Below are 88,607 nucleotides of genomic sequence, written 5' to 3'. Positions count from 1 at the left end.
GCCGCTCTAGAGTCTGTTTCAACTGTGTTGAATCAGACTCGGCGCTTATCTTTCTGTTTGAGCATGATCTTCTCCGAAAACCGATATCCACTTTTCGGGATCATGCTGTAGTGAGACTTGATTCTAAGATTCGCAAGGCCTCCTGCCGTGACGCAATGCAAATCACGGAAATGGAGATCATCGAACCTCAGGCGTCGCGTCCTGGAGCCGGTCACGAATGCTTGCGGCCATCACGCGATAGATCGCAGCATGCGGCCCGTCAGGTTCGCTCTCGACCACAGGATGACCGGAATCGGAGGTCTCGCGGATCGACATATGAAGCGGGACTTCGCCCAGAAACGGAACTCCCAGCCTCTCCGCCTCGTGTCGCGCACCCCCGTGGCCAAAGATATCGCTTCGCGCTCCACAATGTGGACACTGAAAGAAACTCATATTCTCGATGATGCCGAGAACCGGCACGCTGACTTTTCTGAACATGGCCAGTCCGCGCCTTGCGTCGATCAACGACAGATCCTGTGGCGTCGAAACGATGACGGCGCCCTTGAGCGGCACATTCTGGGCCAGCGTCAGTTGAGCATCGCCGGTCCCCGGCGGCATGTCCACGATCAGAACGTCGAGCCTGCCCCAGGCCACATCACGCAGCATTTGCCGGATGGCCGATGTCACCATCGGACCGCGCCAAATCACCGCACTTTCTTCTTCGATGAGAAAGCCGACCGACATGATGGCAAGGCCAAACCGCTCGATCGGCACTATCTTCTTGTCGTCCGTCAATTGCGGCTTTTCGCGAATACCGGTCAGTCGCGGAATTGAGGGTCCATAGATATCCGCATCGAGCAGACCGACACGCAAACCGGAATCCCGCAGCCCCAGCGCGAGATTGAGCGCGGTGGTCGACTTGCCGACACCACCCTTGCCCGACGCGACGGCAACAACGGCGGCAACTCCGGGAATATCCGCCTGCCGCGCCATCGGCGAACCCGAGGCTGGATGTTGTGGCGACCGGCGTGTCGACACGTTCGGAATCCCTTGCTCAGACCGCGGCGGCAAACCCGCCGCGACGCTGCCAGGCATGCGTTCAGCCGTCAGAGCGACCATCACGGCCGACACTCCCGGAATCGCGCGCACGGCCGCCTGGGCGTTGACGCGAACCTCCTCCCAGGCCTTGATTTCCTCTGCCTCGACACTGATGGAGAAAAATACCTTGTCACCGTTGATGGCGATTTCCGAGAGTACCCCGGCGGCGGTCAGCGCCACGCCGCTGGGAGAGAGCACACCGGCCAGCCGGTCGAGAACTTGCTGCGGTGTTACGTTCAAGTCGCTTCTCCGGATACGCGCACTTTATCCCAAAACAGGTTGGACATGGCAGATCCCGCGACCGGTCCGCTGTCCGTAGACAATCCCGATGGCGAACCTTGGGCGCTGGAGTCCAAGACGGTAGCAATCCAGTCGAGACCTGGAAGTCAACCCCCCTCGGCGACAGCGTCGTAGTTGAGCTCTATCAAAACCCCATTCGGGTCGCTGACGAAAATCTGCCAGATGCGGCCACCGGGGACCTCGCGTGCCTTGAAAGCGAATCCTTTAGCCTCAAGCCGCTGTTTCATGCCCCTGTAGTCGCGGCTTGCAAAGGCGATGTGATGAACGACACCGGAATCCGGCTTTTGCGGCTCGGATGTCGGGGCGATGTCGACGAGGTGAACCACCGGCTTCCCCTCGCTATAGAGCCAGGCGCCCGGAAAGGCGAAGTCGGGCCGATCCCCCTTCGTCAGACCGAGAACCTCCTCGTAAAACCGGACCGTCTCGGCAAGTTTGCGGGTACGGATATTGAAATGATCGAGCATTCCAACGCTCATGTTGCGCGCTCCCTTGTCCACGCCCCAGAAATTTGTCTCACCCCATTCTAGATCCTCTTCGCTTCTGATGGAATCACAGGCCGAGCTCTCAGATCTTGATTTAACGCGTTTTCTTCACGCGAACGCGGTATCCACTTCGCGCTAAAACGCTATAGTCATCATGACGCGCTCATCCGCTTTTAATTCAGCGATTCCTCAGGATCTCGGACAAGGCTCGGTCATGGCTAAAGTCGCATTTCTCGGTCTCGGCGTCATGGGATTCCCCATGGCAGGACACCTCGTGGCAAAGGGTGGCCACGAAGTGACCGTGTTCAATCGAACGCCGGCCAAGGCCGACGCATGGGCCGAGAAATTCGGCGGACGAACCGCGGCGACGCCGGAGTCGGCTGCCGAAGGCCAGGATTTCGTGATGGCCTGCGTCGGCAACGACGACGACCTGCGTGCGGTCACAATTGGCGCAGGTGGCGCCTTTGCCGGGATGAAGCCAGGGGCCGTCTTCGTCGATCATACGACCGCTTCCGCTCAGGTCGCACGCGAGCTTGACGCCGAAGCGACCCGGCGCGGTTTCGGCTTTGTGGACGCCCCGGTCTCCGGGGGCCAGGCTGGCGCCGAGAACGGCTTTTTGACAGTGATGTGCGGCGGAGCTGATGACGCCTATACCCGCGCCGAACCGATCATCGCGGCCTATGCCAGGATGTGCAAACGGCTCGGCCCCGCGGGTGCCGGTCAATTGACCAAGATGGTCAATCAGATCTGTATTGCCGGTCTCATCGAGGGATTGTCGGAAGGCATTCACTTCGCCAAAAAGGCGGGGCTCGACGTCAATGCTGTCGTCGAAGTGATCTCGAAGGGTGCTGCGCAATCGTGGCAGATGGAGAACCGCTCCAAGACGATGAGCGAAGGCAGGTTCGATTTCGGCTTCGCCGTCGAATGGATGCGCAAGGACCTTTCGATCTGCATCTCCGAGGCTTATCGCAATGGCGCAAGCCTGCCGGTCACAAGCCTCGTGGATGCTTTTTATGCGGAAGTCGAGAAGATGGGCGGACCCCGCTGGGATACGTCGAGCCTTCTGGCGCGTCTCGAACGTTAACGTCTGGTAAATCTGCGGTCCCTGCCCGGTCGATCGCCGTGACGTCGATAAGGAATTAACGCTCCGTTAACCGAATAATCCTGCTTTTTAAGGCAGCCCTTAAGGATTTGGCGCGAGAAATGAACCAGTAACGACTCGTGCGGCCGCGAGCAGGATTTGTGTCTGGTTGATGAGTACCCCCGCCGATAAACCTGAAGTCGTCGAGCTTCCGGTCGCTCCCGCGATTGTACCGTCCGCACGTCATCGTCGCGCCACCACGCAGCGGGTCCGGGAGGCGCGCGACCGCCTGACTTCCACCAGCGGAACCCGGCCGGCGTTCGATCACGAACTGCTCCGGCAATATGCGCAAACACGACTGTCGGCGTCCTTTGTCGTGATGCTGCTTTTGGTTGCAACAGGCGTGCTCTTCGGTTTCTGGATGGCGCCCGCCGCCGCGGCGGCATGGACGTTCGGAATGCTCTGCATTCACGCCGTCATCATCTACAACTGCAAGGGTTATCTCAAGGAACCGTCGTCGGCCACCAGCACGCGCAAATGGCGCGCACGTTTCATTTTGTTCGATCTTCTGTACGGCCTGTGCTGGACGACGATTCTGGTACATCCCGCCGGCTCGGATCCGGTCACGAACACCCTGATGATGTTTCTGATGCTGCTCGTCGTGGCGGTATCGAGCATGCTCTCAGCCAGTCTGCCGATTGCCGCCCTTGCCGCAACCGCCCCCGTGACCTCCGCCATCGCATTCAAGTTCGCGATGGGCGGCAGCTTCAACAACTATATCCTTGCCATCCTGACGTTGACTGCGGAAGGCTTCTTCGCATTGCTCGCGCATCGCCTGCATTCCACGACGCTGGCGACGCTCGAGGCGCGGGCGGAAAAGGACGCCCTGATCGGCGAACTCGAGCAGGCCAAGGCGATCTCGGACGAAGCGCGACACCGCGCGGAATCAGCTAACGTCGCAAAGTCGCGGTTTCTGGCTCAAATGAGTCACGAACTGCGGACGCCGCTGAATGCCATTCTCGGGTTTTCCGAAGTCATGAAGAGCGAGATCTTCGGCGAGCACGCGGTTGCGGTTTACAAGAGCTATTCGGCGGACATTCATAACTCCGGCGTTCATCTCCTGAATTTGATCAACGAGATTCTCGATCTATCGCGGATAGAGGCCGGCCGCTACGAACTCAACGAAGAAGCCGTATCTCTGGTCCATGTCGTGACCGAATGTCACCATCTGCTGAAACTGCGGGCCTCCAACCGCGGCATCACAATTCACGAGGTATTCGAGCAAGGCATGCCTCGAATCTGGGGTGACGAACGCGCCACGCGCCAGATCGTGCTCAATCTGTTGTCGAATGCGATCAAATTCACGCCACAAGGCGGCGAGATCTGGCTGAAAGCCGGATGGACGGCTTCAGGCGGGCAATACCTCAGTGTGAAGGACAACGGCTCGGGAATCGCGGAAGACGAGATCCCGATCGTGCTCGCGTCATTCGGACAGGGGTCGAACTCGATCAAATCCGCGGAGCAAGGCGCAGGCCTCGGTTTGCCGATCGCAAAGAGCCTGATCGACATGCACGGCGGTACGTTCACGCTGAGATCAAAGCTTCGCGTTGGCACCGAGGTGATCGTCACCTTTCCGCCGGAACGCGTGATGTCTGCTCTGGCGCCCATGGCTGAGGAAGGTCCGCCGCTTCAACCCGCCCAAGCTGGCGATCACACAGCCGAGGAGAGACGCCGCCTGAGGAACAAACCGATCATGAATGCCGGCACGGGTCTTAGAGTATGACGCCGACTCGAAGGACTGCGAGGCGTACGAACGCAAACGAGATGGTTCTCATGGCCACGAATGAGTATGAAAGCGCCGCGCGCAGCAGTTCGCAAAGCTGCTCGCCTCCGCGCTCAACCGACAACGTCGCAGGTGCGTCGTGATCCGCATCCTCCTTGTGATTGGAATGCTGGCCGCGACCGCCGGAGTGGTGGTTGCCTATGGAGATCCCGCCCGAATATCGGCTGCGCGAAACATGGTCTCGACGATGCTGCACGAGGTCGCCGCGGACCCACCACGGAGCGTTCAGATTCCTCGGACACAGAGTGGCGATTTTATGCTGCATGCAAAGGTCAACGGCGTGAAGACGCCGATGATCATTGACACCGGCGCAACGTCCGTTGTCCTCACCTATGAAACGGCGAAGGCCGCCGGCTTACCGCTGGAATTGCTGAAATACGATGTGGATGTCGAGACCGCCGGCGGGCGGGCGCGCGCTGCGCGCCTGACGCTCGACAGACTCGCAGTCGGGAAGCTTGTCGAGCGCTCCGTGCCTGCGCTCGTGGTCCCGCGCGGCCAGATGAAAGCCAACCTTCTGGGAATGAGCTTTCTCAACCGACTCGAGAGTTGGGAGGTTCGCGCAGACCGGCTGATGCTGCACGGCTATCCCTGAGCCGCCCCGGCTGCGTTATCGTCCCCACCTCACCATGCTCATCATTCCGAACCAAAGCCGCGTTGTTGAAGAATCAAGAATCATCGTGAGCGCTGTCGCACCGGCCACGGAGCGCGTGTCGAAGCGCGTCGAGGTCGATGCATCGGCCCAGATCTTCCAACCTGATCGGAGTCCGCCTCCGCCAGTTAGGATGCTCATTCAACGTACCTGGAATATTCGGCTGATCCTGCAGTTCAATCAGATCATCGAGCGCGATCGCGAGAATGCGAGACGGCGTCCGCGCGAGAAATTCCACAGCTCCGAGAAAGTTCTTCGTTGCGATATGCTCTTCGCCGAGCTTCCACTCGAACGCATGGCGCGCATCCGTCCGCTCCGCATCGGTTTCACCGGGATCGATCCCAAGCTCCCGCTTCACCCTGAGATCAGAATGCGTTTGCCAACCGGCGAAGGATGCAAGGTCATGCGTCGTAAACGTAGCGAGCGCGTTCTGGGCATATTTTGACGCTTCGATAAAAGCACCATCGTTGCCACGTTCAAACATCATCACTTTGTAAGACCACACACCCCAATCAGCGAGTTTCTCCCGAAAGCCATCCGGTACCGTTCCAAGATCTTCGCCGATAATGACGCAGCGCTGGCTGACGCTCTCTTGCGCGATAACGCCGAGCAGGGCCTGCAACGGCATCTCTACATATGCTCCCTGCAAAGGCGATGCCCCAGCCGGTATCAGGTAGAGGCGGCTGAGACCGAGCACATGATCCAACCGTATGGCTCCGGCGAAGCGCATGGAAGCGCGCAGCATCTCTCGAAACGGCGCGAAGTCACTCGCCTCGAGGCCGGCGGCATTGAATCCCGCCAATCCCCAATCCTGCCCCGCCGTATTGAGTTGATCGGGCGGCGCCCCGACCGAGAGCGTGCGCGAAATGGCGTCCTGCTCATTCCAGGCGTCGAATCCGCTGGCCTGCACACCGACGGCGACATCCAGATAAAGCCCGACCGCCATTCCGCGTTCGGCGGCAAGATCGGCGCATGACTGTAGCTGGGACGCCGCGCACCATTGCATGAACTCGACGAACTTCACTTCTTCGCGTTGTGAGCCGCTGGATATGGCTTGAATTCCGGCATCATTCGGACGACGCCACTCGTCCGGCCACAACCACCAGGGCGATGGACCAAACTGTCGCCGCAACACCTCGAAGCAGGCGTATCGTTTCAACAGTTGACCCCTCTCCTTCCTGAAAATGTCAAACTCGGCCTGTGCTGCCTGATCTCGTCGAAATCTCGAGAACGCATGCCGGAACGCTGCGAATTTCAATTCGGCGACGGCAGCGTAATCGACGAGTTCGCTCTCCCGGACCCGATCGAGTTGTTCACGCTGTCGTTGTAGCCACGCGCGCGAAAAATTCGGTATCCGCTCGGGATCGACATAAAGCGGATTGAGAAACAGGCGGCTGTTCGGCGCATAAGGACTGCATTCGCGTGGGCGGTCATCGAACAGGGCATGAAGCGGATTGAGACCGATGCCATGGCAGCCCCAATCCGAGGTGAGTTCGATCAGCGATGCCAGATCGGTGAAATCACCAATTCCCCAGTTGCGCGACGATGTCAGCGCGTACAGTTGAACAGACAGAACCCAGATGCGCTCGAATGGGCCCTGGTAGGCCTTTTCGGGCGTGACCAGTACCGGAACTGAATCGATGATGACACCCTTCTCACTCTCGAGCTCCAGTCGATAAGTGCCGACCGCTATCCACCGCGGGAGATCGATCGTTGCTGAAGAAGTACATCCTTGGGCGAGAACGGTATGACGCCTCGCCAGCCGCCAGCAAGTTCCGTTCGCCTCAACTCCGACCGGCACGCAAAAATCCTCCCCGCTGGAAACGATCACCACAGGCTGTTTCAGAAAACGATGGCACGGAGGCGATGGCAAACCATCGACAATCGGACGCAGTCGATCAGGATCCAGGAGATGACGACGTCCTAGTCCGTCAACAAAGTCCAGGTTGATACCCAGATCCTGCGCCTTTGAATGGATATTCATCCCCGATCCCGTGTCCGGGAGCGTTGGTGCCAAGCTCCTCACATAGAATCAAACTCTGAAGCAAACTTGCGGTTCCGCAGGGAACTTTCCGGCGACGCCGAGGTTAGTTTCCCGGGTCCTTCATTCCATCCAACAGGTTAGCGCAGCGGTGTCCGTATCGATGCAGAAGATCATGCCTTTGCGTGCAGGCGAAGAAGGCGCAACCGCCGGCGCATTTCATATCGAGGATGTTTACCCCTGCGTGGAAGCCGGACGCTTTCCCGTCAAACGCCTTGCTGGCGACATTGTGGATGTCTGGGCCGACATATTCCGGAGCGGACACGACGTCATCGTCGCGCAATTGATCTGGCGGCATGAGCAGGATCGTGACTGGAAACGGTCGGCGATGACTCTGCACGATAATGATCGCTGGTTCGGTAGATTCACGCCGCCGGAGCCCGGACGTTATGTTTATGCCATCGAAGCCTGGACCGACGAATTCGCCACATGGAAGCGTTATTTCGAACTTAAGCGTAAGGCAGGTCAGGATGTTTCCCTTGATGCGCTCGAAGGCGCTGCGCTGCTGACGCGGGCGCAGTATGGCAGTAAGGAGGCGACCGCGATCATCCTCCGTCAATGCGAAGACTTTCTTCATAGGGGGGATCCCTCAAGCCTGCTCGTGCCGGAACTGACGAGCGCCATGGCCGAAGGCTGCGCCCGGTCCGATCTCACGCGCTCCCGGCTCTACCCGCTGACGATCGACCGCGCCCTCGCGGTCGCAGGCGCCTGGTACGAGATGGTGCCCCGGAGCCAGAGCACCGTTCCCGGTCAGCACGGCACCTTCCGGGATTGCATGGCCCGGCTGCCAGATATCGCGGCCATGGGATTTGATGTCCTGTACTTCACGCCGATTCATCCCATTGGCAGGACCAATCGGAAAGGCCGCAACAATGCGTTGACGGCCGCCGAAGGTGATCCAGGAAGCCCCTACGCCATTGGCTCCCGGGAAGGCGGGCACGATGCGATTCACCCCGACCTCGGCACCTTCGACGACTTCCGGGAACTAATCGCCGCCTGCAAGATTCATGGCATGGAGGTCGCGCTCGACATTGCGGTGCAATGCTCGCCTGACCATCCCTGGCTCACCCAGCATCCTGACTGGTTCAAGCGGCGTCCGGATGGCTCGATGCGTTATGCAGAAAACCCTCCCAAAAAGTACGAGGATATTGTCAATCCCGATTTCGGTTGTGAGGACGCTGGCTCACTGTGGAACGCACTTCGCGACGTCATCCTGTTCTGGGTCAATCAGGGCGTACGCATCTTCCGGATCGACAATCCGCACACCAAACCACTCAACTTCTGGGAATGGCTGATCCATGAAATTCAAACGAAAGACCCAGGCGTCATCTTCCTCGCCGAAGCATTTACCCGTCCCAAAGTCATGAAGGGTCTCGCCAAGCTCGGCTTCACGCAATCGTATACTTACTTCACCTGGCGAACCCGGAAATGGGAAATCGAATCCTATCTTGACGAACTCACGCGTTATCCCGAGCGAGACTATTACCGGCCAAATTTCTTCGTCAGCACGCCGGATATCCTGCCCTATCACCTGCAGAGTGGCGAGCCTTGGATGTTCAAGTCTAGGGTCGCCCTAGCGGCAGCGCTGTCGAGCAACTACGGAATCTATAACGGATTCGAGCTTCTGGAGCATGAGGCGATTCCAGGACGGGAAGAATACTTGAACTCCGAAAAGTACGAGATCAAGGTTCGCGACTGGGACGCGCCTGGAAACATCAAATCCTACATCGCTGCGCTTAACCGGGTACGACGCAGAAATCCAGCGCTTCTGCAAACTCGCAATCTAAGATTTCTCCCGATCGAAAACAATCAGATCATCTCTTTCACCAAGCAATCCGCTGATGGTCTCAACACGATCGTCGGCGCCATCGCGCTTTCGCATGAGAGTCGTGAATTCTGGCTTCCGCTTGATTCGATTCAGGTGAAGACCGCGACAGGATCAGCCCCCCCCGTCGCACTCGAGAACCTCATGACCTGCGAACGTCACGCCATAGAATGGGGCGGCGTACGCCTGAGGCTCGATCCGTTACGTGATCCCGCACTGTTGTTTCGATGTCTGGCGGGAGGTCCCTCATGAATGAGATGTCGCAGATCGATGCTGACAGATACGTCCAGACCGACGATCTCTGGTACAAGGACGCTATTATCTATCAACTTCACGTCAAGGCATTCGCCGACAGCAACAATGACGGCATTGGCGACTTCGCAGGCCTGACCAGCAGGCTCGACTACCTTCAGGAGCTCGGTGTCACCGCGCTGTGGCTGCTACCGTTCTATCCATCGCCAGGGCGCGACGACGGATATGACATTGCGGATTACGGCTCGGTCAATCCCGACTTCGGCACCATGAAGGATTTCCGTCGATTCATCTCGGAAGCAAAACGACGCGGCCTGCGCGTGATTACCGAGCTCGTTATAAATCATACATCCGATCAGCACAGATGGTTCAAGCGTGCCCAGCGCAGTCCCCCCGGATCAAGCGCGCGCAACTGGTATGTCTGGAGCAACACAGACAAGAAGTATCAGGGAACCCGGATCATATTCACCGACACCGAGAAATCAAACTGGGCTTGGGATTCAGAAGCCAACGCCTACTATTGGCATCGCTTCTTCAGTCATCAACCAGATCTCAACTTCGACAACCCGCGCGTCGTCAGAGCAGTTATTCAGGTGATGAAAAGGTGGCTCGATACTGGCGTCGACGGGTTTCGACTAGATGCAATTCCGTATCTTTGCGAACGCGAGGGCACCAACAACGAGAATCTTCCCGAAACCCATGCGGTAATCAAACATATCCGCGCAGCGCTTGATTCCTACGCCAACGGAAAGGTTCTTCTCGCCGAGGCCAACCAATGGCCGGAAGATGTCCAGTTCTATTTCGGGGACGGCGATGAGTGCCACATGGCCTATCATTTCCCCTTGATGCCGCGCATCTACATGGCGATCGCCCAGGAAGACCGTTTTCCGATCACTGACATTCTGCGGCAGACGCCCGACATTCCCGACAACTGTCAGTGGGCGATGTTTCTACGAAACCATGACGAACTGACACTAGAAATGGTAACCGACATCGAGCGCGACTATCTCTGGTCGACCTATGCGGCGGATCCTCGCGCGCGCATCAACCTCGGCATTCGCCGCCGTCTCGCGCCCTTGATGGACAACGATCGCCGCAAGATCGAGCTGATGAATTCATTGTTGATGTCGTTTCCGGGAACACCGATCATCTACTACGGCGACGAGATCGGGATGGGCGACAATATCTACCTGGGCGACCGCAACGGCGTACGCACTCCGATGCAATGGACTTCGGATCGCAATGGTGGATTTTCTCGATGCGATCCAGCGCGGCTCTATGCACCTCCCGTCATGGATGCCGTCTATGGCTATGAGTCCGTGAATGTCGAATCCCAGTCGCGAAGTCTGTCTTCATTACTGAGCTGGATGAAGAAGCTGATTTCAGTGCGCAAATCCAGTCACGTTTTTGGCCGGGGAACGATGGCTTTCGTTCGTTCCTCGAATCGCAGCGTTCTCGCTTATCTGAGGCAGCATGGCGACGAGGTCGTCCTTTGCGTCGCCAATCTGTCGCGATCAGCGCAGGCCTCCGAACTTGATCTATCGCATTGGAAAGGTCGTTCGCCTCTTGAAATGCTGGGACGGACGACCTTTCCTGATATTGGCGAATTGCCGTACCTGATCACGCTCGCACCCTATGGATTCTACTGGTTCCGCCTGAATGAAAAGCCACCGTCTCCGAATGTTGCTGCTGTGATCGTTCCGGATTATGAGACGCTCGTCGTGCCGCAGGGCGCGACCTGGATGTCGCTGGCGCGGACACGCTCGATCTTCGAGCGTGACGTTCTGCCATCTCATCTCGCCCGCTCGCGCTGGTTCCCCGAGCGATCGGCCAGCGCCATCACGGCGCGAGTGCCGGCGGCGATACCGCTCACGAAAGACCAGGATTCCAGGCCATGGCTGTCGATCTTCGACGTCACCCATCACGGACAGACCGGGCGATATGCGATGCCGATTCAAATCAGGTGGGATCGGCTCGACCGCAGAAACTATGATGCTAGAAACATTGCCGCTGTGCGACAAGGCTCGCGCGAGGGCACGCTGATAGATGCCGCCTATGAGAGAGGCCTGATCACGGGCATCATCGAAGGTCTGCGCCAACGTGCGACCTTCGATGGAGGTAAATTACAGGTCGCTTGTATTCCTACGGAGCGGTTGGCCTCGATTGCGGAAGAGTCGATCGAGAACGTGAGACCGGTTCAGACTGAACAGTCGAACAGCACGGCGCTGGTGGATCAGAAATTTGTGGTCAAGCTTTACCGAAAGCTAGAGAATGGCATCAATCCAGAAGTGGAGGTGGGGCGTTTTCTGACTGATGTAGCCGGATTTGCCAATACGCCCGCCCTGCTCGGCAACGTCGAGCTGACGGGACCTGACGTCCAAGCCGCCGTCGCTATTGTCCATACCTTCGTCGGTAACCAGGGGGATGCATGGACCATCAGCAGCGCCGCACTGGATCGCTTCATCGACGAGCAACGGCTCGTCGGCGCGGTCGATGCAGCTCCAGCGCTTGAAGAGAAAGCAGCCTACCAGCGCTACATGATGCAGATTGGCAAGCGTGTCGCGGAGATGCACGTAGCGCTGGCCAGCCGTGATGACATCGAGGATTTCCGTCCCGAGCCAGTGACCGCTTCGGATGTCGCGCATTTTATCGATCGCCTGACGAAACGCGCGGAAATGACGCTTGACCGCCTGGCTCAAGCCAAGCTTTCGGAATCGGATCGGATCCTCGTCGAAGAGATCCAGAGTCTCCGCCCGGCCCTGCATGATTTGCTCGCCGAGCTCCTGCCGTCGTCGATTCAGATGCACAGTATTCGGCATCACGGCGACTTTCATCTCGGACAGGTTCTCGTCGTTCGTGACGACGTTTTTATCATCGACTTCGAAGGCGAACCGCGACGAAGTCTTTCTGAGCGGCGCATGAAGGCGCCGGCAGCTCGTGACGTCGCGGGGCTGATCAGATCCATCGATTATTCCGTGACCTCGGCGCAAGAACGCGTTCTGAAGACCGAGGCGGACGACGATGGACGAATGGCGGAGGCCTTATCAGCATGGCGCGACGAGGCAACAGAGACCTTTCTGATCGCCTACCGCGAAGCAATGTCCGATTCTCGACTATGGCCGCAGGATAACGGCGAGAACGACGGGATATTACGATTTTTTCTGCTCGAGAAAGCTCTTTATGAGATCGACTACGAGCTGGCGCATCGGCCGGATTGGCTGCGGGTCGCGCTGGATGGTGCGTTGCGGGTGCTGCGCAACGAAAAGCGAGATCGCGCATGACAGAACTGTCCTCGGAAGCGCGCGCCATCGTTGAAGGGCGGCATTCCGATCCCTTTCACTATCTCGGCTGTCATCGTGAGACTGATCGCAACGTGGTTCGCGTCTATCTTCCCGAGGCATCGGAAGTTCGCCTGATTGATGAGACCGGCGAAGAGGTCACCTTGACGCGCATTCATGACGCCGGACTTTTCCTTGGGGACTTGCCGGACGGGACGGAACGCTATCGTCTCCGCGCTAGATATGGCGCCGACCTGGTTGAACTGGAGGATCCTTATCGTTTTCCTCCAATCTTAGACGATTTCGACCTCTATCTGCTTGGCGAAGGCACGCATCAGCGGCTCTACGACAAGCTTGGCGCTCATCCCATGGCGATGGAAGGCGTGGAAGGAACAGGGTTCGTCGTGCTCGCGCCGAACGCACGGGCCGTGGCGGTTGTCGGCGATTTCAACTTTTGGAATCGACGCCGGCACCCGATGCGCGTGCGTGGTAACGGATACTGGGAACTGTTCATCCCCGGTGCGCAGGCGGGCGATCGCTACAAGTTCGCGATCACGGCTCAGGATGGCTCCCTACTCCCGCTGAAATCCGATCCGATGGCGTTCGCGGCCGAGGTTCGACCCAACACCGCCTCGATCGTACTTGACCAAGCGAGGCTGCCGCGCCCAACTCCACTGGCCGTCCCAATCAATGCATACAACGCGCCGATCTCGATCTATGAAGTTCATCTCGGATCATGGCGCCGGAGCGACGACAATCGCTGGCTATCCTATCGCGAGCTGGCCGAAACCCTACCGGGCTATGCACGCGGCCTGGGATTCACTCATATCGAACTAATGCCGGTAAACGAGCATCCGTTCGACGGGTCCTGGGGATACCAGCCGACCGGCCTTTACGCCCCGACCAGCCGCTTCGGATCGCCCGAAGATTTCGCGCATCTGGTCGATGCCTGCCATCGCGAGGGTCTTGGCCTCTTGCTTGACTGGGTGCCTGGCCATTTTCCCGATGACCCGCACGGGCTCGGCCGGTTTGACGGAACGTCGCTGTACGAGCACGCTAATCCATTGCAAGGCCGCCACCTCGATTGGGATACCCTGATCTACAACTATGGCCGCACCGAAGTTGTCAATTTTCTCGTCGCCAATGCACTGTTCTGGCTCGAGCGCTACGGCATCGATGGCCTTCGCGTCGATGCTGTCGCGTCGATGCTCTATCTGGATTACAGCCGTCCCGAAGGCGGGTGGATCCCGAACAAGCATGGCGGCCGAGAGAATCTCGAAGCTGTCGAATTTCTGCGGCGGTTCAACAGGGAAGTATTTGGCAGCTTTCCGAGCGCCACAACGGTGGCGGAGGAATCGACAGCCTGGCCCCAGGTGTCGCGACCGATCGAATTCGGCGGTTTAGGGTTCGGCTACAAATGGAACATGGGCTGGATGCATGACACGTTGGGCTATTTTGGAAAGGACCCGATTCACCGCAAGCACCACCATGATCAGATCTTGTTCGGACTACACTATGCCTTCTCGGAGAATTTCATTCTCCCGCTATCTCACGACGAAGTAGTACACGGCAAACGCTCGATTCTCGGCCGCATGCCGGGCGACGACTGGCAGCGGTTCGCGAACTTGCGTGCCTACTACGCTTTCATGTTCGGTCACCCCGGCAAGAAGTTGATGTTTATGGGGGCTGAGTTTGGTCAGGAACGCGAATGGAACCACGATCACGCACTTGACTGGCATCTTCTTGATCAAGCCCGTCACCAAGGAGTCCACGCTGTGGTCCGAGATCTCAACAAACTCTATCGCGAGGTGCCTGCATTGCACGAACTCGATTGCGACCCGGCCGGATTCGAATGGATCGTAGCCAACGATGCAGATCACAGCGTCTTCGCCTGGATACGGAAAGGCGCAGGCGGACGGGCGCGCTGCCTCGTAATCGCAAATCTCACACCGACCATCCATCGCGACTATCGCGTGCGCGTTCCTTTCACCGGCCGGTGGCGCGAAGCGCTCAATACCGACTCTGCTCATTATGGTGGAAGCAATGTCGGGAATGACGGCGCGGTCGAGACATCCGGGGAGATCATTCCCGAGCTCGTCCTGACATTGCCGCCGCTTGGGGTGATCTTTCTGGTTCCGGAAATGGCATGATGAGAGTTTCGGAGGGCACATATGTCCAGCTTGGTTCGACTTGGGACGGTCGCGGAACGAACTTCGCGCTCTTTTCCGCACATGCGGAGAAGGTTGAGCTATGCCTGTTCGACAGCAAGGGGCGTCGGGAGATCGAGCGCATCACCCTGCCCGAGCACACCGAGAACGTCTGGCACTGCTATCTGAACGATGTCGCGCCGGGACAGCTCTATGGCTATCGCGTCTATGGTCCCTACGATCCTCAACACGGGCATCGGTTCAATCCTCACAAACTCCTGCTCGATCCCTACGCAAAGAAGATCAGCGGGCGATTGGTTTGGAGCGACGCACATTTCGCCTACCGCGCCGGAAGTCCGCGTGAGGATTTGTCCTTCGACAGGCGCGACAACGCCCGCGCCATGCCAAAAGCCACCGTCATCGACGAAACATACAATTGGGGAAGGCGTGAACCACGGCCCAGCGCCACCTGGGAAGACACGATCATCTACGAAGCTCACGTCAAAGGCCTGACCAAGACACGCATGGATATTGCGCCGGAGCTCCGTGGCACTTACGGCGCATTGGCCGCGCCGGCCATGATCGATCACCTGCGGCGCCTCGGCGTCACAACGATTGAACTTCTTCCGGTTCACGGCTTCGTCGACGATCGCCATCTTGTCGAGCAGAAGCTGAGCAACTACTGGGGATACAACTCCCTCTCGTTCTTCGCGCCGGAGCAACGATACGCGAAGGGCGCGGCGCTGGACGAGTTCCGCATGACCGTGGCTCGCCTTCACGACGCCGGCTTCGAGATCATGCTCGACGTCGTCTACAATCATACCGCGGAGGGAAATCACCTCGGCCCCACACTATCATTCCGCGGTATCGACAACGCCTCCTACTATTGGCTGATGCCGGACAATCCCCGCTACTACGACGACTTCACAGGGACCGGAAACTCGCTAAACCTGACCCATCCGCGCGTGCTGCAGATGGTAATGGATTCGCTGCGCTATTGGGTCGAGGTCTGTCACATCGATGGCTTCCGCTTTGATCTCGCAAGCACACTGGCGCGAGGAGCCCACGGATTCGATCGTAACAGCGCTTTTCTTAATGCAATCAGGCAAGATCCCGTTCTCGCTAACGTCAAGCTGGTCGCAGAACCATGGGATGTCGGCCCCGGCGGCTATCAGGTCGGTGGCTTTCCTTCGCAATGGTCGGAGTGGAATGACCGGTATCGCAGCACGATGCGACGTTACTGGGCCGGTGAAGGAAACCTGATCGGCGATGTCAGCCGTCGCATGACGGGATCGTCGGACCTTTTCAACCATGACGACCGCGCACCGCGCGCCGGCGTCAATCACGTTACCGTTCATGACGGCTTCACCCTGGCGGATCTGTTTTCTTATAACGAGAAGCACAACGAAGCCAACGGCGAGGACAATCGCGATGGCTCCAATGATAATCTCAGCAACAATTGCGGCCACGAAGGATCGACTAACGATCCTGTAATTCTCGCGCTCCGCTGTCAGCTTCGCAAGAACCAGCTCGCTTGCCTGCTGCTGGCCCAAGGGGTGCCGCTTCTTCTCGCAGGCGACGAGGTCGGCAACAGCCAGAGCGGGAACAATAACGCTTATTGCCAGGACAACGAGATCGGATGGATCGATTGGAGCGGTCTTGGCGATAAGGACAACGACATGACCGACTTCGTCGGACGCCTTATCGCGATCAGAAAGCGATTTGAGCAGATCAGATCACGACAATGGGTGACGGCGAAAAGGACAGATAGTTCGTACGGGGTGCTATGGCTCACGCCGGAGGGAAACGAAATGACTGAGTCCGACTGGAATTTCCCAGAAGGCAGGTTTCTTTCCTACGTGCTCGGACCCATGGAGCGCCACGAGAAGGCGCTTTACGTCGTTCTCAACGCCGCACCGGATTCCATCGAGTTCAGGATTCCGAACCTGGAAGAATACAAGACGTGGTCGATCGTACTTCACACAGCGGACCATAACGCCGATGACGCCCCGCACCACCCTGACACGACGATGCAGGCCCCGCCTCGCAGCGTCATTGCGTTCGCAGGTCACCCATGAGCGTCGGCCGATTCGGCCCTGCTCTCACAACGGAGGGCGCAACGTTCCGGCTCTGGGCGCCTGCGGCCGATACAGTATCCGTTGTTACCGATAACGCGCATCGGATGGAAAAGGACGATAGCGGTTGGTTCGTCGCGGATGTAGCGGCCGCGAAGGCAGGGACCCGTTATCACTACCGGATTGATGATGAGCTGGACGTGCCGGATCCTGCGTCGTCTTATCAACCCGATGATGTGTCCGGCCGGAGCGAGCTTGTCGACCACCACCGTTTCCGCTGGAAAGCAATCGACTGGCGCGGACGGCCCTGGCATGAGACGGTCATCCTAGAATGCCATGTCGGAACCTTCACGCCTGAGGGCACTTATCGTGCCATGATCGACAAACTCGATCATCTGGTATCGACAGGGATCACCGCCATCGAATTAATGCCGCTTGCCGACTTCGCGGGAACGCGAAATTGGGGTTACGATGGCGCGCTGTGGTATGCACCCGATCATGTTTACGGCACGCCAGACGATCTGAGAGAACTCATCGATCAAGCCCATCTGCGTGGCCTGATGGTTTTTCTCGACGTCGTCTACAACCACTTCGGGCCAGAAGGAAATTATCTGGAGCGCTACGCACCGCAGTTCTTCTGTGATGCGAAGACACCTTGGGGAGCGGCGATCGATTATCGCGTTCCCCAAGTCCGCGCCTTCGCTGTCAATAATGCACTTCACTGGCTCGGCAATTATCGATTTGACGGTCTTCGCCTCGACGCGGTGCACGCCATCCCCGAGACGGGCGAACCACCAATCTTGAAAGATATCAGCCGCGCTATCGGGATTCTGGCGCGGCAGGACAGACGCCACATTCACCTCGTGCTTGAGAACGACGATAACCGCGCGGGCCTGCTCGATCCTTCCTCAGGTGTACCGGAGGGAAAGTATCGCGCCCAGTGGAATGACGACTACCATCACGCCTGGCATGTCATCCTCACTCAGGAAGGCCACGGCTATTATGAAGATTACGCTGCCAATCCACGCCATCTTCTCGCACGAACACTGCGTGCTGGCTTCGCTTACCAGGGCGAGCCCTCCGCTCATCGCAGCGGACGGGCTCGTGGGGAACGCATCGGCGGACTGCCCCCAACCGCTTTCGTGAACTTCCTTCAAAACCACGATCAGATCGGCAACCGCGCGCTGGGTGACCGCCTCGAATGGTCGGCTGACGCCCGTGCCATCGAAGCAGCGCTTGCGATCACGTTGCTCGCGCCGATGCCACCGCTGATGTTCATGGGCGAGGAATGGGGAGCAACCACGCCCTTCCCGTTCTTCTGCGACTTCAAAGGCGACCTCGCCGACGCTGTGCGAGCCGGACGCCGGAGAGAATTCGCGGAAGCCTACGACATGTTCGGCGACGACGTGCCTGATCCTCTTGCGCTGTCCACATTCGAGGCGGCGATTCTTGACTGGCCCGACCAAGGCCAGCGCCTGCCGCGTCATGTACTGGTCAAACGGCTGTTGCGAACTCGTAGGGATGAACTCATGCCCCATCTCGGCAACGCAAAGTTTGATTCCGCCGATCTTCACCAGGACGATCGTCTACTGATCGCGTGCTGGACGCTAGGCAACGACGTCCAGTTACACCTTCGCGCCAATATTTCGGATCATAACGTAACGAATGACACCTCCCCGATGCCGGGGCGACCGATCTGGGGTGGCGAGTTACCGGTGCGCCTGCGAGCATGGTCGGTATTCTGGTCACTGAAACGGCCTGAAGAAGAGCGGCATTCCGCGTAAACTTATCGCGTGCAACTCATGCCCGATGTCGTTTCATAATGCTCTATCGGCTCACCGCCCAACCCGGCGGCAGCGGCGACAACGGTTCCAAACACGGAACAAATCGATATAATCAAACCTCAAGTGAACTCCTCAGAGAAGCTAAATCGATACCGAACTACAAAAGGCATCACTCACGCTGGAGTCTGTTTCAACTGTGTTGGATCAAACTCGTCGCTTATCTTTTTTGTTGGAGCATGATCTTTTCCGAAAGCCGTTTCCACTTCTCGGGATCATGGTCCAAGTGGCGCCAGTTGGGTTCACGAGTGTTTTTTTCGAACGAAGCATGTCCTAGAGCTTGCCCGGATGGATCCAGGTTCGTGCGAAGAAATCGCCTCAGAATAACAGTTGAAGCTTCGCGTCCGATTCAATCAGAAACGAAGTGTTCTTGGCAGAATGAGATCGGGATATTGGATGGCTTTTGACGTTTCGCCCAAACGACTTCGCGCCCTCGTTGAGGACACACCGGCATGGCCCGAACCTGAAGACGATGACATCGTCGCAGAGATCAAGAGTACGATACTGTCAAAGATCGTTCTGGTGGCAGGAAAAGACGTCAAACACGCCGACATCCACGACTGGTACATCGCGGCGGCGCTAACGCTGCGGGATCGTATCGTCTATCAATGGCTCCAATCCGATCGGGCCACTCAGAATCATGGAGCCAAGCATGCCTATTATCTGTCGCTCGAGTTCCTGATCGGACGGTTGCTGACCGACGCGCTGACGAACATGTCACTGATGGAGCCATTCCGAATGGCGATCGAGGACCTCGGCCTCGACTTCGATGAACTACGTAGTGTCGAGCCGGATGCAGCACTCGGCAATGGGGGACTCGGCCGACTTGCCGCATGTTTCATGGAAAGCATGGCGTCGCTCGCGATTCCAGCACGAGGCTACGGCATCCGCTATGAACACGGGCTCTTTCGTCAGATCATCTCAAACGGATGGCAGGAAGAATTTCCCGAACGGTGGTTACTCTCAGGAAACCCATGGGAATTCGAACGCCGCGATGTGGTGTTCGACATCCAGTACGGCGGGCGCCTCGATCATGTCGAGGAGGACGGCAAAGAAGGCCGGACCCTTTGGATACCTGACGAGACCATCCAGGCGATCGCCTACGATACGCCAATCGTCGGCTGGCGCGGCCGCCACGTCAATGCGCTACGGCTGTGGTCTGCACGCGCCGTCGATCCGATGCGCCTCGATACCTTCAACAGCGGCGATCACCTCGGCGCGATGTCCGAGATGGCGCGAGCGCAAGCGATATCGAAGTTTCTATATCCAAGCGATGAAACCCCAGCCGGACGCGAATTGCGCCTCCGTCAGGAGTACTTTTTTGTCTCCGCCTCTTTGCAGGATATTCTCAATCGCCATCTCCATACCGATGGAGATATCCGGTCGCTGCCGTCCCATGCGGCGATCCAGCTCAATGATACCCATCCCAGCCTCGCCGTTCCCGAACTGATGCGGCTGTTAACGGATAGATATCATATTGGCTGGAACGATGCCCTGGACATAACCACGAAGACGATCTCTTACACAAACCACACACTGTTGCCCGAGGCGCTCGAGACATGGCCGGTCGAACTGTTCGAACGGATGCTACCGCGACATCTCGATATTATTTATCGGATCAACGCAGATCATCTTGCGGCCGCGGAAAAGCATTTCGGAGCGGACGCACGCTCTCAGGCGTCGGTGTCGCTGATTGACGAAACCGGCGGCCGCCGTGTCCGCATGGGTCATCTTGCGTTCGTTGGCTCTCATCGCATCAACGGTGTTTCAGCCATGCATAGCGAACTCATGCGGGAGACCGTATTCGCCGATTTGAATAGCCTCTATCCGGATCGTATCACGAACAAGACCAACGGAATTACCTTTCGCCGCTGGCTGCATCAATGCAATCCGCAACTTACCTCCTTGCTACAGGATGCATGTGGGGCAGCAGTACTCGATGAACCCGAGCGGTTACGGATACTGGAGCGACTATCGGACGCCCCTGCGTTCCAGCAGCAGTTTCAGGCCGTGAAACGAGCGAACAAGGTCGCGCTCTCCCAGATCATAGCCAGACAATTCGGGATAGTCGTTGATCCATCGGCGCTGTTCGACGTTCAGATCAAGCGCATCCATGAATACAAGCGCCAGCTTCTCAACGCGATCGAGACCATCGCACTCTATCAGGCGATCCTGGACAACCCGCAGGACAACTGGACACCACGCGTCAAGATTTTCGCCGGGAAGGCCGCCGCGAGCTACCGGCAGGCCAAGCTCATCATCAAGTTCATCAATGACATCGGGAATATCATCAATAATGACGCCCGGATCAGGGATCTTCTCAAGGTGGTCTTCATTCCCAATTACAATGTGAGCGCTGCTGAAGTGATCGTTCCAGCGAGCGATCTGTCCGAACAGATTTCCACTGCCGGCATGGAAGCTTCTGGCACCGGTAACATGAAGCTCGCGCTGAATGGGGCGATCACCATCGGGACGTTCGACGGCGCCAATATTGAGATTGCCGAACATGTCGGTGAAGAGAATATCCATATCTTCGGCATGAGAGCGGACGAGGTCGTGCAGCGCCGCTCCATGGGGCTGGATGCAACCGATATCATCACATCGTCGCCGAAACTGGCCCGCGTGATCGAAGCCATCGAGAGCGGAGTATTTTCACCGGACGATGCTTCTCGTTTCATTCCCATTGCACATGCGCTGCGGTTTCTCGACCACTATCTCGTATCCGCCGATTTCGACGATTACTATCGTACGCAGCGCGCCGTCGACACAAAGTGGGCCAGCCCGGAATGGATCCACTCCAGCATACTCAACGTCGCCCGCATGGCATGGTTCTCTTCGGACCGGACGATTCGGGAGTACGCTGAAGACATCTGGGGCATACCCGTGGTCTGATGCCGACAAAAACCTCGAGCTAAACCGGCACCTTCGGAAGAGCCGTGGGCAACCAGCGTCCGAAAGAACAAGGGCCCCGAAGGGCCCCTGCATCACACCGCGTCCTTCGCAGCCTTGACCGGCCGCGCCCTGACGATCTTTCGGGCGGGTTTCGCCTTGAATGTCATTGGCTCGCCGGTGAAAGGGTTGGTCCCCTTGCGCGCCTTGGTCGCCGGCTTCTTGATCACCACGAACTTCGCGAAACCCGGAAGCAGAAAGGCCCCGGTCTTTTTAAGCTCTTTGTAACCTGTCGTCGCAAGCGCCTCGAGAACGCCCTTTACGTCCTTTTTGGACAATCCGACCTGAGTCGAGATCTTCTCAACGAGCTGCGATTTCGTCATCTGGGTTGCCATCATCGATCCTGTCTGTTGATTCGGCCCGAAAAACAATATTTCCAAATCCAGCTAAAAAAACACGCCTTGTGGGATTTATAACAGCTTACTTCGCACGGAGGGCCGTTCGATCCCCGTGATTTACCGGTAAAAAGCAGGAATCCGCCCGTAGGCGCCGTCAGCAATGCTTCTTTCTATTCGGAGCGGCTTGCCGGCGGTTGTCTCCCCCCGTTTCGCGCACCCCTTCTCCTGGCAGCAAATTGTGCTATGCGCCAGCCATGAAGATCCTCTTCCGCCTCGGCACGGCCGCCCTGATTGCGGCGGTCATATTCGCGACGCTCGGACCGGCGCGCTATCGTCCGCATTCTCAGCTAGGACAAGATGGTGAGCACGCCCTGGCTTTCGTGCTGGTTGGTCTCGCGGTGGGCCTTTCATTTCCCCAACGACGATTGCGCGTGGCAGCGATAGCCATCGTCCTGATAGGTATTCTCGAGATCATGCAGCGATGGGCCCCCGGCCGCCATGCGCGGCTGGAGGATTTTCTGGTCGATGCCGCGGCGGCATGTCTCGGCCTTGTCGGTGCCGCCGCGATCGGTTGGCTTGCCGCACGATTGCATGGATCAAGATCCCGGTAATCTTTACGAGAGCGTCGCCGACCGCATCTAAATCAGAACGATTTACAGCAAACAGAGTCTGCAAATGAACGGCGCTTGCACCATCGCACGCGCTTTTATCCGGGGTGGCAGGCTGCTAGAGCATGTTCGCTTCTGGTTGAATCAGAAGCAGAGCTCTAGATTATTGTTTTGACGCGCTTTCTTCACGCGAACCCGTTTCCACTTCGCTCGAAAACGCTATAAATCCCGCAAAATGTCACGCCTCGCCGCCAGATCGAAAACGAGAGTCGCCGCCATCTCCATAATCGCCAGCGCCAGCATGGCGGCGATCAAACTCATGGTCGGTGTTGCGATCGGCAGTCTGGCGCTGATTTCCGAAGCCCTGCATAGTTCGATCGATCTGGTCGCCACCATCGTCACCTGGGTCGTGGTGCGGATTTCCGACCGTCCCGCCGACGCCGAACACCACTATGGCCATGGCAAAATCGAAAGCCTTTCTGCCCTCGGCGTCATTGCCATGCTGTATGTCCTGGCCGGCGGCATCGTGGTGCAGGCATATACCCACCTCCGCGAAGGCGCGACGCCGCCGACACTTTCCGCCATCCCGTTCATCGTCCTGTTCGTCGACATTGTCGTTAATGCCTGGCGCGCCCGGGCGCTGCACCGGGCCGCGCTCGACACCCGCAGTCAGGCGCTGGAGGCCGACGCCCTGCACTTTGCCTCCGATGTCCTTGGATCGGTCGCCGTCATCATCGGGCTGACCCTATCCGGACTAGGCTATGCGTGGGGTGACGCGGCGGCTGCAATAGGCGTCGCCATCCTGATTTCCCTGTTGGGTTTGCGGCTGGGACGCGCCACCGTCGAAACCCTCCTGGACCGAGCGCCGGAAGGTGCCGCGGAAAAGGCCGGAGCCGCGATCAGGGCGTTGCCGGATGTCGTCGATCTCAAGAGGCTGAGGGTACGAATGGTCGGTCCCCGGCATTTCGTCGACGTCATCGTCGAAGTTCCCCGAACCTATCCGATCGACCGCATCGACGCCATCAAGCAGCAGGCCCAGGATGCAGTGTCCGCGGCTCTCGGCGATGCTGATCTGACATTCACAGCGATACCTGTCGCCCGCGACAACGAAAGCGTCCGCGAACGCATCATGGTGATAGCCCGCAATTTGGGCCTCGCCATTCATCACGTCACGGTGCACGACCTTGGAGCAAAGCTGACGGTCAGCATCGACCTCGAGGTCGACGGCGAAATGGCGCTGGTGGATGCCCATGCCATCGCGCATCGGCTGGAGCACGATATCCGTCACGAATTCGGTGCAGACGTCGAAGTGGATACTCACATCGAGCCCTTGGAACCTGAGCTTCCGCTCGGGACCGATGCTGCCCCCGGGCGCATCCACGCCATCCGGACAGCCCTTTCCGATTTCGCCGCCGGCGGAGCGATTCATGACATTCACAACGTACGCGTCAGAGACACGGAGGCCGGCGAGATCGTCAACTTCCATTGCCGGGCCGCGCCGTCGATGAGCGTCGCCAGGGTGCACGAGAGTGTCGATGAGATCGAACGGGCTTTGCGCCGTGCGTTCCCAAGCGTTAAGCGCGTCATCAGCCACGCGGAGCCGCCGCGCGAAAGCTGAAACTCGTCGACGCGCCAACGTTCCCGTTTCGGACTCAATCGGCGACGGTTGCTAAACTTTTCTGTTGGGCAAAATTCTTTGCGTTAACGAATCGTTGACTCTCGACAGATTCAAAAAATTCGATTCAAATCAAACTGATTCGGAAAGATCAGAAGTCGCTCCGAATCAAGTGCGCGGAAAATTCACATGGGGGCCAAGGCATGGCGCGCGCTCAGGCGGCGAGCGTGTGCGCTCAATCCGATTCGATCAAGGGATTGGCGCAATCGATCGCGAAACCTGCCTATCGCAGGCTGCTAATCGCGGAGCTCGTACTCCGACGCGCCGTCCCAACCCTGATCATCGCTTTCCTGGTGACGATATGCATCGGCGCTCTGGTGCAGGTCATCGACCAGACACGGCAAAAGCAGGCGATGACGAAACACGATCTGCTGGCGCTTGCCGATCTCTTGGCAGAACGGCTTGAGCATGCTGGCGTCATCGATCAGGATCACCCCGCCTCCATCGAACGCCTCCAGAACCTGTTGCCGAAACTCATCCCATCGTGGAGCATCGCGACCGGTCGTCATATCATCGTCACCGGCGTCGATCAGCGCGTGCTTGCGCGGGCACCGGTCCGGGTAGCATCTGGCGAAAGCAGCCGGATGCTTGAACTCATCAGCATCACACAGTCGCCGGCCTTGCGCGGCGCGTCGCCTGCGAGCGTCGCCGATATCGTCCTGCTGGATGGCGGCAGCGTGCTTGCGGTCCAGCGTGTCGTCAGATCATTGCTGGGCCAGGTCACCGTCATCCAGGAAGCCAACGCCGTGTGGCGCCCGGACACCGCACTGTCGATCACCCTGTCGGCCACCACCGGATTCGTGGTCCTGATTCTAGGCTTTGCGTTTCACTGGCAATCCACCAGGGCGCGCGAGGGTGATCTGATCAATGATGCGGTCCGTAGCCGCATCGATACCGCGCTCAATCGCGGCCGATGCGGACTCTGGGACTGGGATCTGTCGCGTGGCCGAATCTTCTGGTCGCAATCAATGTTCACCATGCTCGGCTTGGAAAGCCGCAGCGACCTTCTCACCTTCGGTGAGGTGAGTTCCCTGGTCAATTCCGACGACATTGACCTGTTCGAAGTCGCGGACCAGCTTATTTCGGGAAAGATCGGTCATATCGATCAGAGTTTTCGAATGCAGCACAGCAGCGGACACTGGATCTGGTTGCGCGTCCGCTGCGAACTCAGCCAAAATGCGAGGGGCGGCGCTCATCTGATCGGGATTGCCGTCGATGTCACGGAACAGAAGAGCCTCGCGGAAAAATCGGTAGAAGCCGACCTCCGGCTGCGGGACGCGATTGAATCAATTCCCGAGGCGTTCGTGCTGTGGGATGCAGACGACCGCCTTGTTCTCTGTAACTCTCACTTCCAGCGGCTGCACAAACTCCCGGACAGCGCGGTTGTGGTCGGCACTCCCTATGAGACCGTGGTCGAGGTCGGCCGCATGCCTGAAATCCGGGCGCGGCATTCTGAAACCGGGACGATGACATTGAAGGCGCACACCTTTGACGTGCAGCTCGCTGACGGCAATTGGCTTCATATCAGCGAACGTCGTACCAAGGATGGCGGCTACGTGTCGGTTGGCACCGACATCACCCGAATCAAGGAGCATGAGCAGAAGCTCATCGAAAATGATCTTCGACTGCGGGCAACCGTTATCGATCTGAAACGAACGCAGGCAACACTCGAGCAGCAGGCCATCAAGCTCGCGGACCTCGCGCAAAAATACGCGGACGAGAAAAACCGTGCCGAAGACGCCAATCGGGCGAAATCAAAATTCCTCGCCAACATGAGCCACGAACTGCGAACGCCGCTTAATGCCATTATCGGGTTCTCCGAAATCATGAGCAACGGCATGTTCGGAACCCTCGGTTCGACAAAATACAGCGGATACTGCCGCGATATTCTAACCAGCGGCCAGTATCTGCTCGAGGTCATCAATGATGTACTGGATATGTCCAAGATCGAAGCCGGCCGGACGAACCTCGACATGGAGACGCTTGATCTCACCGGAGTACTCGACGAGTCGTTGCGGGTCGTCTCGGGCCGCACCAGCGACAAGGGCCTGACCTTCGACGTCAGAAGCGATGATGGCATCTCCATCATCGCCGATCGTCGCGCGGTCAAGCAGATCATGGTCAATCTACTTTCCAACGCAGTTAAGTTCACGCCCAACGGCGGACGCGTCATCGCGCGCAGCAAAGTATTCGAGAATTCCGTAACCCTGACGATTGCCGACACCGGAATCGGCATCGCGTCACACGCGCTTCGCAGGCTGGGTAAACCGTTCGAGCAGGTCGAAAGCCAGTTGACCAAAACCCACGCGGGATCCGGCCTTGGCCTGGCTATCGCCAAGTCGCTGGTCAACCTTCACAGCGGCTCCATGCGGATTCGCTCAAAACCCGGTGCGGGAACCGTGGTCCGCGTCACCCTGCCCCGTCACCGCCAGGCGCGACGGCGACCCGTGCCGCAACTCACGTCTTGCCTTCCAGCAATCTGAGAAATACGGCACGGACATCCGCCTGAGTTTCGCGAACGCGCGCCTCGAGCGACGAAAAATCGGGAGCGTCCCCCGCTCGCGCCAGCACCGGCAGCAGATCGTCACCTGCCGTTTCCGGCTTGAACTTGTCGCTGACGCAGAGCCGCAGGATCTGGGTCAGATCGTGATAGAGGCGCGCCGCCGGCCGCAGGATTTCCGCATCCGGCAGCGACAGGACGCCGAGCCGCTGCGCGTTATCGAGCGCCTGCTGGGTATCGATGTTGAGAATGTCCGGCATGTCCGCAGCGTGGACGAGTTGAAGATACTGCGCGATGAAATCAATATCGACCATGCCTCCAGCGGCGCTTTTCAGGTCCCATATATCGTCTTCGCCTTTTTCCAGCGCGATCGCGCGGCGCATCTCCGCGACATCGCTCGCGATAAGGCGGGCGTCGCGTGGTCGTGTCAAAACATCGCGAATGACTCGCTCGATCCGCGCACGAAATTCGAGCGACGACGAAATCACTCGCGCCCGCGTAAGCGCCATGTGTTCCCAGGTCCATGCTTCATGCTCCTGGTATTCGGCAAATGAACCAATATGCGAGGCAACGGGACCGGAGCGCCCGGACGGGCGCAGCCGCATATCGACCTCATAGAGAACGCCGTAGTTTGTTCGCGTCGTGAATGCACTGATGAGACGCTGGGTGAAGCGCGCGAAATACTGCGCGCCGTGCAGCGGCCGCGCGCCATCGGAATCCGGATGATCGGAATCAAAATCATACAGCAGGATCAGGTCGAGATCGGACGATGCGGTCATTTCGCGGCCGCCAAGCTTGCCCATGGCCACAATCGCCGTCTCCTGCCCGGAGATCTGGCCGTACTGACCTGCGAACTGGTGCCTCACCAGTCCATGCACGGTATCTACGATACCTTCGGCGACGTCGGCGAACACATGCCCCGCCTGCCGCGCCGATACGGTGCCGGACAGGATGCGGGTGCCGATCAGGAAAAGGCTTTCCTGGCCGAACAGCCGTATCCGGTCGAGAAACTCCTCGTAAGAGCCCGCGTCCTGGAGAGTGGCCGAGAGCCGCGCCGACAACTCCAGCCGGTCCGGCATGGCGCCGAAAAAGCGAGGATCAATCAGCCCGTCCATGATCTGGGGCCGTCGAGCCAGCATGTCGGCAAGCCGTGGTGCCGCACCAAGCACAAGCGCAACCAGCGCGACGAGATCCCTGTTCTGGCTCAGCAGCGATATCAACCGGCCGCCGCGCTGCAGCGCCTGCAGGAAGCGATCGAACGCCATCACGGCGCTGTCCGGCTCCTCAGCACGCGCCAGGCCGTCGATCAGCGTCGGCACGAACGCTTCAAACGCGGCGCGCGGCGCCTCGGCCTTGAGGGCGCGGTATCCGCCTGCCATCCATTGCCGGATGGTGTCGGCCACCATTCTCGGTTGCTTGAAGCCGAGCTTCGCCAGATGATCGAGAAGTTGCGCGTCGTCGGGCCCGGCCCTGTAATCCGCGACAGGATTGTTTACCGAACCGACGGGGTCGCCCTCGAACAACCGACTGTAATGCCCCTGCACGCAATTCAGATGCGCCAGCAGTTCGGCGGCGAAACGCGCCCGATCCTCAAAACCCAGGAAGCGGGCGAACCGCTCCATCGCCTCGCCATCCGCGGGCAGAACGTGGGTCTGCTCGTCGGCGACCATCTGAATGCGATGCTCAACCCTTCGCAGAAACAGATAGGCAGCGGTTAGTTCGTCCCGTGCCTGATGGGTGATCCAATCGCTTGAAGCGAGGATATTCAGCGCCTCGAGCGTCGGGCGCACGCGTAATTCTGGATGCCGCCCGCCAGCCACCAACTGCTGGGTCTGCGCGAAGAACTCGATCTCGCGGATACCGCCGCGTCCGATCTTGACGTTGTGGCCTTCGACCGCGATCTCGCTTTGCCCGCGAAAGGTCTGCATCTGCCGCTTCATGTCGTGAACTTCGGCCAGGGCCGCAAAATCGAGATGCTTGCGCCAGACGAATGGCGATATCTCCGCGATCATGGTCTCGCCGGCCTTCCGGTCGCCAGCGCAGGGCCGCGCCTTGATCATGGCGGCGCGCTCCCAGGTCCGTCCTTCCCGCTCGTAGTAGTCGAGCGCGGCGACGGTCGAGACGGCCACCTGCGTTGACGCGGGATCCGGCCGCAAACGTAGATCGACCCGGAAAACGTAACCGTCGCCGGTTCTTTGCTGCAACAGGCGCGCAAGTCCCTGCGTGAGGCGCACGAAAAAAGGCTGCGCCTCGATCCCGCTCGCGAGCGTCGGAGCCGCAAGATCGAAGAATACGATCAGATCGATATCGCTGGAATAGTTGAGCTCGCCGGCGCCCATCTTGCCCATTGCGAGCACCACAAGGCCGCTGGCGTCTTCCGGATGGTCGATGTCAGGAGGGTTCAGGCGGCCACGCCCTGTCTCCTGCCGCAACAGGAATCGCAACGCGCTCTGGACCGCCGCAACGGCAATGTTGGTCAATCCGGCCGTGATCTGCATCACCGGCCAAACTCCCCCGATGTCGCACAGCGCGATCAACAGCGCGGCCTCCATCTTGACCGTCCGGAGCCGCCTCATGGCTTCGGCTTCATCGGCAGCCTCCGCAGCCTCCCATATGTCGGCGATCAGCCGCCCGAGATGGCTTCCGGGATCGCCCCGGAGCAGGCGAAGCATCCGCCCGGGATCGGAGCGCATCAGATCAAAAAGATAAGGCGAGGATTCCGCGATGCCGAGCAGGATGGCCTTGACGTGCGGAAATGTGCCGGCCAGCGTCCTGATCTCGTCCGATTGCTGCGGCGTAAGATCGGACAGCCAATCCTCAAGCCGGCGTTCGGCTTCGAAAGGCTCGAACAGCTTCGGTCCGTCCGCAAGACGCGCCGCCAGGCAGGCCGGGTCCGCGTCGTCCTTAACGGATGAAATCATGCATCATTCTGTTGCACGTCCACCGTCGGGGCCGCAAGCCCTGAAGCGCTTCGCGCGGGTATCGATAAAGCGGCGCGCAGACCCGGCTGAGCATCATCGAGCGTGAGATCACCGCTGTGCAACCTGGCCACCGCCGACGCAAGACTGAGACCAAGTCCGGATCCGGCCAAGGTCCGGCTGGTCTCGAGCCGCACGAACCGTTCGACCGCGCGCTTGCGGTCGGCTTCGGGAATCCCGTCGCCATGATCGGTCACGGCGAGAAGGATCCGATCGCCATCACGGCGAGCCTCGATGAGGATCGTGGCGTCGGTCGCGACGGCATCCGCCCCGAGCGGCGGCGAGGCCGGCTTCGGCTGTCCGTATTTGATCGCATTCTCGACGAGGTTTGCAAGCGCCTGGCTTATCAGCTCGCGATTGCCATGCAGCGGTGCGAACCCCGTCTGAACCCGGAGCTTCATTCCGTTGTCTTCGGCCAGCGGCTCATAGAGTTCGTGAATGCCCTGCGCGACGTCCGCCGCGTCGAAATCGGCCATGTTGTCGCGTGCATGTCCAGATTCCGCCCGAGCGATCATCAAGAGTGCGTTGAAGGTGCGGATCAGGCCATCGGATTCCTCGATCGTCTGTTCCAAGGCCGCGCGATAATCGCTCTCATTGCCGGACCTGGCGAGCGCTTCCTCGGCGCGATTGCGTAGCCTCGTCAACGGCGTTTTGAGGTCGTGGGCGATATTATCCGACACTTCCCTCAAACCGTTCATCAGCGCTTCGATGCGTTCGAGCATCGCATTGAGATTTTCCGCCAGCCGGTCCAGTTCGTCGCCGCTGCGGCCGACGGGAAGCCGACCGCTGAGATCGCCAGCCATAATACGCTTCGTGGTCCCGGTCATTGCATCGATCCGGTGCAGTACGCGCCGCGCCACGAAGATGCCCCCGCCAAGGCCCAGGACCACGACGATCAGCAGCGACCATTGCGCGGCCGAAGCGACCACGCCGATAATGCGATGACGCTCCTCCAGATCGCGACCAATCAGCAACCGGAAGCCGTTCGACAGTTCAGTGACGCGCACCAGCGCGTGGTGATGAGCCTGATCCTGCTCGTCGAGCCTGCGGTAGGCAGTTTCGGCCCAGCCGGCGGTCTCCATCACACCGGGCTGAAGCGACCCGACATTGCCCGCGACCCCAAGTCCCGCCGGCGTCGTCACCAGATAAAGGTTGGAGCCCGGCCGCAACGCGCGATTCTCGATGGCGCCGACCAACCCGCGCAAGCCACGGCGGTTGAAGACGCCGGTAAGCAGCCCGATTTCCTCGCCCACTGTCGCCGCGATCTGATCGGTGATCAGGCGGCGGGTATTCCAGGCAAAGTATCCCAGAAGAGAAGCCGCGAACAGCGCGAACAACAGCAAATAGACCAACGTCAGCCGAAATGCCGTGGTACGGAACAGCTTGCCGAACGCCGTCACGGATCAAATCCGTCTAGGGTGTTTCGCATGTCTCAAATCTACCCATTATGGACTCACTTAGCACCCGCAACGGGCGACCCAAAGTGACAATGAGTTCATGATAATGAATTCAGAAGGGAAAGCCGACTTGACCGGCTTACCGAAATCACGGCGCCGCCGTAGGCATGTCGGCTTGCCAGGGTGCATCGGCAATCAAGATCGACCAGCAAAGATGGACAGGGAGAGCGGACTCCTTTAGATAGTCGAGAATCCAATAGATAATCGAAGATCCAGCCCTCAGAGAGCACACGGAACGCCGTCACGGCTCCTGTTCTCCGATCACCTTCTCACAACGGCAAGACCCTCAGGCTATGCGAATTCCCGTCTATTATTGTCGCTTTGGTTTCGCCCCGTGACGGCGATACTTCTTAGGGCGCTTATCGTCGGCGCAACAATAACAATCGTGGCCTGCATACTTTATGTCTGCGAGGCAGGGTTCGATTTCACCGACGAGGGTTTCTACCTCAATACAATTTCGCAACCGTGGACTCAGACGTATACTCACTTGCACTTCGGCTGGATTTATCATCCGCTGTATATCGCGTTGAATGGAAGCGTCGCCGCGCTGCGCCAAGCGAACCTGCTATCGATATGGCTTCTCGCGACAACACTGTTCGCGCTGCTGTTCGCCAAATTTCATCAGCCCATCAGCCGGATAGCAGCCCTTATCCTATCAGCCGCTCTTGCAACATCCGCGCTCGTTCTTCTGAGGCTTTGGTTTCCAACTCCGAGCTACAACTCGCTTGCCATGTGCGCGCTGCTGTTGACAGCCTGCGGCATTGTCACCATCGACAGCGAGCGGCCGGCGACACGCTATGTGTCAGCTTCAGTCATCGGCGTGGGAGGCTGGCTTTGCTTCATGGCAAAAATGTCATCGGCCGCGACCCTTGCTCCGGTCGTCGCCATCTATCTGGCGTTCACCCTGAGGCCGCTGCTCCGTCCATTGGCCGTCGCTGGAATCGTTGCAATAGCGTGCCTCTTGCTTTCCGCCATCGCAATCGATGGGTCGATCGCTCAGTTCGCGCAACGAAATCAGGTAGGGATCGAGCTCCTTCACACACTTTCCGACGATCACGATTTCAAACGCCTCATCCGCGTCGGCGCTATTCCAGTCGACGCCTCAACGGCTGGGTTTCTCGCTGCGGTACCCGCACTTCTGGGCGCCGCCATTCTATTGTTCGTACGCAGATCAGAACTGCCTCCGAACGCCATTGGGATCGCTATCTATCTCGCGCTCATGCCGTTCGTGTATGCGCTGGGAACAGCCAACAACTTATGGACCATCGTTTCACTGGCCCCGGTCTTCTGGGTCGCGGTAGCGTTGCCCTTGACCTCGCAAACCCGAGTGTCGCTGGAGTTTTCATACAGTATAATTGCGATTGCAACCTTGCTGATGTCAGCAGTTCTCATCTACGATTCGGCATCCACTCCTTACCGACAATCCACTGCTATCCTGCAGCAAGCGACGTCAGTCACAATCGGCGGCAGCAGTCCGACGTCTCTCAAAGTGGACCAAGAGATAGCCACCTACATCAACTCCATGCGCGACGGAGCGAGACGCGCAGGATTCCTCGATTACACGCCCATTCTCGACATGACAGGAGAGTATCCAGGGACCGTTTTCGCTGTCGGCGGAGCCGCTCCCGGCACGGGCTGGCTTGTTTACGGATACCCTAACGCCGAAAAATACAATGAGGCAGCGCTAAGCACGACGGCTTGCGACAACCTCGCGCGCGCCTGGGTGTTGGTGAATGCGTCCAAGCCAACAGGCGCTTACCCGCGGCTACTCACGAGTCGCGGAATCGATCTGGCCAAGTATGCAGGCGTTGCTCGCGCGTCCATCATAAATCTTAGGACTGGCGGTCGCATAGAGGAACACCTGCTGCTGAAACCGCCTGAAAACCAAACCTTGCCTGAATGTTCGAGCAGTGGCCTGCATTACTCGGATGGAAGTTGACTGGAGCCTTTTCACTTCTGATAAATTCAGAAGCGAGGTTCTATAGCGTTTTCGAGCGAAGTGGAAACCGGTTCGCGTGAAGAAAATGCGTCAAAACAATAATCTATAGCTTCGCTTCTGATTCAGTCAGAAGCGATAGTGCTCTATGAACTTGTTCTGATACGTTTTCTTCACGCCGCTCGTATTCATCCGGTCAGACCAAAGGACATGCCTCACAGGAAACCGCTACGGGTTTCCAGGCGCTTCTCGGTAGGGCATCGACCTGCGTGTTGGGAGGACAGACGTCGGAAGCTGACTTTAACTCGTCCGCTCAAGAATCCAGCTCAAGAAAAGTGAATACTGAAAGTACGCGTACGTTAAGTATTTAATGATCGCGGGTGTCCCTGTTTAACTCCGTCCCGCACCATATATCCGGCGCCCCGGATCGTGTGCAGCAGAGGCTGCTCGAAACCTTTATCGATCTTGGAACGCAGCCGCGAAATATGCACGTCGATAACGTTAGTCTGCGGATCAAAATGATAATCCCAGACATTCTCGAGCAGCATGGTTCGGGTCACGACCTGACCCGCATGCTTCATGAGATACTCTAACAGGCGAAACTCACGCGGTTGAAGCGTCAGTTCCTCTCCACTCCGCGCGACGCGGCGTGACAGCCGGTCGAGTTCGAGATCACCAACGCGATAGACCGTTTCTTCTGCGCGGCCGCCATGACGCCGCGACAGAACCTCCACACGCGCGAGCAACTCGGCAAATGAGTACGGTTTAGGCAGGTAGTCGTCGCCGCCGGCACGCAAACCCTTGATGCGATCGTCAACCTGGCCGAGCGCGGAGAGAATGAGCACCGGAGTGAGGATGCCCTTCTCGCGCAGGCAACCGATCACGGAAAGCCCGTCACGCTTGGGCAGCATCCGATCGATCACAAGTACGTCGTAGTCGCCGCTGTCGGCAAAGAAGAGTCCCTCCTCGCCGTCTCTGGCGAGTTCCGCGATATGTCCGACCTCGCGAAACGCCTTCACGAGGTAGTCTGCGGACTCGCGATCGTCCTCAATGATCAGCAGGCGCATCTGGTTACTGGAATTGTCCAACAGGTATGTCTTCCCATCACCATGGCGCGCTCATCCCGCGCACGCAAGACCGCAAAGACCACACCCCGGCGTCCTGCGAAAAGCGGGCGGTGAAGCTTGGGGCAACTCCACCGCCCTAGTCCTTCCGACGGAGGGGGGCTATTCCCATCGGAAGGCAATCAAGGGAACGGGCTTTTGACCCGTCCCCGGAAAGTGCCGTCGGCGGGGGCGACTGTTGCCGGCGACGCTTCCCATCTCTTGCAAGGCTCGCACCTCAAGTCTGATCAAACCGCGTTGAACCCGACCGAGCCTTGTCGCTGACCTGCATGATCCAACCCGGGAATCGACTTCCTTTGTTCGGCATCATGCCTTAACCTTTCGCAACTGGCATTGCGACGAAACGCGCCGTGCTGCCGGTGCGAACACGCATCAAAACACTGTTCTTGTCCTCCGCGCGCGCCGCCTTGATCGCCTCGCGTATGTCGGCGGAGCTGGACACACTCTTTCCAGCGACCTCCAAAATCACGTCGCCTTCCCTGAACCCGCGATCGGCCGCGGGACTTTTAGGATCCACGTCAACCACGACGACGCCTTCCGCGCCAGCACCCGCAACCGACCCTGCCGGCGCAACGGTCAAGCCGAGCCTGGGAATATCGTTGTCGTGCGATGAGCCACGATCGCCATAGTGATCAGCTCGCGCCTCGACGGTGTCGGGGAGGGTACCAAGCGTCAGGTTGACGACCTTGTCCTTGCCCTTGTGCAGGATGTTCAGCTTGATCGACGTTCCCGGCGCCAGGCTGCCGATGGTTCGCGCCAGTTCGCGCGCGTCCTTGACCGGATCACCGTTGACGGTCGTGATCACATCGCCGGACTGTATACCCGCTTTAGCCGCCGGGCTGTTGGCCTGCGGTTCAGCCACCAGCGCGCCTTCGGCTTTCTTGAGACCAAGGCTATCGGCGATGTCGGACGTCACCGGCTGGATCTGGACGCCAATCCATCCGCGGCTCACCGACCCTTTGTCCTTGAGCTGAGCGACAACACTCTTCACCGTATTCGCGGGAATCGAGAAAGCAATGCCAACGCTGCCGCCGGACGGCGAGTAGATCGCGGTATTCACGCCGATGACATCGCCCTTCATGTTGAAAGCCGGGCCGCCGGAGTTACCCTTGTTGACCGGGGCGTCGATCTGGATGAAGTCGTCATAGGGACCGGTGCCGATGTCTCGGCCGCTGGCCGACACGATGCCGGCGGTCACCGAACCGCCAAGACCGAACGGATTGCCGACCGCGAGAACCCAATCGCCGATCCGCACCTTGTCGTCTGACAGTTTCGCAAACGGGAAACCAGAACCGCCCTCGACCTTGATCAGGGCAATGTCCGTACGCGGATCAGCCCCGATCACCTTGGCGGTGTAGGTCTTGCCGTCGTCGGTCGTGACTTCGACCTTTTCAGCGCCGTCAACGACATGGTTGTTGGTCACTGCATACCCATCGGCCGAAATGAAGAAGCCGGAGCCCTGCCCTGTCACAAGGCCAGGGCCGCGCCGGCCGCGCATTCCTGGCGGCATACCATCCGGTCCGCCAAAGCGGCGGAAAAACCTTTCCATGGGCGAGCCCGGCTGGAACGGCGAATCGTCCCCGCCAGCCACCGCCCTGTCCTTCATGCGGATCTTGACCGAAATCACCGACGGCTTCACCCGCTCGACGATGTCCGCAAATCCGATCGGCTGCGCGACCTTGCTCACGTCGGCGTTGACCTGCGCGTAGGCGGGACTTGTGAAGAAGTCGGCCTTGTCAGCGGAAGGGCTGAACCCGTAGACGGCTACGCCGACGCCCGCGACGACAGACGCCATCAACGCGAACCTCCGCGCGGTGACCCCAGAACGAACGGGCTTAAAGTGGGAGGACGGCAAGTCGGTCATGCGGATCTCCAAAAGACAGGTTTGATATAGTGCCGAAAATCAGCACTTCATGTCCCTGAAGATGGGTATTTGCACCTTACGGCGCGCTGACCAAGAAATTAATGTTTCGTAACAACGGCAAGCGCCTCATGCGGCGGTTTGGCGCACACATCGCGAGCCCGCGAATCGAAAACCGGCTATCGGCTCAGGTCTTCGACCTCTCTCCGGCAGGCCGCTCCATCGCCACCAGTTTCGCGAGCCGGGCTTCTTCTTCCTCGCTCAATCGCGGCGGCGCATCCTGAGCGGCCTTCACCGCCTTTGATCGCCGCCGGCTGTATCCCCAAAGCGCCAGTCCGCCGCCGGCCAGAAGCAGCGGCGTCAGAAGCCAGAGCGGCAGCGTGCTCGTTTCGAAAGGCGGCTTCAGCAGGACGTAGTCGCCATAACGGGCCACCAGAAAGTCCAGCACCTGCTGATTGCTGTCACCGGCGGCGATCCGCTCACGCACCAGCAGACGGAGATCCCGCGCGAGCGGCGCCGAGGAATCGTCGATCGACTGGTTCTGGCACACCATGCAGCGCAACCCGCGCGACAGGTCGCGCGCGCGCGCTTCCTGAGCGGGATCGGTCATGACCTCGTCAGGCTGCACCGCATGAGCGGAATACACCGCTACGAGCCCAAAACAAAGGACCGCGCCGAGAACAGGCAGCAACCTGCTCCGCGCCGTGAGCCGTTTGCGCAACGACGATAGGGCTTGCACGAGTCCACGCATGGCAGCCTTACTCCGCAGGCTGGAGCGCGCGGCGGGCGGCCTTCGCCGGTTTCGGCGCACCGACCCGCAAACGACGGTCTGACAGCGACAGCACGCCGCCGAAGGCCATCAGGACCGGACCGAACCAGATCAGCAGCACCATCGGCTTGTGATAGATGCGCACGGCGATCGATCCATCGGCGGAGGCGTCGCCGAGCGAGATGTAGAGCTGGCTCGCGCCACGCGTCAGCAGCGCCGCTTCCGTGGTCGAAGCCGCGCGCGTCGTGAAGTTACGCTTCGAGGGTGTCATGACCGCGATCGGCTGCCCGTTCCGACTGACGGTGAAACGCGCGATATCTTCGCGATAGTTGGATCGCTGCTGCTGCGTCGTGCCCTCGAATGTCAGACTGTAACCACCGACCCGAGCCACGTCGTTCGTCTTCATCGAGGCGATGTATTCGGTGTTCCAGGTGGTTTCGCAGACGATGCCTATCAGAGCCACTCCGAGGCCGGCATGGGCGAAAACCGTGCCCCAGGCCGAGCGAGGCAATCCTTTCGCGCGGCGCAGGGACACCGGCAGCGACGCCCGAAACAGGCTGATGCGCTCGGCGAGGTCGCTGAGGGCCCCGAGAATCACGAACACCGCCAGTCCGATCGCCAGCGGCGCGAAGGTGCTGCCGCCCCACGCCCACGCCCAAAGCACGGCCACAGCGATCACGCTGCCGACGCCGGCGGCGACCAGTCGTTGCGAGGCGCCGAGCAGATCGCCCCGCTTCCACGCCAGCAGCGGACCGAACGGCACCGCGATCAGCAACGGGACGAACAAGGGCGCGAACGTCAGATTGAAGAACGGCGCTCCGACCGAAATCCTGTTGCCGGTGATGACCTCAAGCGCCAGCGGATACAGCGTGCCGACGAACACGGTGGCGCAGGCCGTGGTCAGGAACAGGTTGTTGAGCACGAGCGCACCCTCGCGCGAGACCGGCGCGAACAACCCGCCCTGCTTCAGAGCGGACGCACGCCAGACAAACAAGGTCAGGCTGCCGCCGATGAAGGTGCAGAGGATCAGCAGGATGAAGATGCCGCGCGTCGGGTCGGTAGCGAAGGCATGAACCGACGTCAGCACGCCCGAACGCACCAAAAAGGTGCCGAGCAGCGACAGCGAGAACGTCAGGATCGCGAGCAGGATGGTCCATACTTTAAGCGCATTGCGCTTTTCCATCACCACCGAGGAATGCAGCAGCGCCGTTCCCGCCAGCCATGGCATCAGCGAGGCGTTCTCGACCGGATCCCAGAACCACCAGCCGCCCCAGCCGAGTTCGTAGTAGGCCCAGTACGACCCCATCGCGATCCCGAGGGTGAGGAAAATCCACGCCACCAGCGTCCACGGCCGCACCCAGCGCGCCCAGGCGGCATCGATGCGGCCTTCGATCAGGGCGGCGACGGCGAAGGAGAATGCGATGGAGAAACCGACATAGCCGAGATAAAGCATCGGCGGATGCACCGCGAGCCCGATATCCTGCAGCACCGGATTGAGATCGCGCCCCTCCATCGGCGGGCTGGCGATCCGCGTGAACGGATTCGATGTCAGCAGGATGAACAGGTAGAACGCGGTCGCGATCCAGCCCTGCACCGCCAGCACATGGGCGCGCAGCGTCAGCGGAAGATTATTGCCGAACGCGGCGACCAGCCCGCCGAACAGCGCGAGGATCGTCACCCACAGCAGCATGGAGCCTTCGTGATTGCCCCAGACGCCAGTGATCTTGTAGATCATCGGCTTCAGCGAATGAGAATTCTGGAAGACGTTGAGGACCGAGAAATCGGAAACAACGTACAGCGTCGCAAGCGCGAAGAACGAGGCGCCGACGAACAGCAATTGCACCAGCGCGGTCGAGCGCGCGACGTTCATCAGCGCGCCGTCATTCCATCTTGCGCCGATGATCGGAACCACGGATTGGATCAGCGCGAGCCCGAGCGCCAGCACCAGCGCGAAATGCCCGGCCTCGGCGATCATTGCGACACCTCCTGCTTGCCAGAAGCTTCAGCAGCTCCGGCCTGCGCGCCATAATCGTCCTTCCAGTGCCCCTGCTTCTTCAAGGCATCCGCGACCTCCTTCGGCATGTAGGTCTCGTCGTGCTTGGCCAGCACGGTATCGGCCTGGAACACACCCGAACCATCGAGCGCGCCCTCGGCGACCACCCCCTGCCCCTCGCGGAACAGATCGGGCAGGATACCCGTGTAGGCGACCGGGAGAGTCGCGCTTCCGTCAGACACCTTGAATGCAACGGCGAGATTGTCACCGCGAACCAGCGAGCCGGTCTGCACCAGCCCGCCTAGCCGGAAGCGTTGCCCCGGCTGAATATGCTTCTCCGACACCATCATCGGCGTCGAGAAAAACACGATGGAGTCGCGCAGTGCGTTCAGCACCAGCGCGGCCGCGATGCCGAGCACCACGAGCGCTCCGCCGATCATCGTCAAGCGCCGCTGCTTGCGAGTCATGTTTCACCACCTGCGCGCAAAGCAAATACCTCGATCATCCGTCTATCCCGAGCGCCTTGAACCCTTCGTTGAGCTGGCGCAACCCTGCTTCATTCTGCCCGAGCGCGCGGCGCGCGTCATCGCGCACGGCGCGCGACTTCTCCGGCTGATTGAGCACCATATAGGCGCGGGCGAGGCGCAGCCATCCCTCGACATCGTTGCCGTCCTGCTTCAGGCGCGCCGCCAGCCGGTCGACCATCGTGTGGATCATCGCGGAGCGATCGGATTCGTTCATATCGCTCGCCGCGGCCACCGCTTCTTCCGTCGGGCGAGGCGCGCCGTCCCCGAGCTGCGCCAGCGCCTCCTGCACGGTCACACGCCATTCCGCATCCGCAGGCGCGTCCACCAGCAGGGCTTTCCAGATCTTCACGGCGTCGGCGCCGCGGCCATCCTGCTGCGCGGCCATTCCAAGGAAAAAACGCGCCTTCGCCTCCTGTGGGTCCAGGGCGAGCGCCCGCTCGAACTCCTTCTTCGCCTCTGCGGTCACGATGCCGTTGGCAGCCCCCGCGATCGCCGCCCCGAGATCGGCGCGGCGCGGCGCTGTCTCGCCTTCATACGTGATGACGTTGCGGTAGGCGCGCGCCGCGCCATCGAAACGGCCGAGTTTCGCGAGTACCGGCGCCAGGACGGTCCAGCCCCGGCCGTCGGCGGGATTCTTCTCCAGGTGCGATTCGACACGCGCCACGAGGCTGTCGAGGGATTGCGATGCATCGGCGGTTTGAATGCGCGCCGCGAGGGGGAAATCAGGCAGTTGGGGCGATCCCAGAGGGAGGTAGGTCGCGAACGCCAGCAACGGGATCCCCGCCAGCGCGACCACCGCCACCGCACGGCGCAGCCAGAGTTTCGAATCCGGGGGCTGATGGCGTTCCGCGTCAGCTGCCTCCAGGAGCCGCCGCCCGATCTCGACCCGCGCCGCGGCCGCCTCCGCCTCGCCAATCAGGCCGGCGGCCGCATCGCGCCCGACCTCGGCCAGTTGGTCGCGGTAAACCGTGGTCTCGCTGCCGCCCGAGGTTCGCCGACTGCCTGACCGACCGAGCGGCCACAGCACCGCGAAAGCCGCACCGGCGGTCATCAGCGCGAACACAAACCACAACGTCATCTCATCAGGGTTCCATCTGGTAGCGGCGCCGGGAGCGGCCATTCAACGGCCGGGTTACATCACGACTGGAATACGTACGCAATTGACAATTGCGGCACAATTGACGGTAAACATCCACAACCGCATGATTTAATGACGTTTATCGGAAATGCGCCTGCCCGCTCACCCTGCCCGCGACGATTTGCGTTCGGCCGTGAGCGCGTGGTCCGCCGCCCGGCTCATCAGCGACGAGTAATCCTGGCCGAATAGCACCTCGCAAAACCGGATCACCGCCTTGACCTGCTGCTGCCGGAACGCCCGCACGCGCTCATCACCGTTGCGAAGCGCTTCGACCAGGGTTTCGGCGGTCCGCTCGACGTAATGCTGCAAGTCCGAATAGGTGCGCGTTGTGACTTCATTGATGGCGAGTTCACTGGCGTAGGTCCGGCATACGGCGACGAAATCGATCAATGCGGCGGTTTCCTCGACCTCGATCGGATCGAGTTTTGCACCGGCTGGAATGTCCTTGTCGGGCCGCTGACGCAAAAGACGCCGCACACGGCCGGCGACGCCCTCGATCTCCGATTGCAGAACCTCGGAAATATCGACCCTGATCGCCGCGAGCTGACGCCCCCAGCCGGAATCGGTTCGGATATCAAGCTCGGTCCTTAGCCCGCGAACACCGTCGTGCAAGGTCTTCAAATACTGGGAGACATTCTCGAACCGGCCGCGCCGGATATCGGCTCGCAGAACGGCCGACGTCTGCGACAGATCGTCGAGCGCCATCTTGACGGCCACGCCATAAGGCGTCGCCGCCACGCGTATCTCATCGTCCGAACCCGCGACCTGAACCGCGAGGCGGATGATCTGCCACGGCGCCGACAGGCGCTGCATCACCAGCGACAACGCAAACGGCAAGGCCGCCGGCGTTTGCAGGGAAGGAACATTGAGCGCCGTCATCAGGGAGGCAATCTGCGGCTCGCCGAAGACGGACAGAAAACCCGGCAGCCGGATATTCAGGGTGTCGAGGGCTTCGCCCGCTTGCAGAACCGCTGCGATCGCGGGCAGATCTTCAACGACGCCGGGAGCGCCGATGCGGCCAAGCGTCCGCTGGCGGTTGATATCGGAACCATCCGTGAGGATTCGCTGGATGGCGGCTGCCGCCACCGGCTGGAAAGCCCGCGCCGCCGCCTCGATCCCGGATTCCGATCCGGTCTCAGCCGCCAGCACGGCCTCGAACGCGCGCGCGGCATCCGGCGCGCCCTCGCGCTTCAGCCACAGCCAGACCGGCATGAGCGAGCTGCGCCGGATCTGGCCCGAGCGCGGCACGACACTGTCTTCCACGAGAAACGGGTCGAGAGGACGGAACAGATATCGGGCCGGGTCTTCACCCCGCTGCCCGCTGTCACCCGACCGGGGGCCAATCCGGCGCAGCTCCCCGAGAACGAGGTTCGCGACCGTAGCGTCTTCGCCGCGCTCCACCGCGCGCTCGAACTCCCGCATCAACAACGCCTGCGATTTCGGCGGAAGCTGCGCAAGATAGTCCTTCAGCCGTTCGATCGAGGTCTGGTCCATGCACGCACATCTTCACGCGAACGATCGCGCGGACACCGGAAAGCCCGTAGCGCCTCATATCAGAGGCCGCCTTAAGGATGCGTTGCGCCACGCCGGAGGAGTTTCAAGACAACAGGATACCGGCTCGCGCCAAGAAAACAGGTCAAATCAGATCGCAATCCCGCTTCGGATTTCACCAGGAGCGGAGAGGACTCATTCCATGCCTGAATACTGATCAGTGAGGCTTTGATTTGATTCAAATTTTGCCGCATTAACAATCAGCCGGTCGCGGCCCAGCGCCCGTCAGCGTTCCGGCAAGCGGTTCTGCGCACGGTCTGGAGTTGACCGGCAATCGTGACGGTGTGGGAGTAGCCGCGGCATGTCGCACCCTCCACCTCATATTCCGGTCCGGCGACGATATTGCCGTGACGGCCGCTATCGGGATTGCGCCAGGTAATCGGCGCGCCCGGCGCACCACGCTCAAGCGCATCGATCTGCGCCTGATAGGCCAGCCGACGGTCGTTGCCATCCAGGGCAGAACCGAGTTTCGGTCCGATCAATCCACTCAGCGCCGCGGCCGTCGCGGGACCGGTGGCCTCTTCCCAGAAGCCGGCGAAAGCCGTCAGGCCGGGAGCGTCAGGGCCGCTGGAACCCGTCGTGTCGCAACCGCCGAGAGCGAGCGTCACCGCTACGGCAACCAGCAGCACGCTCGTCTTGCTCACGCTCCCCCGGCGCCTTTCGCCGGACGGATTCCGCATTCGATTGCACGGGAGTGGGTGATGCGGGCGGGACTGCGACATGGGACGACCGGCAAACCGGGGCTCAAGCTGACGGCAGCAACAGTTCGGCGCGCAATCCGCCGACCGGCGCGGTATCCAGCGTCAGGCGACCGCCATAGAGGGCTGCAAGATCGGTGACGATCGACAACCCCAGTCCGGATCCCGGCTTGGTCTCGTCAATGCGGCGGCCGCGTTGCGATGCCTGCATCCGTTCGGCATCCGACAATCCCTGACCGTTATCATCAACGATAATGTGCAGCATCGCAGGCTCAACTCCGGAAGGCGGACGGACGGACGTGCTGATGAACACCCGCGAGTGCGCCCACTTGCAGGCATTGTCTACAAGATTGCCGACCATCTCCTCAAGATCCTGGCGTTCGCCACGGAATTTCGTCCCCGGACTAACGTCGACGTCGATCGTGATATCGCGATCGCGGTGAATTTTCTCCATGGTCCTGCGCAGCGCCTCGACGACAGGCGCGACATCCGTCACCGTTCCAATGACGGTGAGCCGTGCAGCCAGGCGGGCGCGCTCCAGATGATGAGCGACCTGGTTACGCATCATCCCGGCCTGTTCGAGCATTTTGGCGGCGAAGGGATCGCGCTCGTGCGCGCTGGCTTCGTTGATGATAACCGAAAGCGGCGTCTTGACCGCGTGCGCGAGGTTGCCGACGTGGGTGCGGGCACGCTCGACGATCTCCCGGTTGGCATCGATCAGCGCATTGGTCTCCCAGGCAAGGGGGGCAATCTCCACGGGGAATTCGCCTTCCAGTCGCTCCGCGCGGCCGGACCGGATGTCGGCGATCGCGTCCGAGATCCGTTTCAGCGGCGCAAGGCCGAACCGCACCTGAAAGATCGTGGTGAGAAGCAATCCGATCGTGAGCGCGGCGAAGGTGCCGCCAAGGTAATAGTCAAAGGCTCTCGTTTCATCGAAAATTTCCGAGGCGTCTCCGGCCACGGCGACACGGAACTTGCCGTCGGCGCCGAGATCGACCGGCCGCTCCGCCATGCGGAGGATTTGCCCTTCGGGCCCGTCGACATATCCGGCGCGGACTCCGGACGAGGACAGCGCAATGCCCTGATCCACGAGCTTCGGGAGCTTCTTGTCCCATAGCGAGCGTGATGCGCGGGTTTCCGCTTTGCCCGGATCGGTACGGTCGACCTCCCAATACCAGCCTGACAAGGGCAGATCGAACAGCGGCTCACCGAGCGACTGGAACTGACGGTCATCCGGCTCGTCGGGCGCCGTCACTTCGGCGATCAGGGTGCGGAGATAGAGATTGAGGCGGCGGTCGAAGGCACGCTCGGACGCCGAGCGATAGACCGAAGACAGCACCACGCCGGTCACGAGGAGCACGACCACGACCCACGCGGTCGCCGACAGGAACAGCCGCGTCGCCAGCGAATTGGAACGGAAGCCTAGAAATTCCCTAACGCGCATCTGCCGGCGGCGTGAGCAGATAGCCGAGCCCGCGCACCGTCTGGATGATATCGACATCCAGCTTCTTGCGAATACGGCCGACAAAGACTTCGATTGTGTTGGAGTCGCGATCGAAATCCTGATCGTAAAGATGTTCGACCAGTTCGGTGCGCGACACGACCCGGCCGATATGGTGCATGAGGTAGGCGAGCAGCCGGTATTCATGCGACGTCATCTTGATCGGATTGCCGCCGACGCTGACGCGGCCCGTGCGGGTATCCAGCGTCACCGGCCCGCACGTCAGTTCGGAGTGGGCGTGTCCCGTGCTCCGTCGCAGCAGCGCGCGCATCCGCGCCAGGATTTCCTCCAGATGGAAGGGTTTCGCGACATAGTCGTCAGCGCCTGCGTCGAACCCCTGCACCTTGTCGCTCCAGCGATCCCGCGCGGTGAGGATCAGGACCGGCATGGTGCGCCCCCCGCGCCGCCAGGCTTCCAGCACGGAGATGCCGTCCATCTTCGGCAGGCCGATATCCAGCACCACCGCGTCATAAGGTTCGCTGTCCCCGAGGAAATGGGCCTCCTCGCCGTCAAACGCGCGATCGACCACGTAGCCGGCGTCGGTCAGCGCGGTCGTGAGCTGACGATTGAGATCGGGATCATCTTCGACGACGAGAAGGCGCAAAGCGGGCTCCTGATTCCTCCCGTTAAGATGAACCGTCGCCGCGTGAATGGCAAATGAACGCGAGTGTCCCGGCAATGAAGCGAACTTCCGAACCACCACACCAAGAACCCGCTTGCGCCTTGTTTCCGCCCGAAGCAGGCCCGCCTGCACCGGACACCGAACCGCCGTTACGTCGTGGTCGAGCCGTCGTCGGGCGGCAGCGGACTCAGAAACAGGTCCACCTCGGCGTTGATCCGGGCCAACACCGCATCGATCTCTTCTGCGGTGGCGTTCTTGCCGCCGATCAGGCCGGCGATGGCCTGAATATAAGGGATCGATGACACCACACCCCGTTCGATCGCGGGCGCGACCTTGATGATGGCGTTGACGATGGTTTCAGCGGCTGTGAGGCCGGCTGACACGTCTGCTGCGGTGACCATGCGCTATGCTCCTGAGGCGAGGATGTGCTGAACGACGATCAGCGCCGACCGTGCCGCCGCGAGCGCGTTGGTGATGTCGACGGACGGATAGGCCTTCTGCAATGCAACCAGATTGTTCACGGCGAGGCGCGCCTTGCGCATGGCCGCTTGCAGTCTTTCGATCACCGACCGTTTGGCGCAGATGTTGGCCACCCCCGGCCCGGTTCCGGTCCGGCAAAGCGGCAGCGCCCTGTAGGCGTTCGCGGAATTCACCGCGACGCCGAAGGCGTTCTGAATGCCATACACCGTATTGAGAGCAGCAGGGCTGTTAAGATTCAGCGAGGGCAGCGCGACGGTCTGGCAGCCCGCCAGTGTCAGTCCGCAGACGACCGCTATCGCGGCGACAGGTTTTCGCATGGATGGTGGCTCCTGTTGTCCGGATTACTTGACGGCGCCCGTCGCGGCGCTGACGGTGGGCACGTCGGGGCGCGCGGCGGTGGCAGAGCGAACCGCCTTGGTGTCGGCCTTGACGTAAAGCCCCCATGCGACCGTAAAGAGCGTGCCGATCGCCCCGATGATGCTGGTCACCTGATCTGCCGTGACCCATCCCTTGCCGGTCGCGAAGCTTCCGGCCGCGATCAGCAAATAGCGCACGATCTGCCACACCGAATCCGATGTCATGTCTTGTCTCCAATGATGTCCTGAGAATTGCGCGAGACCGTCGCGCGGCGGTCGTTCCGGAGCATGGTCCCGAAGAGCGGAAACCGGTTTCCGGAAAAGATCATGCTCAAGCAAAAGATAAGCGGCGAGTCTGATTCAACGCAGTTGAACAGACTCTAGTGAGCTCCAAGGCTGCGCTTCCATCGCGCGAGCCATGCCATGCGATCCGGCAGCCCGATGAACCCACCGTTCAGCCGCCTTGTGACACCGCGCACGTCGTCCCTTCGAGCGAACGGAAGACATCCGCAGTTGACGAAATCCGCGACGCCGCATCGGAGAAAATGCGCCGGATCGTTCACCAGGTCGGGATGCGTCACGACATCGAGGCCGGTCGAAGCCGCCAGTCGTACATAGCCTTCGCGTCCGGTCGTCTGCACGGCGCCGCGGCCTCGGAAATTCCAGCCGTCGTCGGAGCCGGCGCGATTGCCCATGCGGCCGTTGTAGACTTTATTGGCGAGCGCGCGCGGATTCTGCGCGTAAGGCGCGGCGCTGGACACGTTCGGAAACCGCGAGGGCCACACCTGGGTCATTCGGCGTGCCGAATAGTTCAGGTTCTCGGTCACAACGGTCCCGGCCCCGCATTCATGGCTGATCTGAGCCATGACATGCGCAATCAACAGCGGCGTGGCGATCTCGTATTCATCGAATATAGCCGGCGCCGTTGTCGTGATGCTCTCGACCAGCCCGGCGATTCTGCTATTGCCGCGCGGTCAGAGCTTGCGGAGCGCTGCTCCGAACTCGGACATAGCGGGAGCGTTCGCGGCCAAGGCTGCGTTGGGCATTGAACAGGATCCTTTTGGCTATTGAGGGGCTTTCCCGAGCAGGTTGCGGGTGTTATAGGTCGCTTATTTGGGGTTGAGATGAGCTCGGACTATATTGCTGTCAGCAAGACACTGGCCGGTTTCGCACCCGGAGATATCGTTACTCTCCGATCAGGGGGGCCACGGATGACAATCTTGACCGTGATGGGAGATGAAGCCGAGTGCATCTGGTTTATTAACGGTGAGATGACCAAAGCGACGGTCCCATTTCATGCGCTTCGGTACCTAGACCTGATCGGGATTGTTTGTCGGTGGTTTACAAGCGATTAGCGATCGACCGTTCGCGCCAGAGTCTGATCAAACTGCGTTGAATTCAGACTCCAGCCTTAACTTTTTGATCGAGCATGATCCGATCCGAAAACCGGTTTCCACCTTTCGGGATCATGCTCTAATACCAGATCGTCGCGCTCAGACCGGCACGGGTCGGACCGCTGGCGCTGGTGAACAAGGCGTTCGTCCCGCCGTACTCGATCGCCTGCAGGTAATGGAAACCAAGACCCGGATACCCGGAATAGTTCGCTACGCATGAAATCTGATTGTTGCTGCCCGCCCCGAAATAAGTCGTGAAGCTCGTCGCATTCGCTGCGATCGCATTCGTCGCGTCCAGTGCGATGCTGATGCCAACCTGAACGGCGCTCGACGTCGAAAAAGCCAGGCTTGCATAACTCGCCCGGACTCCATCCTCCACCAGGCCACATACCAAGGCGATCCGGTTGCCGGCACTGTTGTTCGCCGCGCGCCACGCCGCACTCGTATGAGCCCAGCCCGCTGTCGAATCCTGCACGAAAAGCTGCGCCGGCCGCCGGTTGTACATATTCCACAGACCAACGACCGCCGCACCGCCACCCGATGCCGACGCACCCGGGATGAACTCAAGTTGTGACGAACCATTGCTCCGGGTCGTGCCGACATACGTGCCGCGCGAGGCGGAGGGGCCGTTGGTGATGCTGGCATTGTTCAACAGGACACCGTCGACCATGGTCAACGCGGTGCCGGCGCTGCGCGTCGTATCATCGGTCCAGTCCGGACCATGGCTGAGCCGCAGCGTTCCGTCGTCGTTCCAGACAAACCAGTCATTGACCTGGCCGGCGCCGATCGCGGCCGGGTTCTTCGCCGTGTCCGTCGTCGCGACGGACAGTTCGGCAAATGCCGTCGGCACCATCTCAGTGCCGTTATAGACCGGAATCCGGTTGCCTTTGTAAGGCGTATAATAAAGCGTGGTCTTCGCGCTCTGCGTCGTCGTCATCACCGGCACGCCGCTCGCAAGCGTCAGGCGACCCTGCGGCGGAGAGACGAAGCCGCCCACGGAAGTCCCCGCCCCGGCCATCCCGCCCGCGATCGCCTGCCAGCGCGCGGCGGTGCCGTCGTAACGCAGTATCACGGCCTGCTTCGCCGACATCACAAGGCTGTCGTTGAGCGAAAAGCGATTTGATGCGGACGACGATGCGCTTTCGTTCAATAGCGTAACCGGCTGGCTGCCCACGTTGATGACGGTGAGACAACGCCCTTCGCCCCCGCCTGCCAGACCCGAAATGCCGCGCGGTGCGTCCGCGCTGATCTGCAGAACCGAAGCGGCCGCGAGTCCCGCCGGAGCATAATCGTCCTGATCGGCGGTGATTTGCGCCGGCGAGATCACACCAGTGAGCGACAACCCGCGTGGCAGCGTGACGTTGCCGGTGTCCTGATCGATATCGAGGGCCTCGATCCAGCCTGAGCCGTCCGCCGACACCTTAAGCTTGAAGGTGTCCGCGCCGACCAGACCGAATTCAGCCCGCCCCGAAAAGCCGTTCGAGAAAAACACTGACGCGGTGTTGGCCGAACCCTCCTTCGAGACCTGAATCCGCACATCGCCGGTACCGCCATCGACAGTTTCGATAGCGGTAAACAACGCGTCGTTGGATCTGACCGTCAGCAGATTTGGAGCGCTGGCGGCGGCGTTCACGCCGAGCTGCGCGACGCTATCGAGCGACGCCGCGCCACCCGCGCCCTGCCAGGCAGAGCCGTCGAACACGAACAGGCTCTCATCCGCCGCCGACCAGATGCACCATCCCGCCTTCGGGGTAAGGAACGCCCAGGCGCCGTCCTGCCAGGTCGCGATCGCATCGTCCTTTCCGGCCCAGGCGCCGGTCGCCCCGCCTGCGACGACATACCGTCCACCGTCCGCCGGGCTCAAAGGCGGCGTGGCGAGCGTCAGATCGAGCACCCCGATCTGAATCGCCGCGTCGAGTATGCGCAACGCTTCATTGTGAGTGACGTGCTTCTGGGCCTGGCTGCCGTCGATATACGGCAACCCGAGATTCGGTGTGTCTGTCATGGCAACTCAGAGGGTGAGAGTGAGTTCAGCGGGATGACCGGCGCCGACGGTCGCGGATAGCTGCGCGACGCGAAGATGCAGGCTTGCCTGAGGCGCGCCGAAATCCGCCAGTTCATCGGCATCGGAGTAAAACGCTCCGGGCGTGCTGCACGCGATGCTGCGTACGATCGCGCCGCCTGACAGAATGTCGAGCGTGTACGCTTCGACATCCTCGCCCAGCGGCACTTCGACGCCCCAGCCATCGCCGTCGATGCGCGTCCGGCGAATCCACGAGATGTGAACACCGCCGCTCACGCGAGATGCTTTCACATGCACCGGCGACAGCGGCAACAGGGCCGTCGCGCGCGGCGTGACCGTCAGCGCGACGGCCATGGGATCATCATGGTTTCGTCCGGCGGCGGCAAGCCGCACCATGATCGGACGATCCAGCGCGCTCAATCCTCTCGCCAGCGGTGCAAGACGCCTGTCGAGCAGAACGAAGGGAGTTCCCGCCGGCAACACATCGGCGATAGCATGGTCGCTTCCGGCCTGCCCGCGCAACAGGCGCGACAGTCTATAGGTGCCGCCGTCCACCAGCTCCGCATGGGCAAACTGCAAAACCTCCCAATCGCCGTTAGTGTTCTGCACAGCCGCCGCGTTGGCCCCGGCCAACACGTGGCCATCCGACACCGACGAGAGCGCTCCGCCGTAGAGGCGCACGCGCACGGCGTTGCCGCGATCCCACCTCCCCGACGGCCCCGCCGGCAGCGGGTCGAGCGTTTCGCCCGATGTCGAGGGCGCCGGAATGATCGCGGCCGGCTGAAAACCTGCGCCGTCGAATGAGGTCCAGGCCGTCACCGCCGTCGGCCAGGGCTTTGCGAAGACCGCGAGCCGGGTCAGGATCGGCGGCTCCGATGGTTCGATCATCGGCAGATCGAGCACCGAAACCTGAACCGGCCCGAGCGCCGCCGGAATCGCGGGTCGCGTCGGCCGCGGAACAGACAGCGGCACGGAGAAGACTTCGGGATCGATGCTGCGGGCAGAGACCTGCCGTGCTTCGGCATCGAGCAGCGCGCTGATTTCGAACAGCCGCCGTCGCCCGTTGACCGTCACCGCGATCACATCGCCCGGCGTCAGCGACAGGCATTGCGGGCCGAGCGAGAACGCGGCGCTTTCACGGCCCGCCCACAAATCCTGAAGCCAGATCTCGGCCCGGCGCGCCATCGCCGCGTCATCGCCGACGACGGCAAGATCGGAGTGAACGCTTCGGTTCGAGCCGCCGGCCAGACGCCGTGACGTCACCGCGGATCGCCTGTAATCCACCGTCCCGTCGGTAAAACTGAAGCGCGCTTCGCGCGGCAGTTCGGTTTCCTGCGCGCGCGTGAGCTGCGCCAGCCCGCCGCCATTCGTCAGCACCAGGTCGCCTTCCGCGAATTCCGCGACCGGCGCGCCGCCCCGCGAAACGAAGCGCAGCGTTCCGTCCGCCGTGGACGCATCGAAAGCGTAAGCCCCGGCAAGCGGTTCGATCATGGCCCGCGGCGACATCGGCCGGTCGACCACGTAGCCGTCGCAAGCTTCGCGCAGCGCCGAGGTGTCGGCGCCGGTGACGCCGCTATCGGTGAGCAGCGCCTGCACCAGCGCATCCATCGGCGCTGCGCCGAGACGGCCGGTGAGCCAGTGCCCGGTCTGCCAGTTCGGCCCGTCGCTCCAGACCTCGGTGGCGGCGGGAAACGCCGGATAGGGTCGCGCGTCCCAGGTCCAAAGGTAGATCGCGGACGGCTCGATCATGCGCCGCCCGTAAATCGAAGAGACGGGATTATCGGCATCCGCCGCGCCGAATGAGGGATCCAGCTTGCCGAGCAGCGCTTGCAGATAGCGGCGCTGCATCAGATCGTCACGGCTGCCGCTCGAGAAGTACGGCAGGTAGTTTTCCGAGGATTTGGGATCGGGAAACACGTTCGGCTGATTGGCGCCCTTGTCCACCGCCGGGCAGCCGACTTCGGTCAGCCAGACCGGCTTGCTTTGCGGTACCCACGCGGTCGGGCCTGAAAGCTCGACACCACCGACCCGCTCATGATGCGCCGACGACCACCACGATTTGATGTCCTTGACGCGGAACGTCCACGGCTTGCCGAGCCCGTCGGTGATCGGCGTGCGGGTCTGCGCGGCGCGCGCTACACTATCAGTGTAATACCAGTCGAACCCCTCGCCGCCATAGACGTTGCCCGCGAGGTAGCCGAGATCGTAGGTCGAGGCCGCGATGTCGAAGTCGAGATGCCCGGCCTCGTCGCGCCAGTCCGCGAGCGGCATGTAGTAGTCGATCGCCACGGCGTCGATCGCGCTGGACGCCCACAGCGGATCGAGCGGAAAGCGGACCTCGGACGCGCCGGCGTCAACGACATCCGCGCCATACTCGGTCCAGTCCGCGCCGTAGGTTACGACCGTCGATGAGCCGACGATGGATTTCACCTCCGCCGCAAGCGTCACCAGCACATCGACGGCAGGATAGACGCCGGCCCCCGAGCGCACGCGCGTCAGCGACCGCAATTCCGAGCCGATCAGGAACGCATCGACGGAGCCGGCGGATACGACGAGGTTCGCGTAATGCAGGATCATCTTGCGATAGTTCCAGCTACCACCGGTGAAGAAACTGGCGACCTGCGCCGCCGCCGTCGCCGTGCCTTGCGGCGAACCCGGCTGCCCCGGCGCGGGATCGCAGGTGATGCGGCCGCGCCAGGGATAGGCCGGCTGCGACGAGGCTCCGCTCCAGGGATCGGTCAGGCCGTTACCGGCCGGAAGATCCATCATGACGAAAGGATAGAACGTCACCTTGAGGCCGCGCGCCTTCAACTCCGCGATCAGATGCCTCACGCTGGCGTCCGAGGGCGTGCCGCCGAATGCCGGACGACCGTCGACCTGCGACACCACATAAGCGCTTCCCCGCGTCACCCCGGCCACCGACCAGTCGCCGCCGCGCGTGATCTTGCCCGCGCTGTCGACGCCGGGACGCACGACGCAGCTTCCGGCACGGAGGTCCGATCCGAACCACGCCACCACCACGGCCACGCTTTCGAGATTCGGACATGCACCCTGCAGATCGTCGAGCGCGGCGATCACGTCGGATTCAGCGTTCGCCACATGCCGGTTTTCCGGCACCGACTGACCCGGACCGGTCGAGCGCGTCATGGCGGACGGCTCGTAGCCGAACTCGGTGGTGCCGGGGATCAACGTCATGGCGCGGACCATCCGTTCGAGCTGGCCGATGGGACGGATGATCTCGAACGAGAGCTGCGGAATACGGTTGCCGAATTTCGCCAGCGGCATCCGCTCGAACACGACATAAGCGAGCCCGCGATAGGCCGGCGCGCGGCCCGCTCCTTCCTTTGCGACGATCAGATCATCCGGAGCCTGATCCTCGGTGCCGCGATGGACACGGAAGGTGAGCCCGGAAACATCAAGCGGACTGCCGTCGGCCCAGATCCGCCCGACACGGCCGATCACGCCCTCGCAAAGGCCGACCGCGAAGTTGGCGAAATAGCTGTAAGTGGTGGTCGTGGTGCTCGGTCCGCTGAACAGGCCGCCGCCCTTGCCGCCGGAAGACGAGGTTTCGCTGTTGACGACCTCTTCCAGCCGCGTCGCCCAGATCACCTGGCCCGACAGCCGCGCGCGACCATAGACGCGCGGAATCGGCGCACCCTCCGTGGAGGCCATCACATCGAGATCGGCGAGACGCGGACCGACGATCGTCCGGTTGCCGGGCCCGAACAGCTTGCGATCGACGGCGTTGCCGATCAGCGCGCCGGCGAGACGCCCGGCGATCGCGCCGGCCGGCCCGAACAACGCGCCCGCGGCGCCGCCTGCGACGGAAAGAACCAGCGCTGCCATCAGTCCGAAACTCCGGGAAAACGAAATGCGTAAGCCAGCCGCCGCCGCCACCACGGCGCGATCGCGATTTCGCAGACGGCCGCGCCGTCATGCGCATGGACCATGGCGTGCTCGCTCGATGCGATCGCGACATGCTTGGCGACGAATCCGTCACGCCATCGGAACAGCAGCACATCGCCGGCCCCGAAGCCGTCGCGCGCGACCGGAACGAGATGGCGCAGCGCCGCCGCGGCCAGTGTCTCGTCGCCTTTTGCCTCGGCCCAGTCCGGCGCATAGGGCGGCGGCGTTTCCGGCTCATCGCCGATGCAGTCGCGCCAAACGCCGCGCACCAGGCCGAGGCAATCGCAGCCAACGCCCTTGAGCGAGGCCTGATGCCGATAGGGCGTGCCGATCCAGCCGCGGGCCTCCGCGACGATGGCCGCGCGGGATGTATGTGGGAAGGTCACGAGGCGGCTCCTTCACAGCGCCTTGCTGCCGTTGCCGTTATCGGGCGAACCCGGCAGCGGATAGCTGACGACGAAATCGTTGCCGGGAATTTGCGGGAAGCCCCGAAAATTATTGGTGTTGGCGAAGCGGTCGCGGCAGGTCGCGAAACTCTTGTCGCAACCTGCGGTGACCACGAAGCTGTCGCTGACGGCAATCGGCTCCGGCATCGCCCGCCACAATGACAGGCGCACCACGCCCGCGACCACGCGGTGCTGCTTGACCTCGATCGCGAGGCCGGCGTTGGCTCCGCCGGTCCAGTTCAACCGCCCCGCCGTGAACCAGCCGGCGGCAAGGCCGGAAAGGCCGGAAACGGCAAGGATCGACGTTCCCTCGACGGCCGTGACCGTCCCGCTGCGGCGAAAGGTCGAACTGGCCAGATCGACACGGCATTTCCCGTCGCCGAGATCCACACCGCACCGCGCCGTGAACAGGCGTCCGCTGTCCTGCGCCAGCGCATCCGCGAGCCCGCGCAGTTCCGCGGTGAACGCTGCCCCCTCGCGCCGGACCTCTCCTATCGTGCCGCGCGCGATCAGAATCCTCAGCGAGACATCGCTCCAGTCGACCAGCCAGGTCGCGACCCCGGCGGCATCGTAGCGGCCGGCGGCAAGATCGGCCTCGCTCAGAGAATCGTCCGAGAACGCGCCCGATATCTCGGCGCCATCGACAGCGAGATCGAAGCGGCTGGTGGCTTCTGAGGCGGTGAAGCCGGTGGCGGCGCGGCACACGACATCGCCGATCATCAGATCGCGGTCGTGATCGGTAAAGCCGAGCACGACGCCGTCGCGCCGCGTCACGATCCAGCAGCGCGCCAGCGTGGTCGCGCCGGAGTCGAGTTTTGCCTGAAGCGCGGATGGAATGCTTCTCACGGCAGGATCTCCACCAGCGGAATTTTCGGAATAGCCCCGGCGGCGAAGGTTGCGAGATCGACTTCGAGATAGTCAGTGTCGAACCGCACCGGCACGTCGAACTTGAATCCCGCGGTGACCGCCGCTCCCGGCGGCGGCGTGTGCTCGGGGAGAAACGTCACAAGGCCGGTGGTGGCGTCGCAGGTGAAGGCCGATCCCGCCGCCGCCTCGCTCTCGGCGACCGCGACGCGCACGCTGTCGTTCACGGGCTTTCCGATCGCGCGCGCATAAGGCGCGAAAGCACCGCCATATGTCTTGATCAACTGAAACGTCGATGTCGTTCCGTCGCCTATCCCGATCACCTGATCGAGCGGCGAGATAACGCTGCCGGTCGCAGCGGAGCAGCTATCCAGCCGGTCGCGCCAGCGAAAGCCGTAGAGCCTGCCGCGCCGCTCCTCGAAGAAGGCGACAACGGCCTGCAACGCCTCCAGCGTCTTGACGCCGTAACCGGCGTCGAAGCGCCGCCGCGACTGCGCCCAGCGCGCGTTGCGCGCCTCGCGGCCCGAGCCGAAGCTCACGATGTCGGTGCGCCGCTCCGGCCCGCCCGCGCTCTTCAGCGCGACATCGAGCGGAAACAGCACTTCGTGAAAGCTGGTCATGACAAACCCTCTACGTCATGGCCGGGCTGGTCCCGGCCATCTACGTCTTCTTTATCGGTCGCGCTTAAGACGTGGATGCCCGGCACAAGGCCGGGCATGACGTGGAGCGACGGTGCGGCGTCGTAGTCGGCGTCTTCACAAGCTCCGTTGCCCCCGCGCGACCGCCCGCGCGATCTGGCCCGCGATGTAACTCTCGGAACGGCGGAACCTGTCGAGGTCAGGCGTCGCGATCTGCACCGTGATGCTGTTGCCACCGCCCTTGCCGGAAACGCCGAGCCGGCCGTCCGGCCCGCGTGCCAGCGGCATGATCGCTTCCGGGCCCGCCTCGCCGGCGAGGCCGACGCCGCCATCCATCATTGGAAAATAGCTCGGCGCGCCGATCACGCCGCCGCTCGCGAACGGCTTGATGCCGCCGAGAGCATGGGCCTGCACGCCGCCGAACGAGCCGATGCTGCCGGCGAGTCCGGAAAACAGGCTGGAGATGCCGCTGGTCAGGCTTGCCGTCAGCGGCTTGAATGCCGCCGTCACGGCGAGACTCGAGACCCGCAGCGCCAGCGTCTTCAGCACATCGTCGAACTGCCTGCCGCCGCTGACCGAAGACGAAAACGCCTGCGTCATCGCTCGCGCGAAGCCGCCTGCGCTGGTGGTCAGCGCCTGTGTCCTGACCGTGAGATCATCAAGCGTGCGCGAGGTCTCATGCAGACCCGTGTCGTCAGTCATCGGATTCTCCCTTGCGCGGCGCATCAGGAAAACGCGCCAGCAGATCGTCGAGTTCTCCCCGCGCCAGCGGCGTGGTCGCGGGTCCCCGGATCGCCTGGACAGCCTGCGCCAGTTCGCGCGGCGTCATCCGCCAGAAAACATCCGGCGCAAGGCGCAACACGCCAAAGCCGAAGCCCATCGCCGCCGCCCACGGAAACGGCTTCATGGAGCGACGCTTTCGTCGAAGGTCGCGCTGATCAGACCAGCCGCGATCCTGACGAAGCCGGCCGCACCGCCCTCGACCGTCATCACGGCCACATCGTCGTCACTGACAGCCTCTCCCGCGCCGCGCAGGCCCGCGCCGATGATGCGGATCAAATCGCGCGACGACACCCGCCCCGAACCGAAACGCTCCGCGAGCGCCATCAGGTCGTCGGCGCCGAACGCGGATTCAAGCTCGGCCAGCGCGCCCAGCGTCAACACCAGCGTCCGCTGCCGTCCGCCAAGCTCTGCGCCGATCTCACCGCGATGTTTGTTGGGCATTTGAATCCTTTCGTTTCACAGCGCCGTAAACGTCAGCGCGCCGGCGGATTCGAGCGCGAGATCGAACGTCACCTCGCCATTGTGTTCGCCCGCGAATTCAAGGCTCGCGATCTGGAACATGCCCTCGATGGTGCCGAAGTCCGGCACCATCACCTGACACGTCTTGATCGAGCCATCGAAGAAAGCCTGCCGCACCAAAGCGTCTGACGCCGCGTCCTTGAACAGGCCGCGTCCCGACAGCGACGCACGCCTGACCCCTGCGCCCGCGAGCAATTCGCGCCAGCGGTCCGTCGATTCCGCATCCGTGACATCGACAATCTCCGCGTTGAACGCGATCCTGCGGCTGCGCAGTCCCGCCACCGTGACGAAGCTCGAGCCGTCGCTCATCTTCAGAAGCAGGTCCTTGCCCTTCTGTGCGCCCATGACGCCTCCTTTGCGATCAGGTTGTAGGTTCGGTCACGGCGCGGAATCGCACCTGTGCGTGATAGGTGCGGCCGTCGGACTCGCGCCGGATGTCGGCGACCGCGAAGCGGAAATTGACCAGCCGGTGAGCGGCGAGCGTCAGCGCCGCATCGTCGAGAGCCTGCAACACCGCGCCCGCGATGGCGTGAGCCTCGCTCTGGCCGCCCTGACGGGATCGCGCATGAAGCGTGATCTGATGCTCCTGCGTCGGCCCCTCGTCCACCGACACGTCGGTCACGCGCGCCTCACCGATCGCGACATAAGGCAACAGCGCCCCGCGCGGCGGCTCGTCATAGACCCGCTTGCCGCCGAGCAGGGCACGAAGGCCGCTGTCGGCCGCAAGCGCATCGTGAACGGCGGCGCGGAGCGCTGCATTGGCGCTGGTCATGGTGATGTCCTTTTCGAGAAAGCGAGAACGATCAAAGCGCGTGCACGCGATAGCTCGCGATCATGGCGCTGACGCTGGCCGGCATCATCGCGACGCTCTGGCCAATGGCGATAAGGCCGCGGTTCTCATACCAGTGCGCGACCAGCGTTCGCACCGCATGGCGCAACACGTCAGGCACATCGGAAGCGGCGTCGCCGAATCCGATCTCGATATCGAGTTCGATGCCCGCGCTGGCGCGCCCCGGAAACACCCAGACGGATGAAGCGATCACGCCAGCCGCCTTGTCGAGAACGAACGTCCCGGCATCGACCGGCGTGGCGATCCCCGCGGAGTTATAAACGCGCGCCGCGGCGAGCGTCTGCAACGGTCCCCGGCCCGGCCTGATGCGACCGTCTTTCGGCCACTGATCCAGCACGAAGCGCCAGGTCTGCGCGATCAGGGCGCAGCGCGTCATCGCCTCGACATGGCTTCGCGCCGCCGCGATCAGCGACGCGATCACCGCGTCATCGTCATCGTTCTCGGCGCGCAGGAAACTCTTGGCCTCCTCGACCGACCAGGGTTCGATCGCGGGACCGGTCAGAAGTATCGATGGCATGTTGGTACTTTCTCTCGATTGATGGGTACGCCGGTTGACTTGCTCCACCTCTCCCGCTGGGAGAGAGGAAATCTGCCGCGTATCGAGTTGACAGACGGGCAGCGCGATGGCTCCCATCGCTGCATGAATCAGAAATTCATCCGCGTGCTCACCGCTGCGACGGTGCTGACGTCAGGGCAACCTGCCCTTGCCATGGTCGGCAGCGGGAGTGCGCCCTCGCCTGCGCTGGCGAACGCGGTCGTCACCATCGTCGGTTCACAGGGCAACTCCTGCACCGGCACGCTGATCGCGCGCGATATCATCCTCACCGCCGCGCATTGCATCGCGCCCGGTGTCGCCACCAAGATGGTGGACTACAGGAGCCAGCCGCCGCGCCTGCTCGATATCAAGCGAGCGGCCGTGCATCCGCAGTTCAATCCGCAGAGCCTGCTCGCCCACCGCGCCACCGCCGACATCGGTCTGTTGCAACTCACCGCGCCGCTCGCCGTGCAACCGGTTCGGATCGGCGGCGCGTTGATGCCGATCAACGTTGGTCAGCGCCTTACCGTCGTCGGCATGGGCGTGGCAACGCCGGGCGACGGCCGCAGCGGCGGCGTGGCGCGGGCCGCGAGTCTTGCTGTAACCGGGAAGCCCGGCACCTTGCAGATTCGCCTGGTCGATCCGCTCACCAACAATGCGCGCGCGGGCCTCGGCGCCTGCACCGGCGATTCCGGCGCGCCCGCGCTTCTCGATTCCAGCGGCGGCGTCATCGTCGGTGTCGTGAGCTGGTCGACGGGCGCGAACAACACGTCAGGCTGCGGCGGCCTCACCGGCGTCACGCCGCTCGCGCTCTACCGCGACTGGATTTTGAGAACGGCGCGAAGCTGGGGCGCGGAGATATGAAAACGAGCCACTCCTCACCTTGGAATATAGCTGCCCTCATCGAGCCCGCTGAGTGCCATTGCAGCCTCTCCATTTTGTGGCTCTATGCCGGACTCGCGGATACTTTCAAGAGCACTGCGAGCCAAATCGGGATAGAGCGCAAGAAGAGAGTGAGCGGCTTTCAATCGAACCTGTACGTTCGGATGGGAGAGTAGCGGCAACAGAGCCCTCCTCTGATCGCCAGGCATCTTTTTTAGCTCTGCCCTTATACGCTCCATCTTTTTGTACAAGCGGTTATACATAGCGTTGTCGATTACATAAATCGCATCATATTGCGCGACGCCGATCTCGACGAATTGCGCAACAAGATTCTTCACAAGAGCATTCGGCTGAACAGATATCATTACTTGAGCACCCCATTTTTGCGCAGGATTTTTAGTCCTTCACGTGTCTGCTCGTCCCAACTCTTGCCGCGAAGATAATCTCTGGGCGACCGACCATCATATTGCTCGTTGGCCCTTGAATAATAACCGTTGATGTCGAGATGCTTCACGACAAGAATCCGCACCGTATTTTCAGGGCTGTCAATCCGCAGGCTCCCGAATTGCTGCCTGTTTTGTGCGAACTGCCCGACAATGTGATGATCCTCGTAGCCGGGCTCACTGGGCAGCCGCGCGCGGGCCTGAAGCTCCTCCAGCGTACGCGGCGGATCATTTGCCGATTTGATCGCCGCTGTCTCTCCTCTGAGGCCCTCGGCTTGCCGCAGCGCCTCGAAAACTGAGTCAGCGGCCGGCGACATAGGACCGACCACGCGAAGGTATTTGACTACTCGGCGGATAAAATCGATCGGTCGTTCCGTTGGCTTGCGGACGGCAGGCGGAACTTCCGGCGGTTCTTCAAACGGCGGCCAATCACCGGAAAGTTGCACACCGTCGATCGTGTTGTCGCGCGGCGTAATCTGAAAGAGACCGAGACTACCTCTTCCTGCGCCGCCATCCGTCCATTGCCGCCGTCGGAATTGCCCGCCGGCACGCGCGGCTGGTTCGGATTGTATTTCGGGGCCAGCGCCGGAAACGCTTTCTCGACGTCTGCGCCGGGCGGGAGAAACCGCGCGGCGTCGGGACGAATCCAGCGGCCGCCGTCCGGCTGCAGCCATCGCGATTGCTGACGACGCAGCCAGGCGTCATGATGCGATGGCATCGAAAATGTCCTTGATGAATGCGTCCAAAACGCAGAACGGCGCGCCAGAGAAGCGCGCCGCTGAGTTTTCAGGTCATGCGCGGGACCTGCCGCGAAGACGCGCTTCGCGCTTTTGTCCGGCCATGACGCAATGATGCAGGAGCGGCGACCTTCTCAGCTCGCCGCGAACTTCATCAGCTTGATGGCATCGAAGTCCTGCACGCCGCCGCCGACCCGCTTGGTCGTGTAGAACAGCACGTAGGGCTTGGCCGAATACGGATCGCGCAGCACGCGCACGCCGGCGCGGTCCACCACGAGATAGCCGCGACGGAAATCGCCGAACGCGATCGACAGCGAATTCTCGGCGACATCCGGCATGTCCTCGGCCTCGACCAGCGGGAAGGTCATCAGCGAGGCGCGCCCGCCAGCCTGCGCCGGCGGCTGCCACAGATAGGACCCACCGGTGTCCTTGAACTTGCGGATCGCAGCTTGCGTCTTGCGGTTCATGATGAACGCGGCGTTCTGGCGATAGCCGGCCTTCAGCGCATAAACCAGATCGACCAGGGCATCGGACGGGTTGGACGACGCAAAGCCGCTCGCGCCGCCGCTGGCGACGAAACCCAGCTTGCCCCACACCCAGGAGCCATTCGCGACGGTGTCGGATTGCAGAAAGCCCTTCGGCTTGTTGGTGCCGTCGCCATTCACGAAGGCGGCGCCTTCCTGAACCGCGAATGTCAGCTCGACTTCCTGCGCGATCCACTCGTCGATGTTGACGGCGGAGTCATCGAGCAGCGTCGCGGTCGCCGCCGGCATGGCGTAAAGCTCCATCGCCGGAAAGCTCAAAGCATCCAGCGTCGGCGAGGTGGTTTGCGTCCGCGAGTCCGTCTCTCCGACCCACCCCGTGGCGGGGCCCGCGGTCATGAACGGCTTCTTGTAGACATTGCCCGAGATGGTGCGAACCGACGCCAGCGCGCGGATCGGCGAGATCGCCGCCAGCCGCTGCCCGATCTCGTGCTCAAGTTCGACGGGGACGAGATAGCCGCCGTCCGGATTGGAGCCGGCCGACATCGCCTTGGTCTCCAGCGCGCGCAAGGCGCCGGTCTCGCCGCCCCGCACATAAGCCTCGAAAGCGCTTTTGTGCTCGACTGAGACCGCGCCGCCGACGATTCCGGAGCGGCCCTCGAGCGCCGGACGGGCGTGCTTGAGCGCCAGCTCGTCCATGCGCCTGTGCTGGGCGTCGAGCGCGGCGTTGATGCGATCGACCTTCTCCTCCAGCAGCACGTCGCCGCGTTTCTGCTCCAGCCGCGCCAGGCGTTCGTCGTTGGCCGCCTTGAACTCCTCGAAGGTGACGCGAAAGTCGTCATAGCCGCCGCGGACGGCGCCGCCGGATTTATGCTCCGGCGCCATGTCGGTGATATCGAAGTCCATTCATTCTCTCCTTGGTGATAATGATTTCGTCCCCGTCCTGTCCGACGTTTGGACTTGTTTGAGCACAAGACTTGCGCGTGAGTGTGCGTTAGAATGGCGGCCTGCAACGGGAGCACGTCGAGGCGAACCATGCGATTTCTGATCTTTGTCTGGATAACCCTGGCCGTCGCCGCGACCGCCAGCGCGTGGTTTGCGATGCGGCCCTCAAGGCGAGGCGCCGCCTGGATCGGGATCGCAGCCTGCGTCGTTTTGCTGGCAACGTTTGCGTCATCCTTTTTGATGACGAGCGTCCACGGCGACAAAACGATGTTGTCGATAGCGCTTTATCTTCTGAACTGGACCATGGCCGCCGGCGGCGCGGCGATCTGCATCGGAGCCATCGCAGGTCTCGCGCTGGGGCTGGCGTTCAAGCGGTGATCCGATACGCCCACCGACGAGACCGACACCAGCGAGGTGATCGCTTGTCTAACGGCCCCTGCGTTTCGCGCGTAGTTCCTTGCGGAACTTCGTCAATTTCTCGAACTGGTCTTCGTTCAGATAATACCATTCGATATGACTGGGATCCTGTTGGCGCTGAGATTCCGGATAATCGTCAATCTCGGCAAGGAACTTCCGTCCCAGCCAGTACTCGCGCTCGTCACGCCACTGCAGATACATCTGAATATCCGTTGGCGCGATGCAAACTTGGATTTTATATCTCGCCATAGGCTAACGTTCCAAATTCTGCGGAAACGCGGTCTCAACCCTGTACCTTTTTTCACTCCTGCGATCACGCACGATCACGACCCGGACACCGTAAGTTTCCCTGATATAAGGCTGCGAGTGCTCGGTCGCCGCATAGGCCTCGCTCCCGGTCGGCGAACCGAATATGGCGTCAAGGTTCTCCTTCCCTGAAAGCCCGCTGACGACTTTATCAACCTTGTCCGGATTTCGCGCAATCGTCGAATTGACCAGCTTGTTCGCCGCCTCCAGCGAGGGAAAGGAACCTTCCCTCAAACCGAACGCCGAGCCGTTCCGGCGAGCGTAACTGGCCGCATCGTTAACCGCTTTCAAAAGAGAAGCGTTGCTCAGGCCGACATGCCTTTCGATGGCGTGGCCACCCAGGCTGCGCTCTTCCAGCAGGTCAATGGGTCGCTTGTTCGGCCGATGCTGAATCTGCTCGAGACGGCCGCCGCCGCCATCCGTCCACCGCCCGCCGTCCGGATTGCCGGCGGGGACGCGCGGCTGGTCCGGATTGAACTTGCGTTGAAGCGCGGGAAGGACGTCACGAGGATCGGTGCCGGGAGCGAGAAAGCGCGCGGCGTCCGGCCGGATCCATCTGTAGGCGTCAGGCCGCATCCAACACGCGCGCTGAGCCGCTTCGAATATGCCAGCATAACTTGCCATCAGCGCGCTCCCGCCAACGGCGCGCGCATCGCACCATACAGGGCGGCGCGCCGTGCTTCCCTGCCACGCAGCGACGTCACCACCGGGCGCGGGCGGAGCGACGGCGCCGGTTCATCCGCGGCCTGCCTCATGCTCCGCCATTCGCGCTCGGCCTGTGTCCGCGCACGCGAGCGCGGCGACGGGGGCGTCGCCTGCTTCACGGCGCGGACACGCGCTCCCGCCAGCAGCGGGAAGGTGACGATGGATATCTCCCACAGATCGACCTGATAGAGATGACGCACGCGCGTGCGCGGCTCGATCCGGCCGCGCACGGTGCGATAGCCGATCGACAGTCCATCCACCGCGCCGGCCTCGACTAAAGAAAGCAACTCGCGCGCGCGCGTCACGTCGGGGATCAGCTTTCCCCGCGCCCAGAGGCCGCGAAAATCCTCGTGCAGTTCGAGCCAGACGCCGACCGGCTCGGCGGGATCATGCTGGAACAGCATCGGGATCCTGCGCAGCCCCCGCGTTTTCAGCGTCTGCGTGAACGCACCGGGCATCATCATGTCGCGCGCCTGATCGATCTCGCCGAACAGGCTGGCATAACCTTCGACCATGCCGTCGCTGGAGAACGACAGGCGGGACACGGATGACAACGGAGCGTGCATGATCGGCCTCGCAGCGGGCAAGGGAGTGGAATTCTTGAACTTGAAGACGGCGCGTGGCGCGCCGGACCTTACCGGATAAACGTCATCCCTTGCGGCCGCGCTTCACCGGCTTACGTCGCGTTTGCGACTTCGCGCGAGGCGCGCGGGCCACGGGAGGATTGCGCTGCGCGCGATCGAGATGCGCGAGAAACTCGCGAAACACGGTGAGATGATCGCGCGAGGATTTCGTCTCGGTGCCGAACGAGCGGAGAACGCGGTGAAGGGTATCCATCAGTCCAGATCCTCTTTGATGTTTTCGGCGCGGCGATGCGCCGTGCGGTTGAAGCGCTGCAACTCGCGAACGAAATCGTCGAAGCGGCGCGAAGCCGCCGACAGTTCGCGAAGCGCAAATAGCAGACCGGCGCTCGCGGCGCTGGCCCAGAGAAACAGCGCGAGATGAGCGAGATCGCCGCGATCGCTGAAGATGCGGATGAGATCAGACATGACGATCTTCCTGCTTTTTTCCCTTTGCGGGAGAGTGACGGTTCACTCCAGGCGGTCGCCGCCCTCGATCGGCGCATAGCCGACCGCTTCGCGCTTTTCGTTGAGCGTAAGAAAGGCCGCATCGCTGACCCGTTCCCACAACGCCGTACGATCGGCGGCGAGCGCGTCCATTTTGTCGGTGTCGACGACGATACGGATGCTCTCGCCGAACTGCGGCGACAGCCACTGCGCGAACGAATTGCCGATACGCGACGCCAGCGGCAGCACGGTCTGGCGAAAGAAGCAGCGATTGGCTTCCAGAAAATTGGCGTAGGTGTTGTCGCCGGGAATGCCGAGAATCATCGGCGGCACGCCGAAAGCGAGCGCGATCTCGCGCGCGGCCGTGTGCTTGGCCTCCAGGAAATCCATGTCCTTCGGGGTCAGCGACATCGCTTTCCAGTCCAGTCCGCCTTCGAGCAGCAACGGCCGGCCCGCGTTCACCGCGCCCTGATAGGTATCGGTCAACTCGCGCTTGAGCCGGTCGAACTGCGAGTCCGAGAGCACCGCGCCCTCGGGCCCGGAATAGACCAGCGCGCCGGACGGCCGGGCGGCGTTGTCGAGCAGCGCCTTATTCCATTTCGATCCGGCGTTATGGGTGTCGATGGCGACGGCGGCGGATTCGATCGGCGCAAGGCCATAATGATCGTCAAGCGGATGAAAGAACGTCAGGTGCAGGATCGGCGGCACGGCGGATGAGGCCTGATCAAAGCGCACGCTGCGCCCGCCGACGCTGTATTCATACGCTTCCGCCCAACCCTCGGCGCCGGGCACCACCTTCATGCGATCGGGTCGCAGCGTATGAAGTTCACGCACCGCCCCGTCGAGCGTGACCGTTTCAACATAAGCATTGCCCGCCAGCAGCAGATGCGACACCAGCGTTTCGAGAAACGCGCCGCCGTCCTGCCGCGTATTCGGGCGCGCGAGCAGCAGCGACAGCGGATGCGCCTCGCGTTCCTGCGCGCCCTCGAACACGAGGTAGCTGCAGGACGCCACATTCTCCGCGATCAGCCGCACCGCGCGGTGCACGACGGGATTGGCCAGATAGCCTTCGCGCGCCAGCGCCGCATAGTCGCGCGGCGTCCAGCGCGCGCGGCCGCCACTTTCGAAGGCGAGCAGCCTGGCCGTGCGGCTGGCTTTTGTCTCGGGTGGAGCAAACATGTTTTTCAAGCGCAAGCGCATTGGCGATCCTTTATTTGTCTCTCCCCGCACCCGAGGAGAGGAGCAGCGTTCACAGTCCCCTCACCCGCGGCTGGGCGCGCGATACCAGCGCCAGCGATGTCACCGCCCACACCAGGGCGTCGAGCCGGTCCGGCGAACGGCCGGACGACAGGCCCGTGAGGGCGAAGTCGCACATCTCGTCTTCAAGCGCGGCGAAGCCGCCGGCGTGCCTGACGCGGCCTTGCTCATAAAGTGTCGCCACCGGCTCGGCGCGCAGCCATTTGCCGCGAGTGGCGCGCACCGCGATCACAGGCACCGAAGCATCGACCTCCGCGATCACGGCTTTCACCATGTCGCCGCCCTGGTTGACTTCCGCCACCAGCGCATCGGCTTCGCATCGCCGCCACAGCGCGATCGCCTTCGCCGCCCACTGCGCCGGCGTCACGCCCGCCACGGTCTCGTCGGCAATCACGTAAACAGCGCCGTCGGCGGCCTGCCCCGCCGCGACAATGCCGCAGGCGTCCGCGCGCCTGGTTGCGCTCGCCGGCGGATCGACCGCGACCACGATGCGTCGCAGCGGCGGCGCCTCGCTCACGCGGCATCGCTCAAGCAGCGCACGCGACCAAAGCGCATCGGGCCGGTCCTCGATGATCTCGCCGTCAAGTTCCTGACGTCCGAGCCGCGTTCCAGCGTAGCGCGCCATCACGCCCTGCAGGAAGGTCGGCGCCAGATTGAAAGCGTTGGCCTGCGTCGGCGCGCGCGTCACCACGCTTGCGGGGTCGTCCATCAGCCGTTTCAAAAGCGCGGTCGGCCGTGGCGTGGTGGTGATGAGCTGGCGCGGCTGCGACCCCAGCCGCAAGCCGAATTGCAGCATGTCGAACGCAGCTTCCGCGTAGCGCCACTTCGCCATCTCGTCGGACCAGGCGCAGCCGAATTGCGGCCCGCGCAGGCTTTCAGGGTCGTCGGCGGAAAACGCCTGCGCCACCGCGCCGTTGCTCCACTCCAGCCGCTTGCGCGACGGCGACCATGACGGCCGCTCGTGAGCGGCGTGAACCGCGAGCAACCCGGACACGCCTTCGATCATCACCTCGCGCGCATCATGTTCGGTTTCGCCGACCAGCGCGATGCGCGATACCGCCTCGCTGGCGAACGGCGGCAGGCCCAATGCCTGCGCGCGAATCCACTCGGCTCCCGCGCGGGTCTTTCCGGCCCCGCGACCACCGATCATCAGCCAGATCAGCCACGGCGCGCCGTTCGGCGCGAACTCGGGCGGCCGTTGATGCGGATGCGCGAAAACATCCCACTGCCGGGCAAGATATCCGAGTTCCGCTTCACTCATGCTCTCCAGCAGGAGGCGTCGCTGGCGGGACGACCATCTGCTCCAGTCGGCGCGAAAGCGCGCGCCGGAACTCGTCAAGGTCGCGGGGCACGGCGTCGTCATCGGCGGGCTTCACCTTCTCCTGACCGGCGCGCAGCCGCGTCACCTCCCCCAGCGTGCGCGCGAGACTGGCCAGCGTGCGGGCGCGGCGTTCGGCTTCCGTGCGCTGCTGAGGTTTCAAATGACTGCCGCCGACGATCACCTCGATCAGGGACAATTCGCGCTCGATCGCGCGCGTTACCCGCTCGATCAGAACCGCGCCCGTCGCCGGCGGCGGATCGTCGACACGCTCCACCGCGGTGCGCTTGATGCGCGGGCTCGGCTGATCCTTGCGCCGAACGGTTGTCACCCGCGTGCGCTGCCGGCTCAATCCAGCCTTCGCCGCATCGTCGTGCTCCTCAAGAATAATGGGCGCGTCATCCACGTATCGCGTGGTGGCGGCGATCGTCGCCTTGCGCGCGGCAACGGCGGCGCGTGTCTTGCCAGCTGGCGATGTGCCGGTCGCGCTCCGCTTCGTCGCTGCTTCCGTCTTCGCCTTCCTGGTCCTGGGTTGCGATATCGGCGCGAGCGGCTTGTCTGGAACCGGGGACGCCGCCGTTTTCTTCGATGCGGAGGACATTTTTGTGCTTGATGGCGTCAGCTTTGCGCGCGAGGCAGCGCGCCCCGCCGCCGGCTTGCGTGCCGGTTTGCCGGTTCGCGTCGCACACATGAATATCCAGAACCCCCTCAAGCGGAACCGATGCCGCCATAGCGTTTTCGAGCGAGGTGGGTGAGCCCCTCGCGTGTCAGACAGGTCTTACGTCGAACTCACTGGTGGACGAATACGAGCCACACCAGGCAAATGATCAGCGAAGCCAGCCCGGTGCTAATGGTCAACAGCAGAAGAGCGGAGAGCTCAACTTCGCCCTGTCCGATCTCCATGGATGTCTTCGCGGTTTGACGGCGTTCTTCCGTCGTCATGCCGGTTCTCCTCTGCGATCCACGCGACTGGAGCTTTTACGCAACGTCGAATCTGAAACCGCGACTCCACTATTCCGATCGGAACGCGCGTCCTTCTCGCGGCCCGGTGTTCATTTTCGGGTCGAGCCCCGAACACACGTCTTTCGAACACACTCATATTTGAGGAGGGAAACGTCTGACCCCTTCGTCAGGTTCCGCGCAAAAGATGCACCGCCAATGGCTTGCATCAATCACCCGGGGACGCGGAGAATGACCAGGCAAGCCGGAAAGCATCGTGTTGTAGCGCGCAAATTCAAATGGCACCGCGCGCAAGATCAAATGGCACCCCCTTAAATCGGCCTTGAACGGCCCTAGAAACGGAAGTTCCGCCAGCCCCTTAAGGACTGCCGGGTTGTGTGCTACACAACCGGCAACCTTGAGGCGGAGAGCGGAAATGCCAGCACAATTCCAAGACTACTGGGACAAGAACATCGATCGTTGGGGTGACAAGTACCTCGACATCTCCCACGGCCACGAGGCATTCGATCGCCCGGCCTGGTTTACCTCCATTTACAACTCCACGATCGGTCGCATCGAACGTCGGTTGATGAAGGAGCGATATCGTCGGACGATCGCGTTCCTCGACAAGAATATCGAACCCGGCGTTGTGTTCTCCGATTTAGGTTGCGGGACCGGCATTTTCGTCGTCGAAGCGGCAAAGAGAGGCGCGATCGTCAACGCTATCGACTTTTCGGAGTCGTCCCTCGCCACGACGCGTCGCAATGTGGAAGCTAACGCGCCTAACGCAGACGTTAGCTATATTCACGCAGATTTGCAGGATGACAAACCGTTGCCTGAATCATACGTCGCTCTGGCAATGGGCGTCACCCCTTATCTGACCGACATAGATAAATTCATTGCGAAGGCAATCCGAAGCGCTGCTATTCTTTGTATTCAATACACCGACCCCAATCATTGGGCTAACCGAATTAGACGAACAATGCCTGTGCTTGATGTGCGTTCGCTTCAATACTACTCGTCTGACGAAGTTGACGCTTCTTACGACAAGCATGACGGATTTCTTTGTTGGCGCGACAAGTTCGCGACCGGATATATCGATGTAGTTACCAACTCAAAGAAGTTCCATTTCGAGAAAGTGGATTATCCTCGTTGAGATCAATACCAAAGTGTCGCGGATAACCCACCTTTATGGAGTGTTGTGTTGCTATTAAAAGCTCCGTTTGCTCCACCGTATTCAATGGCTTGAAGATAGTGATAACCTATCCCCGGATGCCCTGAATAAGTAGCTACACCGGGCCCCTGATTGTTTCCTCCAAGGCTGTAATACGACACGAAGCTCGTCGCATTCGCTGCGATCGCATTCGTCTCATCTAGTCCGATGCCGATACCTATTTGAGCCGCGCCGGATGTCGCAAAAGCTAGAAGGGAATAGAGTGCTTCAACCCCGTCTTCATCAAGCCCTCTGACGAAAGCTATGCTGTTTGCCGTGCTGTTGTTTGCCGCGCGCCACGCGGCGGTCGTGTAAGACCAGTTTGTTGTCGAATCTCGCACAAAAAAATGCGCCGGCCGACGATTGTAGGCATTCCAGAGGCCTATGTATCCAAAGCCGCCTCCGGAAGCAGAAGTACCCGGCAGAAAATTAAATTGCGAAATACTATTGACAGTAGTCGTGCCTACGTATGTTCCCTGTAAAGAACCGGGACCGCTGGTAATCGCTACAGCGTTGACCAAAATTCCTGCGCTAACTCTCGTCAACGCGGTTCCAGCACTACGCGTCGTGCTATTTGACCAAGCAGGCCCGTGGCAGAGCCGCAGCGTCCCGCCATCGTTCCATACAAACCAGTCGTGGACCTCGCCTGCGCCGATCGCCGCAGGATTATGCGTTGTGTCAGTTGTCGTAGTTGAAAGCTCTGAAAAATTGGTAGGCACCGCTTTTGTGCCATCGTAAATCGGAATTTGATTACCGACATACGGTGTGTAATAGAGCGTCGTCTTGCTGCTCTGCGCCGTTGTCATAACCGGCACGCCGCTTTGTAGCGTCAAGCGCCCTTGCGGTGGATAGATAACGCCCGTCACCGCGCGCGCATCCGCAGCATTCGCCGCCGTAAACAGCGCCTTGCCAACGGTCGTGCCGCCGAGATTGTCGAGGGCTGCGGGGTCCGCCGGATTCACGATATCCGCGGCCGACACTGTGAAGCCGACGATTGCCGTGCCACCGAGATCAAGCTTGCTCATTCCGAGCGCGCTGCCGTTATAGGACTGGTCAACTGAAGTCCGCTCCAGCTTGGCGACGGAATCCGCGATTGTTCCAGTTCCCTGTTCGAAGCACAGAACCCCTTCGATGACCTCGACGATGCGATAGCGCACCGTGTCGCCGTCCTCGAGCGCGGAATCTCCCGGTGCGATGAAGCCGGCGATCGCCGACCCGAAAGTGAGGTCGCCTGACCCCGTTGAAGGGGTGTTGAACTTGACGTTATCGACCAGTTTAACCACTGCTTGCTTCTCCTTTACGACGCGATGATGTCGCCGCTGATGGGGCGGCCGCGAGCATCCGCTTCGACCAGTCCGTTCCTGAGGGTGAATCTGATCGGCGGCAGCCCGATATTTTTCCCCGCGGCAAGGCGAAGCTGCGCGGCGGTCATGCGTAGCTGCACCGGCCGTGTATAGGTGACCGTGACTGGGTCGCCGTCGCCGAGCGCAAAGGCTCCCGGAACGATTTCGCCGGGCACGCCCAGCGCGTAGGTCCGGTCAAACGTATTCGCCAGATTGATGATCTTGCCGGCGCGGATGAGGACCGTGCCATGGCGGATAGTCATGTGAATCGGCGGCAGGCCGATGTGCTTGCCGGCGGCCGGCGCCACCGGGCGCGGCGAGAGCGCTATCGTCACCTTCGGCAACGAGATCGACCGGCCGGCGAGCACCGTCGGGCTCTTAGGCGCGAAGCTGATCACGACCTTCGGCAGATTGATGTTGCGGCCGGCGAGGATGCCGAGCATCGCGGCCGTCACCCGCAGCGTCACCTTCGGCAGTGAGATCGACTTGACCGCCGGCGCCGCGATGTCGCCGGGGATCAGCTCGCCGAGGATGCCGTAGCCGAGCATGACTATTCTTCCACGACCAATAACTCGATCATCCGCCCCGGCGTGCCGTCGAGGTCGAACGTCAGCTTGAACGGCGTGGAATCGCCAGCATATTCGTCCTGGCCGAGGTCATAGAACACGAACGGCTTTCCGCTGGTCGCGTCATAGTCGAGGATCGAGCGGCCCGGCCCGATCGACCCGCCGGTCGCATCCTCAACCGTCTGAGCGCCCGACACGGCGGCCCCGTTGGTGTTGATTGTCGTCGCGGCGATCTCGGCGACAGCCGGACCGCCCTGCGGCCAGCCGTTGCCATAGACTTCATGTTCCCGTTCCTCCGGCTCGCCGGCGAGCGCGCCGGCGACCTGGTCGACGGAGGTGTGTGTGGCGTTGAACAGGGTAGCTGCGTCCGCATCCAGAAACATCAGCTTCCGGTTTTCCTGGTCGATCGCGCCGGCTGCGATCTCCTTTGCGTAGTGGTTGTAGACGTGTGCTGTGACGGCCATTGGAGAGATGCTCCTTCTATCTGAAAGCGACGATGGTGATTGCGATGTCGGAGAGCGACTCATCGCGCGGCGGTGAGACACAGCGCAGCACGTCGCCCTTTACGAATTCGGTATCGGCCGCGCACGCGAATGTGGCGATGTGCGATCCGCTCGCAAAAGTGAAAGTCGCGAATTCGACCTCGTTCTTGGTGAGCGAAAACGTTGTGTCGTTCGTTGCGGCGACGTCGGCATTCGCCGCGCTTTCGACAAGGTCGGCCCTGAACGTCACGAGAGAAGGGACAACCCACTTCTTGACGACGAAGTTGCTGGCCGGGCGCGCGGGAACGTCCACCGCGAAGTCGTATCGGCTGAACACGGGATCTGAAATGCCCTGCGACACCCAGGCGCCCGACGTCATCCGCCACCGTTCATTTGTCGACGTGTCCTCGATATATTGCCCTTCCTCGGCGACATAGCCGTCGGGGCTATGGACACCCGGTGGGAGCGTCCAGACCAGCCCTTGCGTGTTGATCCGGGCGACCAGGGAGGAAACATCGGCCATCGCCTGACCGCCGACGAAACGCAGGGGCGAACACTTGACGATCTTGTATTCAACCGCAGCGACGGCATCGTAAGGCCACGGGTCGATCTTGAGGCGAAAGTTGTCGATCACGTCGACGATATCGACGACGTGACCATCTGTTTTCAGCAAGTCTCCGCCGCGAGCATTGCCGCCGGCCATAATTGCGCTGTCGAACGTCGCGACGGTAGCGCCAGCCTCAATGGTGACGGTGCCATGGGCGTAGGAGGGAAAATCAGTCATGATTCCGTCCCGTCAGGTCTTTCGAGATTCCGTCGAGCTCGGCCGGTGTTCGCGCGCCATCGAGCGCGGCCATGACCTTCTGCCGATGGAGCTCACGCTCGGTCACGACGTCCGGCTTCGACATGATGAGTGAGGCGAGAGCACGGGCCGTGACGCCGCGCAGGTCCGCCTCGGCTTGCAATGCAGTCGGAGCGGCACCGCTCGCCAGCGTCGCGGCCGCCATGGCTCGCTTCGCCGTATAGGCGGCGTCCCGATGCGGTTGTGCGAGACTGTCGAAGTGCCGATTGACCTTGGCTTTCGACGCGGCGCGCAACGCCGGCATGGGATCGAGCGTGATCTTCATGCGATGGCCTCGATCGTCACTTCAAAATCGCGATAGGGCCAGCGCGTCAACCTGACACAATAAAGCCCAGGCACCGGCACGCTCAACTCCAGTTCGCCATCCGGCAATGTGCCGGTCCAGACGTCGCTACCCTGCACGGTGACCGAGAAAGTGACATCCTTGGGCGCGCCTTTCAGAACGACGGCGTCGTTGTCACCGGCTTTGAAGGCCATTTTATCAACGCTGACTTTCATCGTCGGCCGGCGATGCACCGGCACGATCGAGCCCTTGCGCGTCGAGCACATCCATTCACCCGGCGACAGCACGCCGGGACGATTGACCTTGATATAACTGACGCCAGCCTCATCCAGCCTTCGGTCATACCCATCAGGGTCATAAACCTTGTTGGCCTGCATGATCCGGCCTTCTTCATTGGGAAGAAGAAAGAGCATCTACTACCCCGCGTTCCGAAAGATAAGATAGTTTATCAGCGTGTTTGGAAGATCACCGACAACGCCTCCAGGCGGCCTGAAGGTCAAAGCGTGAAGTCGATTGCTCGCGTCAAACGCGCCGCCGCCGTCAGGCCCCACCGTTCTCAAAGTCAATGTCGTGTTCGTTCGAATTGCCCGCCATGCGATTGCAAAGAGAGGATAGGTTCCTGCCGGCGTCGTCGGACCAAAAGGCCCAGGAGTGCCCATTATCCCGGCGACAGGCTCCACGGCCGCCGAAACATATCCGGCAGCATAAACCCGAAGCGGCATCTGATTGCCGTCGAACAGAAGGCCATCGAAGGTCGCGCCGTTAACGTCTACCCCCGCCACCGAAACGCGAAACGGTGATGAAACGCCGGATGCAATTCTAATCCGGTTCGTCATGAGATCGCCCGGTTGTAGACCGCGTAGATCGTTCTACGCGGCGCAGTGACGTACATGGACGAGCCGTCGCTCGCAATGTCGGCGAACGATGGGTCAGCTGGGGTAATTGTGTATCCACCACTGCCGTCCGGCGTCGATGTCATCATCGGCGAAGGTCGGACAGGGCCGGAGAATGAAATGTAGCCCAAATTAACAGTCTGCTGGGAGGTAAGCAGGACATGAGGGACCGCGCCGAAACCCAATATGATCGTCTGACTCGACGCAACGTTTCCCAGCATCAAAAGCTGCGACACGCGAGCCGAGATGCCGAGCACCAAATTTGCGTCGGCCGCTGTATAGGCGTCGACGCCGGCCGGCGACACAAACACGCCCGTGTCGCCGTTCGCCCGCTTTCCAATCACGACGCGGCGGGTCATGGCGCAGGAACCGGAACGCGAAAGACCGCGTATATCACGTCATAGGCGACAACCGGGCTAGATGGAGCCGGCCAAAGTCGCAGTCGATCGGTTAGAATGGTGGCTCCGAGGCCTTGAGGCGCGACACTGGTCGCGAGCGGGCTGTAGTCATCATAGACGCGTAGGCCGGATCGGTAGCGCACTTCAGCAAAGGGCTGATAGCCCGGCGAAGGAAAGATGACATCGGTGAAATTGAAGTCCGCTGTTTTACTCGCCAAGCCGACTTGAATCATTTTGACGATATCGGTCCAGCCGCTGTCGAAAGACAACTCTCCGCCTGAAACGACATCGTGCCCCGGCAGCGAGACGCGCAGCCCGTATTGACCACCACCAAGATTTCCGAGAATGACGCGCCGGGTGCTCATGGCTAATCCGATATGATCAAGGTGCCATTGTTCAAATTCTGATCCCACTTGTCGTTCGGACTCTTCAATGTACCCGCCCTAACGTCGCCAAGATTGGCGTTGATCGCGCTCAGTTGAGCCACATCCAGTTTCGTCGCCTTGACGGAGCCGTTGAGCAGGATGTTGTCAGCGTCGAGCACAACCGTATCTCCTGAAACAATGAAAGGCTTTTTCGGGCTTTGCCCCGGCGTGACGATCTGGAAGTAATCGGTCGTGAAAGTGGTCGACCCCGTATCGGCTCCGCCATTCAGTAGTTGGAAGCCCACGGCATACCCGTTTACGTCGAGCTTTACGCCGTAGGAGAGACCGATCCCTTCTGTGAGCGATGCGACCGCTTCCTGCGTGACAGTAATTGCGCCCGTGTTCTTTCCCACCGCAACCGATAGGCTTTCGACACTGCTTGCGAGCGCAGCCGTAGCATCGGCCGCAACAGTCTGTACGTTTGTTATCGTTGCGGACAACACTCCGGCTCGCGCCGTCATCTGAGTTCGAACGGAAGTCTTATCCAGCCAGTTCCGTGCGTCCTGGTTGGCCGCGACTGATGCGATCAGCGCCTCTGTTGCGTGGACGAAGTCCTGCACTTGCTGTTGAATCGTCGTGATCTGCGCCTTGATCGCCGCGTCGAAGTCGAGCACCGAGAACTTCACGTCCGGCGTCGCGACCTCGATCCAGTCCGACCACAGCATGTCGCGCGGCGCGCTCGGGATGTACTGGCCGGCGACCTCGTATTGATTGTCCGGCAGCAACGAATGAGTGATGATCAGTGCGCCGGCCGACAGCTCCAGCGTGTTGCCTGAGGTGACAGGGCTAGCGTCGTTCTTGCGGCGTACCTTGTAGCGCACGCCGGTGACGCCCGGCATGTCGCCGTCCCAGGAGAGCCGGATGCCGGGCCGGCGTTTGTATCCGTCCGCGTCGATGATGGACACGCCTTCGGCCGCCCACATCCTGATGCCTTGCGGCTCCGGCCGCGGAAAGCCCGTAGGGCCCGACGTGCCCGGCCGATAATCAGTCTCGTAATTCCAGCTATAGTCGGCGGGATCAACCTCCTGAATCACAAGCCCGGTGTCGTTGTTCGCGCAGTCGGTCTTCGCCGTGACCGTGAAGAGCTTGCCGTCGTAGCCGTTCCGCGCCGATGTCCAGCTGCAGACGTCGCCCGGTTCGACGCTCCAGAATGGCGGCGGCAACACCAGGCTGTGCGAGCGCTCCCGCCGCGCGGCCTCCAGCGCTGATTTCATGAGACGCTGGACCTGCGCCGCATAAGGCACGAGATCGAATGAGGGCGTCGCCAGAAGCCTGCGATTGCCGTCTCTCGATTCAAGCGGCGTGGCATAGAGCGGCGGCGCGCTGTCCGGATTCCAGCCCTGCTCGGGATTAGGAAAGGAGCCGGTGATGCCGTTGATGCTGGCGTCAAGCGTCAGGAAAGGCGTCGCGGTCTGGTCTTCCGACGACAGAACATCGCCGTCGGTGAATTCGAAGGTGGCGCTATCCGGCGCGCCGCAATGCACCTTGTACCATCCGCCGACCTCCGACATCTTGCCCTGGCAGGCGGTCATCAGCATGTCGAGTGTGTCGGCCGTCTGCACGCTCACCGTGACGACGCCGCCTGCGCGATAGGTCGGCTCCATTCCGCCCGCGCCCTGGATCGTCGATCGGCATTTCGCGATCTGCGCGTTCCAGTTAGTCGCCGGCAATGTCGCCTGCGTGGCCCGCTGAAGGCCGTAAACCCATGTGCCGGCGTAGCGGATGCCGCGCATGATGTTGTAGGCCTGCACGATCGGATAATCGTCGCCGTCGCCGCCCCATGTCGACGGATCGGAATAGCGATGCGACCCCGAGCCGCCGTTCGTCGAATCCCTGGTCGGATCGTAGAGCCGAATTCCCGAGACCTCATATTTGAATTCGGGAACACGGCCGGCATAAAGCGTGTCGTCGATCAGCGCGGTCGCGATGACGTAGGCACAGCCGACGCCGACGCGGGTTGATTCATACGGCCGAGCGGCCGACGAGACCTTCGAGGTCAGGAAGCTGTCGGCGACCGTCTGCGTGCCGTCATAGAACTTGATCCAGAGATGATCGACGCCGTCCTTCCGATATTCGAGCACCGGCAATCCCATGCCGGTGCCGGTATCGCTGCCGAGCGTGCATTTCTCTCCGTTGATCCAGACGCCGTCGAGCGACTTGATCGGCAGGTCGGAAAGCTTGGTGACGCGCGTGTAATAGGCGTTGGGCGTTTCGCCGTCATTTCCCCAGGTGTTGAAGTAGACGAGCTGGCCGCCGAGGCAGGTCTTGCCGATCGGGAACGAGCGCGGCAGCGCGCCGTCCGCCTGGAGCCGAATCTGCGCGGCGAAGTGCTGGGCGGGCGATGAAGGTTGCTGCGGCTTGCCGGCGAGCGCCTGCGCGGCGTAGCTGAGACCGATCGACGCGCCAAGGCCGATGACGACGTCGGCCGCGACGGCGAGGAACGTGCCGGCTCCGAACAGTGCTGCGCCCAGGCCGAGAAACGCCACTTCAAAGCTCCTTCAAGTAGTGCGTTTCGAACGGCAGGTAACCACGGCGGTCGAGCGCTTTTGCGAAGCGCGGATCATCCTTGCCGGTCTGTGCGGCGAAGCGGCAGCCTCTCGCCCGCGCCCAATCCTCGAAGATGCGACACATCTTGAACCAGGCGCCGCCGCGATAATCCGGTTCAATGAACGAGATCACCTCAATCGCGCCGGTGATGGCGCCATAGGGATAGTTGCTGGCCATGCCGACAAAGACGCCTCGCGGGCGGACGCCGACTTCGTGAACGAGGCAGAGCGAATCCGGCGACGTGAGATGCGCGCGCCAGCGCCGCTCCATCAGAAGGGGATCAAAAGCGAACAGCCGATCGAGGCCCTTCGCCTGATGCGCCGAGCGCAGCAAGGGCATCACCGCACCGGTATCGAGTTCGTGCGCCCGGCGGATCATGATGCTTTGGTCCCCATCCCCGTCGGCGAGCCATCCGACGCGCCCCATGGAGCAAGCCAGTCGCCAACGACAGCGACGTCCTGCAGGAAGTTGTCCGTCCCGCTGCGCAGCCGCTGCGAGGCGTCGGACGCGGTGTCGGAATTGGAACGGGTCAGCTCCTGGGTGTTGGACGTACAGGCCACCTTGACGACGCTGTTGCCCGCACCTTCGGCGGGCGTCGTGACCGGCGCTTCATTGATAAAGCCGGAAAAACGGCACGCGGCCGGTGCGACCATCGACTGCGTCGCCGGGTCGAACCAGCCGCGAAAAATCTGAATATCCGCCTGCTTGCAATCGTAGGTGCGAAGGAAATCGTTGACGGAAGATTCGAGAGCCGAGAGCTGCAACTCGACTTCCTGGACCGCGATGCCCTGCACCAGGGGAATGTCGCTGATCGAGATGACCGCGCCGGCGCCGGTGAAGGAACGCGAGGCGGCCCCGCCGGTCGCGGGATCAATGACCTCGGCCAGGATGTCGAACACGTCGGACCAGACACCCATGGGCACCGGCGATCCGTCGGAGCGATCCTTGGCGATGATCCAGATGAAGTCGCGATAGATCAGCGCGCGCTGTTCATTAGCGTTCTGATTTTCGGCCGAGAGCGAGCGCGTCATGCGACTTGCCTCGCCTGAAAGGTGACATTCGAGCGTGGGCCTTCCGATAGCGCGGCAACCGAGCCGGGCATCAGCAAGAACAGGCCGGCCGGCTTCTTGAGCTTCACGCCCGCGTCGATCGCGTATCCGGGCCGGATTTCGGGGCAGACGGCGAATTCGACCGTGTCGCCGCTGCCATCGGCCGTGACATCCTCGAGCACCTGGTGCAACGCTCGCTTGGTCCCGAAGTCGAACGACAGGTAATCGCCGACCGACAGCTTGAACCCGGCGTCCAGGCCGCCGAGGCTGAGCGACATGTTGTCGTCACCGACCGATTTCAATGTGCCGGTGTCATTGAACGCGCCATTCTTATGCGCCCTGGGATAACGCCTGCGGCCGTCGCCAGCTTCGAATAGATGGATAACGCCCCTTAGCGAATTCAACCGGGCTTCAAGTGCAAGCGCACTGTCGTGGTCGAGATCGCCGGTGCCATATTGTGCAAGCCACAAGCGCGGCCCGAAATCCTTTCCCCAGATCGTGCCATCGGCGCCCGTGCTCGTCTCTTGACGCGGTGGCAGCGTGAACGATTGCGTCGCGAAATTCCACGGGTTGACGATATCAGTGCGCGGGAATGTGAGCGCCATCAGCCTACTCCCGCGCCGCGCGCCAGATTGCCGTTACCGCGCGCCAGCGCCTTGCGGATGCTCGCCTGTGTTTGGACGTCGAACTGGCGGCTGCCGGCGAACTGCCTGATGCCGGATGCGACGCCCGCGGCGACCATGTCGTGGATTTCCTGATTGCCGCGTGCACCGGCGACATTGACGCTGATGGCCATGGGCGAAGCCATTGCAGGTGAATTGTCCTGGCCGCCGCGCGGCAGCCGCGTGACGTTGCCGAGCGGCGACAGCGTGCCGCCCTGGGCGAATCCCGGCAGATAGGGCTTGCTCACATCATTGGGGTAGACGGTGACGCCACCGTTGAAGACGCGAATGAGCTCCGGTCCTTCCTCGCCAACGACACCCCAGCCCGGACCGAAGGTGCCGCCGCCGGCGGCCATGAACAGGCGACCGATCAGCCCGCCTGCGCCGCCGGATGTTCCACCGCCGAGGAAGGAGCCAAACATGTTGGAGACCAGACTATCGAGCGCCTTGTCGGCGATCTTGTCAGCGACGCGCTGCACGGCGTTGGAACCCGCTCTGCCGAAAGCTTCCCACGCCGTCGCGCCGTTGGCGATCTCGTTGCGGAAGTCGCGAAAGATTCCTTGCGTCAACTCAAGCGTCGTCGCCTTCAGCTCCTTCATTCTTTCCGTGAAGCGGACGAGCTGCGCGGTCGAACCGTTCATATCGAGCTGATCGCCGAAGGCGCCATCCAACTGGCCCGCGACGCTCTGGTCGATGCTGTTACGCCCGAGCTGCTGAAGCTGAAACGTCGCGGCGGATTCGATCCGCGCCACCGCGAGCTTTTGCGATGCCTCGCCGGCGCGGGCCGAGATCTTCGCAATGGCTGCGGCATACTTCTCGGCAACGCCGGCGCCGGCCTGATGAGCCGACTCGGTCAACACGACCTGGGTGCGGAATTTCTCCATCGCGCCGGTCGAGCCCCCGAGCGCGGTCGCCTCGGCCTCCATCGCGGCGGAGCGGCGATCGACGGATTTCAGATAGCGATCGAAATTTTCGCCGGCTTCCCGTGTCGCGGTCGAAATTCCAAGCAGCCGCTTTTGAGTTTCGGTCGCGGTGCCGTTGAGCTGGGCGAGCGCGGCCTCGTTCTGCGCGATCCGGTTCTGATCGGCGGTGGCGCTGCTGAACGCCTTGACGATGTCGCTGGCGGCCTTCGCGAGCTTCGGGTTGGTCGCGGCGGCCGCGTTGCCGATCTCGGCGATTTCATCGACATACTTCCTGACGTCGGTCGAGCCGCTGGCGATCGCCGCGTTGAGCGCAGCGACCGATGACTTCAACGTCTCGATATTCCGAAGCTCGGAATCGTCGGCAAAAGGACTGCCGAGCTTGCTGAGACCGGCGATCGCATAGTTTTCAAAAAAGCCGCCGACGGCACTCGCCACCTGCCGCTGCAGGTCAGAGCGCAGCGCGATTGTGCTCTGGCTCAACTGGAGTTGCGTAACCGCCTTGCTCTGCTCGAAGAACTCGCCCGCCGCTCTGGACGCATCCCTGTAGGCGTCTCGCACCACACCAATGAGCCGCGCCTGTTCGTCCAGATCGCGCTGCGAAGTTTGAGCGCCGGTGCTCATGATCGAATGGAGCGTCGACATCGCAGAGGTGACCAGCCCGACGATGCCGGATATCAGCGCGATCGGCGTCGCCGCTCGCACCACGGCTCCGAACCCGGATATCACGCTGGCCGTACCGGCGGTCAACTTTCCGAAGGCGCTCTCGGCTCCGAAGACGCCAGCCGTGAGTTGCGCGACCTTTTGCGTGACGCCGGAGATTTTGTCGATGGCGTTATCGTTGGCGACGCCGGCTGCCTCACCGATGCCCTGAATCGCCTTGCCGGCCGCGCCGGAGGCCTTTTCAAAACTATCGACGATCTTTTTCGAAACCGCCGCGACTGCCTTGTCCAGGTCCACGACCGCGTGTGACGTATCGGTGGCCGCCTGCACGGCGCCACTGGCGTCACCATCGATCTTTAGCGAGACCCGCATTAACGGTTGACCTCATTGAGAGCGGCGCTTGCCGCGCTTTCCATCACGCGCAAGCCGCGCCACACGGCCGGCGTCACAGGGATTGCTTCGGCATCGAGCGCCACGCGCACCGCGGCGTAGTCGAGACCGATGTAGATCAGCGCCGGCGCGGAGAACCCGCCGCCGATCGGGACGACACGCCACTGGGTCGACACCGCAAGGAACGCGACCACGGTGTCCCAGTTCTCCGGCCAGACTCCCGTCTCTTCCTGTTCGGTCGGGATCTGCATCGCTGCACGAAGATGGGCGATCGACTTTGCGTCCATGCCGAACCGGACGGCGTCGGCTATCACCGCCTCGCGATCGTCCGGCGCGATCGAGGAACGCGGGCCGCGCGCCCATTGCCGCGCGGCCCATGTCAGTTTCCCTCGGCGGCCGTGGTCACGGCCCTGGCATACTCCGCGACCACGGCGTTGCGCACATGCGGCATTTTGAGAATCTGGTCGCGAAGCTCGTCGCTGTAGGGCAACGGGTTGTCGGCTTCGTCGGTCAGATCGTCGAGCCGGCGCACGGCGGCTGTGAGGAACGCATCGGTCCCCGCCGCTGTCTTCATATCGAAAGTCGAGGTCTGATCGGTCGGCAGGTAGTTGTAGGTGACGGTTATTTCTTCGGCGAGGTGACCGCCGTCGACCGGCGTCATCACTTTGACCGGGATGGTGAAGGTGCGATTCTTGACGACTTTGAACACGGTTTGAAGCCTCCCGTAACGAGATCAGGTCAGGTCAGGACGATGGAGAACTGGTCGTTGCCGCTATCGGTCGACAGCGGAGTGAGACGGATCACGCGCTCGGCGACCCCCTGCGAGTTGGTCGCGGGATCGGGCCGCCGGACCTGCGACGTCGGTGCGTTGACGGTGACGATGTTGCCGGCCGTAATCCCGTGCGTGATCGTCACCGGCACGCGGGTCTGCGCCTTGGCGAGAGAGAAAGGGTTGAAGGTGGCGAGCGCGGTGACCTCGACCGTGGCGTCGATCGACTCGGCCCGGTCGACGATCACGATCTTCTCGTCGGGTACAAGCAGTCGTCTTTCAACCTGACAGCCGAGGTTGAACGCGAAGCTGCGCATCGTCAGCGCGACGTCGTTGATCTTGAACTGCGGCGTATGCGCCTTGCTGGCGATCAGCGGCTTCTGATACGCGGTGAATGTGCCGGTGGCGCGGGTGACGTCGGCCGGGTCGATAAACAGGCCGGTGAAGGTCCACCTGATCGTCGGAATGCCCTGGGCGCTGATGGTGAGCACGCCGGTGCCGCGCGCGCCGGCGAACGCGTGGCAGATCCCGCCAAGCCAGTATTTGAAGTACAGGCTTTCCTCATCATCGCTGACCGGTGAATAGGTCACCGACGTGTCTTCCGAGATCGTCTCCGCGCAACCGCAGCCGATCGCCAGCACGCCCCAGGCCGGCGCGGTGCCGGCGGCGCCGGAGCCGGCGAGTTCGGTGTCGAACGAGATCACGACATGCAGCCCGGCCGGGACCGTGGCCTGGGCCGAGAGGAACGCCTGCAACAGATCGCGCGAAACGTCCTCGCCTTCCATCGGCCGCAACTCGATGTTCTTTGCCAAGATCGCGTTGTTGGAGCCGGTCAGGGTCGGGTCGGTGGCGTAGCTCGCCTCGATCTTGGCGAGCAGCAACTGATGCCGCCACTTGATGGAGTCAGCCATGGTTCTTCTCCTTGCGCTTCGGCGGCCTGGATGCGCGCGCCTCACTGGCCGGGCGCGAGACCGGCTCCATCGGAAGGCCGGTCTCCCGATCGATCCGCGTCAGCGAGCCGTCCTTCTCGCGGCGATAGCTGCCGCCGCGCTGCGGTTGCTCGATCATGGATAGTTGTTCCCGGCGGGCAGCTCGCGCTGTACCTGCGACCGAGCGGCGATCGAATCGACCAACTGTAAGAAGCTGCTCAGCGCGAACAGGAATACGAGCACGGCGATCGCGCGGCAGATCACCCTGGTCGTTACATCGGGCTGATCGTCAGGCATCATGTTGCGATCCTCAACTGGTCGGCGAGCCGGAAATCGATCTGGTAAATCACAAGCCCGGCGGTGACAGACACCAGCCGGCCGCGCGTGACGTTGAAAACGTCAACCGCGTCATCGGGCGCCCAGCCGGCCACGACGCCGACGACCTGGTCCTTGAGCGCGTCGACGGTCGGCACCGCGCGCTTGGCGCTGGCGTCGCCGTGAGAGCGGATACACAGGATGACGCCGATGGCGCTGTCGATGATCTGCGTGTGCAGGCCGGCGGCGGATTCGCCGCCACGGTCATCGAAGCCGAGATCGACGACATAGGCCGCGACTTCGTTCTGCGGCATCGCGCCGGCCTCGACCAGGGCCGCGAGATCGGCGACGAACTCCACGCGCCCCTTGAGATCGGCGACCTCGGTGTCGATCCGGTCGACAACCTGCTCGACCAGCGTTGTCATGGCTGCGCTCCCGCACCGGCGATCCATTCCTCGGCGATCTGGATGATCTCGCGGCTGTCGTCGTCATCCAGGCCAATGAACGGCCGCGCCGGCATGCGGATGGCGCGGGCGCCGATTTTGGCTTTCCGGGCGCGGTCCGCCTTCGAGGGTTTCGCGAAACGCGATCGACCGGTCTTTTTATTGACCTTGAAATGCAGCACGGCGGTGCGCGCCGCCTGCTGAATAACGCCGCCGAACTGATGGATGGCGGCGTAGATGGCGTTGGTGCCGACCTCCAGGCCATTGATCGCTGCGACATAGGTGATGGAGCGCATCAGCCGCGCGGTCTCAACCAGGGTCTTTCCGCCGGTAGCGAGCGCCCGGATCGACGGCGGCCAGGGCGAGCCGTCCGGGCCGACGCCGCGCTCGAAGCGCATTTGCGTCGACGTCACCAGCGACATGCCGATGTTGGCGAAAAGGCCGCGCTTGTCGCTGGCGCGGCGGGTATAGCCGGCGAGCTCCGCGAGCGCTTCCTCATGACCTGACAGGTCGACTGTGATCCGAGCGCCCGCCATCAAATGAAGCCTTTCAGGCTTTCCGGCGTCAGCTCGCGCTCGCGGTCGATGGTCTGGACGCCGCTCGCGCCTGACGACGCGGGCTCGACGCCGGCGATATCGAGCCGCACCGCGCCGGTTCCGATCTGGCCGAGCAGCTTCATGGCGTCGAGGTAGTCGAGCCGGATTTTCTCGGAGACCACGTCACGGTGCATTTTGTAGATCGCGACGGCCTGGGCGATGTCGCGCAGCATCGGCGGCGTCGACGGCAGCGGCAGCCGGTAACGGCCGAGCAGGAAGCCGTTGATCGCGGCGTCGGTGTCCTCGAGCGCCCGCGTCACCACGCCGGCGTCGATCTCACCGGCCGGCGGAGTCGCGCGGTCGGTGAGATCGAGCAGCATCCGCGCGCCGAAACGCTCGACCAGGTCGGCTTGCGAAGTGTAGGTCATGACGCAGCAAGCTCCCGAAAAACGTCGTCGACGCGACGCACTCGGATAATCCCGCCCGCGAGATCGTCGACGTTGGCCAGCAACGACACCGTGCCGTCGCCATGATCGACGACGACCTCACGCGGCCAGCCCGTGCGTGGATCGACTGGTTTGCGCGTCACGGACGCATGTCCCTGACGGCCACAAGAGGATTGCGAATTTGATCGAGCAGTGCATCGGCGAAGCCGAGTGCGCCGCTAAAGACCTTGATGTTATCCGGACCGGGCGCGCCGGGCTTCTCCATGACAGCCAGGCATTGCTCGGCTATGGAGCGCAGCGAGGCGCCCGCCGCGAAAGCAGCACGGCCCTCGCTGTAGCTATCTTCGTCGATCTTGATCATCGCTGGCGGCTCCGTTCGGTTGAAGGTGGCTGCCGCGGCGTCGTCTCCCGCCGCGGCAGCATCCGCCCGCCGTTTGTCAGGGTCCGATCCCGTGTGAAAATCGGATTCGGCGAACGAATCTCAAAATGGGTGCGGGGGACGGATTCGAACCGCCGACCTCGTGGTTATGAGCCACACGCGCTAACCGGGCTGCGCCACCCCGCAGGCAATCGTTGCTAGTCAGTCGCCGCGATCGACCGCACCTCGATCAAGGCACTCGCGCTGTCCGCGCTATAAGTCGCGTCGGCGGGCTTCAGCTGGCCACTGGCGCGAACCTCGATCACGCGGGCGTCGTCGACGTCGGGCATCGCGTTAATTGCGAGAATGACGAAGCTGCGCACCGCCTCCGGCACGTGCGTGATGCGGTCGAGCTTCTTCAGGGCATGGGGGCGAGAGCGAGCTATGAAGTGGAAACTGAACGACATGAGACGAACGTCCTTTCGTGGATGATCAGTCGACCTTGTCGACGAAGGTCGCGGTGAGCAGGTTGTCGCCGGTGATGGCGACGATCTCGGCCGGGCTGAGATCGGTGAGCGGTATCGTGACTTCCGCGTCGGTGAAGGCGCGGCCGGCGCGGCGGCGCGATGTGCCGCGGCGAACAGTTCTGACCACGAGGAAGCCCACCGTCTTGCCGCGCACGGTGACAGCGACTTCGTCATCGGCCACAGGTTCAACGATGGTCGTGGCGACGGCTTCCTCCGCGTCGGCCTCAACCTCTTTCGCCAGCGTTTCCCTGGCCGGCATCTTTTTTGCCCGCGAAGCCATCAGGCCAGCCACGAAACGACGAGCAGCTCGGCGGTGCCTTTCCACTCGTTGGTCTCGCCGCCGGCGGCGAACTCGTTGTTGAGCAGCTTGCGAGCCGCGCCCTCGTTGCCAGGGGCGACGACAAGCAGGTTCGGCGTGAGACCGAGCGGCTGCTCGTAATCGCCTTTCATGCCGGAGAGCGCCGCGCGCGCCGCCTTGTAGTTGTCGGCATTGAGAGCTTGCTTTGAGCCCCAGCAGAACTGCCAGAAGCCGAAGCCCGCATTGTTGCGGCCGTCGGAGCCGTAGACGAATTCCTTGTTGTGGAACACGCGATCGTCGGTTGGCGCGTCCTTCGCCACGAACTGGAATTCCTTTCGGACCTGAAAGATGATCGGCTTCAACGCACGATGATCGTCGATCAGGAACCAGGGCGAGCCGGACCCGTTGTCGGTGTTGGCCACCGACTGCGGGTTGCCATCCTTGTCGAGCACCGGATGATCGGTGTCGAAATAGTTCTGGCCATCGTAACACAACGTCGACCAGCCGCTCTTGAGCAGCGAGAAGCACATGTCGTCGGGATGCGCGGCGGTCGAGCGCCCCATTTCTTCGAACATCGGCGCGTAGATACCAAGGTTGTCATCCTCGATGTCGTCACGATCGACGCCGATCGTTAGTTCGAACGACTTGTTCTTGATCGCGTAATCGTGTTGCTGGAGGTTCTGCACCGCGCGCGGGCCTAACCATTCGCGCACCTTCGGCACCTTGCCGAGCCAGCCGTATTTTTCTTCCTTCGAAGACGACGGCACGACGGTGGCGATGCGAGTGTACTGCGATGGCGCGATGCCGAGACCTTTCTGAAACGAGGTCTTGAAGCCGACGCGAAGGCTGTCGAGGTTGGCGGCGTTGACGAGCATTGAGATCGATCCTTGATGAGGTTGAAAATCGCGAGGGCGAGCGTTAGCCGCCGCCTTCCGGCAGCGTTATGCCGGCGATGTGGCTGCGCACGCGCGCTTCGTTGAATTCGACCCACACGCCCTGGGCATCGACATCGACGATGAAGCCCGCGATCGAGCGCGTGTTGGTGCCGCTGGTTTTCGCCACCGTCTGATCGTCGACGACGTAACAGGGCTTACCGATATCAGCGATCGCGATCGCGTCGGTGTCGGCGGAGTTGGCGAAGCGGAAGACGCCGGGCTCGACGTTGATGCGCCGGTCGCCGGCCACACCGCCGGAATTATCGACCCGCTCGTTGGCGCGGCCGACACCGACCAGCGTGGTGGAGACCGCGCCCTTTGTGGCGTAGCCGGTGGCGTTGCGGCACACGATGGCGCCGGCGTAGATCAGCACGGCGGCCATCGGCAGCGACAGGATGCTGCCCGCGGCGCGCGGCGTGTTGCGATCGGAAGTCAGGGCAGTCATCAAAAATCTCCGGGTCAGATGGAGGGATCAGCCTTTGAAGGGATCAACCTTCGACCGTCTCACTGGCGAGCGTCTTGGCGTAGTCGTCCGGCTTGATGCCGAGCATCTTGGCCGTCGCAAGCTGCGCAGAGTTGAGCGCGACCTTGCCGTCCTTCGAAGGCGGCGGTGGCGTCAGGAACGCGCCGGACGGGCCGAGCGTCGGCATGGCGTTGATTTCCCTTTCAACGCGCGCCGGATCAATCATGTGCATCGAGACGTAGTGATCGCGCAGCGGCTTGACGCCGACATGGCCGGACTTGATCGCGCCGTCGACGAAGGCTTCCGCCTTCTCGCGCGACGTCACCTCGGTGAGCGCGTTCAAGCGCTTGGTGACGTCGTTCAACTCGCTCTGCAGCGCGGCGAGCGCGGTGCCGCCGCCGGACTTGAGCGCGGTGACGGCGGATTGAATCGCGGTCGCCGTGGCGTTCGACTGAAGACCGACGATGCGCGCGATCGACGCCAGCGCCGGCGCATCCTCCGCTTTCTCGGCCGTCGCTTCCTTGATCCTGGCTATCACGGCGTCGACGCCGGCATCCTCGGCAAGGCCGAGCAGCGTGCGGAGCTGCGCCAGCAGCGCCCCGGCCTCGGTCGCATTCAGGGCGGGGCCGGCCGGCTGCACCAGCGACGTGATCTTGGCGATAACGGCCGCCTCATCAGCGTCGTCGGCCAGCCCGAGCAACGTGCGCAATTGAGCAATGAAATCCATCGTCGAATCCTCGGCATGAAGCGCGGCCATCCCGCGCAGGTTCGGGGTGTTGGTGAGCGAGCCGCGCAACAGGCGCGTGATCTCGCCGCCACTGGTGTGGGTGAAGACCGGCGAAATGAACCGATACGAACGGTCGGCGAACAGCGTCTTGCCAGACTCGTTCCACTCGACGCGCGCATAGAGGCCGTCCTGACGGGCCTGCAGCGCGGTCGCCCAGCCGCGCGCCGGCGAAGGCCGGCCTTCCGGCGCGGCGAGATCGATGGAATGGTTTTCGTCGATCGGCAGGCGCCCGCCGGCCGCCTGCAGGCTGGCTTCAGCGAGCCTTGAAGGATCGTTCAAGCGGTATGGGCCGCGGCCGTCGACGGTGCGGATCACGCCGTCGCCGGCCGGGATCATCATGATCCATTCCGGCGCGCCGCCTTCCGCGTTCAGCGCGATGGGCGCGCCGACGCCGATGGCGACGTTGAGAGCTTTTTGGGTGTTGCGGCCTGACATGGCCGCACACTGCCCATGGCGGCGACGGCTGATAAGCTGACAGGTGTCAGCCGAAAAGGCCGGGGGAGCGGTGATTCTGCGTCGGGGATGGTCGCACTACCGCATGACGATGGCGGGATGGCAAGGTGTGTCAGGGGTGACGCCGCGAATCCCGCTGGCTCAAGCACGTTTTGGGGCGTTTTCTGGTCGGAGCCGGAAACCGGCCCCTGAGACCGGGCCGGAACCCCCGCCAATTCGCCACAGGTGCTTCAATTTAATCTTCAATAAAATCCCGGCCCACAACCAGCGGCCAGGGGTGTCAGGGGCATCACGGGGCCGGATTTCCAATTTCGGGATTTTCGCGGGTCGACCAGGCCCGGAGATGGGGTTGACCCCACCTTGAAGCGGGCCTCATCCCCGCTTCAATCATCCAGGAGTGCCGGCATTTCGCCCGGCCGGTAAGAGAAGCCGGGATCAATGCCTTCCGGCGCGGTGACCACTCGCGGCCCGCCCGAGGTCATGATGACCTTCTCGACCATCCTGGTCTCCGGCGCTTTCGCCGCGACGCTGAAGCCGTAGCGGTCGAGATCGCGGGCGTTGAGGCTCTGCACCGTGCAGTGGCAGTTCCAGCCGTTAGGCGGGTAATGCGTCTGCCACCAGGGATCATCAACCGGCAGCACCAGGTTGTGCCATGACTGGTGTTCCGGTCGCGGATTCTCCTGACCTTCAAGGTGGACGTAGCGCAGATAAGGCCGTTCAGCCTTCACCTCCTGGATCTGCTGCCAGCGGCCGGCGGCATAGGCTGTCGACATGTTGGTGTCGAAGATGATGCGCGATCGCCAGTTGCGACCGCCGTTATAATCCCAGCCGTGGTCGGCGACGATGCGGTCGAAGTCTTTGCGAAAGGTCTCCAGCGTCTCGCCGCTGGCGATCGCCTTGTTGACGGCGTCGTGGAAGTCGCGCACCAGCGCCTTCGTGGTGGCGCCGGCGACCGTGAAGGCGGCCGAATGCTCCTGCTGCCACAAGTCGGTCCACATCGCGGTCGGCATGTCGACCTTCTTTTTCAGAAAGTCGATAGCCTCGACGAAGTCTACGTCGAAGGGTTCGACGCCCGCCTGCAAGGCGGGAGGGACGCAACCGCACGCGCAGGCGCGATAGGGCCAATGCATTGGCCTGCGCACAGGTCTACGCATCGAGAAGGTCGGCGCGGCCGGCGAGATTGGCGACGACGCGCGCCATCTGCAAAAGCCCTGCGAAGTTGGACTCGGCCATGCCGGGCTTCA

Annotated in this window: 92 protein-coding genes and 1 tRNA gene (1 of these 93 running past the window's edge); 17 read left to right on the top strand and 76 right to left on the bottom strand. The window is 61.8% G+C overall.

Annotated features, from left to right (window positions below; translation table 11 throughout):
• Nucleotides 1–177: 177 nt before the first annotated feature.
• Nucleotides 178–1,317 carry an Mrp/NBP35 family ATP-binding protein gene (locus tag NWI01_RS01270; RefSeq protein ID WP_141381929.1) on the bottom strand — a complete coding sequence of 380 codons (1,140 nt, stop codon included), beginning with the start codon at nucleotides 1,315–1,317 and terminating at the stop codon, nucleotides 178–180.
• 146 nt (nucleotides 1,318–1,463) lie between these two features.
• On the bottom strand, nucleotides 1,464–1,853 hold the full coding sequence (locus NWI01_RS01265; protein ID WP_141381928.1) for a VOC family protein: 390 nt from the start codon (nucleotides 1,851–1,853) through the stop codon (nucleotides 1,464–1,466).
• Nucleotides 1,854–2,073: 220 nt separating this feature from the next.
• On the opposite strand from NWI01_RS01265, the gene NWI01_RS01260 reads away from it, so the two are divergent.
• The 3 genes from NWI01_RS01260 (at nucleotide 2,074) to NWI01_RS01250 (ending at nucleotide 5,375) form a co-directional block, all read left to right on the top strand.
• Nucleotides 2,074–2,943 carry an NAD(P)-dependent oxidoreductase gene (locus NWI01_RS01260; protein WP_141381927.1) on the top strand — a complete coding sequence of 290 codons (870 nt, stop codon included), beginning with the start codon at nucleotides 2,074–2,076 and terminating at the stop codon, nucleotides 2,941–2,943.
• Between the two features lie 169 nt (nucleotides 2,944–3,112).
• A complete protein-coding gene (locus NWI01_RS01255) occupies nucleotides 3,113–4,723 on the top strand; it encodes a sensor histidine kinase (protein WP_141381926.1) in 1,611 nt (536 codons plus the stop codon).
• 139 nt (nucleotides 4,724–4,862) lie between these two features.
• Nucleotides 4,863–5,375, top strand: coding sequence for a TIGR02281 family clan AA aspartic protease (locus NWI01_RS01250; protein ID WP_141381925.1), 513 nt, complete (start codon nucleotides 4,863–4,865; stop codon nucleotides 5,373–5,375).
• A 73-nt stretch (nucleotides 5,376–5,448) separates the two neighbouring features.
• Here NWI01_RS01250 and malQ read toward each other — a convergent pair whose 3' ends face one another.
• Nucleotides 5,449–7,416 carry a 4-alpha-glucanotransferase gene (malQ, locus tag NWI01_RS01245; protein ID WP_141381924.1) on the bottom strand — a complete coding sequence of 656 codons (1,968 nt, stop codon included), beginning with the start codon at nucleotides 7,414–7,416 and terminating at the stop codon, nucleotides 5,449–5,451.
• A 172-nt stretch (nucleotides 7,417–7,588) separates the two neighbouring features.
• Here malQ and NWI01_RS01240 point away from each other — a divergent pair, with 172 nt between their 5' ends.
• The 6 genes from NWI01_RS01240 (at nucleotide 7,589) to NWI01_RS01215 (ending at nucleotide 21,783) form a co-directional block, all read left to right on the top strand.
• Nucleotides 7,589–9,550 (top strand): alpha-1,4-glucan--maltose-1-phosphate maltosyltransferase, encoded by a 1,962-nt coding sequence (locus tag NWI01_RS01240; RefSeq protein ID WP_181410325.1) that lies wholly within the window; start codon nucleotides 7,589–7,591, stop codon nucleotides 9,548–9,550.
• A complete protein-coding gene (gene treS, locus NWI01_RS01235; RefSeq protein ID WP_141381922.1) occupies nucleotides 9,547–12,831 on the top strand; it encodes a maltose alpha-D-glucosyltransferase in 3,285 nt (1,094 codons plus the stop codon). Before NWI01_RS01240 ends, treS begins: the two co-directional genes overlap by 4 nt.
• Nucleotides 12,828–14,978, top strand: a complete 2,151-nt coding sequence (gene glgB, locus NWI01_RS01230) for a 1,4-alpha-glucan branching protein GlgB (RefSeq protein WP_141381921.1) — start codon at nucleotides 12,828–12,830, stop codon at nucleotides 14,976–14,978. Before treS ends, glgB begins: the two co-directional genes overlap by 4 nt.
• Nucleotides 14,978–17,053 (top strand): glycogen debranching protein GlgX, encoded by a 2,076-nt coding sequence (glgX, locus tag NWI01_RS01225; RefSeq protein ID WP_141381957.1) that lies wholly within the window; start codon nucleotides 14,978–14,980, stop codon nucleotides 17,051–17,053. The genes glgB and glgX overlap by 1 nt, the downstream gene beginning before the upstream one ends.
• Entirely contained in the window at nucleotides 17,050–18,834 is a 1,785-nt protein-coding gene (gene treZ / locus NWI01_RS01220) for a malto-oligosyltrehalose trehalohydrolase (RefSeq protein WP_141381920.1), read from the top strand. Before glgX ends, treZ begins: the two co-directional genes overlap by 4 nt.
• Before the next feature lie 453 nt (nucleotides 18,835–19,287).
• The gene (locus NWI01_RS01215; protein ID WP_141381919.1) at nucleotides 19,288–21,783 is read left to right on the top strand and encodes a glycogen/starch/alpha-glucan phosphorylase; all 2,496 of its coding nucleotides are present in this window, start codon (nucleotides 19,288–19,290) and stop codon (nucleotides 21,781–21,783) included.
• A 92-nt stretch (nucleotides 21,784–21,875) separates the two neighbouring features.
• Here the strand turns inward: NWI01_RS01215 and NWI01_RS01210 are convergent, their stop codons facing one another.
• Nucleotides 21,876–22,175 carry an HU family DNA-binding protein gene (locus tag NWI01_RS01210; RefSeq protein ID WP_141381956.1) on the bottom strand — a complete coding sequence of 100 codons (300 nt, stop codon included), beginning with the start codon at nucleotides 22,173–22,175 and terminating at the stop codon, nucleotides 21,876–21,878.
• 257 nt (nucleotides 22,176–22,432) lie between these two features.
• Between NWI01_RS01210 and NWI01_RS01205 the strand changes: the two genes are divergently transcribed.
• From NWI01_RS01205 to NWI01_RS01195, 3 genes are all read left to right on the top strand, one after another.
• On the top strand, nucleotides 22,433–22,789 hold the full coding sequence (locus tag NWI01_RS01205; protein ID WP_141381918.1) for a VanZ family protein: 357 nt from the start codon (nucleotides 22,433–22,435) through the stop codon (nucleotides 22,787–22,789).
• A 298-nt stretch (nucleotides 22,790–23,087) separates the two neighbouring features.
• Nucleotides 23,088–24,404 carry a cation diffusion facilitator family transporter gene (locus NWI01_RS01200; protein ID WP_244613595.1) on the top strand — a complete coding sequence of 439 codons (1,317 nt, stop codon included), beginning with the start codon at nucleotides 23,088–23,090 and terminating at the stop codon, nucleotides 24,402–24,404.
• A gap of 200 nt (nucleotides 24,405–24,604) precedes the next feature.
• Nucleotides 24,605–26,944, top strand: coding sequence for a PAS domain-containing sensor histidine kinase (locus tag NWI01_RS01195; RefSeq protein WP_141381916.1), 2,340 nt, complete (start codon nucleotides 24,605–24,607; stop codon nucleotides 26,942–26,944).
• Here the strand turns inward: NWI01_RS01195 and NWI01_RS01190 are convergent.
• Nucleotides 26,919–29,882, bottom strand: coding sequence for a bifunctional [glutamine synthetase] adenylyltransferase/[glutamine synthetase]-adenylyl-L-tyrosine phosphorylase (locus NWI01_RS01190; protein ID WP_141381915.1), 2,964 nt, complete (start codon nucleotides 29,880–29,882; stop codon nucleotides 26,919–26,921). The two genes, NWI01_RS01195 and NWI01_RS01190, sit on opposite strands and share 26 nt — an antisense overlap.
• On the bottom strand, nucleotides 29,879–31,339 hold the full coding sequence (locus NWI01_RS01185; protein WP_141381914.1) for an ATP-binding protein: 1,461 nt from the start codon (nucleotides 31,337–31,339) through the stop codon (nucleotides 29,879–29,881). Before NWI01_RS01185 ends, NWI01_RS01190 begins: the two co-directional genes overlap by 4 nt.
• Nucleotides 31,340–31,730: 391 nt before the next feature.
• On the opposite strand from NWI01_RS01185, the gene NWI01_RS01180 reads away from it, so the two are divergent.
• A complete protein-coding gene (locus tag NWI01_RS01180; RefSeq protein WP_141381913.1) occupies nucleotides 31,731–33,335 on the top strand; it encodes a hypothetical protein in 1,605 nt (534 codons plus the stop codon).
• Nucleotides 33,336–33,691: 356 nt separating this feature from the next.
• Here NWI01_RS01180 and NWI01_RS01175 read toward each other — a convergent pair whose 3' ends face one another.
• From NWI01_RS01175 to NWI01_RS01110, 14 genes are all read right to left on the bottom strand, one after another.
• Nucleotides 33,692–34,399, bottom strand: a complete 708-nt coding sequence (locus NWI01_RS01175) for a response regulator transcription factor (protein ID WP_141381955.1) — start codon at nucleotides 34,397–34,399, stop codon at nucleotides 33,692–33,694.
• Nucleotides 34,400–34,769: 370 nt separating this feature from the next.
• Entirely contained in the window at nucleotides 34,770–36,320 is a 1,551-nt protein-coding gene (locus NWI01_RS01170) for a Do family serine endopeptidase (protein ID WP_141381912.1), read from the bottom strand.
• Between the two features lie 184 nt (nucleotides 36,321–36,504).
• A complete protein-coding gene (locus NWI01_RS01165; protein WP_283809236.1) occupies nucleotides 36,505–37,068 on the bottom strand; it encodes a cytochrome c-type biogenesis protein in 564 nt (187 codons plus the stop codon).
• Between the two features lie 7 nt (nucleotides 37,069–37,075).
• Nucleotides 37,076–39,061, bottom strand: a complete 1,986-nt coding sequence (locus tag NWI01_RS01160) for a heme lyase CcmF/NrfE family subunit (protein ID WP_141381911.1) — start codon at nucleotides 39,059–39,061, stop codon at nucleotides 37,076–37,078.
• Nucleotides 39,058–39,546, bottom strand: coding sequence for a cytochrome c maturation protein CcmE (gene ccmE, locus NWI01_RS01155; protein ID WP_141381910.1), 489 nt, complete (start codon nucleotides 39,544–39,546; stop codon nucleotides 39,058–39,060). Before ccmE ends, NWI01_RS01160 begins: the two co-directional genes overlap by 4 nt.
• Nucleotides 39,547–39,580: 34 nt before the next feature.
• Complete coding sequence (ccmI, locus tag NWI01_RS01150) at nucleotides 39,581–40,684, bottom strand: c-type cytochrome biogenesis protein CcmI (protein ID WP_141381909.1); 1,104 nt, start codon at nucleotides 40,682–40,684, stop codon at nucleotides 39,581–39,583.
• A gap of 162 nt (nucleotides 40,685–40,846) precedes the next feature.
• Nucleotides 40,847–42,238, bottom strand: a complete 1,392-nt coding sequence (locus NWI01_RS01145; protein ID WP_141381908.1) for a hypothetical protein — start codon at nucleotides 42,236–42,238, stop codon at nucleotides 40,847–40,849.
• Nucleotides 42,239–42,495: 257 nt separating this feature from the next.
• Nucleotides 42,496–42,939 (bottom strand): RT0821/Lpp0805 family surface protein, encoded by a 444-nt coding sequence (locus NWI01_RS01140; RefSeq protein ID WP_244613594.1) that lies wholly within the window; start codon nucleotides 42,937–42,939, stop codon nucleotides 42,496–42,498.
• A gap of 100 nt (nucleotides 42,940–43,039) precedes the next feature.
• Nucleotides 43,040–44,437 (bottom strand): sensor histidine kinase, encoded by a 1,398-nt coding sequence (locus NWI01_RS01135; RefSeq protein WP_141381906.1) that lies wholly within the window; start codon nucleotides 44,435–44,437, stop codon nucleotides 43,040–43,042.
• Entirely contained in the window at nucleotides 44,427–45,098 is a 672-nt protein-coding gene (locus NWI01_RS01130) for a response regulator transcription factor (RefSeq protein WP_141381905.1), read from the bottom strand. The genes NWI01_RS01135 and NWI01_RS01130 overlap by 11 nt, the downstream gene beginning before the upstream one ends.
• Before the next feature lie 167 nt (nucleotides 45,099–45,265).
• Nucleotides 45,266–45,517, bottom strand: a complete 252-nt coding sequence (locus tag NWI01_RS01125; protein WP_141381904.1) for a hypothetical protein — start codon at nucleotides 45,515–45,517, stop codon at nucleotides 45,266–45,268.
• A 3-nt stretch (nucleotides 45,518–45,520) separates the two neighbouring features.
• A complete protein-coding gene (locus NWI01_RS01120; RefSeq protein WP_141381903.1) occupies nucleotides 45,521–45,913 on the bottom strand; it encodes a hypothetical protein in 393 nt (130 codons plus the stop codon).
• Nucleotides 45,914–45,937: 24 nt separating this feature from the next.
• Nucleotides 45,938–46,177, bottom strand: coding sequence for a Pam3-gp28 family putative phage holin (locus tag NWI01_RS01115; protein WP_011314475.1), 240 nt, complete (start codon nucleotides 46,175–46,177; stop codon nucleotides 45,938–45,940).
• 155 nt (nucleotides 46,178–46,332) lie between these two features.
• Nucleotides 46,333–46,818, bottom strand: a complete 486-nt coding sequence (locus NWI01_RS01110) for a glycoside hydrolase family 19 protein (RefSeq protein WP_244613593.1) — start codon at nucleotides 46,816–46,818, stop codon at nucleotides 46,333–46,335.
• A gap of 258 nt (nucleotides 46,819–47,076) precedes the next feature.
• Here NWI01_RS01110 and NWI01_RS20220 point away from each other — a divergent pair, with 258 nt between their 5' ends.
• Nucleotides 47,077–47,307: a YodC family protein gene (locus NWI01_RS20220; protein WP_141381902.1), complete on the top strand. Its 231-nt coding sequence runs from the start codon at nucleotides 47,077–47,079 to the stop codon at nucleotides 47,305–47,307.
• 118 nt (nucleotides 47,308–47,425) lie between these two features.
• Here NWI01_RS20220 and NWI01_RS01100 read toward each other — a convergent pair whose 3' ends face one another.
• The 11 genes from NWI01_RS01100 to NWI01_RS01050 all read right to left on the bottom strand — a co-directional run bounded on the left by NWI01_RS01100 (nucleotide 47,426) and on the right by NWI01_RS01050 (nucleotide 57,892).
• Nucleotides 47,426–49,351 (bottom strand): DUF2793 domain-containing protein, encoded by a 1,926-nt coding sequence (locus NWI01_RS01100; protein WP_141381901.1) that lies wholly within the window; start codon nucleotides 49,349–49,351, stop codon nucleotides 47,426–47,428.
• Nucleotides 49,352–49,357: 6 nt separating this feature from the next.
• Complete coding sequence (locus NWI01_RS01095) at nucleotides 49,358–53,215, bottom strand: baseplate multidomain protein megatron (RefSeq protein WP_141381900.1); 3,858 nt, start codon at nucleotides 53,213–53,215, stop codon at nucleotides 49,358–49,360.
• On the bottom strand, nucleotides 53,215–53,661 hold the full coding sequence (locus NWI01_RS01090; protein WP_141381899.1) for a C40 family peptidase: 447 nt from the start codon (nucleotides 53,659–53,661) through the stop codon (nucleotides 53,215–53,217). The genes NWI01_RS01095 and NWI01_RS01090 overlap by 1 nt, the downstream gene beginning before the upstream one ends.
• Nucleotides 53,662–53,673: 12 nt before the next feature.
• A complete protein-coding gene (locus NWI01_RS01085) occupies nucleotides 53,674–54,567 on the bottom strand; it encodes a DUF2163 domain-containing protein (RefSeq protein ID WP_141381898.1) in 894 nt (297 codons plus the stop codon).
• Nucleotides 54,564–55,205, bottom strand: a complete 642-nt coding sequence (locus tag NWI01_RS01080; RefSeq protein WP_141381897.1) for a DUF2460 domain-containing protein — start codon at nucleotides 55,203–55,205, stop codon at nucleotides 54,564–54,566. The genes NWI01_RS01085 and NWI01_RS01080 overlap by 4 nt, the downstream gene beginning before the upstream one ends.
• A 135-nt stretch (nucleotides 55,206–55,340) precedes the next feature.
• Entirely contained in the window at nucleotides 55,341–55,925 is a 585-nt protein-coding gene (locus tag NWI01_RS01075) for a phage tail tape measure protein (protein WP_141381896.1), read from the bottom strand.
• Complete coding sequence (locus NWI01_RS01070) at nucleotides 55,918–56,130, bottom strand: rcc01693 family protein (RefSeq protein ID WP_141381895.1); 213 nt, start codon at nucleotides 56,128–56,130, stop codon at nucleotides 55,918–55,920. Before NWI01_RS01070 ends, NWI01_RS01075 begins: the two co-directional genes overlap by 8 nt.
• Nucleotides 56,127–56,447 (bottom strand): gene transfer agent family protein, encoded by a 321-nt coding sequence (locus NWI01_RS01065; RefSeq protein WP_141381894.1) that lies wholly within the window; start codon nucleotides 56,445–56,447, stop codon nucleotides 56,127–56,129. Before NWI01_RS01065 ends, NWI01_RS01070 begins: the two co-directional genes overlap by 4 nt.
• A gap of 15 nt (nucleotides 56,448–56,462) precedes the next feature.
• Nucleotides 56,463–56,870 (bottom strand): phage major tail protein, TP901-1 family, encoded by a 408-nt coding sequence (locus NWI01_RS01060; protein ID WP_141381893.1) that lies wholly within the window; start codon nucleotides 56,868–56,870, stop codon nucleotides 56,463–56,465.
• Nucleotides 56,871–56,886: 16 nt separating this feature from the next.
• Nucleotides 56,887–57,297 carry a DUF3168 domain-containing protein gene (locus NWI01_RS01055; RefSeq protein ID WP_141381892.1) on the bottom strand — a complete coding sequence of 137 codons (411 nt, stop codon included), beginning with the start codon at nucleotides 57,295–57,297 and terminating at the stop codon, nucleotides 56,887–56,889.
• Nucleotides 57,298–57,328: 31 nt separating this feature from the next.
• Nucleotides 57,329–57,892 carry a head-tail connector protein gene (locus NWI01_RS01050; protein WP_141381891.1) on the bottom strand — a complete coding sequence of 188 codons (564 nt, stop codon included), beginning with the start codon at nucleotides 57,890–57,892 and terminating at the stop codon, nucleotides 57,329–57,331.
• Nucleotides 57,893–58,015: 123 nt separating this feature from the next.
• On the opposite strand from NWI01_RS01050, the gene NWI01_RS01045 reads away from it, so the two are divergent.
• Complete coding sequence (locus NWI01_RS01045; protein WP_141381890.1) at nucleotides 58,016–58,774, top strand: S1 family peptidase; 759 nt, start codon at nucleotides 58,016–58,018, stop codon at nucleotides 58,772–58,774.
• A gap of 14 nt (nucleotides 58,775–58,788) precedes the next feature.
• Here NWI01_RS01045 and NWI01_RS01040 read toward each other — a convergent pair whose 3' ends face one another.
• From NWI01_RS01040 to NWI01_RS01025, 4 genes are all read right to left on the bottom strand, one after another.
• Nucleotides 58,789–59,157 carry a DUF2019 domain-containing protein gene (locus NWI01_RS01040; protein WP_141381889.1) on the bottom strand — a complete coding sequence of 123 codons (369 nt, stop codon included), beginning with the start codon at nucleotides 59,155–59,157 and terminating at the stop codon, nucleotides 58,789–58,791.
• Entirely contained in the window at nucleotides 59,157–59,552 is a 396-nt protein-coding gene (locus NWI01_RS01035) for a hypothetical protein (protein ID WP_141381888.1), read from the bottom strand. The genes NWI01_RS01040 and NWI01_RS01035 overlap by 1 nt, the downstream gene beginning before the upstream one ends.
• 26 nt (nucleotides 59,553–59,578) lie before the next feature.
• Complete coding sequence (locus NWI01_RS01030) at nucleotides 59,579–59,953, bottom strand: hypothetical protein (RefSeq protein ID WP_141381887.1); 375 nt, start codon at nucleotides 59,951–59,953, stop codon at nucleotides 59,579–59,581.
• 153 nt (nucleotides 59,954–60,106) lie between these two features.
• Nucleotides 60,107–61,360, bottom strand: a complete 1,254-nt coding sequence (locus NWI01_RS01025) for a phage major capsid protein (RefSeq protein ID WP_141381886.1) — start codon at nucleotides 61,358–61,360, stop codon at nucleotides 60,107–60,109.
• Nucleotides 61,361–61,489: 129 nt separating this feature from the next.
• Here NWI01_RS01025 and NWI01_RS01020 point away from each other — a divergent pair, with 129 nt between their 5' ends.
• Entirely contained in the window at nucleotides 61,490–61,777 is a 288-nt protein-coding gene (locus NWI01_RS01020; protein WP_244613592.1) for a hypothetical protein, read from the top strand.
• Nucleotides 61,778–61,825: 48 nt separating this feature from the next.
• On the opposite strand, the gene NWI01_RS01015 is transcribed toward NWI01_RS01020, so the two are convergent.
• The 10 genes from NWI01_RS01015 to NWI01_RS18730 all read right to left on the bottom strand — a co-directional run bounded on the left by NWI01_RS01015 (nucleotide 61,826) and on the right by NWI01_RS18730 (nucleotide 67,411).
• Nucleotides 61,826–62,017 carry a hypothetical protein gene (locus NWI01_RS01015; protein WP_141381884.1) on the bottom strand — a complete coding sequence of 64 codons (192 nt, stop codon included), beginning with the start codon at nucleotides 62,015–62,017 and terminating at the stop codon, nucleotides 61,826–61,828.
• 51 nt (nucleotides 62,018–62,068) lie between these two features.
• Complete coding sequence (locus NWI01_RS18735; protein ID WP_181410324.1) at nucleotides 62,069–62,746, bottom strand: RNase A-like domain-containing protein; 678 nt, start codon at nucleotides 62,744–62,746, stop codon at nucleotides 62,069–62,071.
• Nucleotides 62,746–63,393 (bottom strand): HK97 family phage prohead protease, encoded by a 648-nt coding sequence (locus NWI01_RS01005; protein ID WP_141381883.1) that lies wholly within the window; start codon nucleotides 63,391–63,393, stop codon nucleotides 62,746–62,748. Before NWI01_RS01005 ends, NWI01_RS18735 begins: the two co-directional genes overlap by 1 nt.
• 82 nt (nucleotides 63,394–63,475) lie before the next feature.
• Nucleotides 63,476–63,664 carry a hypothetical protein gene (locus NWI01_RS01000; protein ID WP_141381882.1) on the bottom strand — a complete coding sequence of 63 codons (189 nt, stop codon included), beginning with the start codon at nucleotides 63,662–63,664 and terminating at the stop codon, nucleotides 63,476–63,478.
• A complete protein-coding gene (locus NWI01_RS00995; RefSeq protein ID WP_041344858.1) occupies nucleotides 63,664–63,876 on the bottom strand; it encodes a hypothetical protein in 213 nt (70 codons plus the stop codon). The genes NWI01_RS01000 and NWI01_RS00995 overlap by 1 nt, the downstream gene beginning before the upstream one ends.
• 42 nt (nucleotides 63,877–63,918) lie before the next feature.
• Entirely contained in the window at nucleotides 63,919–65,094 is a 1,176-nt protein-coding gene (locus NWI01_RS00990; protein WP_141381881.1) for a phage portal protein, read from the bottom strand.
• Between the two features lie 49 nt (nucleotides 65,095–65,143).
• On the bottom strand, nucleotides 65,144–66,412 hold the full coding sequence (locus NWI01_RS00985; protein WP_141381880.1) for a DNA-packaging protein: 1,269 nt from the start codon (nucleotides 66,410–66,412) through the stop codon (nucleotides 65,144–65,146).
• Complete coding sequence (locus NWI01_RS19495; RefSeq protein WP_244613591.1) at nucleotides 66,405–66,875, bottom strand: hypothetical protein; 471 nt, start codon at nucleotides 66,873–66,875, stop codon at nucleotides 66,405–66,407. Before NWI01_RS19495 ends, NWI01_RS00985 begins: the two co-directional genes overlap by 8 nt.
• The gene (locus tag NWI01_RS19490; protein ID WP_244613590.1) at nucleotides 66,868–67,200 is read right to left on the bottom strand and encodes a hypothetical protein; all 333 of its coding nucleotides are present in this window, start codon (nucleotides 67,198–67,200) and stop codon (nucleotides 66,868–66,870) included. The genes NWI01_RS19495 and NWI01_RS19490 overlap by 8 nt, the downstream gene beginning before the upstream one ends.
• Before the next feature lie 58 nt (nucleotides 67,201–67,258).
• Nucleotides 67,259–67,411 carry a hypothetical protein gene (locus NWI01_RS18730; RefSeq protein ID WP_181410323.1) on the bottom strand — a complete coding sequence of 51 codons (153 nt, stop codon included), beginning with the start codon at nucleotides 67,409–67,411 and terminating at the stop codon, nucleotides 67,259–67,261.
• A gap of 433 nt (nucleotides 67,412–67,844) precedes the next feature.
• Here NWI01_RS18730 and NWI01_RS00975 point away from each other — a divergent pair, with 433 nt between their 5' ends.
• Nucleotides 67,845–68,564 (top strand): class I SAM-dependent methyltransferase, encoded by a 720-nt coding sequence (locus NWI01_RS00975; protein ID WP_141381878.1) that lies wholly within the window; start codon nucleotides 67,845–67,847, stop codon nucleotides 68,562–68,564.
• 2 nt (nucleotides 68,565–68,566) lie between these two features.
• On the opposite strand, the gene NWI01_RS00970 is transcribed toward NWI01_RS00975, so the two are convergent.
• From NWI01_RS00970 to NWI01_RS00835, 31 genes are all read right to left on the bottom strand, one after another.
• Nucleotides 68,567–69,904 (bottom strand): DUF2793 domain-containing protein, encoded by a 1,338-nt coding sequence (locus NWI01_RS00970; RefSeq protein ID WP_141381877.1) that lies wholly within the window; start codon nucleotides 69,902–69,904, stop codon nucleotides 68,567–68,569.
• A 14-nt stretch (nucleotides 69,905–69,918) separates the two neighbouring features.
• On the bottom strand, nucleotides 69,919–70,512 hold the full coding sequence (locus tag NWI01_RS00965; RefSeq protein ID WP_141381876.1) for a hypothetical protein: 594 nt from the start codon (nucleotides 70,510–70,512) through the stop codon (nucleotides 69,919–69,921).
• A 2-nt stretch (nucleotides 70,513–70,514) separates the two neighbouring features.
• A complete protein-coding gene (locus NWI01_RS00960; RefSeq protein WP_141381875.1) occupies nucleotides 70,515–70,994 on the bottom strand; it encodes a hypothetical protein in 480 nt (159 codons plus the stop codon).
• A gap of 16 nt (nucleotides 70,995–71,010) precedes the next feature.
• Nucleotides 71,011–71,796, bottom strand: a complete 786-nt coding sequence (locus NWI01_RS00955; RefSeq protein WP_141381874.1) for a hypothetical protein — start codon at nucleotides 71,794–71,796, stop codon at nucleotides 71,011–71,013.
• Nucleotides 71,789–72,139, bottom strand: a complete 351-nt coding sequence (locus NWI01_RS00950; RefSeq protein ID WP_141381873.1) for a hypothetical protein — start codon at nucleotides 72,137–72,139, stop codon at nucleotides 71,789–71,791. The genes NWI01_RS00955 and NWI01_RS00950 overlap by 8 nt, the downstream gene beginning before the upstream one ends.
• Nucleotides 72,136–72,570 carry a hypothetical protein gene (locus tag NWI01_RS00945; RefSeq protein WP_141381872.1) on the bottom strand — a complete coding sequence of 145 codons (435 nt, stop codon included), beginning with the start codon at nucleotides 72,568–72,570 and terminating at the stop codon, nucleotides 72,136–72,138. Before NWI01_RS00945 ends, NWI01_RS00950 begins: the two co-directional genes overlap by 4 nt.
• Before the next feature lie 419 nt (nucleotides 72,571–72,989).
• Nucleotides 72,990–73,409, bottom strand: coding sequence for a hypothetical protein (locus NWI01_RS00940; protein WP_141381871.1), 420 nt, complete (start codon nucleotides 73,407–73,409; stop codon nucleotides 72,990–72,992).
• Nucleotides 73,406–73,861 (bottom strand): hypothetical protein, encoded by a 456-nt coding sequence (locus NWI01_RS00935; protein ID WP_181410322.1) that lies wholly within the window; start codon nucleotides 73,859–73,861, stop codon nucleotides 73,406–73,408. Before NWI01_RS00935 ends, NWI01_RS00940 begins: the two co-directional genes overlap by 4 nt.
• Nucleotides 73,816–76,359 (bottom strand): phage tail protein, encoded by a 2,544-nt coding sequence (locus NWI01_RS00930; RefSeq protein WP_141381869.1) that lies wholly within the window; start codon nucleotides 76,357–76,359, stop codon nucleotides 73,816–73,818. The genes NWI01_RS00935 and NWI01_RS00930 overlap by 46 nt, the downstream gene beginning before the upstream one ends.
• A 1-nt stretch (nucleotide 76,360) precedes the next feature.
• Nucleotides 76,361–76,798: a GNAT family N-acetyltransferase gene (locus tag NWI01_RS00925; protein ID WP_141381868.1), complete on the bottom strand. Its 438-nt coding sequence runs from the start codon at nucleotides 76,796–76,798 to the stop codon at nucleotides 76,361–76,363.
• Complete coding sequence (locus NWI01_RS00920; protein WP_141381867.1) at nucleotides 76,795–77,451, bottom strand: hypothetical protein; 657 nt, start codon at nucleotides 77,449–77,451, stop codon at nucleotides 76,795–76,797. The genes NWI01_RS00925 and NWI01_RS00920 overlap by 4 nt, the downstream gene beginning before the upstream one ends.
• A complete protein-coding gene (locus NWI01_RS00915; RefSeq protein WP_141381866.1) occupies nucleotides 77,448–78,074 on the bottom strand; it encodes a hypothetical protein in 627 nt (208 codons plus the stop codon). The genes NWI01_RS00920 and NWI01_RS00915 overlap by 4 nt, the downstream gene beginning before the upstream one ends.
• Entirely contained in the window at nucleotides 78,074–80,086 is a 2,013-nt protein-coding gene (locus tag NWI01_RS00910) for a hypothetical protein (RefSeq protein WP_141381865.1), read from the bottom strand. The genes NWI01_RS00915 and NWI01_RS00910 overlap by 1 nt, the downstream gene beginning before the upstream one ends.
• Nucleotides 80,086–80,418 carry a DUF1799 domain-containing protein gene (locus tag NWI01_RS00905; RefSeq protein ID WP_210242933.1) on the bottom strand — a complete coding sequence of 111 codons (333 nt, stop codon included), beginning with the start codon at nucleotides 80,416–80,418 and terminating at the stop codon, nucleotides 80,086–80,088. The genes NWI01_RS00910 and NWI01_RS00905 overlap by 1 nt, the downstream gene beginning before the upstream one ends.
• A 65-nt stretch (nucleotides 80,419–80,483) precedes the next feature.
• Complete coding sequence (locus tag NWI01_RS00900; protein ID WP_141381864.1) at nucleotides 80,484–80,813, bottom strand: hypothetical protein; 330 nt, start codon at nucleotides 80,811–80,813, stop codon at nucleotides 80,484–80,486.
• 29 nt (nucleotides 80,814–80,842) lie between these two features.
• Nucleotides 80,843–81,784 carry a phage tail tube protein gene (locus NWI01_RS00895; RefSeq protein ID WP_141381863.1) on the bottom strand — a complete coding sequence of 314 codons (942 nt, stop codon included), beginning with the start codon at nucleotides 81,782–81,784 and terminating at the stop codon, nucleotides 80,843–80,845.
• The gene (locus NWI01_RS18725) at nucleotides 81,777–81,941 is read right to left on the bottom strand and encodes a hypothetical protein (protein ID WP_181410321.1); all 165 of its coding nucleotides are present in this window, start codon (nucleotides 81,939–81,941) and stop codon (nucleotides 81,777–81,779) included. The genes NWI01_RS00895 and NWI01_RS18725 overlap by 8 nt, the downstream gene beginning before the upstream one ends.
• Entirely contained in the window at nucleotides 81,938–82,102 is a 165-nt protein-coding gene (locus tag NWI01_RS18720) for a hypothetical protein (RefSeq protein WP_181410320.1), read from the bottom strand. Before NWI01_RS18720 ends, NWI01_RS18725 begins: the two co-directional genes overlap by 4 nt.
• Nucleotides 82,099–82,542, bottom strand: a complete 444-nt coding sequence (locus NWI01_RS00890; RefSeq protein WP_141381862.1) for a phage tail terminator protein — start codon at nucleotides 82,540–82,542, stop codon at nucleotides 82,099–82,101. Before NWI01_RS00890 ends, NWI01_RS18720 begins: the two co-directional genes overlap by 4 nt.
• On the bottom strand, nucleotides 82,539–83,096 hold the full coding sequence (locus NWI01_RS00885; protein WP_141381861.1) for a phage virion morphogenesis protein: 558 nt from the start codon (nucleotides 83,094–83,096) through the stop codon (nucleotides 82,539–82,541). Before NWI01_RS00885 ends, NWI01_RS00890 begins: the two co-directional genes overlap by 4 nt.
• Nucleotides 83,096–83,524 (bottom strand): gp436 family protein, encoded by a 429-nt coding sequence (locus NWI01_RS00880; protein WP_141381860.1) that lies wholly within the window; start codon nucleotides 83,522–83,524, stop codon nucleotides 83,096–83,098. The genes NWI01_RS00885 and NWI01_RS00880 overlap by 1 nt, the downstream gene beginning before the upstream one ends.
• Nucleotides 83,521–83,685 (bottom strand): hypothetical protein, encoded by a 165-nt coding sequence (locus NWI01_RS18715; protein ID WP_181410319.1) that lies wholly within the window; start codon nucleotides 83,683–83,685, stop codon nucleotides 83,521–83,523. The genes NWI01_RS00880 and NWI01_RS18715 overlap by 4 nt, the downstream gene beginning before the upstream one ends.
• On the bottom strand, nucleotides 83,682–83,903 hold the full coding sequence (locus NWI01_RS00875) for a hypothetical protein (RefSeq protein WP_141381859.1): 222 nt from the start codon (nucleotides 83,901–83,903) through the stop codon (nucleotides 83,682–83,684). Before NWI01_RS00875 ends, NWI01_RS18715 begins: the two co-directional genes overlap by 4 nt.
• A 126-nt stretch (nucleotides 83,904–84,029) precedes the next feature.
• A tRNA-Met gene (locus NWI01_RS00870) sits at nucleotides 84,030–84,107 on the bottom strand.
• Between the two features lie 11 nt (nucleotides 84,108–84,118).
• Complete coding sequence (locus NWI01_RS00865) at nucleotides 84,119–84,367, bottom strand: hypothetical protein (protein ID WP_141381858.1); 249 nt, start codon at nucleotides 84,365–84,367, stop codon at nucleotides 84,119–84,121.
• Nucleotides 84,368–84,392: 25 nt separating this feature from the next.
• Complete coding sequence (locus NWI01_RS00860) at nucleotides 84,393–84,686, bottom strand: hypothetical protein (protein WP_210242932.1); 294 nt, start codon at nucleotides 84,684–84,686, stop codon at nucleotides 84,393–84,395.
• 20 nt (nucleotides 84,687–84,706) lie between these two features.
• Nucleotides 84,707–85,600, bottom strand: coding sequence for a Mu-like prophage major head subunit gpT family protein (locus NWI01_RS00855; RefSeq protein ID WP_141381856.1), 894 nt, complete (start codon nucleotides 85,598–85,600; stop codon nucleotides 84,707–84,709).
• A gap of 43 nt (nucleotides 85,601–85,643) precedes the next feature.
• Nucleotides 85,644–86,105, bottom strand: coding sequence for a hypothetical protein (locus tag NWI01_RS00850; RefSeq protein WP_141381855.1), 462 nt, complete (start codon nucleotides 86,103–86,105; stop codon nucleotides 85,644–85,646).
• Nucleotides 86,106–86,148: 43 nt separating this feature from the next.
• On the bottom strand, nucleotides 86,149–87,345 hold the full coding sequence (locus NWI01_RS00845; protein ID WP_141381854.1) for a phage protease: 1,197 nt from the start codon (nucleotides 87,343–87,345) through the stop codon (nucleotides 86,149–86,151).
• A 401-nt stretch (nucleotides 87,346–87,746) separates the two neighbouring features.
• Nucleotides 87,747–88,505 carry a phage head morphogenesis protein gene (locus NWI01_RS00840; protein ID WP_210242931.1) on the bottom strand — a complete coding sequence of 253 codons (759 nt, stop codon included), beginning with the start codon at nucleotides 88,503–88,505 and terminating at the stop codon, nucleotides 87,747–87,749.
• A gap of 4 nt (nucleotides 88,506–88,509) precedes the next feature.
• On the bottom strand, nucleotides 88,510–88,607 hold the end of the coding sequence (locus NWI01_RS00835; RefSeq protein ID WP_210242930.1) for a DUF935 domain-containing protein. 1,465 nt of this gene lie beyond the right edge of the window; only the last 98 of its 1,563 coding nucleotides appear in the window; its start codon lies beyond the right edge, outside the window; it ends in the stop codon at nucleotides 88,510–88,512.

The organism is Nitrobacter winogradskyi (assembly GCF_006539545.1).
GTDB lineage: Bacteria > Pseudomonadota > Alphaproteobacteria > Rhizobiales > Xanthobacteraceae > Nitrobacter > Nitrobacter winogradskyi_A.
This window is presented reverse-complemented; position numbering and strand designations above follow the sequence as displayed.

Coding starts and splice junctions, on each gene's coding strand:
- NWI01_RS01265 (WP_141381928.1), bottom strand. CDS start 1,853: ATGAGCGTTGGAATGCTCGATCATTTCAATATCCGTACCCGCAAACTT.
- NWI01_RS01260 (WP_141381927.1), top strand. CDS start 2,074: ATGGCTAAAGTCGCATTTCTCGGTCTCGGCGTCATGGGATTCCCCATG.
- NWI01_RS01255 (WP_141381926.1), top strand. CDS start 3,113: ATGAGTACCCCCGCCGATAAACCTGAAGTCGTCGAGCTTCCGGTCGCT.
- malQ (WP_141381924.1), bottom strand. CDS start 7,416: ATGAATATCCATTCAAAGGCGCAGGATCTGGGTATCAACCTGGACTTT.
- NWI01_RS01240 (WP_181410325.1), top strand. CDS start 7,589: ATGCCTTTGCGTGCAGGCGAAGAAGGCGCAACCGCCGGCGCATTTCAT.
- treS (WP_141381922.1), top strand. CDS start 9,547: ATGAATGAGATGTCGCAGATCGATGCTGACAGATACGTCCAGACCGAC.
- glgB (WP_141381921.1), top strand. CDS start 12,828: ATGACAGAACTGTCCTCGGAAGCGCGCGCCATCGTTGAAGGGCGGCAT.
- glgX (WP_141381957.1), top strand. CDS start 14,978: ATGAGAGTTTCGGAGGGCACATATGTCCAGCTTGGTTCGACTTGGGAC.
- treZ (WP_141381920.1), top strand. CDS start 17,050: ATGAGCGTCGGCCGATTCGGCCCTGCTCTCACAACGGAGGGCGCAACG.
- NWI01_RS01215 (WP_141381919.1), top strand. CDS start 19,288: ATGGCTTTTGACGTTTCGCCCAAACGACTTCGCGCCCTCGTTGAGGAC.
- NWI01_RS01210 (WP_141381956.1), bottom strand. CDS start 22,175: ATGGCAACCCAGATGACGAAATCGCAGCTCGTTGAGAAGATCTCGACT.
- NWI01_RS01205 (WP_141381918.1), top strand. CDS start 22,433: ATGAAGATCCTCTTCCGCCTCGGCACGGCCGCCCTGATTGCGGCGGTC.
- NWI01_RS01200 (WP_244613595.1), top strand. CDS start 23,088: ATGGCGGCGATCAAACTCATGGTCGGTGTTGCGATCGGCAGTCTGGCG.
- NWI01_RS01195 (WP_141381916.1), top strand. CDS start 24,605: ATGGCGCGCGCTCAGGCGGCGAGCGTGTGCGCTCAATCCGATTCGATC.
- NWI01_RS01190 (WP_141381915.1), bottom strand. CDS start 29,882: ATGATTTCATCCGTTAAGGACGACGCGGACCCGGCCTGCCTGGCGGCG.
- NWI01_RS01175 (WP_141381955.1), bottom strand. CDS start 34,399: ATGCGCCTGCTGATCATTGAGGACGATCGCGAGTCCGCAGACTACCTC.
- NWI01_RS01170 (WP_141381912.1), bottom strand. CDS start 36,320: ATGACCGACTTGCCGTCCTCCCACTTTAAGCCCGTTCGTTCTGGGGTC.
- NWI01_RS01165 (WP_283809236.1), bottom strand. CDS start 37,068: ATGCGTGGACTCGTGCAAGCCCTATCGTCGTTGCGCAAACGGCTCACG.
- NWI01_RS01160 (WP_141381911.1), bottom strand. CDS start 39,061: ATGATCGCCGAGGCCGGGCATTTCGCGCTGGTGCTGGCGCTCGGGCTC.
- ccmE (WP_141381910.1), bottom strand. CDS start 39,546: ATGACTCGCAAGCAGCGGCGCTTGACGATGATCGGCGGAGCGCTCGTG.
- ccmI (WP_141381909.1), bottom strand. CDS start 40,684: ATGACGTTGTGGTTTGTGTTCGCGCTGATGACCGCCGGTGCGGCTTTC.
- NWI01_RS01145 (WP_141381908.1), bottom strand. CDS start 42,238: ATGGACCAGACCTCGATCGAACGGCTGAAGGACTATCTTGCGCAGCTT.
- NWI01_RS01135 (WP_141381906.1), bottom strand. CDS start 44,437: ATGCGCGTTAGGGAATTTCTAGGCTTCCGTTCCAATTCGCTGGCGACG.
- NWI01_RS01125 (WP_141381904.1), bottom strand. CDS start 45,517: ATGGTCACCGCAGCAGACGTGTCAGCCGGCCTCACAGCCGCTGAAACC.
- NWI01_RS01120 (WP_141381903.1), bottom strand. CDS start 45,913: ATGCGAAAACCTGTCGCCGCGATAGCGGTCGTCTGCGGACTGACACTG.
- NWI01_RS01115 (WP_011314475.1), bottom strand. CDS start 46,177: ATGACATCGGATTCGGTGTGGCAGATCGTGCGCTATTTGCTGATCGCG.
- NWI01_RS01110 (WP_244613593.1), bottom strand. CDS start 46,818: ATGGCTCAGATCAGCCATGAATGCGGGGCCGGGACCGTTGTGACCGAG.
- NWI01_RS20220 (WP_141381902.1), top strand. CDS start 47,077: ATGAGCTCGGACTATATTGCTGTCAGCAAGACACTGGCCGGTTTCGCA.
- NWI01_RS01100 (WP_141381901.1), bottom strand. CDS start 49,351: ATGACAGACACACCGAATCTCGGGTTGCCGTATATCGACGGCAGCCAG.
- NWI01_RS01095 (WP_141381900.1), bottom strand. CDS start 53,215: ATGGCAGCGCTGGTTCTTTCCGTCGCAGGCGGCGCCGCGGGCGCGTTG.
- NWI01_RS01080 (WP_141381897.1), bottom strand. CDS start 55,205: ATGACCAGCTTTCACGAAGTGCTGTTTCCGCTCGATGTCGCGCTGAAG.
- NWI01_RS01075 (WP_141381896.1), bottom strand. CDS start 55,925: ATGACTGACGACACGGGTCTGCATGAGACCTCGCGCACGCTTGATGAT.
- NWI01_RS01070 (WP_141381895.1), bottom strand. CDS start 56,130: ATGAAGCCGTTTCCGTGGGCGGCGGCGATGGGCTTCGGCTTTGGCGTG.
- NWI01_RS01065 (WP_141381894.1), bottom strand. CDS start 56,447: ATGCCCAACAAACATCGCGGTGAGATCGGCGCAGAGCTTGGCGGACGG.
- NWI01_RS01060 (WP_141381893.1), bottom strand. CDS start 56,870: ATGGGCGCACAGAAGGGCAAGGACCTGCTTCTGAAGATGAGCGACGGC.
- NWI01_RS01055 (WP_141381892.1), bottom strand. CDS start 57,297: ATGACCAGCGCCAATGCAGCGCTCCGCGCCGCCGTTCACGATGCGCTT.
- NWI01_RS01050 (WP_141381891.1), bottom strand. CDS start 57,892: ATGCCATCGATACTTCTGACCGGTCCCGCGATCGAACCCTGGTCGGTC.
- NWI01_RS01045 (WP_141381890.1), top strand. CDS start 58,016: ATGAATCAGAAATTCATCCGCGTGCTCACCGCTGCGACGGTGCTGACG.
- NWI01_RS01040 (WP_141381889.1), bottom strand. CDS start 59,157: ATGATATCTGTTCAGCCGAATGCTCTTGTGAAGAATCTTGTTGCGCAA.
- NWI01_RS01035 (WP_141381888.1), bottom strand. CDS start 59,552: ATGTCGCCGGCCGCTGACTCAGTTTTCGAGGCGCTGCGGCAAGCCGAG.
- NWI01_RS01030 (WP_141381887.1), bottom strand. CDS start 59,953: ATGCCATCGCATCATGACGCCTGGCTGCGTCGTCAGCAATCGCGATGG.
- NWI01_RS01025 (WP_141381886.1), bottom strand. CDS start 61,360: ATGGACTTCGATATCACCGACATGGCGCCGGAGCATAAATCCGGCGGC.
- NWI01_RS01020 (WP_244613592.1), top strand. CDS start 61,490: ATGCGATTTCTGATCTTTGTCTGGATAACCCTGGCCGTCGCCGCGACC.
- NWI01_RS01015 (WP_141381884.1), bottom strand. CDS start 62,017: ATGTATCTGCAGTGGCGTGACGAGCGCGAGTACTGGCTGGGACGGAAG.
- NWI01_RS18735 (WP_181410324.1), bottom strand. CDS start 62,746: ATGGCAAGTTATGCTGGCATATTCGAAGCGGCTCAGCGCGCGTGTTGG.
- NWI01_RS01005 (WP_141381883.1), bottom strand. CDS start 63,393: ATGCACGCTCCGTTGTCATCCGTGTCCCGCCTGTCGTTCTCCAGCGAC.
- NWI01_RS01000 (WP_141381882.1), bottom strand. CDS start 63,664: ATGGATACCCTTCACCGCGTTCTCCGCTCGTTCGGCACCGAGACGAAA.
- NWI01_RS00995 (WP_041344858.1), bottom strand. CDS start 63,876: ATGTCTGATCTCATCCGCATCTTCAGCGATCGCGGCGATCTCGCTCAT.
- NWI01_RS00990 (WP_141381881.1), bottom strand. CDS start 65,094: ATGCGCTTGCGCTTGAAAAACATGTTTGCTCCACCCGAGACAAAAGCC.
- NWI01_RS00985 (WP_141381880.1), bottom strand. CDS start 66,412: ATGAGTGAAGCGGAACTCGGATATCTTGCCCGGCAGTGGGATGTTTTC.
- NWI01_RS19490 (WP_244613590.1), bottom strand. CDS start 67,200: ATGGCGGCATCGGTTCCGCTTGAGGGGGTTCTGGATATTCATGTGTGC.
- NWI01_RS18730 (WP_181410323.1), bottom strand. CDS start 67,411: ATGACGACGGAAGAACGCCGTCAAACCGCGAAGACATCCATGGAGATC.
- NWI01_RS00975 (WP_141381878.1), top strand. CDS start 67,845: ATGCCAGCACAATTCCAAGACTACTGGGACAAGAACATCGATCGTTGG.
- NWI01_RS00965 (WP_141381876.1), bottom strand. CDS start 70,512: ATGCTCGGCTACGGCATCCTCGGCGAGCTGATCCCCGGCGACATCGCG.
- NWI01_RS00960 (WP_141381875.1), bottom strand. CDS start 70,994: ATGGCCGTCACAGCACACGTCTACAACCACTACGCAAAGGAGATCGCA.
- NWI01_RS00955 (WP_141381874.1), bottom strand. CDS start 71,796: ATGACTGATTTTCCCTCCTACGCCCATGGCACCGTCACCATTGAGGCT.
- NWI01_RS00950 (WP_141381873.1), bottom strand. CDS start 72,139: ATGAAGATCACGCTCGATCCCATGCCGGCGTTGCGCGCCGCGTCGAAA.
- NWI01_RS00945 (WP_141381872.1), bottom strand. CDS start 72,570: ATGCTCTTTCTTCTTCCCAATGAAGAAGGCCGGATCATGCAGGCCAAC.
- NWI01_RS00940 (WP_141381871.1), bottom strand. CDS start 73,409: ATGACCCGCCGCGTCGTGATTGGAAAGCGGGCGAACGGCGACACGGGC.
- NWI01_RS00925 (WP_141381868.1), bottom strand. CDS start 76,798: ATGATCCGCCGGGCGCACGAACTCGATACCGGTGCGGTGATGCCCTTG.
- NWI01_RS00920 (WP_141381867.1), bottom strand. CDS start 77,451: ATGACGCGCTCGCTCTCGGCCGAAAATCAGAACGCTAATGAACAGCGC.
- NWI01_RS00915 (WP_141381866.1), bottom strand. CDS start 78,074: ATGGCGCTCACATTCCCGCGCACTGATATCGTCAACCCGTGGAATTTC.
- NWI01_RS00910 (WP_141381865.1), bottom strand. CDS start 80,086: ATGCGGGTCTCGCTAAAGATCGATGGTGACGCCAGTGGCGCCGTGCAG.
- NWI01_RS00895 (WP_141381863.1), bottom strand. CDS start 81,784: ATGGCTGACTCCATCAAGTGGCGGCATCAGTTGCTGCTCGCCAAGATC.
- NWI01_RS18725 (WP_181410321.1), bottom strand. CDS start 81,941: ATGATCGAGCAACCGCAGCGCGGCGGCAGCTATCGCCGCGAGAAGGAC.
- NWI01_RS18720 (WP_181410320.1), bottom strand. CDS start 82,102: ATGATGCCTGACGATCAGCCCGATGTAACGACCAGGGTGATCTGCCGC.
- NWI01_RS00890 (WP_141381862.1), bottom strand. CDS start 82,542: ATGACAACGCTGGTCGAGCAGGTTGTCGACCGGATCGACACCGAGGTC.
- NWI01_RS00885 (WP_141381861.1), bottom strand. CDS start 83,096: ATGGCGGGCGCTCGGATCACAGTCGACCTGTCAGGTCATGAGGAAGCG.
- NWI01_RS00880 (WP_141381860.1), bottom strand. CDS start 83,524: ATGACCTACACTTCGCAAGCCGACCTGGTCGAGCGTTTCGGCGCGCGG.
- NWI01_RS00875 (WP_141381859.1), bottom strand. CDS start 83,903: ATGATCAAGATCGACGAAGATAGCTACAGCGAGGGCCGTGCTGCTTTC.
- NWI01_RS00865 (WP_141381858.1), bottom strand. CDS start 84,367: ATGTCGTTCAGTTTCCACTTCATAGCTCGCTCTCGCCCCCATGCCCTG.
- NWI01_RS00860 (WP_210242932.1), bottom strand. CDS start 84,686: ATGCCGGCCAGGGAAACGCTGGCGAAAGAGGTTGAGGCCGACGCGGAG.
- NWI01_RS00855 (WP_141381856.1), bottom strand. CDS start 85,600: ATGCTCGTCAACGCCGCCAACCTCGACAGCCTTCGCGTCGGCTTCAAG.
- NWI01_RS00850 (WP_141381855.1), bottom strand. CDS start 86,105: ATGACTGCCCTGACTTCCGATCGCAACACGCCGCGCGCCGCGGGCAGC.
- NWI01_RS00845 (WP_141381854.1), bottom strand. CDS start 87,345: ATGTCAGGCCGCAACACCCAAAAAGCTCTCAACGTCGCCATCGGCGTC.